This window comes from Paenibacillus sp. FW507-14B1B (assembly GCF_058781425.1).
The window spans coordinates 1-115,343 of record NZ_JBYSWS010000004.1 but is presented as its reverse complement, the minus strand read 5'-3'; the positions used below and the strand labels follow the sequence as shown (position 1 = coordinate 115,343).

The window sequence follows — 115,343 nt, the reverse complement described above, 5'->3', positions numbered from 1 at the left end:
TGGTGGTGGAAGCTTAACCAATGTAGCAAACCAGCTCACTTCCGAATTCACCAAGCTAGAGCAGGCCCCTTCTATCTTGCGCAGTAGCTTAAATAATGCCAACTTCATTAAAGAGACTGAGCATTATTTGAAGAAGTATGAATTGTACGGAAAAGCAGGAGTCGAGGCTACCCAGATGCTACTATCTCAAAAACGCAATAGTAAACAACAATCCGCACAGCATAGAACTGAGTTATCTAAACTGACGTCCGAGATCAAATTAATTACAAAGGCCAAGGCAAATAAAGTGTTTGACGACTTCTTCGCACGTGCAGTTCGTGAGAACGATACTTGGCTTGGTGTTGGAACATCAACTCCGTTTCCGATCGTAACGATGGGGACATACCAGACGAATACGCCTGATAAAATGCTCGATGGCAACCTGAATACGTATTTCTGGAGCGATAACAGTCCCGCTGTAGGAGATGTGGCCGGGGTTGATCTGAATGAAATTCGGAACGTATCCAATGTACAAGTGCTTATGGGTAAGAGTGGCAGTGTGAACGACTACATCCGTCGGGGTGTTCTTGAATATTCCGTAGATGGAGCCAACTGGATTAAGCTAGCTGACCTTTCGGAGAAGGCTGAAGTCAGTGTTCCAGTTGACAATCAAAAAGCCAGATTTGTTCGAATTCGGGTAACGGATGCGCAGACCTATTGGGTCATCATCAGAGAATTTACGGTCACTTCTACAGCAATTCCAAAGATACCAACTGTCGTGATGACAGGGGAGGATACCGTCAAGGCAGGGGAAAACTTCACGGTGCAACTCGGAGTTGGAAACATCACAGATTCTGTATTTGCAGAGGACATCTCGATGGACTACAATCCGGAAATTATGGAGTTTGTATCGGCTGATTCATTATTGGAAGGTATAAGCCTACTAAATACCGATTCCAAAACACCGGGTAAGCTTCGTTTTATCGCAGGAAGTCTAGGGGCTGAACAAGGCATTACAGGTAACGAACAGCTACTTGAGCTTATTTTTAAGGCAAAAAACACAGCAGAACCAACAGACGGAGTACTCTCCGTCACAAATGCAACCGTGGCAAACCATGAAGGCGTCGAAACGCAGATTGCCTTGTCTTCCTTCCCTATTCACATCGATCCAATTGTTGCAGATAAATCGCAATTGAATGACCTGATCCTTGAGGCGAAAAAGGTACATGATGCAGCTGTTGAAGGCACTCAAACAGGTCAGTATCCTGCAGGATCGAAGCTACGGCTTCAGTCAGCAATTGATGCTGCTCAAGAAGTTATGAACAACGCCAATGCAACTCAAGCGCAGGTTCTTTCCGCTATTGAAGCATTGCAGCAAGCCCTTGAGCAGTTTAAAGCATCTGTGATTACCAAACGTCCAGAAGACATCAATAATGATGGAAAGGTAAGCATTGGGGATCTTGCCATTGTAGCTGCTCATTATGGTAAGACATCATCTAGCCCAGATTGGGAACAAGTGAAGAAATATGATCTGAACCATGATAATGTAATTGATATTATGGACTTAGCAGCCGTAGCATCCAAAATTATTGAGTAGCATGTAACGCAAAAAAAGATAGGAAGAGCGCTAAGCTCTTTCTATCTTTTTTCATCGCTCGCTCATATCAACCGGTACATATCGATATCTCTCAAGATCAATCAAGCCATCTTTACCGGGTATAACCCCTTCATCACCTAGATAAACGGTCTGCTTGAAGCGAGATTCATCATCCTTGATTGCAATTTCTCCTTTAGCATTCACGACCCGATGCCATGGTAGCCCATATGTGCTACTCATGGAATGCAGAATTCTTACGACCTGCCTCGCTCCTCTTGGGCTTCCAGCCATTCCAGCGATTTGACCATATGTCATGACATAGCCGGGTGGGATACTCTTTATAATATCAATTACTCTTGAAGTAAATGGATTCACTAGATCACGCCCTCTTGATCATTCATACTATATATTCACTCATAATGAGCTCGATATCAAATGGAGTAACTCCATTCTCCACGGAAAATATCATATCCGCCTGATCGGCTGTATCAACAATCTCACCTCTTGCCCTGGAATGAAGCATGAACAAGTCGTACAGGTCCGGCTTTCGTAGACTCGTCATGGCTTTTCCAATCAGGACCATCCCTTTCTGGTTCCCCTCCACATTATTGTAGTAATCAGGATGTCTCGTGAGAGATAGGTCTGTCCAGATCACGGTACGTTCTACCAGATCGAGAATGACAGGAATGGCAATCTGCGAATCAGCGGCGACATCGATCTTATTACTTACCGTTGATGGCTCGAATATTTCCCCAGATCCAGGCTTTTTGCGCATCATCCAACCTACGAAGCACTCTGGAAGATTACAATACGGCTGATCCGTAAAGGAATGTAGACTCGTTACAATATAACGTCCGCCATGACGGATGATAGATGGAATATGCAGATCGATGAACTCACATGCTCCTTGTGGCGCGGACACGATATCTCCACTATGGACGGCTTGGTAATGGGAAGATCGCAGGTTCGTGTAAGAAATATGCTCAACATACTTCCAATCTTGATCATACATCACGGCAGAAAGGTCAATATCTACGCGGCCTGTATGCTCGCCATCCACGTCCCCCTCTCTCCACCAGTTGAAGAATCGAATCGTGTCTCCCTCTGCCATGGGCACACGACTTCCGCGAACAATCGTATGCAGCGCTTTGCTAGCCGATCTTTGCGAGAATGGCACATGATAGTCCTTCAAATGTTCATCCATATAAACCTTACCCAGAGGCGGAAGCTCAGAGAACCGCTTGATAAGCACCTGCTCGCATAATTGCACGATGTCCTGACATGCTGCCTCCTGAATCTCAGGAAGTGTATTAGGGATAGCAAAGGCTTTGGCAACATTTCCTTTCGGGAAAAAGACGCGCAAATCCTCAGGCTTGCTAGACTTTTGACGGCGGGCAAAATGATTCTTCACTTGCAATAACACGGGTGTGGATACTTGATTAGCCACTTCACCGAATGCAAGCACGACGTACTCCGTATGCTCAGTTGATCGCAATAACTGATCCAATCTTCTTGCATATTCACCCGGACGCTTCATCAATAAATCAATTAAGGTCCAGACCTGATCATATTGGAATGCCAGTTCCACACTCCCATTGTAGGTCGCAAAGGGTTTGTTATTGCGCAAAATATCAAAAGCTTCCTCACAGCGCTTAAAGCGATGCTTATACTCTGAAGGATGTAGTATTTCGCCTAATCGAATCCAACGATCCTTATATCTCAACATATCCTCCGTAATCGGATGGCACTGCTCTAGCAATCCGAGGAACAATCGTCTCTCGGACCGCTTAAATTTACGGAAGCGTATGGCCTCAGCCAGACTGACATCACCATCCGACCAGGCTACAGCCAGACGAAGTACATCGGTTGCCGTCTTGAAGTAGCTTCCAACCCGATTTAAATTTGCCTTATCATGCTTCAATAATGAAGCTACTACGAACCCCACATTCTCCTTGAATGGAATTTCCGATGGAAGAATATCATCCAGATCGTCTGGGTTCACCCATTCGATCACCGCATCAATATCCTCTTTATCGGTCTGTGAGATCGATACCTTAGCTTCTATAAGTTGGCGTATCATGGTGTGAAACTCCGCGACACTTCCAAGATTAATCACTTTCAGTTTGACCTTATCTTGTAGTGGAGGTCTCTCTGCCGACGGATGCGCAGGCAAGTCACAAGTACAATAATGATATATCGCATTTAGATACAACTCCGCTTCATCTGCATCCATCACCTGCACAGGGAAGTCTGGATACATCGGCTTATACTTTACATGCGCGCCCACCATCACCTTTAAATTTGTAATAAGTTGATTGTATAACACTTCAAAATGATCCTTGGGTAAAGTGCGCATGGCTTTCAATAATTCATGGGACAATGTAAATCCTAGTGTTTCGATATTTTTCATCGCTGTTGCCAAAAAAGACTTCGAGAGTTGATCTGGCCCAGATTGTTCATTAACTATTAGTTTATTCGCTCTTCGTAAGTAGATCGTATTGATCATCATAAAAAGAGTCCAGGAAAGCCATATCCCTAATTTCATGCACCAATTTAGATAGAAGGAAGGAATACGATAGCCTGGACGCCTCCTCTCTGATTAGAACTCCTTCAGGAAAGCTGCGACCCTAATCACTTTAATTGAAATAGAAGGAAGGATCACAATAGCCTGAAGGTCAAGGATCCAAGTCCGTGTAACGAACTTTGATGCACTGATCATCCCATACTTCAGAGGAAGCCAACAGGGCGAAAGTATTACGATCTTGGAAAACTTAAGTTTAGATCATTTACAGCTCGCCCTCAAGAAACTGAATCAGGTACACTTCTGGCTGTTCGAGAAATTGTGTAAAGCTGCATAGATCGGCATACGTCTCATGCTCCACGTCATAGCAGCCGATCAGACCCTTCTTCTTCGGGTTCCACACCAACAGCAGATCCGAATAATTATCGATATTGGCGGATAACCGCAGCAGCTTTTGCCGGCCAATCTTCATCTCGATCGTATCGCTCAAGGTGAAAAAATCGATATACCTGATGTCATATTCATTATCAGAGAGCTCTAGGCGTAATTTATCTCCGGAAAGAAGCTGGACAAGCTCGTCATTTAGCTTATATTTTCTCATTTCATATTTTCTGTTTTCCATATCATGAAACGCTGGTGGCTCCAGCGACTTTAAGTAGTCTGCCATAACCTTATCCTTATTGCTTACAGCAATGGTATAGGCTCGCTCGCCGTCCTTCTCTGCTAGAGTGATGTCTGCGCCGCGTTCAACTAAAAATTGCACCATCGCTTGATTTCCCATTCTTGCTGCAACGGTTAGAGGGGTCGCTCGGTAAGGATAGACCATGTCCGGCTGATTATAATTAATGTCTACTCCATGATCGAGTAAATACGTTATGGTCTTGATATCATGATTGGACACGGCTTGACGCAATACCTCACCGCCATGCAGCTTGATATCTAATCCCAGCTCATGAATGAGTGGGATATTGCTCTTGTTACCATAGTAGGCTTGGGAGTATGCATTTGATCCGACGTGATTGTGCATATCCATTCTGGCGCCGTGATCTACAATGTATCGAATGATCTTGTCATTACAGTAGCGTACTGCTCTTAAGAATGACGGATTCTGAGGAACATTCAAGTTAACGCCTTGCTCCACAAGCAACCTAATCACATCGAATTTCTGACATATGAGCGCCAAATCGAGTGGACTTAAACTTATATGCTCACTTAGCGTGATTCTCTCTTCTATATCCCATCCAGCTTCAATTGCAGCCTGTAACTCTGAAATATTGTTTTTGTAGATATGCATCCCGATTTCTGGTAGCGTCTCGAACTTTCCGATATCTTTCAGATTAATCATCCTGTATACACTCCTACTCTATGTACTGTACCTTTCACAGCCCTTCATCAAGAGCCACTTCTTCATAACATCAAACACTTCTTGTCCTTCCTGCTCATACATAATAGCCACCTCTTGCTGATTGGCATAATTAAACCTTACATATCCGCCTAGGCTCTGATAGAACAGGTAGCAAGTATACTCTGTATCTATAGATAAATCCGGTGTGAATTCCTCCTGACACATGTTAGCCAGAACTGGTAGTGATAACCCATTCTTCCCATGTGGCAAACGTAAAAAGAGGTTACTCCGAGATCCTGACCATGGCTCATAATACATAGGTGTTTCTTGGAGGCATCCATACGACTGTCGGTATATATCATTCAAAACAGTGGCATAACCCATGTCGTCATCCAGCTGCTGCATCTGTAACGTTAGCGCCATTATATGGTCGGAGTGGCGAGGCAACCAGAGTAGTTGCTCCACCTCAGGATGCACCGCCAGAAAATCCCCGTCCACGGTGGTGCCTACTGCTATACATTCTCCAATCTGCTGCGCTGTAATTGGGCTATCCTCATCGTGCTCCCACAACTCGTACTCCACAAAAGGCTTAAGCACCTCGGAATCTGGGAGATGGACATTCATCCACCCGCTGTAGGTCCCTTCGCCGAATCGGCGCAAAAACTGGACATAACCTGACGGAAAAGAAATAATATATTCGCGTTCTAGTAATTGGTTCTGATGATCTGATAGCGGCTTTGGCTGAGATACAAGATACATATAATTCAGCGCCCCTTTATGTGTAATCGTTCTCTTCTCTATTAAATAAACACATGTTATTTTACCACAATTTGTATAATCATTACTGAGGCTTTGGTTTCAAACTGGATCAGCATACTGCCTTCTTCTCCTTCATACCAAAAAGGGCTTTTCCCAAGAGGAAAAGCCCCAATATTAAATCTTATTTGTCTAGCACGTATTTAGCGTGCAATCTGTAATGGTAATTTTCCATTTAGACCAAGAGCCTTCGTCGTTGAAGTATGAATTTCTCGAATCAACTCTGGATCATCCACGAGAGATATGCCGTAAGACGGTATCATCTCTTTTATCTTAGGCTCCCATGACTTTAAATGTTGTGGGAAACACTTCTGGATAACCTCAACCATAACCGAAACGGCAGTAGAAGCTCCTGGTGAAGCACCAAGCAATGCTGCAATCGAGCCGTCAGAAGCACTGACCACTTCTGTACCGAATTGAAGCGTACCCTTGCCACCCGTGGTCGTGTCCTTAATTACCTGCACACGCTGTCCAGCCACGACTAAATCCCAATCCTCACTCTTAGCGTTCGGAATGAACTCACGTAGCTCTTCCATCCGCTTTTCCTTGGACAACAGCACCTGTTGAATAAGGTATTTGGTTAAAGAAAGGTTCTTTGCACCCGCCGCGAGCATGGTGAACACATTGTTCGGCTTAACGGAGCCAATAAGGTCAAACATCGAACCCGTCTTCAAGAACTTCGGTGAGAAACCTGCAAACGGCCCGAAGAGTAATGATTTCTTATTATCAATAAATCTTGTATCCAAATGCGGTACAGACATTGGAGGTGCTCCAACCTTAGCTTTGCCATATACTTTGGCGTGATGCTGCGCGATAACTTCTGGATTGTTACATGACATAAACAACCCACTGATTGGGAATCCCCCAATATGCTTTCCTTCAGGAATACCCGATTTCTGAAGTAGAGGGAGGCTTCCTCCTCCTCCACCGATAAAGACGAATTTAGCGGTATGGCGTTCAATATTACCGCTTTCATTTCGTACTTTCAGTTCCCACGAACCATTGCTGGTACGCTTCATATCTTCAACACTGTGCTTGTAACGGATGTCGACCTTTTTCTTCTTTAAGTGCTCGAATAATATTCGTGTTAAAGCACCAAAGTTAACGTCTGTTCCTGTGTCTATTTTTGTTGCTGCGATCGGTTCACTCGATGTCCGTTCATTCATAATGAGCGGAATCCATTCCTTCAGTTTGCTCGGATCGTCGGAAAACTCCATGCCTTGAAACAGAGGATTTTGGGACATCGCGTCAAACCGTCTTTTCAAAAATGCTACATCTTTCTCTCCATGTACTAAACTCATATGAGACAATGGCATGATAAAGTCTTGCGGTTTACGAATAAGCTTACGATTTACAAGATAAGACCAGAACTGCATTGAATCTTGGAACTGTTCATTCACCTTAATGGCCTTGCTAATATCTACGGTTCCGTCCGGTCGTTCTGCCGTGTAATTAAGCTCACACAGAGCAGCATGCCCCGTACCCGCATTATTCCATTCGTTCGAGCTTTCTTCTCCTGCGCTTGCCAACTTCTCAAACACTGTAATTTTCCAGTCCGGTGCTAATTCTTTCAGCAGTGTTCCCAATGTTGCACTCATAATACCGGCACCAATCAAGATAACGTCTGTTTCGGTTTGTTTGCTACTCATTTTTACCGTCCTTACACGTTAATATTTTGAGAAAAGATGTAGCTCTTCTCCTGCTTAGGTTACACAGCTACCTCGTACACCTTTTCTGGATGAAATACATGAAGATATTTACTATTATATGATAGTTATATCCTATTTAAAAGCCGTTAAATTTTTAGCAATTCCATATTGGTGCCGTTAACAAGCGTGAAATCAGCCCCTAAACAAGAGGATTACATGGGAAAGATGGTTTTAACCTCATATTATTTACCATATTTAAAATCAGCCTCAGAGGTGTCATCTGGACTTGGTTATTTATGTATAATGGTGTTTAACTTTTCTCGTTGTACTACTGTCATTCATATTCACCGCATTATTACTGTATGGTAATGGTGATAAGTAGTAAAAGACCCTACCTTTATTCGGTAGGGTCTTCGCATTTTCTCTAATACCTTATACCTTAAATTTCTGAATTAACAGCTGCAGTTCATCAGCCATCACGCTTAAATGAGCAACTGCTGCCGATATTTCCTCACTGGAAGCTTCCTGCTCTTCAAGCGAAGCCGCCACACTTTGCGTATTGTTCGAGGATTCCTGTATGATCTCAGTCATCCGCTCCATCATACTCACCGTTTCGTGTGAATTGGCATGCACTTGTTCTACGATAGCTGAAACCTCTTGAGATTGTGATGAAATCTCACCCACGGTATTGGCAATATCATGGAAAGCGATTCCCGATTGCTGTACTTGATCAAGCCCTTGCTGAACCACTTTTGTTCCTTGGCTCATTGCAAGTACTGCTCTATTCGCGTCAGCTTGAATCTGTTGAATGAGTCCACCAATTTTCTCTGCCGACTGTCCTGACTGATCCGCGAGTTTCCTCACTTCCGAGGCTACTACTGCAAATCCTTGACCATGTTCACCTGCATGTGCTGCTTCTATAGAAGCGTTGAGAGCGAGTAAATGTGTCTGATTCGCAATGTCTGTAATGGCAACGGTAATCTCATCAATCTCCTTCGATTTACCTTCTAACGCGTGAATCACGTTCGAAGCTTCTTCAACGGTTTGTTGAATAAGATTCATCTGCTGAATGCTCTGCGATACAACCTCGGTCCCGAGCTTGGCTCTACCGTTCGCCTCTGCTGAGGAATCCGCCATACTCTGTATAGCTGAAGCAGCTTGATCCATCCCTCTCGATATTTCAAGTACAGCCTCTGTTGAATGTGTAATACTGGACAATTGTTCTTCCGCTCCGACTGCAACTTCATGAACAGCCAGATTAATCAGTCTACTCGCTTCACTCGTTTGTTCTGTACTTGCAGATAGCTGCTGCGAAGAAGATGCAACCAGTAATGAGGCTTCTTTAACCTGCTTGATAACGATACTTAAATCCTTGGACATTTGACTGATCGCCCGCATCAGCATCCCTGTTTCATCTTTACTCTTTATCTCTATGTCTTCTATTGTAAGATCACCGCTCGCTACAACTTGAAGCCTTTGAGCCGAAGTTTGAATCCGCTGAATCATAGGACGAGTAAGAACATAAAATAGCAAGAATGCGATAAGTAGAATAGTCGATCCTTCAATCACGATTCTTACCATCATATCCATCTTTAACTGCTGGATGCGTTCATCTGCATCGGGTGCCCCTACATACCACATACCAATAATCTTTCCACTGGAATCTTTGATAGGCATATAGGCTGCCTGATACGTGTACCCAACGACATTGGCTTGACCTAGGTAAACCTGTCCTTCGTGTAGAACCTTCTGAGCTACTTCATCTGACGCTTTCGTTCCCATAACACGTTTACCATCTACAATAACATTCGTAGTTACCCGTGTATCACCTAGAAATAAAGTCGCCGTATCCCCATTCGTCAATCGACCTATGGCATCAACAATCTCATAATTATTATTAATAAGCGTCTCGCCCTTGAATAATTTATTCTCTTTTACTTGCCAAGCGCCAGGATATTTCGTATCTATAATCTCCATGCCGGTTAACAAGTCAGACTGTGCCTTCTGTAATGCTTCCCCTTCAATAACCGCTGTCATCTTCACACCTTGCTGATAACCCAAAACTACATAGGACCCGACTAAAATGATCATGGTTAGAACAAAAAGACGGGTGCGAATGGACAAGGTTGAGCTCCAATCAAATAAACGTTTCAATGTCGTTCTCCTCTGACGGTTTGATACTTTCATAGACGAGTACCTAAACCGAATATAGTGGATGTTCTATACTATGTAAGCGTTACTCCTCTAATTCTTATATCGGTGTTCTCACGCTTTATATTTAGCAATTAACCCAATATCTAGGTCTATAATATAGGGTTCATCAGCAGGGAAAACCGTTTAAATAATTCTAACTTAATTTATCTATTTTCAAGTCTCTGAATAGGTTTATCCTCTGGGAATCAAACTAAGAAATCAAACACTTGAGACAAAGGATGTATACATATGTGCACTGCATTAACACTAACAAGTAAAGACGGTTTTCATTTTTTCGGCAGGAATATGGATATCGAATATGAATTCAATCAATCCGTCATGGTTGTTCCAAGAAACTTCAACTGGGCTAATAAAGTGAGTGGGGAGTCTAACCAAACGAAATATGCATTAATAGGTATGGGGATGAAAAAGGATAACCATCCACTACTCGCAGACGGCATGAATGAGAAGGGATTAGCTTGTACAGGGCTTAACTTCCTTGGCTTTGCCCATTATGAGGATCAGTGTATATCTGGAAAAGTAAACTTAGGCCCCTACGATGTCATGCTTTGGATCTTATCCAACTTTGAATCTGTTTCTGAGGTTAAATCTGCTATAGAGAATGTGAATCTGGTCAATAAGCCCTTCGCTCCGAATCTTCCTGTTCCAACCCTTCACTGGATGGTTCATGATTCAAATGATGATTCCATTGTTATTGAAATCACGGCTGATCGATTTGCTGTATATGATAATAAAGTTGGCGTGTTAACGAACCAACCTTCATTTGATTGGCATCTTATGAATTTGAATCAATATGTGGCGCTATCCCCTGCGCAACCGGATCATACGACTTGGAACAGGCAGCCATTAGAACCGATCGGTAATGGGCTGGGGCTAAAGGGAATACCCGGTGACTTTTACCCTTCATCCCGGTTTGTTCGATCTGCTTTTCTTAAGAGTCATGCCGCATTTCTTCATACGAAAGAATCTACAATTTCAGAATTTTTTCATATCCTCAACAACGTTGCCCCTATAAGTGGCTCCGTTCTAACCCAAGAGTACAAGCCATTCATTACCGTGTATTCGTCTTGCATGTGTCTGGAAAGCGGCGAGTATTACTACACAACGTACAACAATAGTCAGATCAATGCGATTAACATGTTTCATGAGGATTTAAATGGTCATGAGATCAAAGTGTTTGAATACCTAGATAATCAATCGATTCACTTCCAAAATTAATAAAAACACCTTCAGGTAGAACCCTATCGTATGATAAGGATTCCATCTTGAAGGTGTCACCTTCTATTCCAAGGTTTGCGAGAGGATAATCTGAACCATCGTGCCATAGATGCTATCGGACTGAATCGTTACACCATAGGCAGAACCATAATATAGTTTAATTCGTTCATCCACATTCTTGATCCCGACACCGCCAAGCTTTGTCGTTCTACTAGAAGTGTTCTGCTGCAAGGTGTTAACATCAAATCCCTCACCGTTATCTTGAATGGTGAACACGATGTCCTGTTCTCTTGCCTCAGCACGAATCTCAATTACGCCTTGCCGTTCTAAACCACGGATCCCGTGATATAACGCATTCTCCACAATTGGCTGCAGAAGAATCTTAGGCATCTTCATCTGCAATAAGGAAGGGTCGTAGTCTATGGTGTAGGTAAGTTGTTCGCCATAACGCTCCTTTTGAATAAACAGATACTGCCTTACATGGTCCAGTTCGTTTTCTACTGTTGTGAGCTCATTCCCACCACTAAGAGAGAGACGGAAGAACTGGGCTAATGCTTTCGTAATCTCAATTACCTTTTCACTATCATTAAACTCGGCCATCCATACAATGGTATCGAGTGTATTGTACAAGAAGTGCGGATTAATCTGACTATGAAGTGTACTGATTTCCGAGCGTCGTAAATCCTTTTCCTTATCCGTAATTTCTTGCATCAATTTCTTGATTTTCAGAATCATACTGTTAAAATGCCTTGATAGACTCTGGGCTTCATAACAACCTCGATGGTCAACCGGTATTTCTACGAGCCCCTGCTCAATTTCTTGCATAGCCATCTCTAATTTCCGAAAAGGTGTTGTAATCCGTCCGGTAAAGATAACGACACTTGCGGTCGCAATGACCAGAAATCCCAATCCAACCAGAATAAATATATGAAAGAGCTTGTTTTTGATCGCAGCAAGCTCATCCTGTGACGAGACACCCACATAGATCCAATCGGCATTTTTCATAGAATACGTATGTGTTAATGTACGCTCATGGGCATCATATGCAGCAGGATCACGGGCGATTGTCTGTAAAGCTTGCTGCTTCGTCTCATTTTGAAAATAAGCCGGGTCTTCGTGATACACAACCTCGCCTTTTGCATTTAGTATAAATGAGAACCCCGTATGACCGAGATCTAGATTCGCCAAATAATCCTCTATCACTTTGTATTGAACATCAATCAGAAGAACGCCAATATTTCTCCCCTGCTCATTCTTTATCTCACGACTAAGTGAAATGACCCAATTGTCTTTATCCATGCTAAAGCCTTGCATACGGGCGGAGGTCAGCACGGGCATATTGCCACTATGAATGGCAGATACATACCATGCTTCCTTCATCATATTACCGGACATGCTCATCGAGAGACCTGTCTCATTGGATATAATCTGTCCATCTTTACTCACAATGACAATCGACTCCATGAAGGAATCGGTAGCCATGGTCGTATTAATGGTTGAGAGAATCTTATCTTTCACTTGCGAATCGCGTTCCTTATCCGAAAGATAACCGACCAGTTGCGGGTCCTCTGCAAGCATTCGTGAGACGGCTTTAAGCCGATCAATATAGAGGTCAATGTACATTCCGCTTTGCTCTACTGCATTTTCGGTATTCGTTGTGGCTTCTTTTTGAACAATGGATGTGATGCTCTGATATAAGATCATTCCAATAACGAGCAGTGTCAGAACACTCGCGACAACATAGTGAAGGGCAATTTGAACACGTAATTTTTTCAGCATGTGGAATCGAGATTTACTCATCCTTGCTCTCTCGCTTTTTCGCGGAATTGATTAGGCGATAGCATGAACTTTCGCTTGAAGGAAGCACTCAGATAATTGGGATCTTCGAAACCAACAGCCGCAGCGATCTCATAAATCTTCATATGCGTACTTAGCAGCAAAATTTTGGCACGCTCTAACCGGATTGTGATCATATATTCTTGAAAAGTTTGACCATACAGACGTTTAAACAAGCTGCTTAGATAGGACGTGCTTAGCGCTAGCTGCTTGGCTAAATATGATAATGAGAATTCAACATTCGCAATGTTGTCTTCAATCTCTTGCATAATTTTTGCTTTATAGCCCGTGTCATCGATCGTATCGCTATTCTTTTTTAGATCTTGAACGATGCGTGATACCTCGATATCATTATCTGCCTGTTGCCTTTTGGCAATCAGTTTTTGTAATGTTTGTTGAACGTCTTTTTTGGAAACGGGCTTTAAGACATAGTCGTCAACTCCCGCTTTTAATGCAGTGACTGCGTAATCGAAATAATCGTAACCTGTGATCAGAGCAATTTTCACACTTGGCTTCAAGGCTTTTACGGCACTGGCAAAATCAAGACCGTTCATTTTGGGCATATTAATATCGGCTAAAATCAAATCAGGCTCATGTGCTTTGAAAATATCTAGCGCGGACTCCCCATTTGAAGCTTCAAATACTTCGGAGATCGACAACGCATCGAAATCAACAAATGAGCGAATCCCTCGGATAATAATAGCTTCATCATCCACTAATAATAGCTTGTACATGGCCCTAGATTCTCCTCTTCTCATCATTTCACCCATGTAAGCACAAAGAAAGATGGCTCACACCACCTTTCTAAGGTTACTTAGATCTATTGTACACAAATGTACTTACTTTGTAAGATGCACCAGATATCCATATCCGGCTGCTTCCATATCCGCTTGAGGTATAAAAGTAATTGCAGCGCTATTGATGCAGTAACGCAAGCCTCCCCGATCCACTGGACCATCATTAAATACATGACCTAAGTGGCTATCTCCCACGCGGCTTCTTACTTCTGTACGAACCATATTATAACTTGTATCTTCATATTCAAGCACAACGGCTGGATCAATTGGTTTTGTGAAACTTGGCCAGCCACACATGGAATCATACTTATCAGCAGAGGAGAATAACGGCTCGCCTGTGACGACATCCACATAAATGCCTGGCTCATAATTATCCCAGTATTCATTGGAATATGCCCGTTCTGTTCCTTTACCTTGTGTAACTTCATACTGTTCTTTCGTTAATTTCGCTTTAATTTCTTCATCACTCGGTTTAGGGTAAAGCGCCGGATCTATAAGCGAGGGTATCTCTTGATTCTCCAATGAGTCGAATTCTACGTGACAATATCCATTTGGATTCTTCTCCAAGTAATCTTGGTGGTACTCTTCTGCAAGCGTGAAATTCTTTAACGGCTCCACTTCGGTAACAATCGGATCGTCGTAGCGCTCTTGTTCTTTGGCTATTACTCGGTCAATAATTGCTCGATCGGCTTCGTTCGTATAATAAATGCCAGTGCGGTATTGCTTACCACGGTCATTTCCTTGCTGATTCAGCAGCGTGGGGTCAATAATTTTAAAATAATAGGTCAGCAGTTTCTCCAAATCCACTCGATCGGGATCATACTTCACATGTACGGTCTCGGCATGTCCCGTATTCTCACGCACTACTTGTTCATAGGTTGGGTTCTCCGTGTTGCCATTTGCATAACCCGATGTTACATCATAGACACCATATACTCGTGACATATATGCCTCTACACCCCAAAAACAACCACCAGCCAGCCATATTTCTTGTAGATTATCCTCATCAAATGTTAATCCTTCGTTCGGATTATCCGGATATTTAGAATCTGCCTTGGCCGTTTCGGCTGAGCCATTCGAGCTATTCGTGGCTTTGACCATTCCACAACCTGCAAGCACGATAACTAGCGTTAGCATGACAAACCATCCTACCTTTTTCACAAAAGCCACAGCCTTTCTTTACTGAATGGTTTTAAATTTTTCTATGATTTGCTCATTCCCAACATGACCCGGAAGCGTCTGAATGAGTTTACCGCTAGAATCGATATACGCCGAAGTCGGATACCCTCTGACCTGAAACTGCTCCGCAACTTTGCCTCCTTCATCTAGCAATACTGTTAAATCTGGCGCTTCTTCCACACCGCTAAACCACTTTTTAAAAGCGGCTGTATCTTTTTCATTCTTATAACCGGGGGCAACGACTGATAGAACGACAAAGTCCTGTTCTTCTTTAGCAAGTGTATTCACTTCCTCTAGACCAGCTAAGCAGATGGAACACCATGAGGCCCAGAACTTCACATATACTTTTTGCCCGGCATAATCCTTTAAGCTATGTGTTTTACCATTCAAATCCGTCAGCGTGAAATTCGGTGCGCTTTGTTGACTTGCGGTCCCCTTGTCTTGTGATGCCGAATTACCTGATGAACAGGCTGCCAGTGCCATGACACTAAACAGTGCGATCGCAATAAGCATAATCCTTCTCATACTTCTCTCTCCTTCTTACTGTGGAATTAGCGTAGTGAACCAGTTCAGATTATTCGTCATTAGAAATATCCCCATAATAATAATGATGACACCACCAGCCACCTTTAATCTTCCCATGTATTGTTGTAGTTTCTTCGTCTTTCGTAACAGAATATCTGAGAAGAGTGCCATACCTAAGAATGGAATAAGTAAACCCAGTGCATAAATGAACATCAAAAACGCCCCATAGGATGCTTGACCCTCACTTGCGGATAAACCTAATACCGCACCTAGAATCGGCCCAATACAAGGTGTCCAGCCGATGCTAAAGGTAAATCCAAGCAAGTATGTGCCGAGTAAATCGCGCTTGCTGCTACGGCTCATCTGTACTTTTTTCTCACGATTTAAAAAAGGAATGTTGAACAAACCAACTTGGTAGAGTCCAAGGAAGATAACCACGACACCGCAGGCCATGATGAACCAGCTCGCATTGATCACAGAACCTAGAAATCCAGCGCCGAATCCAAGGAGTACAAAACTCGTGGATAAACCTGTTACAAAAATAATCGTTTTTATGATGAGATGAACATTCAATGACCGCTTCGCTGTGGTGCGCTGAGGGCTTACAGATGAAGCCTGCTCATTGGTTGATAATATCGATATATATACAGGCAGTAACGGCAGGATACAAGGTGAGAAAAATGATAGCACACCTGCAAGGAATACCGAACTAAGTAATAGCTGTTCCGTGACCATTCAATGGCACCTCCTTTGGCGTTTATATCTGTATCATACGCGTTTTGAACATGACGCAACATAGAATGAGTTTTCGTAAATCTTTGAAATGATCTTGTGTTTTGTTGTTACAAATAGAAAAAACACCTTCGCACGGAAATGACTAGGCATAGCTGCCTGTCATTCAGCGGAAGGTGCTTCTATTTATTGTTCTATACTGGGATTAAATCATAAGCCAGCTTCATGATAATATCCTTATGTTGAGGATACTTAGCTAACAATTCTTCTTGCGTAAACAATTCAAAATCCTGAAATTCAAAACCAGGTGAAACCATACACCCTACCAGAGAGAAGGTATCTTCCTCTTTAACGGATGAGCCAAAAATGGAGTTTTTCGGAACGAGCACTTGAGGAACCTCGCCATTCTCCAAGTCGATTCCTAGTTTATACTCTGTATAAACACCTTCTTCATCGATTACATGAACTGATAAGGGACTTCCCGCGTGATAATACCATAGCTCGTCCGATTTCAAACGATGCAAATGAGAGATGTCATTGGAGCCTAGTAGAAAGTAGATGCTTGTGTACAGCTTTCTTGTGCCTTCGAATTGGACCGATAATTCTTGATCTGATGTTCTTTCATCAGACTCAAACGTTCTCTTGTAATACCCACCCTCTGGATGAGGAAGAAGTCCAAGTTTAGATACGTAGTACTCTGCATTATGCTTGTTCATCGGTGCATACCTCCAAGTGTGTCTGTATTATGTGTGCAATTACCAAACAAATAACCCTACAACCATTGCAGTTAAGCTAGATACAAGAAGTCCACTCACGAGCAATAACCAAGTGTACTTGGCAATGAACTTCGATTTTTGATCTCCAAACAATGCTTGCATACTTCCTAGAATAATACCAATGGTCGTAAAATTACAGAACGAGACTAGGAATGTTGAAATAACCGCTTCCGTATGCGGATTTAAGTTAGCGAGCATTTCACTGAGACTGGTCATCGCAACGAACTCATTCAGAACAATCTTCTCACCCATCAATTGACCTACAGATAAGATTTGCGAGAAATCAACACCCATTAAGAAGCTGATTGGTGCAAAGACAAATCCGAAGATGCTTTGCAGTGTGAGATGGTCATTAAACAATCCTAGGAATGTATTCACAGCCGTAATCAGGGAGACAAAACCAATAAGCATAACCGCAATAATTAAGGCTAGGTTACCACCTGTCATCATACTTTTTGAGATCATATCGAAGAAATTACCCTTTTCCGACTTCGGTTGAGAATAGATAATATCCTCTTCCTTACTTACACGATATGGATTAATAATAGAGGTGATGATCAGCGCACCGATTGCGTTCAATGGAATAGCCGTCAACACATACTTCGGATCTAACAGCTGCAGATATCCACCGAGCATCCCTGCGCTAACACAAGACATACTAATCATGGCGATGGTTAGTAGCCGTTTGTCATCCATTTTGTTTAATTGGTTCCGTGTAACTGCGAGGGCCTCATTGTTACCAAGAAACATCACTTGTATGGAGTAAAAGCTCTCAAAACGAGGTGTTCTCGTAATTTTTGAAAATACCCAACCAATCGCATTAATAACCACTGGCAAAATGCCAAAGTACGTCAATATATCAAAGAATACCACAACAAAAATGATAGGCATCAATACATTCATAAAGAATGTAAACGTAGAACCATCCAGAGGTGCGAACTCACCAAACACGAAATTCACGCCAGACATTGCGCTATTGATTAGCCATAAGAAAAACTCCGATATCCACGTAATCACATTTGAACCAATATCGGTGGATAACATGAACCATGTTGTAGCTAATTGCAGAATCAATAAGATTCCGATTGGTTTTAGCGCCACTTGCTTCTTGTTGAACGACAAAAGATAGCTAACACCGAGTAGGACAATAATGCCGATAAGATTGATCAAAAAATACATGTAGTTTTGCTCCTTCTGTATGTTCTAAGGTGTATGAAGCATTAAAAATGACACTCTCGTCCGATTCCATTAGCAAACGACCAGTAAAAAACCCAGAAATAGTATTCACTTCGCTGAGTGAACAATATTCCTGGGCCACAAATAAACCAGACTCCTAGTTAGGGTACATAGGAGTCTGAAACACCGATATATCGCTACTCATAGTCGAAGCCTTTATGGGGTCCGGTAGAAACTCGCAGGCCATATCCCTGCAATTATATGAGAGAAACTATTCTTTTTTAATCTTCGGTTGAAAGTATAGCAGAATATTTGCAATTTTAAAATGGTAAAGACCTTCCATACATCACTTTCTATGAACTACAGCAGCAGTAAATACAATGTTCAAGTCATCTCCTACATGGGATGCATCAGCGAGTGTAATCGTCATTGGAATAATCTCATCAGCAGGTACGGTAAACGGACCCATGTCTGTACCGGACAAATCAGCACCATTTACCGTGTGTTCTGTTTCACCCACAGATACTTTGTATGTACGACTTGGGTCAGCCTCAACATCCAGTTGAACGGAAACTTGACCTGCTTCCTTCACAGCAAGGTAACTCGTTAAACGAACCTGAGTTTTCTTCATCGTAAAATAGTGTCCTTTATCAGCATAGCCATGGCCTATGTAAAGATCGCCCGACTCTACCTTCCACACTCCATTATTCTCATGAATGGTATTCTTCGGAATGACATAGAGATCTCCCTCAAAATTCACTCGAATAACCGGTAATACTTCGTCTAAAGCTTGTTCTGGAAGATCAATAATGAATTGATTTCCTTCGGTTGTATAAGAGAGAGGAGCTACTGCGCCGTCTTCGATTACTTCGGTTACGTCACTAGCCAATCCGGTTAATATTAGCTTTCCATCTGCCGGCCAATTCGTTACGCATAAGTATAAACTTTCCGGGCCTGCAAGCACTTCTCCCCAAGCATGCTGATCAAAACGGGTAGCAGAAAGATCGCCTGCAAAGGCCGGATGTCGCTGAATCCAGCTCCCCATTCCACGCAGCACTTCGGCTTCAAATTCCACGATCGAGCCATCTCCGCGTGGTCCGATATTTAGAAGATAGTTGCCACCTCTAGCACGAATGCTCACTAGACTATGTACAAGTTCTTTGATCTTACCTTCCAAGTCTTCGCGTTCCTGCCAGCTGCGGTAACCCCAAGTCGAATGATAGATCGAAGCAGGCGTTTGCCAAGCGCCATCAAGTGGAACCGAAGGAATTTCGTTATCCCCCAAAGTACGGAAATCACCGTTGTTATTCCAAATACGGCTATTAATCATCGCCTCTGGTTGAAGTTCACGAACAAGACCTGCAATCTTTTCACTTTGCTCAAGCGTTGGAGCAGACATATCGAACCAAACCTCTGCAATTGAACCATAATTCGTTAATAGTTCGCGAAGCTGTCCCTCAATAATCGGTTCCATCGATTCAGGAATGGAATTACAGTTGTTCTCATCAAACTCATGACCTTGATGCCAGTCAACAAGGGAGAAATAGATGCCAAACTTCAATCCATGGTTGCGGCATTCTTCTGCTAATAGCGCTATTGGATCTTTGCCATATGGCGTTTTCTTCACGATATTATAATCCGTTGTTGCTGTGTTGAACATCGAGAATCCGTCATGATGCTTCGTCGTGATGACAATATATTTCATACCAGCATCTTTGGCGAGCCGGCAAATTTCAGCCGCATCAAACCGCTCAGCCGTAAATTCTGCTGCAACCTTTAAATAGTCCTCTTCCGAGATATTAGCCCACATCTGGATTTGCTCATTATAGCCTTTGGTTACTGGCTCTCCGTTCCATACCCCACCGATTTCAGAATAAAGACCCCAGTGAATAAACATGCCATATCGAAGACGCTGCCATTCAGCAGTACGCTGATTCTCATGTAACGCAACAACACCTGGAATCGCTTTCAAATTTCCTGTCTTATTAGCCATTTATGAATCCTCCTGTAGATGTAATTATTCTGCTTCCTATCGTCTTTAACATATACCATATTCGTGAACTAGTACAAAAAACCTTTTTTCACTGGGACTTACTCGACCAAAATACCTGACAAGTTAAAGGAGCCCGTCGCCGAAAATGAATCGGTGACGGGCCAATGATTAATCTTATCCCAGATATCGATGATACAGGCTCTTCGCCTGTGCAATATCACTTGTACCGTGCACTAATACACGCCCGTCTCTAAAGAATACCAACCGATGCTTTCCGGCGCTGTAGGAAACGAGAAAGGGATTGGACTCAACCAGTCCCCCTTGGGTGGACAGTAAAGAGGCCAATTGCTCTAAATCCCGCTCCATCTGTTGAGGAGGCCGAATTTGTACGGTATCCCTTCCACATAATACCGCCGTCTTAGATAGGTGCTGCTGAGACAAGTAGGGGTGAACTGCATCCTTCCCACATGAAGGGCAATCCTCTTTCTTTAACCGATTCACTCGAATAGACGCATGCTGGTTGGTCCATACATCGAATGAAACAAGCTCACTACGCAGTGCGTCATGATCGCCTGTGAGCCATTTGATTGCTTCCGCTGTCTGATAAGCTACAACCATATGAACGGCCGGGGCAATAATACCTGCCGTATCACAAGTGGCTCCGCCAAGAGGGACTTTATTTAATAGGCAGTTGAAACATGGCGTCTTTCCGGGAACAACCATATAACTCAAGCCATAACTCCCTACACACGCCCCATAGATCCATGGGATATTGTATTTCTGTGAAATATCGTTAATGACGAGGCGTGTTTCAAAATTGTCGGTTGCATCTATAATTAAATCGACACCAGATACAAGCTGCTTCAATTCGTTAGCTGTAACATCCATAACATACGAACGTATATCGACCTCTGAGTTTATATCCAATAATCGCTGCCGCGCCGCTACAGCTTTAGGTAATCTATTTGTGGCATCGGCTTCAGCATAGAGCTGCTGACGCTGAAGATTACTATATTCTACATAATCTCTATCTACGATCGTCATCGTGCCTACGCCTGCTCGGACAAGAATCTCAGCATTGCCTGTACCGAGTGCGCCTGCACCAATGACCAGCACATGTCCATTCATGAGCTTACGCTGTCCTTCTTCGCCAATCTTCTTGAACAGCAATTGTCTTGAATAACGTTCTTGATCCATGCTTACCCTCTCTTCTTAGCTAGAACTCAGCCCCCACCGACAAAATGTACGAGCTCGATCTTGTCTCCATCTTGAACTATCGTAATCTCATACGCTTCCTTCTCTACAATCTGCTCGTTCTGCTCAACGATCACAAGCTTGGGGTTAAGCTGATAATGCACAAGTAGATCGGAAACGGTATGTATGTCTTCGGTAAGTACTGCTGTTTTACCATTTACCTGAATCATTTTTGTAAAGACCTCCCTTCCAGATAAGATTGAATGGCAAGTAGAGGGTCACGTGCCTCTGTAATTCCAGTCATCACGGCAAATCCGCTAGCACCGGTTGCTGTTATAGCGGCCACATGTTCTGGCTTGATGCCACCAATCGCAATGACTGGGACAGTTAGAGCATCAACGATACGAGTTAGCTCCTTAAGTCCTCTTGGCTTCAGATCAGGCTTAGATCCGGTAGCAAAAATATGTCCATACAAGATATAATCTGCTCCTTCCTCACAAGCCCGCCTGGCTTCCTCTAGAGAATGTGCAGAGCGTCCAACTTTCAACGCGGGGAACTTCTTCTTCACCTCACGAGGTAATAAGCTATGGTAAGCCAACTGCACACCACATGCCCCGGATACATGGGCAACGTCGACGCGATCATTGATGATGATCTTAGATAACGGTACCCCTTGATCTGTTAGATGATGAATTCCACTCATAAGTTCTTTGGCTGTGCGTGACTTTTCACGCAGATGGATATAACGGACGTATGGTTCTACTTTGCTTGCTATACAAGCAAACTGATCCAAAGCTTGCCTTCCACTTGATATCAAATGAATTTCCACTGAATAAGCTCCCCGCTATACCATTTGCCAATCTTTAATGACAGGCTGATACCCTTTTTCCCTGAGCAGAGTCTTAATATCTGCTACAGATCGTTCATCTGAGATTTCAAATTGGCTCTGGGCGGGTTCCTCTGCACTCGGATTGTAATAACCACCGACAACCGTGCTGGAGGCAGCGGACATTTTAGTAACCCCGAGTGGGATAAGATGATCCCGCAATCTAGGCTCCTCCCTCGTGGAAATTGTAATACCGGCTCTCGGCAGATACAGGCGAAGAGCCAGCATAGCTTGCACGAGATTTCGGTCCGTGACGATGACACTTGGCTGATACTCCCCGGCATGAGGGCGCATCCGTGGAAAGGATACGGAGATTTCAGTCCCTAAGTATTTATTTTGTAGATAGGCTGCATGAAGCCCTGTGATGAAGCTTTCTTTTCGCCAATCGCTTAGCCCGAGTAGCGCTCCGATATTAACTGCTCGCATCCCTGCCTGGCATCCTCTCTCCGGTGCATCCAGGCGATAACGATAGTTGCGTTTCGGTCCTTTAACATGTATATCCTTATAGGTCTCTTCGTCATAAACCTCTTGATATACAGTGAGACCGTCAATTCCTGCATTCACGAGTTCCTGATAATCCGGCACATCCAGCGGCTGAATTTCAATCGCAATAGAAGCAAAATGATGCTTTAATACATCCACACAGTCCTTCAAATATTGTACTGAAGAATGAATGCGAGATTCCCCTGTTAACAGAATGATCTGCTTTATTCCTTTAGCCTTTATTGCCCTAGCTTCTTGCTCCACCTCCAGCATCGTCAGCTTACGCCTTGGGAACTCGTTATCTATGCTGAAGCTGCAATACTTACAAGTATTCACACAGTAATCGCTCAAATAAAGAGGCTGATATAATTGAATGATTCGGCCAAAATGCTGTACGGTTCGCTCATGTGCTTGTTGTGCCATGATTTCTATATAAGGTTCTGCCGCAGGAGACAATAACGTCAAATAATCCTCATTGGTTAGCCGATCCTTCCCTAAGACTCTCTCTACATCCTTGTTACTTACAGCCTGCGTGAGACGCTCGAACGGCCACTCTTTGACTTGGGTGTATATATCATAAAAGCTCATTTCATCTCTCCCTCTTAGTCCAAAAATCCAGTTAGAATGGACGAGGCCTCTGCTCTGCCACTCAACATCCGCCCAAGTCCTGCCAAGTACCCCATGCGCCCAGACTTCACGGCCAAGTCAAAAGCTTGCGCCATACCAACTGGATCTTTCGCTGTAGCTATCGCCGTATTGACCAATACCGCATCTGCTCCCATCTCCATTGCCTCCGCTGCCTCGGATGGCTTACCGATCCCTGCATCCACGATAATAGGAACAGAAATCTCATCTATTAGAATCTGGATCATCTCTTTCATTCGGATGCCTCGGTTTGTGCCAATTGGCGCTCCGAGCGGCATTACAGCAGCAGCACCTGCATTCACCAAGGCTTTAGCTGCCATGAGGTCAGGGCTCATGTAAGGAAGAACAACGAAGCCTTCTTTAGCTAGCACCTCCGTTGCTTTAATCGTCTCCGCATTATCCGGAAGCAAGTATTTCTGATCCGAGATAACCTCAATCTTAATCCAATTGCTCATCCCGCATGCTCTTGCTAATCTTGCAATACGTATAGCCTCATCCGCCGTTCTTGCCCCTGAAGTATTGGGCATTAACTGTACATTGTCAGGAATGTCATTCAGAATGTTCTCCTCGGAACCGTCCAGATCAACTCTTCTTACAGCAACGGTAACGACCTGTGTCCCAGAAGCCGTAATGGCTGCGTTCATCTCTTTGTGGTCTGCATATTTCCCCGTTCCTACCAATAGTCGGTTGGTCAGCTTTACGCCGCCAATCTCAAGTATATCCTTCATTGTTCTCCTCCTAGTTCGTGTGTGATCAATGATTACGCCCTTCTATTCCCTCATTAATTGAACACAAAAAAGACCTCCTTATGTCATATAAGGAAGTCACTAGGGGTAGATGAATAGAGCCCGGTTCTAATGGAGGAACGGTTAAATACATAAAGAACCGTTCCAGCACAGAACGGTTCTGAATTCATGAACACACAAAGATTGAATTCGTTACCACTTTCCTACGCTGGCATGACCCAGATCAGGTGCAAAGGGACCAAAGCGAAATCGCTTTATCTCAGCCTATAACAGGCGCCCCTAGTGGACTTCCAAGTAAGCAATGCGTGAATGTAACACATAGAGCTTACTCTTTATGAAATTAGGGTAATGGTAACATTACCCTTTTGTGACGTCAACCATGTGTTTCATACTGAACATCGATGATTCATTTTAGATTTTGAATTTTTCAATTAAATTGTGCAGCTCTTCTGACATATTAGATAACGATGATGCAGAAGATGTAATTTCCTCCATAGAAGCCAGTTGCTCCTGCGTCGATGCCGCTAAGTTCTGTGATTCTGCTGCAACGGTTTTGGAGCCCTCTGATATGAACCCAATCGCATCTACGACTTGTTCCGTATTCATAGAGATCTGCTGTGAAGCGGTCGATATCTCCTGAATCTGATTAGAGACCTCATCGATATCATTTTTTATGAACTCGAATAGTTGACCCGCTGAATGTGCGACTTGAATTCCATCGCTAACTTCCCTCACTCCAGCTTCCGTCTTCTCTACCAGTTGGAATGTACGCTGATTAATTGTTGTGACCAACTCTGCAATCTGCCCAGCCGACTGGGAAGATTGTTCCGCTAACTTTCGAACCTCTCCTGCAACCACTGCAAAACCTCGTCCTTGTTCCCCTGCTCTGGCAGCTTCTATAGCCGCATTTAGTGATAGCAGATTCGTTTGAGCTGAGATTTCTGTTATTACATCAACAATCATTTCAATTTCTTTCGATTGCTCCTGCATCTCTGTTACAGCATTAGCTAAATGATGCATCGTGTTTTGTATCGAATCCATCTGGCTAACGGTTGACTGGATAGACTGATTACCCTCTAAAGCTTTTTGAGCCGTTGCTATCGTAAGAGATGATGTCATTTGTGCATTTGAAGCAATTTGCTGTACGCCAGAGGACATTTCGTGAATAGCCTGGAGACTATCATCTACATTTCGAGATTGCATCTCCGCATTTGTGGATACTTCTTGAATCGTCATCGATATCGCTTCGGATGCCTTGCTGGATTGCTCTGAACTTGCGGTAAGCTCCTCGGAGGAAGATGCTACATGCTCCGAACTAATACGAATCTTGTGCACTAATCTCTGGAGATTATCTTTCATCTGATTAAATGAATGGGCCAATACTCCGATTTCATCTTTATTCTTCAACTTGATATCTTCAACTGTTAAGTTACCTAACGCAATTTCCTCTACCGCTTTTGCTATAGTTACTATCGGTTTGGATAACATTCGTGAACAAATATAACCGAACAATACAGCAAATACAAAAGCAAAAATACTAACTACAGCCACATTGGTAACGGCATGATTGACAAGCTGTGTACTTTCCTCACTTGCTTCCTTCATCGCATTTAACTGTTCGTTTGCCAGATTCTCAGCCATCGGGTCAAGTTCTATACCGCGTGGAAATACTTCTGCAATAAAATAATCCAAGATCTGATCAGATGATTTCTTCGATTGAATCATTTGTATCAATTCATCATATTTTTCTTTAAACTCTTGGTTTCCTTGATCAAGTTCTTGCAAGCTCTTTTTAAATTGGGCCGATTGGCTTAATGGGATTGTTTCCTGAATTAACTGACTTGCATCCGCATAAGCCTTCTCTAATTTAACTAAAAAAGATTCGTCACTTGTAATGATATATGCTCGAATCAAACTATTTTCCTTTGAAATATTTACTTGTGTATTTAATACATTCGATAAAATGATAGTTCGTCTATCGACAACATCGGTATACAGGGTATCTATTTTCTTTAGATACACAGAAGCTATAGAACCTGTAACCCCTAACAAAAGAGCAATAATGAGGAAAGAGCCGATTAGCTTCCTTCCAATCGTCATTTTGAATTTAAGCTTGTTCTGGATAGTAGATCTCATGTTGCACACCTCGTTTTCAAATTGTTCTATCCTCATGATGCAAAAAAGCCCCTCACTCTTCAGTAGAAGAGGGGGTTACAACGATTTGTATTTCTTTTCACTTACCTTTAAAGCACATTAATTTATATAATATCGGCATTTCATATGAAATAATGAATAGCTATTTTGCGGAAGATAACGCGAAAAGGCACCCGTAACTTGGATGCCTTTCTAATTTAAATAAAGATATCATGTGATTTTACTTTACTAGTTTCCATACGTCTGCTTTATTAGGAAGCTCATTATATGTCCACCATTTCGCTTCATAGGTCGCACCATTAAAGTGTACCTTATCTCCACCCACATAGGCTTTCTTAGCATCCCATTCTGGATAAAGAGTTTCGTTATCACCCGCTCCTCCGTCTTCGGTTGCGGTCTTCACATGAAAAGGAGTTGACGCTTCTGATTTAACGCCAGCACCATCAACAGCTACAACGGTAAACACATAGGATGTGCCCGAGGATAACCCCGTTACCTCATAAGCAGTTAATGTCGACATGCCTAGCAGAACATTATTGAGGTAGATTTCATATTGCGTTGCACCCAGTGAAGCTGTCCACATGAGTGACACGCTTGTCGATGTGGTTTTCATGGAATGAACACTTGTAGGAGCTGCAAGTCCAGCACCAGCACCAGCATCACCAATTAACTTCCATACTTGTGCTTTGCCAGGCGTTTCATTCTGTGTCCACCACTTCGCTTCATAGGTGGCACCGTTAAATTGTACTTTGGCTCCACCCAGATACACCTTAGAAGCGTCCCATGCCGGGTATGTGTTAGTATCGTCCCCACCATTACCTGCGGCAGATGTTGCAATCGTTACAGCTGGAGAAGCTTGAGATTTATCTCCTGCATTATCAACTGCTCTTACGGTATACACATAGGATGTATTCACAGTAAGACCATTGTCTACATAAGTATTCGTTGATGAAGTTCCAACGAGTACCCCATCACGGTAAATTTCATATTTTGCGATTCCGGTTGGAGCTGTAGAAGCCGTCCATTTTAGCGTTATCGTTGTTTCTGTTTTGTTCACGGAGCTCACATTCGCAGGTACGGTTGGACCTTGCGCTGCGCCATTACTCACGATATTAGCATCGATAACCTGATAGAAAGCATTAGGAGTATCAGCAATGTCCCATACGCCAAGGATAAGCTGATATCCTGTACGATCCGCAGGAATATTACATTGATGTGAAGTCGAAGGGTTCGGCTTCGCCCCTTTGTCATCAAATGAGCAGAACAACTCTATATCGTCCCGTCCGATCGGTTTGGTAGGGTCCCAATTTGCTTTTGTAATGTAATATTTCCAGTTGTCCGTTGCATGTGCAGCTGTTAGTTTCCAAGTAAATGTGTTAAGACCCGTCTGTAGGGTTACTTTCTTCCAGCGATCTGGTGTTTGTTCATAAAGCTCTTTAAAAATACCACCACCGGTAATCTCTCCATCTGCAGGTCCTGTAGTCGGAAAGTTACCAATGGCTTCAATACTTTGTGGTTCATATTGAACAGCGCCACAATTCGTATTTTCACCTTGCTTACACATATAAGCACGGCTTGCGGGTGACTCAATATAACCATGAGCGGAAGCACTGTCTGCAAATAAAGTGAAGAATAACAGTCCTAGTAAAAAAGTTGAACAGCCTAGCAGAAGTTTTGTTACCTTGGAGGGTAAGCTAAGAGTAAAATGTGGGTTAATCATGATCCGTCTCCCTATTCCATAATTTTCATACCTTTGTATCATATTACCCACATTTAAGATTACTGAGTATAGGCTAGAAGTAGTCTTTGAAAATTATGTAGAATAGTGTCGACATTATATCATAATCCAATCATGATATTAGATCTTTCCGCCTATGAATTTATTCTATTTTATAAGTTATTGAGCCTATCACAGCATCCTGACCAAGGTCATTGGATATAAAACCCCTTCTATATGAACGAGGCAATTAGAACCAGTAAAAGTCTTGAAAACAAACCTCTTTGAATGAATTGATCATTTTAGCCTATCCGATTTCTTTGAGATGCAGGGTCCTTTGGGGCTGAATCGATTAGGCATAAATACCTTAAACAAACCAGAAAAATTAGGCTAGATCATTTAGAATCGGCTGAAGCACTTGTTGAATCGAAATGCGCTCCTGTTGCTTCCACCCATCTTCAGATCGTTCCACCCATATTTCTTCATGATTTAAAAATTCATTTATCGTCATAAGGGGATTCATATCCTCAAGCGTTGTGCAGTGGATACGCGCATGGTTCACGAAGCGAAAAAGAACCGCATTTTCAAATAAATATTCCTCAATGTCAGGCTCTATATCTTCGTGTAGTAATGTCTGAATGATAAGTCCTATTCCATCGTAAAGATCTTTAGAGATCGTCTCTTCGTATAGTGCTATGGCAAGTTCCCCTTTGATAGCACACATATAGGCTAAGTACTCGCTCGGAACCGTACTTTCACAGCCCTTGGTCAGCAGCCATTTCTTTATTTCAGGTGTTCTAGCTTCAAGCTGTTCAACGGCAGCAATTTTACCCCAGCCATGGACGGACTGAGCAAGCTTCCATATCTCATGATTCGCTTCCTTCGTTCCATCATCTAGCGCGAATACAACATATGAAGTGAATTCCTCATGCATACCTAGTGTAAAGAGCAAATCCTTATATTCCTCACAATGGGTACAACCAAGCACTGTGATTGCGAACTTCACAACCTCTCGATGTGCTGCATGCTCTAGTAGCCATAATGCTTCTTGCTGAACGAGTTCTTCATTCCACTCGGCTTGTTGAAAGAGTTCTATAAATCGATCACGATAGGTAGCTATGTTATCAAAAATTATTTCGTCGTACGTTGCCTTTCTCGTTTTGTCTTTCGGATTGCTGAGTTGCTTTCTAAACAATTTTAGTAGTTTTTTTGCGAATAAGGGAGTTGGTACGTCATCGATTATGCGATCAAATAATCCCGCATCCATTCGGGGTTGATTCTCATCATAGAAGTACTCATCATCTGGTAAACGGTCATCTACTATTTTGTTGTGTGTCTGAACTTGCTGCTGAATGGCAGAGACAATTTTTTCTCTATGGGCCCAAGGAAGAAAATCAAGTTTAAGAGACTCATTCAGCACTGTATTTTGGCCGATTTTTACAATACAATTAAACTTTATGTATCCTCCAAGTTTGACGGACACTTTATGTTTCGTGCCATCTCCCAGTTCAAGAATACCTGACATTTTAGAGTAAGGTATGAAGTGAGAGAGCAAAGATTTTCGCTTATTGCTATCAACCGTAATACCATCAATGATAAGAGCCTCTTCACGTAACTGATGTACAACCTCAATAACGTGCCCTTTATAATCTATCTTCCAGGTTTTATTGGCTTCTTTTTCTACATCTTTTACCGCGTTGCGCGCTGCACGTTTTAATTCATCTTTAAAACCCATAATGTCCTTCTTTCATAATTGAATTGGTTTTGTTCTTTACGATAATACCATGAATTAATTGCTCTACATGTGTGTTCTTTTATATGACGAAATGATCAAGAATAGACGAAAAGGCACCTTTATGGGGTGCCTTTTCTTATGAACTCATATTCTACTTTTCAACTTTGAATCGATGAACAAGTCCATTTAGCGTCTCAACCATACCATTTAACTCTTCAGCTGCTGAAGCCACCATTCGCAACTGCTTCTGCTGATCCTCCATGGTCAAAGCGACCTCTTCCGAAAGCGCACTACTCTCTTCGGATACCGACGTCATGCTCTCTAACTTCTCTTGTACTTGATACACATGTTCTCCAATGCTGGAAATGTGCGCCCCATTATCATGCATAACTCCTGTCATCACATCTACAGAAGAAGAAATCGCCTGGAATGCATTGCTGACACGCGATACCGTTATCGCCTGCTCGGATGTACTCTCCTTAACAGCGGTCATCGCATCTACACTCCTGCTTACGTCCGATTCAAGCTCAGATACAAGTAGCAAAATATCATCTGCCGCTGCATTCGACTGTTCGGATAACTTTCGAATTTCAGAGGCGACCACCGCAAATCCCCTGCCTGCATCACCTGCACGGGAAGCTTCAATGCTAGCATTGAGAGCTAGCAGGTTCGTTTGCCCTGCAATTGCACTGATCGTTGTTAAGATCTGATTAATCCCCACTGCTTTACGTTGAAGCTCTGTAGTGGCAGACTCAATCTCTTCCGCAGCGCTTAAGTTCCCCCGATTGGCGTACTCTAGCTTCTCAATCGTGGTCATTCCTTCCTTGTTATCCTTCTGTATGAGATCAATTGTATCTAATACATGCCGTGTCGCCAGTTGAAGTTGCTTATATTTCTCCTTCATTTCAGTCGAAATATTGGCACAATCCTCAATCGACATTGCTTGCTCATTGTTGCCACTTGCAATCTCTTCAACGGATGTGGCTGCTTCGTTTATCGACATCTTTACTCCATCCGATACCGAGAACAGCATTCCTGAAGCTTCACGGATCTGATTGGACACATCAATGATATTTTTGCTCAGCCCAGACAAATCACGGACCATCTTATTAAAGTTATCTCCGATCTCCCTAAACTCGTCCCTGCTCTCAATGGAAGTCTGTACGGTCAAATCACCGTCACTAACCTTCTTCATGTCAGCAATGAGGAGATGAATGGGCTTCGTCATTCGTCCGCTCAGCAGTAAGGCAATAAGCACGGACAATATGAGCGCCCCAACAACTAACCATACAATGTCGGTTGCCAGCGAGTTTACATCTGCATAAATCTCCGATCTGGGAGAAACAACGAGCAGTGATTGTCCGTTGGATAGTATTTTATGTGATACGAGCATGTCATCTTCACCAAACGACGTATTCGTAACGCCAGTATCATTCTCCTGTATGGTTTTAAACAGCGAAGGATTCAGCTCGGATAAAGAATCAGACTGCTTGTACTCAGGATGAATCAAGAACTGACCTGTCCCGTTTATTAAAGCTCCATAACTATTCTCAAAAGGTTTAATCGATTGCACCAGATTTTTTATTCGGTCAAAATTGACATCCATCCCTACGACGCCAACAGGCTCACCATCTTTAAATAGCGGGACCACATAGCTAATCATATCGGTTTGTATGTTCTCATTGCGGTAAGGATCAAGCCAGGTGGCTTTACCCGCCTTGATCGGTATGTAATACCAACCTACATGCTCCAGATCGCTTGATTCATACTGACTAAAATCTGTCGGAACCAACTGCTCGATTGTGCCATCCCCATCCGTATCTGCATGAAAAACCCCGGATGTCGGATCCGTATAGGTGGGATTAAATCGAACATAAAATGCCATAGCACCATTCGTGTCTTCTGCAAATGCCTTCGCGATCGGTCTGATTCTTTCCTGATACTCTTTAACGTAATCAGGATTCTTTTGAAAAGCATTCACATCGTCTAATAGCGCCAGTATCGATACGCTTAAACCATTCACCGATGCTTCAATCTGATTGATCGTAACGTTGAGCTCATTCGCCTTACTCTCTGCCAATAAGCTCATATTCCTGTTCGAGTAGTCCTTGAGCATGTCAATGCTCCGATATATACTGACTGACCCTACGCCCACTCCCGCTACGATGGAACATAACATAATTGCTGCCATAATTTTGAGCTTAATACCCTTCATCTGTCTAACTCTCCCTGTTGTCCAAGATCCATCGCTTGGCTTATTTTACCACGGGGTGAGTAGCTGGGAAATAAAAAAGTAGTGGTGTAGATTAGTGCTTTTACTTTTGAGAATCAAGGATAAACATGGAGGCATCTTGTCCCATAAAAATCTTATGACCTGAATAAAACGTTTTGGATTGAATATTCGTATACCCTATTTTCGTCATCAGGTCCGTTAGCTCTTCTTGATTGAATCCGTTATGAACGATATCCGACACAACTTTCTCATTTTTATCAAAATCGACGATTAATAAATGCCCGCCTTCATTGAGAACATTCAATAATCTGGATAACACCAATTCAACATCAGCAATATGGAGTAGAACCTGAGCCATAAAAATATAGTCAGCACGTACATCAGGCAAATCTTCCTGTTCCATATCAAAGCACAATGTATCAGCATTCTGAATATTAGATTCAGAGATTTTCTGCTGTATTTGATTAATCATGTTTGGTGATGTATCCACAAACAGGATAGAATCAAAATCGCTTACCAAGTTCATTCCGACAAGACCCGTTCCACACCCAAAATCAATAGCCTTCTTATGGTTAGCTTCAATTAAGTATTCACGAATCGCATCTGAGGATACCTTCGCAATATGAGTTCTTTCCGAATTGTCATAGGTACTCGCTATCATTTCAAACTTATCTGTATTTCCCATGGTTAACTCTCCGATCTGCTGAAAAATGAGCAGTAAAATAAAAAAAGAGGGGTAGATGCCCCTCTTCTTAATTACAAAAATAAATTATTAGTTTGGGGAACCGCAGTCCCCTTCTATATTTTATTCTTCAACTTAGCTGTTTGCAACAAGAGTGATTTTCCAAGTGTCTTACAAATCTGGTAACATTCCTGTCTCCACAGTAATTTCGCTTGTTGCCCATAAATTCTGTTCATCCCAAGCTTCTATCCGAATGTTATAGGATGTGTTCGGACTCAATTCCGTAAAGGTATAATGATTCTCATCAGAAGATCCGATTAAGCTTGGATCAATCTCCTCATCATTTAGATAGAGCTTTATTTTTTTCCCTTCATAGTAACCCCAGAATACAGTAACTGAATTAGCGGTTACCTCCGTGGACTGAAAGTCAAAAGGTTGAGTGGTTGCCGTATAGTCGCCGAACGCTTCAATCTCATTATCACCATGAACTGCGACTACTCGTAGATTATAGACCGTATCCGGCTTAAGCCCCGTAAGCGAAACATGAGTGTCCGGTGTAGATTTGACTAACTTATCATTCATATAGACGTGATAAGTTATCCCTTCTTCCCCATAGGCATCCCAGTAGAGTTCTACGAAACTGGATGTGACTTCAGCCCTCAAATCCTCAAGCTTATGATAATACGCGATACGGAATGAAGTGTCGGTCAACCCACCTTTTCCATCGCTGGCTGTAATACGAATTTCGGAAATACCCTTACCTTTTGTCGTAACTCGTAGCCCACTTCCATTCACGACTACTTCTGCCACAGCTGAGTCACTCGAACGGGCTGAGAATATTAACGTATCTCCATCAACATCATGGAAGACTGTGCTCATATCTATTTCATAAGCATCATCAGCGTTTACCATTCGATCCGATAGTGACTTAACCACCTTCGGGGCAGTATTGGTCGGTGTTGTTGGTGTTGTTGGTGTTGTTGGTGTTGTTGGCATCGTTGGCGTTGTTGGTACTGGTGATGGTGTTGGAGTCGAAGCCTTCGGTTGTTGTGCTTGTTCCTGCTGCTTTTTCTTTAGCTCCAAAGCTTTTTGTTGCTCTTCAAATTTTTGCTTATCCGCATCCGAAAGTCTTTGCTTATACAATTCTTCTGCTCGCTTAGCAGCCTCTTCTTGTTTCTTCTTGTTCTCCTGTTCGAGTCTTTCTTTTTCCGCTTTAATCTTATCTAACATAGCTTTCTTTTGTTCGTCTAGTTCACGCTGCTTATTCTGTTCCTCTAGCCGTTTTTTTTGTTCAGCCTCTAGCTGCTTTTGCTTTTCCTGCTGTAGTTTCTGCTCAGGCGTTAATTGAAGCGGAGGAACTTTACTTAAATCAATCGGATGATCTAATTTCTTATTAGCCTCATCGATCAGTGCCTGCAACTGTTTTGGATCTATTTTATTCTGATCCAGGGCCTGTTTTAAAATATTACCGAGCAGATTATTCAAATTATTTTGATACTGTTCTAGATCACTTGGAGACAAATTACCCAGACTTCCCCCAAGGTTGGAGCCCAAAGCCTCATTCTTCATTTTCTCTAGCATCTCTGCATTTTCCTGATCTATTTTATTCTTTTGCTTTATTAGCGACTCGATGACAGCAGGTGAGAGTTGATTGATGAGACTAGATGGGTCCACTATGGACGGCATACTTGATGATCCCAAATTCGGAAGTAAATTTATTTCCTGCGCAGGGTATACAAAGACTGGATTTGGACTGGTTCCATTGCCGCTTACCTGAACCAGGCCGCTGTTTACAAAGAGTGTGGGTATCCCTGTAACCGGATCGATGCTCACCATAAAATTCGTGCCACGAACATTGGTCACACCGGTCGGCGTTAGGATGTTGAAGGTATCCTTGGCATTTACCAACGAGGATACATCGGCGGAAGCGAGCCCGCTCCATAACATAAAGCTTGTGTTCTTAGTACGGAATGTACCACTTAAGTTCAAAATGGACAGCTCTGAGTTTTCGCTAATTATAATTTCATCCTTACGATCATTCGTCCTCAATATCGCGCTCGTATTCTTTTCCGTTAGAATATGATCCCCTTGATGAAGATTCATGCCATTATAAGCCTGGTAAGTCATTGAGCCACCCGCCTGAGTTATCCAGACGGTTCCTTTGATCTGTTCAATAACTGCCGAACGCGATTTTCGATTCGCTGCTGGCAGCTTATCAATAGCTTCTGTGATTTCCCTTAAAATAACGGTTCTCGTGTTCGAATCCCATTGTACATCTACTCCAAAGGCCTCACTGAAAAATCTGACCGGAACATACGAACGGCCATCTTTCGCATATGGTGCTGCCTCCATCACCCTCTTTTGTTCCGAATCTGCCATCGTATTCCGGATCAAAATTTCTGGACTCCCCATTTGCAGCCTGATTTTTACTTCGCCCTTCGTTAATTCAATGGTACGCTGGTTATCCAAAAATCTAACCTGATAGCCCATCATTTCACTTAACGCTCTCACAGGAATCATCGTGTGTCCCTTTACAATTTCGGGTTGCACGTCAAAGCTCACAACCGATTCATCCATGACAACCTTCACCTGATTATTACGTGGCAGATTCGCTGGAAGCTTATAATACTCAAGTTCGCGGATTTTATTGTTATAACTGTCCGCAATGAGCAATCCACCATTTGGCAAAACCACTACATCGGTCGGTCGATGAAGCAGATTGTTATCATTAATACCATCGACTTGACCAAACTGCGCAGGTACACCCGCAATTGTACTCACATGTCCGTCTGCAAGATAACGAATCGTGTGGTTTAAGCTATCAGCAATAATTAGCCCCTGTTCCTTCGTTACAGCGATCCCTCTAGGAGATTGAAAGCGTGCCCCCGTAGCAGAACCATCCGCATAACCACCTTCAGCATACAGACTGCCTTTGGCATACACAGGCTTCTCCCCCGGAGACAATCCCGCCGCAGTTGTAACCGTACCTTTTGCTAAATCAATATAACGAATGACCTGGTTACCTGTATCGCTAACATATAAATTACCTTTATGGTCCATTGCAATGCTGGTAGGCTCATTAAACTTGGATGCCGACAATTGACCGTCCGCATAGTCACCTGCAGGGACCACGTATCCAGCTTCAACCTCAACCACGCGATCTGACGGAGCATTAAGCGTAGTCACTTGCCCATTGGGCGCTATTTGGCGAATCAAATGATTCAATGTATCCGCAACATATAGTGTTCCATCTGCTGCAACAGCCACATCCTGAGGGTGATAAAATCTTGCTCCCGTTCCTGTGCCATTTCCTTCGCCGATTATGCCATCTCCGGCAACAGTTGTTACTATTCCGTCGTTAGATATTTTTCGAATCCGATGATTTTCAGTATCTGCTATGTAAATGTTACCGTGGATATCTGTGTCCATTCCCGAGGGACCGTTGAATACTGCGGCTTCCTTGGCACCGTCATGCCACGCCCCATCAGGAGCTACATTGTCTTTTACGTCATACTTGAAGCCCGCATAAGTAGAAACCTCTCCATTCTTAATTTGACGAATGAGATGATTGCGGGTGTCTGACACAAGCACAGAACCGTCCTTTAATACAGCGATTCCCTGGGGCATGCGAAAAGATGCCTCTTGTGCCGCTCCATCAAAATCATTAAACTCGCCGCTTCCTGCGAATGCCGATACTCTTGATATAACTTTTAGGCTATCCTCAATAGACTGCTTGTTTTGAATCCCGGCAGCCCCTACAGAATTACCCCCAATTAATGTAATCGTCAGAACAAAGATTAGAAACCGGCTAAACTTGATCCTCACTTTAATCCCCCTCGTGAAATTCATCTTGCACAACCTTCTCCAAACAAGGAGATAACTATGCTAATTTTATAATTATAGAAAAGATGTACATTGCTAAGTAGTGTTTGTTGTCATCACTTTGTCATATGACAGTCCACTAACCGAAATCCAAACGTCACATAGCGATTCGGCTTTCATCCGCATACCTTTGGCAACAAAAAAACTAGTCTCCGCAGTACAACATAATAACAAAAGCTGTCTTCGGGGCCTGATTAAGGCTCAAAGACAGCTTCTTTTTCATTCCAACCTTACGGTGCAAATGCGTGTAAACAATTCCGACCCCCTAGAGGAAACGAAACGTCATTCTACTTCTTTTCCTGCTCCCCTATTACCTGCTCAATTCCGAGCAGAATCAGCTTCAACCCGAACTCAAATGCCCTGTCGGTCCCCATCAACTCAAACAACCCGTTCGTGAACATTCTCCGGAACAGTCCCGCTTCCCCATCGCTCATAGAGTCCAGAAGGCGAATCATCTCCTCCCCTGGAGGTGCCGCTCCATTATCCTTAAGAATGGCGGAGATATTACGCTCATGCTGATAATCATCCAGTACGAAATAGTAGACGTAGTTCACAAGTGTAGTAACCACTTGCATTTTCTGCTCTTGCTCAAGCGGCGTCGATTCTACGCAGAGTAGCATACGGTTGGTGAACCGGATGATGTCCGGTTCGTGGGGCAGCGTCATCATCATGAGCTGCGTAGAGCAGGGATAGCGGCTGAGCACGTTCCGTACCGTTACCGCAAGCCCAGTCAGTTGATCCTTCCAATCCCCTTCGGAGTGAAACTCCTCCAGAATGATTTTCGATACCTGATTGGCCAGTCGCTGGTAGATAGTCTGCTTACTCTTGAAGTACCAGTACAAAGAGGGAGCTTGAATCCCTAGCCTGTCGGCGAGTCGTCTCATGCTGAATTTCTCAATGCCATCCTCTCCAAGAAGCTCCCATGACGTTTCTAATATCTTATCCTCCGAAATCTGAGGTTGCTGTTTTTTCATCGATACCCACCCTTTTATCTAACAGTGTAAGTTTATACTTTACAGATTCATAGGCTCATGATAACATCTAACACTGTAAGGTTCAATCTAACGGTGTTAGATAATTATAAAAAAAGAAAGAAGTGATCCACATGGATGCAGAAAACCTCCATTACTTTGAAAAAGCACCTATCGCAAAAGCGGTAGCTCACTTTGCTGTACCGATGATGCTAGGCACGTCAATGAGTGTCATCTATTCTATATTGAATGCCTATTTCCTTGGTACGCTCCATAATACGGCCATGTTAACCGCGCTCGCATTAACCTTGCCATTATTCGCTATTATTATGGCGCTAGGCAACTTGATTGGTATGGGCAGTGGGACGTATATCTCTCGATTGCTAGGTGAGAAAAGGTATGATGATGTAAAGCATGTATCTTCATTCGCCTTTTACAGCAGCATCGTTCTAGGTCTAATCGTAATAGCTGTAGGACTCCCCTTGATTGATTCCATCGTACATGGCCTTGGGGCAACAGCTGAATCCTTCGGTTTTACAAAAGAGTATGTCACGATTATGCTACTCGGTTCGCCATTTGTAGTATTGTTCTTTACCCTTGAGAATATCGTTCGCTCCGAGGGTGCCGCCATCACGTCGATGATAGGTATGATTCTCAGCGTTGTCGTAAATATCATTCTCGATGCACTAGTCATCTTCGTCTTCCACTTAGGCGTAACCGGCGTTGCGTCTGCGACGGTTATTTCCAACTTAATCGCGAGTATATACTACGCCTTCTACATGGGATATAAGAGCCAGTTCTTAACGGTCTCCGCAAAATGGTTCAGGGCTACCAAAGATATTCTGATTAACGTATTCAAAATCGGAGTTCCTGTCTTTATTATGAGTATCTTTTTAGGAGCAATGTCGCTCATCTTAAACCATTTTCTTGTTGAATATGGGGATCAGGCTGTAGCAGCCTACGGCATTTCATCACGTTTATTGCAATTTCCCGAGTTTATTCTATTGGGCTTATGTGAAGGAGTCGTGCCGCTCATTGCCTTTTCTTTTACAGCGAATAAATTACGTATGAAGCATACCATCGGATTTACGATCAAAATGATTGTAGCGTTAGCTATCGTGTTTGGCATCATCGTTTATCTGATTTCCGACAACTTAATTGGTTTATTTACCAATGACCCGCAATTAATTGAAATGGGCAGTTACATTCTGCATGTGACGTTCTTATCCTTGTTCGTTACAGGAATGACTACGTTATTTACGGGGATCTTCCAAGCAACAGCGCAAGGAACTGCCGCGTTTATTATGTCTGTTATTCAAGGTATCACCCTGATTCCTGTACTCTATATCGCCAATCACACGAATGGCTTTCACGGGGTGGTCTGGTCGCTCGTCATTGCTGATGTTGTAGCATTCCTTGTCGGAGCCATCATGCTGTATATTCTTCGGAACAAATTGCAGCCAGATTTGGATGCTTTAGTACACTAGAAAACAGATAACATATAAATAGGCAGGATCAGGTTTACTCCTGATCCTGCCTTTCCTATATTCTCAATGAACGCTCTTCAATCAGCCGTTCTAGAAACTCCGCAAACGTAGGAGCATACTCATCGATCATGTCATTCATGAGATCATACCTCATAATCGGAAATTCTCCCTGATTATTTCTAGTAGCTGTATCAAAAAAATAAAGCTCATCGCTATCCGGCACGAACAAGTCCAGTCTGTGGGGAAACCGCTGTACCCACCATTCCTCGGCTTGATTAAGCCTATGTATGTAAAGAAGGTCGCCGTCATAGTAGTCTCTGTGTTCCGGATCCGAAATGGTGAGAATATTACCATCACCCAACCGGGCATTACCGTAATGAACCAACCACCACCGATACGAGGGGGGCAGGTTGAATCCTAACTCATCTTCAGCTTCCGCTATCCAGCTTTCTTCGGCACCATGACCAGGAAACCATTTTAAAGCCGATGTCGTTTTCAGTTTTTCTACCAAACGCTCATACATGAGTTTCATCCTCTCTCCCTATACAAGTTTAAGACAATAAGTCTTATGCTGCATGATAGTCCCATTTTATTGATCACCAAGACTAATCTCTTTTATTGAAAACCTAGCTTTATTAGAGATTGTTGTATTTCCTGATCTGCTTTACCTTGGAATGTTGCAAATTCCACTGAAGATAAAGATCTTGGAAGTTTCTGCTGGATAAAGGAATCGAAATCGATTGCCGTTTTGAGAATGCGAAGCTTGTGCAGCAAGGGCAGATGCTCCATTCCTATCAAACGAGTCAAGCCCTTACAATTCCTAATTGATAGCTCCTCCAGTGACTTCATTTCCTGGTCAAAGCGGATTTCTTGCAGTTGAATTTGATCCTCAATAACAAGTCTCCTCAGCGCGTGAAAGGCCGTAATATTACTCAGATCATGAAAGCCGCGGACTCTACAGATCTCCAGGTTCTCGATTGTATTCTCTTCAATTTCCTGAATATGCTCTCGGCCTCCAAGCAAAATACGAAGGTGCTTCAGCTTCCTCAACCGGTTAATAAAGTGTAACGGTAACTTGCTGATCGAGTGCAGCGCAAGATAATTCAAGCCCTCCAAATAACCGATAGCATCAAGGTTCTTAACCTTGCCGCCTACATGCAGCTCTTCCAGATAAGAGAAATCTTTAAAATATTGCAGGTTGAGGATCTTCTTATCTGAGATAACGTTTAAAATGTTTAGAGACCGCAACGAATCCATCCCCAGAATTTCTGAATTCTCTAGCTCATATATACCTAAGCTCAAACTGCGCAGGTTCTCCAGTTTGGCCAATGCTTCGGTGTTATGTGCATGAACGAGGCTATTGAGCTGCAGCATTTTGACATGGGGAATCCGCAAGAGAGTATGACAATCAAAAGACAGGGAATTGTGGGCATAGAAACGCACTCCAAAATCCTCATCCCAGCGCGCGCAAAGTTCATCCACTTCTTCCAATATGGACCCATAAAACTCTGGGTGTGAGAACTGGACAATTACTTGGTTGCCACCGCGCAAGTCCTGCTCGATCTGAACCTGGTCCAGTGTAACAGGATTATCAATCAGAATCCTTTTTTTCCATGTTTTGCGCATCTGCATACCCTCCTACTTGCCATTGATCACAAGTCCATATTTTCTGAAAATCCACGACTTGCTCAAGTCGTGGAGCGCATCATGACTTATACGCACAGAGGGCTTTTGCTCCTTCATAGCAGCTACGTCAAGCGCTGAGAAGCGAAGCGGCTTTGTTATTTTTTTAATAGAGCCCGTTATTTCATTAAAAAACGTATAGGTTAACCACTTATGGTCCCGAATGTCCTCATAAATATAATATTTCCCTTTATCATCTTCCAAATTAACCTGAAAGCCTTTAGGAAATGAAAGCAAGATACACGGCAGTTCATCCTCTGCCCATTGTCCTCCATATGGAAAATGTACACCTTCATTTCTCATAAAAAATCCGGAGCTTTCATCATCAGACGTAATAGAAATCGAATACACAAAAAAGGGGTGATAATCAGCCCTTTTCTCCTCTGCCGTAAAATACTGATAAAATGTCTGATACGCCTCATACACCTGACTCTTATCATGCTCTGTATGGGTATAGTTGGTGAGATGGAATTGCGTTTGCTTATGCTCAAAGAGCTTCAAAACGCTTTTAAACTCTTCGGGGGTAATGAAAAATTTAAGTTTATAGAATCCGCTGTTCTTCAACTTGTCCATTTCTCTTCTTCACCGCCACTCTTCATCATCTTGATCTATATTAAGTAAGCGTAACTATATAGCTAATGTGTTTTTAAAATTCATATTTTCCAAAACGTTTTCTGAGAGTTTCCTCGTGTTGTATCCACTCCGAATCACTCCATAAAGACATTCCTACGAGATCCGACAGTTTATCTACGGCTTGTTCTGGACTCGTAATGCGAATGAAGTCCTCAAAATCCTCATTACGGATATCAAGTACTTCCCGCAAGTAGTCATCATTAAGACGCTCTTCTTGAAGTTGTTCATATTCATCCCTCGTCCACTCTTCACAAAAAATTCTTTCCGCTTGAAGCTCTCCATTCTCGAAGCACGATAACTCGAATATTTCCTCATTCATATATCCAGCGGTCATCACTGGCTCATCGATAAGCTGTGATAACGTTTGACCAATCTTCTTCACTGTACCCCATACAAAATAGTCGTGGAGGACGCTAATCCAGTTATCGTTGCTTTTGCTTACGTAAAAGATAACTTTGGACTCTTGAGCCTTATCATTTGACTTGCCTATTACTTTGCCATACTCTTCGCTTAGCTCTCTCAATGCTTCGACAGTCTTCTCTAGGTTGTTGAGTTAATATGTAAGTTCGCAAATGACCTTCCCATGAGGTGGCCTCCTCTAATCGATTTCTTACTCAACCGGATTCTTGTTTTAACTCTATCGATTGGTTCTATTTATGTATCTTATTTCCATTATAGTAATCGGTTATCCTGAGTCTACCTACTTTTCACCTGAATTTTGGAAAATAAAACTATTTTTCGGACAAGGGGCCCTGGAAATTTGAAATAGACGCAGATAAATTCAAATAAACACAAAAAATAGGGGTCATTGACCCCTATTAAAATTACCATTTACCATACTCACAGAACCTCACCTATAACAAGAGTACGCTTCAACCAACTAGAATACGATCCCGATAATGACTGCTGATAAAACGCTTACAAGTGTAGCCCCATAGAGCAATTTTAGTCCAAACCGAGCAACCACGTTTCCTTGTTTTTCATTCAATCCTTTTACGGCACCCACGATTGTACCAATAGACCCGAAGTTAGCAAAGGAGATTAGAAATACAGAGACGATAGCTGTCGTACGATCACTAAAGCCGTCCATGATCTTTACAAAGTCAAGCATAGCCACAAATTCATTCGCCACCAGTTTGGTCGCCATAATACTACCTGCACTAACAGCCTCTGCCCATGGCACACCCATTACAAAGGCGATCGGTGCAAAGACATAACCTAATGCTTCTTGGAACGAGATACCGAATATTCCAGCGAATACACCGTTAATGAGTGCAATTAACCCAACGAAACCAACCAACATGACCCCAACCACGACGGCTACTTTAAAGCCATCCAGAATATACTCGCCCAGCATTTCGAAAAAGGTCTGTTTTTCCTGTTCCTGAACTTCGACAATATCCTCTTCAGGTTTAACCTCATAGGGGTTAATGATAGATGCAATAATAAAGCCGCCAAACAGGTTTAGGATTAATGCAGCCACAACATACCTAGGCTCTAGCATGGTCATATAAGAACCAACGATCGACATGGACACTGTCGACATTGCTGATGCACATAAGGTGTACAGACGTTGTTTGGACAATAATCCGAGTTGATTTTTCACCGAAATAAACACTTCATTTTGCCCAACAATGGCAGCAGCAACTGCATTATAGGATTCCAATTTGCCCATACCATTTACTTTACTTAGAACCAGCCCGATGTACTTGATAATGAACGGCAATATTTTGTAATATTGCAGAATTCCGATAAGCGCTGACATAAATACGATAGGCATTAATACATAAAGGAAGAATGTGTGAGCCCCTTCATTTGCCATTCCACCAAAAATAAAGTCAATACCTTCATTTGCATATCCAAGTAATTTCGCAAAACTATTGGCAAAGCCCTTAATTAGGAATTCTCCTATACTCGTCTTTAGTAGAAGCAATCCTAAAACAATCTGGATCACAATCATGATAATGATTGGCCGGTATTTAATCTTTTTCTTATCGTTACTTGCAAGCCATGCCAGTATGAGAACAAGAATTAGACCAACCACTGAGATGAGATAATGCATTTTTACCCCTCCATAATTTTCGATTATTGCTTTAGTTTTCTCTGCTGTCTTTCCCTCCACATGAATCCTTGTTCCAGAATAATGGCCATTAAACTTCCGCATATTAACCCATTATTTAAAATAGCGATTACAATGGGAGATAAATGAATGGTGGCTGATGAAGGGATAAACATTAATCCCACCCCCACTAACAAGGAAACTCCACTAACGATAAAAGTTCGCTCTTCATGAATGACCTTTCTCAATTCCCTAAGGGATATTCCAACCATCTTCACAAAAATAACGAATGTAACAGCATAGCCGATTGGAGCAGGAATGCCGGATATGATATTCATAATTGGCGGAAACAAAGATATAACGATCACTAGACTGCATCCTACTAAAAACGATCTGCGCTCTTTCATACCTGTCTGTTCGACATATCCCGCTGCTCCCGAAATAGGCACCGAACCAACTGCCCCTAAAAAGCCGCCAATCAAATGTGTTATCCCCGATACCACTCCAGCGCGCCAATATCGGCGATGATCCGTGGACTGCTTTTGCCCTATTACAGTTTCCATCAACCGGATGGATGCAATCGCATTGGTTATTAACAACAGGGTTAATAACAACGCCGTTGTAATGGTCCCACCGTCGAATCGCGGCCACCCAAATGGAAATATTTCCGGTAGGCTAACTAGGTTTTCTGTGTGTGAAAAAATCGGCGTATTACCGCAAATAAAGAATAATAGCCATCCTAACCCTATACTGATGATCACTGAGAATTGGCGAAGTAAGGAAAAGCGGCAGTTCCCTAACCAAAAGGTAATGCAAACCACGACCACACTAAGCAAGAACACTTTAACATCTACCATCGTATGGCTAGATGTAATCCCCATCATCCCTTTCATAAAAGAACCACTTAATTGAAAGATCAGTAACAGTAAATATATAAAAGTGATGGTTGGTGTAAATAACCGGGCTATTTTATCCATGAGCTTAAAGGAAGATATTAGAATAAATAAGACACCGCTAATGATCATTCCTCCACCTAAAGCTTGCAGGGCAGCAATGTTAGAAGAGTACAATACCCCTACTAAACTCGCATATATGGTGAAAATGCTCCACCATAATCCTGCCGGACCCTCATGAATAGGAAGTTTATGACCTAGCAGGCCTTGTATAAAGCCCGCGATCCCCAAAGTAATGATTGTGCTCTGGATGAGCCCAGCCGTCTCTATAGAGGTTAAGTTATATAAATCTGCGATAGCAATGGGTGCAGCAATGGCGCCTGCGATCATAAAGACCATCCACTGCAATCCAGACAGAATGACTCTCATTTCTTACTCACTCTCTTTTCCTAACCCTTTAGCTCTACAAACTCGTATCATCAATGACTGTATTAAGAGCTATTTCTACCATTTCATAAAAGGACTGTTCACTTTCTTGATGAGTTAAGTGCTCCTGCGTTAATAATTGGCTGCCTACAGTCAGAATGGACAATGCTTTTACACCATATTTAGCGGCCAAAGTGTAGAGCGATGTGCTTTCCATTTCTACTGCTAATACACCAAAATCCATAAATTTGTGAAGTCGATCCAAGGTTTCACGATAGAACTCATCCGAGTTATAGATGTTACCAACAAAGACTTTCGCTTGCTTCGCCTGTGCTTGTTGAAATGCTTTCATTAACAATGAAAAATCCGCAGTAGGTGCATAATTGCAACCGTAGAAGATCTTCTCAGTCAGATTGCTATCTGAAGACACTGCCTGAGCTAAGACAATATCGCGGATCTTAACATCTTCTTGCATCGCACCACATGTACCAATGCGAATCAATTTCTTCACGTCATAATCGATGATCAGTTCCGTTGCATATATGCTCATGGATGGATTGCCCATCCCTGTCCCTTGTACCGATACCGGCACACCTTTATATAATCCGGTATATCCGTACATGCCTCTTACTTCGTTATAACAGTAAGCTTCCTCTAAAAAATTATCTGCTACAAACTTTGCACGTAAAGGATCTCCAGGAAGCAACACACGATCTGCTATCTCTCCTTTTTTTGCACCTAAATGTCTGCTCATATGGTTTCCTCCAATAATCTGATAGTAAACTTTTGACTTTTCGAAATCGCTTCCATTTCCCTGCGGGAAAATAGATGCTTTCATAGTTTCTAAACGAATTGCCTTTGGTTGATCGCCTTATTCGTTTAGAAGCTACTTTGAGCATAAGATTTTTTAACATTACAAACTAGACCAAAATCTTACGTAGCGTACGGAAAATAATTGATCAAATTATTGGAGCAATTCATTACGAATATTATCTAAATCTCTTTGAGATGGGATCGTAGAGATCGTAACCACGGGTACGGACTTTAGGGCAACCGGGAAATTACTAATGATAAAATCGATATGATGCTGCTGCACCATTTCATCGGTTAGTCCTTTCATGATCGAAGTATCAATAATCAACTGATCTCCGATTTCCTTCTTGATCAAGTCTGCTATGTAATGGCGAATGGAGAATTCTTCACCGATCACCAAGAAGGCCGTTTTCCTTTTATAACGCAGGCTTGAACGAACCATTAAGGTTAGTTTTGTTAAATGAAAATCATTATATAGAACCGAAGGGAAAGCTTCATTCCACGTTTTCATGCACTCCTGCAATTCTTGATAAATCTGCTGGCACTCTTGCTGGACATAAGTCGATAGATTGCTTTTTGATATCATCATCCATTCAGGAATGGCATTATCCATTAAGAGCTTGTCAAAGAACTCATATACTTCGAGTGTAAATCGTTCTCCCCTATCCAAGTTCGGATATGCCTCGGCCAGTAAGGTGAAGAGCAGATTACCCATTGCATACTCTTCTTTATCCTTGTGTAATTCGACTTCTTTCATTGGTGTCATTTCCGATCCTTCGTAATAATGATATTGGCTGAGACTCACCCGCGATTGCATAAAGAATATTTCACTGTTGGGAAACTCAATAGAGAGCTGTTCTTCCAGACTCTGCGCCAGAGTTTTCACCGGCAAATAAAACATCCCTTTTTCCCATGGATATCTATTCTCGTCGACTTTTACACATTTGCCTCTCGCAACTCGATCTAAAACAATCGCCAGCAAAAAGGATAATTTTCTTTTGGCGTTGATAAAATAAACAATATTTTTCTCATTCTCTATGTTTGTGATCAACTGATTAATATAATCGAAGTCGATATTCACAAAAGGCCATCCTGTAAACTCAAAGGCATCACTATATAACTTCCAATAGAAATACCGTATATTCATTTCATTCCCTTTGATCTTAGGGGTGGAATAAGTAATGCGTAGTTTATATGGTTTCAGATCATTATTATTTAATTGTACAATCAGCTTCTTCAGGGACGAGGTGCTCATAAACATTTCTCCAGCAAGTTCCTCCACAGAGAATCGTCCGTCCGTGGTAAACAGCAGATTCATCAGCCGATAAAAGGTAGTTTGTCTGAACATCGCTGAAATCACTTCACTAACGGTCTGCCCTCTTCCATCACGTCGAAGAAATACTCCCTTTCCTCTAGATACCTCAATGCTGATATCTGGTGGCAGCTGCTTACTTATCTCCTCAACCATCTTACGGATTGTTTTATCTGAGATCCCTAGACTTTTCTCAACCTCGGCTAAGGTAAACCATCTTTGTTCCGTATCCAGCAGTGTTAACAGTTGACTAGCTAATGTAAATCCCTTATCCATTTTCCCACCCTATTTCGATTGTATTTCTAACGAAAAGTCGATTCCTCCAGAAGAAGAATCGGCTTATTAATCGGTTTGTATACGATTTATGATAAGTCTCATCTTAACGGGTCTATCCACGAAAATCCTAAATTAAACTTTAATGCAAACAGGCTACCGGATTCGAATGATTCCGATAGCCTTATCATGTGGTAATAAATAGAGAGCAAAATCATACTCAAAAGTTGAATAGTACTATCCTTTATATTATAATGCTTTGCCAATAGGAATAAAGGAGTCGTTGTTATGAATATGACAGAAAAAGAAAAATCGCTTGCTGGTATGCTGTACCAACCCGGCGACCCTGAGCTTGTCGCAGACCGTGATGAAACCGTGAAAAAGCTATACGATTATAACAATATACACCCTCTGGACCGCGATGCGAGACAAATCGCCATTCGTGGGATTCTGGGCAAGACTGGAGAAAATTGCGTAGTAGAGCAGCCGCTTTTCTGCACATATGGGTACAACACGACAGTGGGAGATAATTTTTTTCTCAATGTTAACTGCAAGCTCATGGATAGCGGCAAAATCACAATTGGTAACAACGTATTTATTGCACCGAACGTCTGCCTAATAACAGAAGAACATGCAATGGATGTAGAACAAAGATTGGCGGGACTCGAATACACACACCCTGTCAATATAGGTGACAACGTATGGATCTGTGCTGGCGCAATTGTGCTGCCAGGCGTGACCATCGGTGCGAACAGCGTGATTGGAGCAGGCAGTGTCGTTACAAAGGATATTCCACCGAATAGTCTGGCTGTCGGCAATCCTTGTAAGGTCATCCGCTCCTTATAATAGGGCCTTAAAACCAAAGAAAGGAGGAGTTCTATGAAAATCATTGTATTTGGTGCCACGGGTGGCGTAGGCCAATACGTCTTAAAGCAAGCATTAGAAAAGGGATTCGAGGTAACTGCATTTGTACGTACTCCATCTAAGCTAGACTTGGCTCATGAGCGGTTACATATTATCCGAGGAGATGCCTTCATTAAGGAAGAAGTAGCTGCAGCAATTGCCGGGCATGATGCCGTTGTATCATGTTTGTGCTCAAGTCAAGGGATGAAAAAATCAACAGAGCTTGAAGAGATGACGAAAAATATTGTGGATGGAATGCAGGCACATAATGTGAGACGAATTGTCTATACAGCTTCTGCTGGAATTAACAAAGAAATCCCGGGCATCAGCGGAAAAGTAGTCATGAAAATGCTAAAAAACGCTCTGATGGATCATCGCAACGCGGTTGATTATATTGAAGCACATGAATTAAATTTCACGATCGTTAGACCACTGGGATTAACCAATGATGCATTAACAGGAAAGTACAGGCAGTCAAAAGCAGGCGTACCAGAAAAGTCACGAACGATTCCACGCGCTGATGTTGCACACTTTATTGTGAAAGCATTAAGCGATGAACAATACGAAAAGTCATCTATCGGTATTGCTAAATGAAGTAGAAACGATACTGATATTTTTGAATATCTAAAAAAACACCCATCAACGGAATAATCCTCTCCACAATTATTTTCTAATTGTGCGGGGGATTTTTTATTTGTAACTGTTCGTAAATAATTGAGATTTCAAGATATGTGAATAGATAGAGTCATATTATTCGGAGGGAGAGAAAGGCTAACTTCCTCCCACTTCCAAATTCCAAATACATATTCCTCCTGATAGATCTAAAATCTAATCTTTCCTATTGACTCTGTCTCATTTAAAAATCGGTCCTACTTATGGTATGGCTCTCCGCTCTTACTATAACGGCAAGTCAAAAGCCGCCCAAGCAATGGACGGCTCAAATGTTTTCACTTTACTAATTTAGGCTGAAGGATTAGCAAGGAAGAGTGCAATATACTGATCATTGATACGGAAGTCATTCCCACGATTGACCAACATACAAAATTGTTCATTTCGTTGTTCAATTAGACCAACACCAGAGAACAAATACCCTTTTTGTTCTCTAACCAAATCTTTTAAACCTTGAAAATAACGAACAAAGTTAACAGGGGCATTATCAAAGAAATATTCTTCAAAATACACTGCAAAGGAATACTTACCGTCTTGCAGTTGAAGAACTGCTCTTTTCTCGCCCACTTCAACATTTTGAATGTAACTTTCAATACTTCTAGTCCAATTCAAATCATCAACGGTTAAATTGATAAGCGACCTATTCCTGACAGATGGCTCTCTGACATTATCCTCTCCACTTGCTAGATCAGCATTTGGACCAGTCGTGGGAACAATATTTATAGAGGTGTTCTCACCAGAGTCTGGATCAACTGTCCGTCTGGGTTTCTTTTTTTTGTTTCCAGATATAGGTTTCTCAGTTCCGGCTGCTTCCTCTTTTCTTTTTTTCCTCAAATTGTCGAGTACATTTTTCACATGCTTATCACTTAATTCCATAGTCGATGTTGCCATGGATTTTTGTTTATTGGCTGTGGCTTCTCTTTCAAAGTAATCGACACAATCCTGTATGTGGTCTTCTTTTTGCCAGGTTTTAAAGTGAGCTCTTACCTTCCCTTTAGGAACGTATGATAATCTGGCTTCGCAACCTGGATAAGTGCAGTACAAATTATTTTTGACATCAGTGAAATCTTCATATTGTTCAATATTAAAAACTGTAACCATTTCTTCATTTTCCTCGGTTTTATAAATCGCTTCATAGATAGGCATATATCTCCATCTTTCCTTCCTGTTTTTATATTTTGGGACAGGAAGAAATCCACTATGTACCCCCCTAGCTTTTTGCCGATCTTACAAAATCCGTTTCTTATTTCCGAACGAAAGGCGAACATAAAATGAACATTTCATGATATCCTTGCCTAGTATGACTGAAGTCTGTTAGTATAAAATCATCGTGAATGGAAACGGGTAGTTGTATTAAGTACGTAATCTCAATGTCCCCACATTGAGAGACTTACCGAACGGACACTGAAAGACTTCTGTCCCATTATCATTGTATAATCTGCTATACCTAAAGTCAAAAAGGCTAAAGTCGCTATAAAGCGATTTTAGCCTTTTCTTGTCCAAATTCCCCCAAATACCGACACTGATTGCCTGAAATCTCTCTTTTTCTTGTTAGCACTCTGTTTTAATGAGTGCTAGAAATATAATATACGAAAAATAGGCTCACAAACTAAGAGAAAACTTCGAAGAACCAGGAAGCGATCAAGGACGAAGACTCAAATGTCTGGGTCATGGTCGTACCAGCATGGGGAAGAAAGGGAGCTTGCCTCACCTTTCCAACAAGCTACCCGCAAGGCAAAATCGGAAGGGATTCACTTTGATGCGTCTGCGAAAAGCTTGCCCTGCATCGAGTCTGCTCCATTTTTCCAAAATACTTGCCGTCACTTGTGATAAGGCTCCCCCCGATTAATCTTCACCGCCCGGTACACCTGCTCCACCAGCACCAGCCGCATCAGCTGATGCGGCAAGGTCATCCGCCCGAAGCTCAGCTTCGTCTGGGCACGCTTCAGTACTTCCGCCGACAATCCATTCGAGCCGCCGATCACAAAGGCGACGGTGCTTGTCCCGTAGGTGCCAAGCTTGTCGATATGGGCAGCAAGCTCTTCGCTGGACCACAACTGACCTCCGATGGCCAGGGCAACGACGTGGGCATCCTGCTTAATGTGACTCAAGATCCCCGCTCCCTCTTTCTCCTGCACCTGGCGCATTTCGGCTTCGCTCATGTTCTCCGGCGCTTTCTCATCTGGCACCTCGTGTACAGTCAGACGCACATAAGGTGCTAGACGTTTGCTATACTCTGCAATCCCCTGCACCAGATATTTCTCTTTCAACTTACCAACACATACGATTTGTATATTCATAGCGTAACCGCTCCTTATTCTAGTCCTATTCTGTCGTTCATTCTAACATGATGGTCATTGCGTATAAAGTTCAATACCTTCTTACTTACACGATCTCCAATGTAATAAGCAACTTCCTTTACACATGACTAATCTTCAAAGTAATATATTTGCCATTTAACATTTATAACCATTACAATACTGATGTACTAGAGGCTTATTATTTATGTAGGGGGAGTGATCCATATGAGAGTTGGGATAATTGGCGGAGGGTTTGGATTGCGGGTACAAGCACCTATTATACTAACTCACCCAAGCATGAAGTTAGTGGCTGTAAGTACAATGAACCGCCACAAGTTAACTGAAGAGTTAAGAGAAAAAACACTTCCTGTTCACTATACGGATTGGATTCAGATGCTGGACCATGAAAAACTTGACTTAATTATTATCAGCTCTTTACCTAAGTATCACTATAGTATGGTTCGACATGCCATGAATAAAGGAGTCCATGTTATTTGTGAGAAACCATTCACAATGAACAGCCAAGAATCTAATGACTTGCTAAATCTATCTAATACTAATGAAGTTAAGATTTTTATTGATTTTGAATGGAGATACCTCGCAATTCGTCAAAAGGCTAAAGAACTCTTATCACACCATGCCATTGGTACATTACTTCATCTGGAATATCATATTTCTAGTCCAGAATACCAAAAACTTCAATCTACTGTGCGGGGTTGGATGGGAGAGAAAAATCAGTTTGGAGGTATGTTAGGTGCATTAGGCACACATATGATTGATTGTTTACGATGGTTAGAAGATGATGAGATTGAACAGATTCATGGTTTAACCCATACCCATGTCCCACTAGGTTCTGGCGAACAGAGGGATGCAGACGATGCATTTTTTATTCATGGTACTATGAGGAGTGGATCTACTTTCTCCATTCAATTCTTATCGGGAATTAATCATGCATTCGGCTCTAATCTGAAGATGTTTGGTAGCAGTGGTACACTTCAAATTATTAACGATAAAACATTGTGGTATGGCAGAGCAAATGAACCTCTCCAAGAAATACCTAGTCCTATTCCTATTACAGCACCATCCACCCTGTCAGTTGAAGCTCAGGCTTATTATCCCGCATTTTACACCTTTTTAGATAAGGTATATGACTACATTGCTAATAATAAAAAAGATAAAGATTTACCGACAATTGTAGATGGACATGCGAACCAACTCGCTATCGAGAAAATAATAGGCAATATTTATACAACAAAAAAAGCGTGAATGCTCACGCTTTTTCATTCATATCCATCTATGCTTGTATCCCTAACCTTCTAAACAACCAAAAACTCCGCATGCTTCTCGCACTCCGCGCACTTCACCGGTGGGTCCCAGTCTGAGAACTCCGTCTCCTTCAAATCGACAACGTCCGGGGCTTCCTCGTACTCATCCACGAAATTCTCGATCGCTAGCTCCACATGTTCCTTGCATACGACGTACATTTATAAGCATCCTTTCTGTCTTTCGCATCCTGTTGTGCCTGATATTTAAAAGTATTGCCACTCTTCTGTTCTACCACACTATCTGAGAAAAAGAAATGCTTTTGTCGAAACAGCCGGGAATCCGCAGGATTCCTGCAGAAAAAGGGCGCGAATAATCACGCCCTCCCACGTTATTCCTCTGGTTTCTCTTCCAGTAATACTTTCAAGCTCTGTTCCTTGCCGCCACGGTAAAAAGTCACATCCAGCTTGTCGCCGATCTTCGTCTCACGGTACAGGAACTTGCGCAGATCCAGTGTCGTATGAATCGGCTTACCGTTAAACTTCGTAATCACATCGTTCAGCTTCAGTCCTGCATCCTTTGCCGGTCCTAATGCATCAAGCACGACTACACCTTCTGTCACCGTCTTAGGCAGCTTCAGGTCCTTAATCTCCTGTTTGCTCATGGGAGCATAAGGGTTACTAAGGTCTACAGTGTATACACCCAGATATGGACGGGCAATCTTGCCTTTCAGGATCAATTCCTTCACAATTTCAGTCACATCGTTCGTTGGAATGGCGAATCCTAAGCCTTCTACTCCCGTATCCGCGATCTTCATCGTGTTGATCCCAATCACTTTACCGTTCAGATCCACAAGCGCACCGCCGCTGTTCCCTTCGTTAATCGCTGCATCCGTCTGGATCACCTCAGTCTCCCAATCGAATACACCATCTTGGTTCAGCGATACCGGGATAATCCGTTTGGTATAACTGATAATTCCTGAAGTCAGCGTATCACCGAGTCCAAGTGGGTTCCCAATGGCGAATACCGTCTCGCCAAGGCGAAGCTTGGATGAATCTCCGAATTCAGCAACATCGCCAATGCCCTTGCTATCGATAGCTAACACGGCAATATCACTCACACGGTCTGTACCAACCAAAGTTGCTTTTTTGGTCTCTCCGTTGATCGTCACAACTTCAAGTGAATCCGCGCCATCAATAACGTGATTGTTCGTAATAACATAAGCCTTACCTTCGATTTTTTTGAAAATAACCCCGGATCCTAAAGCCGAATCCTCTGCTGCGAAATCATCACCAAAGTCAAAATCCTCACCGAAATCGAAATCTTCCCCCAGATCGAAGTCTTCCGGTAACTCTTCCAAGTCACCTGATTCTGGCTCAGCGCCTTCTTCCAACTCCTTGCCATCCTGTTCTTCCGGAATGACCGGCTCTGGATCCTTATGCGTAACGATGCTGACGACTGCGGGGCGAACCTTCGCTGCTGCATTCACCAAGCGTTCATACGGATCACCATCACTCTGGGATACGGGATGACCGTTCGTTATGGCGATTCTGGAGGAGGTAGATGGATGCCCGGTTAACAGGCTGAACAAAAAAACGGCAATGAGCGCGCTGCATACCGAGCTGATGGCTGAGATCTGGAGTGTAGATAAGCTTCTACGTCTGCGACTTGCGCGCCATTTGACCCGTTCCGGGCGCTCCTCGCTGATTTTTTTACTACGTCTGGATACTTTTGTCGAATAAAAATCATCATCAAACAATCCCATCGCGATCCCTCTCCCCTTCGTCGTTACACGACAAGATGCATCCTGCGCTATAACAACTCTCGTCTTCGGAACCCATTCTCCCGCCCATCAGGTTCCTGCACCGGCCCAAGGCAATAACCGAGTGTCCGTCTTCAGCACATTCTATATAGTAATAAACACTTATGTGAGTCAAAAAGTTGCACCTCGTGGGCGATTATACATACTTATCGGTCAAAGTTGTGTAGCTCGACACCCCTTTTTACGAGCAATTGCAAATTCAATCAGGACTGGTATGTACCGGGATAATTTTGTAAATATGTTCCTATCTCTTTATACCACCATGTGGCCCATCATAAGCGCCCTTTTTGATGAATATCCATGAAAAAAACAATCTTTTTGTGAAAAACGGGAATGTTTTTCCAAAGTGGGGACTACAATAGAAACAAGCCTCTATGAAAGACGAATCAGAGATTGCCAGATTCATAGATTTCAAGCCTGTATTCTTCGTTCATTGTACCATAACGGCATAGGTTCAAGTCAGTTTTTCTAGCTCATTTTGGAACGTTATTCTTTGGAAAATGATGCTCTACATCAATCATATAAGGAGGAATTTCATTATGGAACGTTATAGTGCAGGATCAGCTATGGATTTCGTACATATCGCGGCAAAGCTGGGGGATTTAAAGGATGAGCACTATCAGAGCACCCTTGCTATTAGCACCATCATCGAGCTGTTAATCGATAAAGGACTGCTAACTCGTGAAGAGATCGCGCGCAAAGCTGAGGAACTTGATCAGTTTATGTCTCACCCTTCTTATCCTAATGCTTAATAGGTAATAACTATTCCTTTAATTTATCCCACGGGGTGGATTTATTATAGTACGTATCACATAACTTAAATTCACTGTCCTTGAAGAAGCAACCGTTATCCTCCATCGTATCTCGAACCGTCATTTTGGCAAGATCCATCATGTTGTGGTCCAGGCTAAGGTGAGCCAGATAAGCCCGCTTCGTATCTCCAGTGAGCAGCTCACTAAGTGCATCCCCTGCCGATACATTCGATAAGTGACCCATATCGCCGAGAATACGGCGCTTGGTGTTCCATGGATATCGTCCCATACGGAGCATTTCAATGTCATGATTCGCTTCAAGAACCAGTACATCACAGCCTTCAATCGCTTTTTTCACTTTGTCACTTACATATCCGAGGTCTGTAGCTACACCTAGCTTCTCATCTCCATCATAGAAACAATAACCCACTGGTGCCGCAGCATCGTGTGAGATTTCAAAAGGTTCCACGCGAAGGGTTCCAAAATCCTTCACCTCATGACTGTCCAGTACAACCCGGTTCTCTTCCGCAATCTTGCCGACTGACCGATTGATGGCCTCCCAAGTCTTCTCGTTCGCATAGATCGGAAGATTATATTTACGCGCAACTGCGCCCAGTCCTTTAATATGGTCGGAATGCTCATGTGTAACCAATATCCCATCAATCTCTTCGCCGGACATGTCACGTTCCTTCAGAAGTTCGTCAATCCGCCGTGCACTAAGCCCGGCATCGATTAGAAGTGTCGTGTCCTCATTTCGAACAACCGTTGCATTGCCCGTTGAGCCGCTCGACAGCACGGAAAATGATATCCCCATAACTTTGTTACTCCTTTACTTTCTCCGCCTTAGGTGTGAATACATCTCCACTAATCCCTTGGACGTAGATCATTTCTCCATTATCCAGTGTAAATCGCCATGCCGGTGCGGCAAGCTCCACATCGGTATTAAACATCTGTCCGTAATAACCAAGCTGTATCTCCTTGACGGATGACCTTGGTGGAATGAAATTTCGCTCAATTAGCGTACCTAGTGCCTTCGAGGCAGATAGTACCTTCTGTTGTTCCATATCGTTCGTAGATAGAATCTCTAGCACAGGCTTGCGAAACGATTCTATCTTCTGACTCTCATGAAATAGCTCCAATTCCACATTAAAAAGTGGCCATTCACCATTCACCAGCGGCCGAAACACAAAAGCATTCTCTTTATCAGCATATTGATCATGGCGATACTCCGTTATATCAGGTATTTGTGTTTCCAGCGCATCTACAAGTTCCTTCTGATCCGAATAGATGAGTTTTGTTTCTACTGGCTCTTCTAGCTCTACCGGCTTGCCTTGACCTGGAACACTGTATTTATAAGCAATCTTCGGTAGCTGCGGCGTCTCAGAGGGGATCGGACTCAATACCTGAATCCGATTCTCTTCCATAACTCGCTGCGTATTCTCAGATAGGGAAGTGAAATCAAGATTGGAGCCTGCCTGCTCCCGGTAATCCATCCACAACTGATAGCCCAGTACTAGATTCAGCAGGAGGAATGCATAGATCAATACATTTTTAGCCCGACCCCAATCCATAAACTTCCCTCCCTTATCTCTAATTGTGCTTTACTCGATTACCTTCATACTGCCATTTGGAAGCTGAACAGCCCATGCTGGTCTCAGCCATAAACCCGTCTCTGTGATTAATGGTAAGTATACCGGCTCTAAATCTATGATTTTCATCTTCTTGGACATGATATCAATCTTCTCACGCAGTTTATCTCCTGCTGGTAGCTTCACAATTTTCTTCTTCTGTTCTTCTGTCTCTACATACAGGAGAGACCGCTCATAAGAGGTTACTGTCCCATTCTGCAGCTCTAGCTTCATCGTGCCATAATTAAAATCTGGCGTGTTAAGAATCGGATATCCGCGGTGATACTGCTGAAACTCCACCATGGTTCGATCTTCAATGTCCTTCGACTGGCTCATACGGTAGCCACCGTTCCAACCCCCATGCTGGTTCACGAAATCAATGGCTGACAGAACGTCTTTGCCAGGGCTGCTATCGCCAGATGGCGGTGCCGCTGGGTCTGTATAGTTGATCCAGTTCTGTTTTTCATCCACCTGCAGACTACGTTTACTATCTGTGTAAATCTCCGACCCATCTCGCTCCCTAATATTTCGGGTAATACTCGGATCAAAGAATAAGCTTCTCTGCATTTGTTCCACCGTGTACATACCAATTGGCAGCTCCAGACTCACCATGCTCAGCTGCTCCTCCGGTAAATAGAAGGAAGCGTCATCCTCCATCGTATATGGAACCCAGTCCCGCCCGAAATCAACCAGTTGATGAACATCTTGCACCGTCAAGTCTACCTGAGCAGCTTCATAGACGACATCCCCTTCAGTACTAAAGAATAACGCATGCACTTTGGGTTCCCCATCTATACTATAGAGCCACATTTTATCGATGCTTTCCCCTTCAAACAAGGAATCCGGCTTGATCTGCATCACCTTCTGAAGCAGAGTCACAGGCATACCGGAGCCAAAACTCAGCTCAATCCCTTTACTACTTGCACGCAGCTTGGTCCAGTCCATGTTGTTTACGGTACGCCGCTGGAAGCTATCAAACTCCCGTCCTTTAAGCCGGTTATAGACAAGGTCGTAGAACATTTGCTCGGGATAGAACACCGTGTGCTTATCGCCGCCCAAGTGTATGATGATTTTCTTCGGATAGATTAAGTTTTCAGCTTTCTCATCTGGCCCCATAGCCTCTGTCTTGATGTACGAATTCTCAGCTTGCACCACCGAATCACTGCCAGGGAGACGATAAATGAGAAAATAGCTCTGTACCAGACTGCCAAGCACTAACACGAGCAGTGCTGCGGTCTTCAATCGTTCCTTCACATCGTCTCCCTCCCTTCATCATTCAGAGGCAGCGTGAAGGTAACCTTCGTGCCTTTTTCAAGCTCAGACTGGAGAGATATACTCCCGCCATGTACTCTTACAATTTCCCGGGCAATGGACAACCCAAGTCCGGTTCCACCCATATTCCGAGTTCGGGCCTTATCTACCCTATAGAAGCGTTCAAATATCCGGTCTAAATCCTTCTTCGGAATGCCGATTCCAGTATCCGCCACGGACAGAGATAACATGCTACCATCCTCTGTCACACTTGCCTCCATCGTAATCGTGCCTCCATCAGGCGTATATTTAAGAGCGTTGGAGATCAGATTATCGAGCACCTGATCAATCCCATCACGATCAAGCATCGCGGTTGATACACCCGGTTTCGCATCGATGATCGTCCGTACATTTTTTTGCTGCATTTGAAAAGAGAACCGGTCCTCCACATCCTCCAGCATTTCCACAATATCCACTCGCTGTTTGCGCAGCGCACTTTCTTTGGAATCCAGTCGTGATAGATGCAGTAGATCGGTGACCAACCGAATCATCCGGCCTGTCTCATTCTGAATAACACCCACAAAGCGCGGTGCCATCTGCTTGTCTTCCAGCGCCCCATCCTCCAGCGCCTCCGTATAACTCTTGATCGTGGTCAGAGGTGTGCGCAGCTCATGCGATACATTCGCTACAAATTCACGGCGTGAAGCTTCCAGCTTCTCTTGCTCCGTAACATCTTGTAATACAGCAATCGTACCGGTAATGCCAATCTCCCGCCGATGAATTGGCGTGAAGGTTACCCGCATCATAAACGGTTCCCCACCCTCACTCGGCGTGATCTCCAGCAGTTTCGAATCACTACCCCCTCGGGCTAACGACTCTGCTTCAGGTTCTGGAAGACCTAGCAGTGAGCCAATTTCACGACCAGCCAGCTCTTCACCCTCCACACCGAGCATCTGCCCAGCACGACGGTTCATGAGGATAACACGTCCCCCCTCATCGGTCGCAATCACACCATCACTCATGTTCGTGAGAATAGAAGCAAGTTTCTCCTTCTCCTCCTCGTTCTGGGACAGAGCTTCCCGTAACCGGCTCGTCATATAATTAAAAGCCTGACTGAGCTGGCCAATTTCATCGCTACCGAATACAGGTGTCTTCTCGGTGAAGCGGCCCTCGGCCACCGCTCGGGCATGACGAGTCAATTCCTTAATCGGATGGGTAATCGTGTGGGATAGAATAACCCCAAGCACCGCCGTTAGACCAAGCGCTAACAGGATACCGGATATAAAAATATTATTAATCCGCTGCATCGTCCCATACAGCTCACTCATACTGGCTACGATATAGATCGCACCAACGATTTTTCCATTATGAATAACGGGCTTGGCCACTACTTTCTTACGGGTGCCATCATCATCGATAATATATTCCTCATTATCTACAATGCCCTGTAGCGCGCGGCTAACTACCGTCTGCGTATTCTTATTCCCTACATAGTCTGCATGCGACAGCAGTGATGTGGTGAGCACTTTTCCGGTTGCATCGAGCACCTGAATCTCTGCACCATCCATATTGAACAGATTACTGACCATCACTTGCAAGCTTTCTTCCGGATCTTCATCGGATTCACTGCCACCCGCGAGCGTCTTCGCTGCAAGTACAGACATCAGCTCTGCCCGCTCCTGCAGATCGGTCGTAAAGTTGCTCGTTAAGGAGTTTTTCATAGCACTCACAAAATAAACACCGATCAGCTGCATCGCAATCAAGATCAGTAGCACATATATAATGATGACCTTCGCCTGAATCGTGCGAAAGAAGGAGAGCCACTTCATTACAGTCCTCCATTTTTGGAACTGCGCATCAAATAGCCAAGCCCCCGCCGCGTCAAAATATACTCCGGCTTACTCGGATTCTCCTCAATCTTCTCACGCAGTCGGCGAATGGTTACATCGACCGTACGTACATCACCAAAATATTCAAAACCCCAAACTGCCTGCAATAGATGCTCACGCGTCATCACTTTTCCGGCATTCTTGGCTAAATAATAGACAAGCTCATACTCACGGTGCGTCAGATCGAGCGCTTCCCCGCCTTTATATACCATATACATATCTGTATCAATAAATAGTTCAAACAGACGCAGTCCTTGCTTGTTAGCTTCGGAGGAGCCGTTGTTATCCGCCGGACTATCTGCTTTATGCTGACGTCGCATCTGAGCTTTCACTCGTGCCAGCAGCTCTCGCGTACTGAAAGGCTTGGTCACATAATCATCGGCACCGAGCTCAAGACCAAGTACTTTATCAATCTCTCCGTCCTTAGCAGTCAGCATGATGATTGGAATATGCAAGTTAGCAGCCCGCACCTCGCGACATACATCCATTCCGTCTTTTCCCGGCAACATCAAATCGAGCAGCATCAGATCAGGACGTTTTGATAGCGCAAGCTCTACTGCACTGATCCCGTCAAATGCGCAAATTACCTCATAGCCCTCTTTTTCGAGATTAAATTTCAATATATCGGCGATGGGCTGTTCGTCATCCACCACCAGAATGGTACCCTGCATATAGCTATTCACCTCATACTTTCACTTGAACGGTCTTCGCTCTATTTTATCATACCTGACGATCCCAAACATCCGCCTACCGTCGTAAAAGAGCCCTTTCCACAACAATAACATGGCCGCCCCCATAATAGGAGCGGCCATGTTAACTAAGTTATGATATATGAACCAATAATGGCTTATGTCGTCACTAGTAAACCCAGTATAACACAGGATTATAAATATTTCATTGGGTTTAATTGCACTCCATTTTTACGAATTTCGAAATGGAGATGAATACCTGTAGAACGGCCTGTACTACCCATAATTCCAAGCTTGCTTCCCTGTGCCACGGATTGTCCGCTGCGAACAGCAATACTGCTCATATGTCCATATAGTGTCTGGTAGCCATTCCCGTGATCTACGATTACTGCATTGCCATAGCTACCTTGGCGTCCAGCGAACACGACCTTACCTCCGGCTGAAGCCATGATTGTACGTCCACCTACCATGTCTGTACCTTCATGCGTCCGGCCCCAGCGCTGACCATAGGAACTCGTAATACGTGGCCCGCTTACCGGCCATGCGAACATCCTACTCGAAGTCGATGGTTTAGTAACTGAAGGTGACTTAGCTACCGTCTTGGTCGTTGTCACCGTCTTTTTCTTCTCTTCTACCTTCGTTCCCTTATACACAACCTCAGGCAGTGATTCCTTAACTACTTGCTGACCAGTCCACTGCTTGGAGACAACCTTACCATTCTCTTTAGTTACGGTGTAACTAACTGTCTTCACTCCATCACGCCCTGGGCGTACAACCTTACGTTTACCTTTCGGCAACTCTGCACTGGTGCGAACGATTGTTTCAGGTTTGCTTGCCATCTTCTCCGTTACTGTCTCCACTGTGCGAACCGTCAACGGAGCGACTGGTCTACTTAGCTCAAGCTCTGCACCAATCTGGAGATACTTCTCTTGAAGTCCCGGATTAAGGGCAACCACCTCAGCACGTTTCATACCATGGGCTTTCGCGATGGAGGAGATCGTGTCACCTTCTTTAACCTTGTAAACAATAGGCTCTTCCTTCATTGCTGTAAGTGCGTTTACGGCTTCTTTTACATCCAGTACTTTATTGGGATCAGCCTTTGTATGAGAGAAGGACAGATCCTCTTTCACCTGAACTGATTTGATATTATTAGCCTTATCGCCACTCTTAGCAGAAGAAGCCGTGTTCGCCTTATATGCAACGGTTGCAACTTTGGACTTGGTTTTTACAGCTCCTGGCGCGTACTTGGACTTCGCTGCCTCAATAGCAGCTTGTGCTGTCTGCTGATCCTTCACGATCGCAACAGTCTCACCGTTAACCTTCAATTCCACTCCGCGAGCATAGGCTTTCAACATGCCATCCAGCTTGGTCAACGTTTCTTCGCTCTTTACCTCTGGTTTAAACTCCCGGTCCACTTTCGTTGTGACACCTTCGGTATTTAGAACCATGTTCGCGTCTGGGTATTTCTCTTGATAGAATTTCTGTTTCTCTTCAAACAGCTTGTCCAGCTGTTCATCATCCTGGATTGTACCTATATTCTCACCGTTCACATATACGTGGTAAAACGGTACTGTATTTGCATTCACATACTCACGTCCCGCGAAAAAAACGGACCCTGCAATAAGCAGCGTTCCTGCCGGGATTAAGATCCACTTGTAGGACGATATCCAACTTTTTGGTGCCGTATCTGTCTGATTATCGGATTCATGCTTAGAGTTTTCATCATCTTTGGTGGAACGATCAGCTTTAAGCGTGCGCTTGATGCTGTCAAACCACCTCGTATCTTTAAAACCTTTCATGTGTCTCTCCTTTTTCAGCCCTATATCCCTATGTACTATTCGTGCTTCATGTGGGTTCTTGTCGAGCGATTATATATGGTGCCATATCTTATAGGTTTGTTTATGATATTTCATCAAAAGGTTTCAAAATCTTAACCTTTTCAACACCAATTAACTTTACCACAGCTTTCAGGACAGGATCAAGTCTGCATCCAGCAGAAAAAACCCACGCGGGACGCGGGTTTGAGGTAACTTCCTGTATTTGTATTTTTTGATCGATGACAAAATGATGACAAACCAAGCCCTATAAGGACTCAGACCTATTTCTGAAGCATCGTCATAAGCTTTTGGAATTCTTCTTCACTTAAATATTTTGAAATGCCACTTTGTATTTCATCCAGTTCAGCGGCTGTTAATCCATCCTCCATGGCTTCTGATATTTTCTGCATTTCTTCCTGTGGCAATTTGGTCATTAACAGTGTGAAGATTTCCTCTTTCTCTTGCGCTGTAAGACTACTCTTCTTATCAACCATTTCGTCAGGTGTCATGACAACCTGCTGATCCGCTGCTGATTGCCCAATCTGACCCATGACCGGTAAGGAGTCCTCTGGAGGAGTTTCTCCATCTACAGCTTCAGAGTTTCCACCCGATTCATCTGTGGATCCCACTTCCCCTGTGTTGCTACTACCTTGCCCCTCTACTTCCTTTGAACCGGAGGTATCGTCTGTAGACCCTGGTGATTCAGGTGTCGCACCATTCTGTCTGCTTCCCTCTTCTACATTGTCCTCTACCTTATCTGCACTCGATCCGTTCATACCAAGTATATTTTTCATAATGCCCCCCACACCCATCGGCTGGCCTTCCAACTGAATATTAAAGCTGGCTAAAACCGATTGCAGGTAGGCATTTACTACGATTCCTGTTGTCAATATGGTTAGTGTACTTACAAGCACTGCCGTAAGACTGATTTTAAGCAGCCGTTTCATCAGCTTCATGTGCTTTACCTCCTTCTTATGCATGGTCCGAAATGACAAGGTCGCAAGTCTCCTCCTTATCCAGTATGGACCGCATGCTGAAGGTTCAACCTCTTAAATTGCCCGATTCTCAACATTTTTATTACCTTTTAATTTAGATCTCTCTCTGAAAAGGATCATCTTATGCTTTATATTATTTTGGGCTAAACTAGGCTCGTGCTATGATGACAATAATTCAAGTTTCTACTTATACCATTCTAGGAGGTCCACTCAATTATGGTTCACGTATTAATTGCAGATGACGATTCTCATATCCGGGAATTGTTACGATACCACCTTCAACTCGAAGGCTATGTTGTATTTGAGGCTTCTGATGGCGAAGAGGCCTCAGCCTGCCTGGCTAAGGAACAGATCCATCTTGCAGTCGTCGATGTCATGATGCCGAACAAAGATGGATATCAGTTGACCGAAGAAATACGAAATGATTATGATTTTCCCGTCATTTTATTAACAGCCAAGGATCAGCTTCTAGATAAGGAAAAAGGCTTTGCCGTAGGGACTGACGACTATGTTACAAAGCCCTTCGAACCAAAAGAATTACTATTTCGCATCAAGGCCCTTCTACGTCGTTACCAAATGGTTAGCGCAGACAAGATCCACCTAAACAACACAACAATCGACCGAAAGAGCTTTGAGGTGTATGGGCACGATAAAGTGTTAATGCTCCCTATGAAAGAGTTCGAACTGCTCTCACAGCTTGCAAGCTATCCAGATCGAACATTTACACGAGATGAGCTGATTCAGCTCATTTGGGGTTCGGATTTTGATGGTGATGATCGCACAGTGGATGTACATATTAAACGACTTCGAGAGCGTTTTGCAGATCGAGGTGAGGATTTCACCATTCGTACGGTGCGGGGAGTCGGTTACAAATTGGAGGTCACGCCTAAGTGAAGACTCTCTATTCACGAATCGTCATTACAACGATTTGGATTATGATGCTGAGTAGTGTGATCGCATTCGTACTATCTAATGTATATTATCAGTACAATTTAAAGCCTTTTAATGACCAGAAAATCACGGCCATGGCTTATGATATCGAAAGTTTTTACAAGCAGAATCCGGACATTGAGGTTGACAGTTATTTGACGCATATGGGTAAGCTCGGTTACCAGATCTATCTTGTGAATGCTGATGGAGCTGGTGCATTCTATGGCGGGGAATTTAGAGGGAAAAACATTGATCCAGAGGTTATACAGCAAGTCGTTAGCGGTCAGACATACCACGGGATACTAAACTTCCCCTCGAAGTTGTTCATTACAGGTTTTTTTGACAATGATCTTATGAATTCAATCGGTGTGCCAATCAGCATCCAGGGTGTGACTTACGCGCTCTTCCTTCGCCCTGATGTGACGGTGCAGTTCGGTGAGATGCGCATCTTCTTCTCGATTATTATGCTCATATCCTTTCTATTAAGCATCCTTCTGGTCGGTATTATTACCCGCCACATCGTAAAGCCGATTGTGCGTCTGACCGAAGCCACCAAACGTATTTCTCAAGGGAAATATGATCTGAAGCTCAATGTTAAAAGACGGGATGAAATCGGAAAATTAGCGAACCATTTCTCTCATATGGCCAAGGGATTAGAACAACTTGAGCAGATGCGACAGGAATTCGTGTCCAATGTATCTCATGAGATCCAATCGCCACTAGCATCCATTCAAGGCTTTTCTCAGACGCTGCAGACATCGCCAGGTCTTTCCGAAGAACAGCGTCAGCATTATCTCTCCATTATCGAGGACGAAAGTCGGCGGATGTCCCAATTAAGTAAGCAGCTGCTAATGCTCGCTTCGCTTGATAAAGAGGAACATATTCTAGAGAAGACCACCTTTGATTTGGCTGCTCAGATCAAGCAGGTGCTATCCGTCACGGAATGGAGCTGGCGTAGTAAGGATTTAGCTATCGATTTAGAGCTTCCTTCCCTGTTTATATACGGAGATCAACAACTGCTTCATCAAGTGTGGATTAATCTGATTACAAACTGCGTGAAATTTACAGATGTCGGTGGAACGATATCCATACGTATCTTTCGGCAGGACGACCATTGTGGTGTCGAGATATCCGATACAGGCATTGGGATCGCACAATCCGACCTGCCACATATTTTTAATCGATTCTATAAAGCCGATGCTGCTCGAAATCGTAAAGAAACGAGCACTGGCCTTGGCCTATCCATCACCAAAAAGATCGTTGATCTCCATCAAGGGCATATCGAAGTGGAGAGTGAACTCGGCAAAGGTACGACATTCCGCGTCTTACTTCCGGTCGTTTAATCACGTCCTCAGACTCAGTTCATGCTCCGTTCATATAGTCTTCCTATACTGTAGTCATAGCCAAAACATTTGGCAGTATCTACAGAAATGGAGATGAAGCAACCATGTTTCTAGCCTTGCGTGAGCTTAAGCATTCAAAGCTACGTTATTTATTAATTGGATTTATTATGGTTCTGATCGCCTGGCTTGTACTATTCGTAACCGGTCTTGCTCAGGGCCTTGCATCAGACAATGCCTCCTCAATCCAAAATATGAAAGCTGACTATCTTGTTCTTCAAAAAGAAGCGGATAATCGGCTCAATCGTTCCGTACTGACGGAGAAAGATTTCAAAGAAATTCAGGATGTAGCTGGTGAAGAAGCTATCACTCCTCTTGGTGTTCAGATGACCACAGTCACTCGCAATAACTCTACTGCTAAAGTAGACGCTGCATTCTTCGCTATCGATACGGACCAGAAACTTGCTCCCAAAGTGGTAGAAGGTTCGATGATTAACAAAGAGAAAGCCGACGAGATTCTTGCTGATCGCTCTCTGAAGGAAGAAGACTTCAAACTGGGTGATCAGGTAGTCGATCAAGCCTCTGGCAAAACGTTCACGATCGTAGGTTTTACAGAAGGCCAATCCTTCAGCCATGCTCCTGTTCTTCATATGAACTACAAAGGCTGGGAATCGATTCATAATACAGACTCCGGCCGCGGACTATTCTTTAATGCGATTGCTCTAACTGCGAACAGTGATCAAGCTGATCAATTAGCTCAGCAGGTTTCAAGCGTCGATGTTATTACGAAAGACGATGCACTTCAAGGAATTCCAGGATTTAAAGAGGAGCAAGGCTCCCTCATGATGATGATTGCGTTCTTGTATATCATTGCCGCTTTTGTTCTGGCTGTATTCTTCTATGTTATTACCATTCAAAAAATGAACCAATTCGGTGTCCTAAAAGCCATCGGTGCACAATCAGGTTACTTAGCCAAGAACCTCATCATGCAGGTCCTGCTTCTATCGGTTATCAGTCTGGTCATCAGTATTGCCCTTACTTATGGTGTAGCCGCTCTGATCGGCAACGGACTTCCATTTGTACTCACACCATCTATGGTGCTGCTCACATCTGGATTGTTCCTATTCGTTTCACTGATCGGATCACTAATTTCGCTTTACCGGGTGATCAAAATTGATGCAATCGAAGCTATTGGGAGGGCTGCATAATGAGTAATAAATTAGTTCTTGAACATGTAACCAAGGAGTTTGGAGATGGAGATACCTCTGTAAAAGTTCTTAATGATGTATCTTTACAAGTCAAAGCAGGCGAGTTCGTTGCCGTTGTTGGACCTTCAGGTTCAGGTAAGAGTACCTTTCTTTCCATCGCAGGTGCCCTGTTATCTCCAAGCAAAGGTAGAATTATTATCGGGGATAAAGAGGTTGGGAAGCAATCATCGAAACAGATGAACAAGATTCGACTTGATAATATCGGATTTATTTTTCAATCATCTAACTTAATTCCATACCTAACGGTTCGTGATCAGCTACTGCTTATCTCGAAGCTGGCAGGTAAGCCTAATCGTGAGAGTGAAGAACGTGCAGATGATCTGTTAAAAAGACTTGGACTAGCTCATCGTTCCGATTCCTATCCAGAAAGTCTCTCCGGTGGTGAGCGTCAGCGTGTAGCCATTGCACGCGCATGGATGAACGATCCCGAGCTTATTCTAGCGGACGAGCCAACAGCAAGCCTAGACTCTGAACGCGGACGCTCCGTTGTACAGATGCTTGCAGACGAAGTGAAGCTGCGCCAGAAAGCAGCAGTTATGGTTACTCACGATAAACGGATGCTCGATTTATGCGACCGTGTGGTGTATATCGAGGACGGGAAGCTCTCTGAACAACCTATAAAACAATAATATAAACAGGGAGGACCTCTTAATCTGAAGAGGTCCTCCCTGTTTCATGTTTCACTATATATTAAGCCCTACATAGAACAGCAAGCGGCCTCCGCAGGATCCCCAAATCCATCGTAAACACTCTACCTTACCGCTTGCATAGTCTCTCAAGGCTTCAATGTATTGATTATAGACTTAATTGATAAGCAGCATAGGGATATATACTACCATATAAAGGGTAATTTCCTCTATTCATCTAGTTTTAGTCATCTGTTGACAAAGAAAAGAAGCCCGCCGATCATTGGCGGGCTTCCTTCCTTCTTGTAATCATATATTTTTTAAAGTCTTATTGATTAATATATAGGAAGTACTTGATTCGTCTGTTCACGGTTACGTCCAACCGAGAAGATTGCAATCGGAATACCTGTTAATTCTGCAACACGCTCCACATAACGGCGCGTATTTTCCGGAAGGTCTTCAAGTGTCTTCGCCCCAGTAATATCCTCACTCCAACCTGGAAGCTCTTCATAAACAGCTTCACACTCTGCGAGCATTTTCAAGCTAGCTGGATAATGCGTAATTTCCTCACCACGATACTTGTAGGCTGTACAAATCTTCACGGTCTCTAGACCACTCAGTACGTCCAAGGAGTTCAGTGACAGGCCTGTAATTCCACTAACACGGCGTGCATGACGTACAACTACGCTGTCGAACCAACCTACGCGACGAGCACGGCCCGTTACAGTTCCATACTCATGACCTTTTTCACGAATATAATCACCGATCTCATTATCCAGTTCTGTTGGGAATGGACCATCTCCAACACGTGTAGTGTAAGACTTGGCTACACCGATTACCTGCTGAATCTTCGATGGACCCACACCGGAACCGATACATACACCACCAGCTGACGGATTGGAGGACGTAACGAATGGATATGTTCCTTGGTCAATGTCTAGCATGACACCTTGAGCACCTTCGAACAGTACCTTCTCGTCTGCATCAATTGCATCGTTAAGTACAACCGAAGTATCGCATACATAACGGCGAAGCTCTTCCGCGTAAGCTAGGTACTGCTTCAATGTTTCTTCAACATCAAGCTCTTCTCCACCGTACATCTGCTTAATTACGTCATTCTTCTCTTTCATGATATGACGCAGCTTCAGCTCGAACTCCTCAGCATCCATTAAATCAGCGATTCGAATACCGTTACGTGCGGCCTTATCCATGTAAGCTGGGCCAATACCCTTACGTGTAGTACCAATCTTGTTAGGGCCTCTACGATCTTCCTCAAGCGCATCGAGTACCATGTGATAAGGTAGGATGACATGCGCGCGGTCACTAATCACCAGATTATCCGTGTCGAAACCATTATCATGAATGTATTTAATTTCTTCAAGAAGTGCGGCTGGATTAATAACCATACCATTGCCGATCACACAAGTTTTTTCTTTATAAAATACGCCGGATGGAATCAAGCTAAGCTTGAACTTTTTACCGTCAATCAGAATAGTATGGCCGGCATTATTACCGCCCTGGTAGCGGGCTACCACGTCAGCGCTCTCCGCTAGATAGTCCGTGATCTTCCCTTTTCCTTCGTCTCCCCATTGTGTTCCCACAACGACTACCGTTGACATATTCATTCCTCCGCTCGGTGACTAAATCACCTTATATAGATTTCATATTTAACTTCAAATCACACGAAACTATTTACACATCAGTCTGCCCTTTGAGCAGCAATAATAGTGTACCAGCCCCTTTTTTTAAAGTCAAATAAAAAAACGAACAATCATACATAGACATGTACGATTGTTCGGAATTGGGACAACTTACAACTAGAATCTCTCAAGCTTAAGTCGTAGACATATGAAATTAGGAAAATAGGCGCCGCTAACCCGCAAAAGCATCGGCATGCGTTCGTTCATAATTGACGAATTTATTGAAGTTCTTCAAGAACACCAGCTCTACCGTTCCTACAGGTCCGTTACGCTGTTTAGCAATAATGATCTCGATGATGTTTTTCTTTTCCGTTTCCTGATTATAATAATCATCCCGGTATAGAAACGCGACAATGTCGGCATCCTGCTCGATCGAACCGGATTCCCGCAAGTCACTCATCATCGGACGCTTATCTTGACGCTGTTCAACACCCCGGCTGAGCTGGGACAAGGCAATAACCGGAACTTCCAGCTCACGCGCAATTTGCTTAAGTGTACGGGAAATTTCTGATACTTCCTGTTGTCGGTTCTCGCCAGGCTTACCGCGTCCGTGAATGAGCTGGAGGTAATCGATAAGAATCATACCGAGACCCTTCTCTTTCTTCAGACGACGGCATTTCGCACGAATATCAGCAACCGTAACACCCGGTGTATCATCAATATAGATCTCAGCCTCAGATAGAGCCGCAATACCCATCGTCAGCTTCGACCAATCCTCGTCCCCTTTGAAATCACCATTACGCATCACGTTAGCATCGAGATTCGCCTCAGCACAGATCATACGCTGAACGAGCTGAGGAGCGGACATCTCCAGACTAAATATCGCCACAGTCTCTTTAGCACGGATAGCCACGTTCTGGGCGATATTCAGTGCGAACGCCGTTTTACCTACAGATGGACGAGCCGCAACAATGATAAGATCGTTGCGCTGAAATCCACTTGTCATCTTATCCAGATCGACGAATCCTGATGGAATACCTGTTGTATTGCCTCGGTTTTGGTATAGCCCCTCCACCTTTTCGAATACTTCCATCAATACATCCCGGATCGCGATAAATCCACTACCTGTACGGCGGTTGGAGATTTCCAGGATGCGTCGTTCTGCTTCGCTCAGCATACCGGATACATCCTCGCCTCCGGTATAACCTTCACTTACGATTTGAGTTGCTGTGCGGATTAGACGACGGAGCATCGATTTCTCTTCGATGATCTGTGCATAATACTCTACGTTCGCAGCTGTAGGTACACCGTGGGCAAGTTTAGCTAAGTAACTTACCCCTCCAATTTCCTCAAGCTGTCCTTTATCTTGAAGCCGGGAGGTGAGGGTCACCAGATCGATCGGCTGGTTCTCTTCTCCAAGCTGCACCATTACCTCGTAGATCATCTGATGCGTCTTATCGTAGAAATCCTCGCTCTGTACCCGCTCCATCGCTGTGATCAGCGCCTCGCCTTGTAACAATACAGCACCTAGTACTGCCTGCTCCGCTTCGAGATTCTGGGGAGGTATCCGATCGAAATAGAGTTCTCCGCCCATTCTATTCCTCCGTTATTTGAACCTTGAGTGTCGCTTTAACCTCAGGGTGAAGTTTCACAGGTACCTGTGTTACACCCAGATGGCGAATCGGTTCACTCAATTCAATTTTACGTTTATCAATTTTAATATTTTGTGCTGCAAGGGTTTCTGCAATTTGCTTACTTGTAATAGCTCCGAATAGACGACCGCCTTCACCGGATTTAGCTTTCACGGATACTGTCATCTCTTCAAGCTGCTTACCAAGAGCAATAGCCTCATCCTTCTCTTGCTGCTTACGCTTTTGTTCAGATGCATTTTGCTGCTCCAATGTTTTCATGTTGCCCTCTGTAGCAGGTCGAGCTACACCACGTGGAAACAAGAAATTTTGTGCATAGCCTTCCGATACCTCTTTAACCTGACCCTTCTTGCCTTGGCCCTTCATATCTTTTATAAAAATAACTTTCATTCAAATAACCCCTCTTTCGATTCAATGTCTGCCAGTACTTCCAGCAGCGCGGCTTCCGCTTCTTCCATCGTCATGCTTAACTGTACTGCGGCATTTGTTAAATGACCACCGCCGCCAAGACGTTCCATGACGACCTGGACGTTCATACGGCCCATGGAGCGCGCACTGATTCCTATAAGTCCATCAGACCGTTCACCAATAACAAAGGAAGCCTGAACATCCGTCATATTCAGCAGCATATCCGCCGCCTGTGCAATAAGTAGTTGGGGAATCTTCTCCCCTTTATGTGTTACAGCAAGTGCGATATGCCCATATACCATTCTAGCATGTTTTACGATCTCAGCCTTAGCTATAAATTCTGACAAATCTTCTTTTAACACCCGTTGAATCATCATTGTATCTGCACCATGCCGTCTGAGGAACCCAGCGGCCTCGAAGGTACGTGATCCGGTATGCAGTGCATAATGCTTCGTATCTACCGTAATTCCTGCTAGAAGCGACGTGGCCTCCAGTGGAGATAGGGATACCCGGTCATGAATGTACTGGAGGACCTCTGTTACGAGCTCACAGGCCGATGATGCATATGGCTCGAGATACACAAGCACCGCATCATTGATAAATTCCTCACCCCGGCGGTGATGATCGATGACAACGACCCGACTTGCCTGCTTCACAAGACGAGGCTCCATGGTCATGGATGCTTTATGCGTATCAACAATCACAAGCAGCGTATGAGGCGTTAGCATTTGCATACCCTGTTCAGGCGAAATAAATCGGCTCATAAGATTTTCATCTTTGCGGACCTCATCCATAATTCGTTTCACAGATGGATTCATGCCTTCGAGTACAATATGAGCCTCGACCTTATACAGTTGTGCTGCTTTCAGTACACCGATTGAAGCACCGATGACGTCCATATCAGGCAGTTTGTGACCCATAATAATAACACGATCACTTTCCTGCATAAGATCGCGCAGGGCATGTGAAATGACGCGTGCACGGACCCGAGTCCGCTTCTCAACCGCGTTTGATTTCCCACCATAAAAGGATAGTCGTTGTCCTGCTTTAACAGCTGCCTGATCGCCTCCACGTCCAAGTGCCATATCAAGACTTGATTGAGCAAGTTGACCAAGCTCTGTTACATCTTCTGAGCCAAAAGCCAGCCCAACACTAAGTGTGAGCGGCACCTTCAGGTCAGCCGTCATTTCTCTGACCTCATCTAGGATAACAAATCGACTATTCTCCAGCGCATCCAGAGCCTTCTTGTTCAGCATCATTAAAAAGCGCTCCGAAGAAAGTCGACGCAGATAAATATTGAACTCACGAGCCCAGTCCGTGACTTCACTGCTTACCTTAGCGAGCAATGCTGTCCGCTGCTGATCATCCATACCTTGAGCTGCCTCATCGACGTTATCAAGCATCAGTATCCCAATAGCGAGCCGCTCATCCTCATAGCGTTGACGAAGGACAACAAGCTCGGTGATTTCATCCAGATATATGAGTCTTTCCTCCGGAATAACGGTGGCTCCATAATATTTATTATCGTGGTGAAGCTCTAGCCGCATTTCGGCCTCGAACCCCTCCTTGGACTCCTTCTTCTCTCGCATAGCATCCGTCAGCTTAGGAAACAGCTCGTTCAGCGGCATACCGACCAGTGTCTGACTGGGGAACATATCCACCATGAACTGGTTATGCCACTCAACGGTCTTATCCTCGCTATAGAGAACAATGCCGAACGGCAGTACACTAACTGCTTCTTCCTCAACCCTGCGAATTCGAAAAGATAATCCACCGATATATTCCAGCAGATCACTGCGGAATTTCATTTCTGCCTTCAGCATGGCATAGCCACTCAGAACAGCTAGTAATAGCCCAATAATACCGAGCCAGGTATTGTATATAGACAAGCAAATAACAAGCAAAAGCACAAGTGCAAACGCCCAGACGGTATGATAGCCGTGCCAGCGTTTCTGAAGAAATTTAGGCATGACTGATCACCCTATCTTTTTTTATTACTTATGGACTGTCGCAATGGGAACGCGAGATCCAAGATACCGAGTATAATCATGGGTTGGAAGAGTACAATCGGAATAGCCGCAAGAAACGGAATAATCGGATGCCACTTCTTCTGATGTGTAAGATAGAAGAAGAATCCGAGTGCCTGAATCATAAAGCAAAACTGCAGCAAAGGCATGGCATTCAATACAATCATTTCGATGAAGGTATTGCTTGAATCCTTAATAGCTGCACTCATAATCCAGATCAGCAGGTAATACCAAATCAGAGAACGAGGAAATCTCCATTCACGAGCCTTCTTAAGAGCTGGCACGGAGTAACCCATACTGTTCAGAATCGGACGAGCCAATGCATGAGTTACAACCGTCATTAAGAACGAGCTGATAATCATTGCAAAAGGCACCATCTGCATCGTTCTTTGACTTAACATTTCGAGATTTTCTGGTGTCCAGATTTGACCTGCGCCCCCACTGTTTACGCCCATCTCTTGCAATGGAGCTGTCGTCATCTTAACGATTTCATCCACGTATTCTGACAGGTTAAGCTGAAAGAATGCGGTTCCGACCGTAAGCAGCAGAAGCATTTCTAACAGAAATGCCGACATACCGTATTTCAGAACTCGCATAGCTGGGGCACGCTTTCGGTACATGTAACCCATTACGAGACCCGGAATTAAGAAATACGCGGCCAGCATAACGTATATCGGATGAATGAATCCTACCACCAACCAGACGGGGAGAATGTGAAAAATAAACGATTTTACATTAAGTGCTGTGAAAAGAATTGCAACTGGCAGAATCAACAGAAATGCCGTTACAATTGAAAATCCTGATAATAAAGAAAGTAGGAGTATTAAATATATAACGCTCCAAACCACTGTAGTCCAACGCTGTTTCAAATATGTTCACCTCTTACGCAAATGTTCTTCTAGCGCGGAAATATCTTGATACCATTCTTCCAACTGATGTCCTTCTTGCTTATGCTTCTTCAACTTTTCAATCAAGAGATCATCTAAATCCCGATATGACATGCCAAGTCTACGGCCTAGTATGTAGGAACTCATCATCAAGCTGGCCAGACTGTCGCCTACCTTTGCTGTACTTCCCTCCCACAGCGCTTTGAATAATCGGGATACGTTATCGACTACTTCGGTCTTCAGCCACTCAATTACCTTGGCCCGTTTAGCCACATCCAAATCCTTCGGCATGTTTGACAAGTCCCATCTCTCCCTGAAAAAGCTTTATTCTCCATTATAGCATAAATGCCTGTTACCCACACAAAAGGGGCCCAGCGGAGTTCGTCCCAGTCCCCTCTGCAGAACAAGCCTGCTTCGCAAGTTAAAGCGATGGCAGGCCTGTGCTTGAGGTGCCGGCTAACACTCGGGTATTTTTAGGATGCCCCGCGTGAGCCCATTGTTTCCTCTCTAGATACGAATTTCTCACAATATTCGATAATTTGGCTACGTCTAACGATCCCGATGAATCGGTTCATGTCATCCACAACGGGCACAAAGTTCTGTACCTTAGCCAGATTGATTAAGTCCTCCATGTTCGCTTCAATGGATACCGGTTTAATATCCATTCGCAGCGGAACATCTTTGAGCAAAAATTTTGAAGCATTCTCAAATGTAATCTTTCCATCCGAGTTTTTCATGTGCCACAGTAAGTCGCCCTCTGTTACCGTGCCGGCATACTGTCCATTCTTATCCAAGACAGGCACGGCTGTATAACGATGGTACTCCATCCGCTCCAGCGTCTGCCGCAGCGTGGAATCCATCGTTAAACAGATGACTTCCTGTTTCGGCAGCAAAAAAAACGCGATATTCATAATTATGAATCCTCCTTATGAGCGTTAAACGTGACCCCGTCAGTTGTGAATAAGTAGTGTCTTTAGAAAGCTATGCAGGTATACATGTACTTCATGAACCTTTTGTGGAAGCGCTTTAATAATACATACGTTCACAATCAGCAACTGTTTCGTAAAAGACACAAAATCAGCAGCCAGGCAATCCGGACTGCTGATTGAAATAAGATTTGATACTGTTGTCCGATCCGGTAGTCCGGAGTCTATAGGTATATTCGGTGTTGTACAGAGATTACTGTTGCTCTGACTTCTCCGGCTTCATTAGCTGATCTTCAGGAGTAGTCGGGTCCATCCAGTTATCAATCATCTGCTGTGCTAACTTAACATCCTCTTTATCTGCTTCATTGTAGTAAATACCATTCAATCTCATACCTTCACCCATAATCGTAAAGCTAGTCATTTCTGGCTTACCACCAGTTAACAACTGCTTCGCCAGATCAATAATGAATTTAGGCTGCATATTGGTTTGGAAGTTATCGCCCATAATATCAATCAGCTCTGGCACCTTGCTGATCTGATCAACTTGCATCAAGCGTTTTGCAGCTGCATCCAGGAATACCTGTTGACGCTTCGTGCGGTTAAAGTCGCTATCCTCACGATAACGTACATAGTTAAGTGCTTCCTCACCGGAGTAGATCGGTTTGTTCGCTTTTACCGTGAATTTCTCATGGTCTTTACCCTTGTTTACAATATCCTTACCGATTGGCAGCTCAACGCCACCCATAGCGTCAACAACATCCTTCAAGCCTTGAAAATTAACAGAAGCATAGTAATCGATCTTTTCATCTAGAAATGCTTCCATTGTATCTTTGGCCATCTCATGTCCACCAAAAGCAAAGGCATGTGTAATCTTATCCTTCTTTCCTTTGCCAACAATATCCACGTAAGTGTCACGTGGAACAGAAACGAGTAGTACATTAGATTCCTTAGGACGGACAACAGCCAAGATCATCGTATCCGAACGAGCTGGCTCATCTTCACGTTGGTCGCTTCCTAGCAGCATCACACTAAACGGCTCACTTTGCAGAACCACAGGCTCAGGCGTTTTGTCGCCCTTGAGCGGCTTATAGCTCTTCTCCAGTGAACTTTCAACCTTATCAGACATGAATAAATCAAATGCAACGACTGCAAGCTGTGCACGGAACAGATAACCTAAGCTACCGATCAGCACGAGAGCAGCAAGTGCAATATATAATGTTTTCCTCTTCATGAGTTAGATTCCTTCTTTTTTATAAAATTAATAACTTATTTATATAGGATAAATCATGGAATAACGGAAGTTTCTGCTGCCTTCTTGCTCGCCTCCTTTCCTTATTAAACGGCTATACGTATGAATGACGCATCACCGTGGTCCTGTTTTCTTACACAGGGGGAGAAGCAGCACATGGTCTATTGTAAACCAGACGAATGCTCTCTGTGAAGAGCTACTCCGTCGTTCTATAAAACTACCAGATTTGGAGAAGTGCTAAATAAATAAGTTGATCTATTCCATTATACAAAAAAAGCAGCTGCTGGTCCCTATGCATGGAACCATTCATTCAGCCGCTCTTTAATCGTTAATGTTCTTGAGAATCCATAGTCAAACAGCTTACGAGTCTCCTCAAACCGGGCTTCCCTGCTCTTCGTTCCCATGACAACAGCAATAAGCCGGCTTCCGCCTTTCTCAGCTGTTCCGGTAAAGCAGTATCCTGCATTTTCCGTGTATCCTGTCTTCAGACCATCTGTTCCTTCATATGAATAGGGACCCGATAGCGAAGGAAGCATCCAATTTGTGTTACTTAAATATAAGTCCCGCCCTTTTAACTTCATCTGCGTTTTACTTGATGTATTTAATATTTCTGGATGATTATTGATCAGATGAGCTGCAAGTTTTGCTGTATCTAGCGCGGTCATTCTTGTCTCTTCTTCCAGATTAAAAGGTACTTCTCTCTCATTAGAGGCAATCTCAAGGCCAGAAGCATTCACGAAATAGGAATCGTCAGAAAGCTGAAGATCCCTCGCCTTCTGGTTCATCCGCTTCACAAAGTTCTCCTCCGTGCCTGCAAAATGCTCTGCGAGTGCTACCGCTGCATCATTAGCCGAATAAACGGCCATGCTTTGAAACAGCTCTTTTACTGTAAGGATATCTCCTTCATTTAAAGACAACCGAACACCGCCTATGCTACTAGCATATTTACTAATCTTCACGGATTCATCCCAGCTGTGGGTCCCGCTTTTAATCTCTTCGAGAATGATCAGCTCTGTCATCAACTTCGACATGCTTGCCGGGGGCAACGGCACATCGCCGTTCTCGCTATACAATATTCGTCCTGAATTCAAGTCCATCAGTACAACTGCTCTTGCTTCCACTTCAGGTTTAATACCAATTCGCTCTGTATTCATCGTAGTGACCAAAATGACAGGAATCATAATAAGCACACCTATGAGAAACCATAACCACCATTTTTTCATATGTAAGCCCTCCATAGTATTAGACGTATTAGAGGGCATTTTGGTCTGCAATTTTTTATAAATAATTATTTTATTTTTGATAATAAAAAACAGCGCACAGAATATGCTCTGGCGCTGTTTACATTAAACTATTATTTAAACTTATAGAATTAGGCAAAATGACAAGCCACAAAGTGATTGTCACCCATATTCCGATATTCAGGCACCTGCTGTTTGCACAAATCAGATGCTAGAGGGCAACGAGTATGGAATTTGCAGCCTGATGGTGGATTCGCTGGGCTTGGAATATCACCCTTCAGCACGATCCGATCACGCTTATACGTTGGATCCGGTACAGGTACGGCTGAGAGAAGCGCTTTAGTATAAGGATGAAGCGGATTGCGGAACAACTCCTCTTTAGGTGCCATCTCTACCATAGAACCCAAGTACATAACACCGATCCGGTCACAAAGATGCTCGACAACACTAAGATCGTGTGAAATGAACAGGTATGTCAATTGCTTCTCTTTTTGCAGATCACTCAGCAGATTGATAATCTGTGCTTGGATAGATACGTCAAGAGCTGAAACGGGCTCATCCGCAACGATGAACTCTGGGTTCATAATCAAGGCACGAGCAATACCGATACGTTGACGCTGTCCTCCTGAGAACTCATGCGGGAATCGATCATAATGGTAATCTGATAATCCGCAGATTTTCAACGTTTCGATAACGCGCTCTTTAAGCTCTTTACGACTTACAAGACCGTGGTCAAGAAGTGCTTCTCCGATCGCTTCACCCACCTTAATTCTAGGGTTGAGTGAACTGAATGGATCCTGAAATACGATTTGCATTTTAGGACGCATTCCGCGCATTTGTTCCTTGGACAGTTGATGAATATCTTGTCCCTTAAACACGACTTTACCATCAGTCTTCTCAAGCAGACGAAGAATCGTGCGACCTATTGTACTTTTACCACAACCCGATTCGCCAACAAGGCCAAAGGATTCACCGCGATGAATCGAGAAGCTTACGCCGTCAACAGCCTTTACGTTTCCGACAGTTCTCTGAAATACACCACCAGTAATGGGGAAATATTTCTTCAGATCAGTAACTTCAATTAATGCTTCACTCATTGCTGTTTCCCCTCCTCTTCATACAGCCAGCATGCAACCTTATGACCGTCAGGGTCTACGCCAAGCGGAGGTTCTTTCTCAACACATATATTCATGCAAAACTCACATCTGTCGTGGAAATGGCAGTTACTACCGAGTTCAATCGGATTAGGTACTTGCCCCGGTATGGAATACAAACGGTCCTGCTTCTGGTTAATGACTGGCTTAGCTTTCAACAGTCCTTTGGTGTAAGGATGCTTCGGATTTTGGAACAGCTCTTTAACAGGAGCCTCTTCAATCACTTTACCGGCATACATGACAACTACATAATCGGCCATTTCCGCCACGACACCGAGGTCATGCGTAATCAGCATAATCGATGTATTGAATTTATCCTTAATATCACGCATCAAATCGAGAATTTGTGCCTGAATCGTAACATCAAGTGCCGTTGTAGGCTCATCGGCTACGATCAACTTCGGATTACAGCTAAGTGCAATCGCGATCATGATCCGTTGACGCATCCCACCGCTCAGCTCATGGGGATAGGATTCATAGATCTTTTCAGCACGTGGAATACCGACCAAGTTGATCAGCTCAATTGCGCGCTCCTTAGCTTCCTTACGGGTTACCAGCTGATGCAGAAGGATCGGTTCTGTGATCTGCTCCCCGATTTTCAGGACTGGATTAAGAGAAGACATAGGCTCTTGGAAGATCATTGCGATCTCGTTACCTCTTATCATACTCATATCCCGCTTGTTCATTTTGAGAATATCTTTACCTTCAAAAATAATTTCTCCTCCAACAGGAGGTACTTCGAGCAAACGCATGAGTGACATTGCCGTCACACTTTTTCCGCAGCCGGACTCACCAACTACACACAGCGTCTCGCCTTCGCGAATTTTGAAGCTGACATCGTCAACGGCTTTCACTGTACCTGCGGAGGTATGAAAATGCGTTTTTAAATTGCGGAATTCTACTAAATCTTTTGCCATTGTCGCATCTCCTACTTCTTCATTTTAGGGTCAAGTGCGTCGCGAAGTCCGTCACCGATCAGATTGATCGCCACAACGGTTATTAGAATACACATACCTGGTGGAACCCACAGCCATGGTCTCTTCCGGAAGTCAATCAGATTGTTCGCAGCCGAGATCATGTTACCCCATGATGGAGTAGGTGGTACTACGCCAATACCTAGATAGCTTAGTGCCGATTCAGTGATAATCGTCGATGCTACACCTAACGTTGCAGTTACGATAATGATCGGAATCGTGTTTGGCATCAAGTGACGGAATATCTTGCGGCGATCCCGTAGGCCGAGCGCTTCTGTAGCCTGCATAAATTCCTGTTCACGCAGCGTCAAAATTTGACCACGAACCAATCGAGCAATGGTTGTCCAGCCTAGAATACCGAGAATTAGCATTAAGAAGTATATACGTCTTTCAGGATCGACCTTCAAGTCGGATAAAATTGCACCCAGTATAATCAAGATAGGCAAAGTCGGAAGTGCCATAAAAATATCAGCAACACGCATAATAAGGGTATCTGCAAATTTACGATAGAAACCTGCCAAGGCTCCCAACGTAGCACCGATGGCGATAGAAATACCGGTTGCTACCAACCCCACTGTAAGCGAGATCCGTCCAGCTAGCATAAGACGGAGCAGAACGTCTCGACCGAGCTTATCCGTTCCAAGCCAGTGCTCTGCACTTGGTGGTTGATTTTTGAGTTTAACGTCATATTCATAGAGATCGTAGGGTGAAAACAATGGCCCTACACTGACGAATAAAGTCATTAAGATCAATATAAAAAGTCCTATAACAGCCAGTCGGTTACGGGTGAATCGTCGAACCGCGATTCTCCACGGAGAGTCCGGCTGCTTAGCTGGGACTAATGTTTTCTTATCAAGAGGTGCAGCCTCCAGGGACAATGTAATCTCCTCCTACTTTAATCGGATTCTTGGGTCAGCGGCTCCATACAGAACGTCGGAAATCAGGTTTCCGATCAATGTTAAAACAGCTAGGAAAATAGTAAAACCGAGCAAGAACGGGTAGTCACGCACGCTAATTGATTCTAAGTAAACCTGTCCAATACCGGGCCATACAAATACTTTTTCCAGTATGATGGCACCACCAAACAAAGCCGGCAATTCAAATCCCATTAGTGTAATCGCAGGTAACATTGCATTACGGAGCGCATGTTTGAAGATAACTTTCCGCTCCTTCAACCCTTTAGCCCGTGCTGTTCTAATGTAATCCTGACGAATTACCTCCAGCATGCTGGTACGGAAATAGCGTGTTAAGCTTCCTGTACTGAGCATGGTAAGAACGGTAATCGGCATGAGAGCGTGTTCAGCTACATCCCAAATGTAACTAAAGCCCGTTGCATTCGACCCAGCTGTAGTCATACCACCGACAGGGAGCCATCCAAGCTCCATTGCGAATATCTTAATAAGTAAGAGGCCCAAAAAGAAGGAGGGCAGCGACATACAGAGAAAGACAACCAAGGTTACCAGTTTATCAAACAATGAGTATTGAAACTTGGCCGAGAACACCCCGGCGAATATAGCAATAATCCAACTGAGAACTAAACTACAAAAAGCGATGATAAAGGAGTTCCATACATAATTCCCAATTACCTTAGTAACGGGTTGTTTATGCTGAAGTGAGTCCCCCATATTTCCTGTTACCATGTTTCCAGCCCACGTGAAGTAGCGCTCTACAGGCTGCTTGTCTAAACCATAAATAGCCCGAAGCTCGGCTTTTTTCTCGGCCGTCATACTCGGACTGTTCTTTGCAGTGATATAATCACCTGGCACTAGTGAGGATATAGCAAAGACAAGTATCGATATCCCGATCAGGGTCGGGATCATCTGCAGCAGCCTTCTGATAATGTACTGCTTCATAATATTCCTCCCGGCATATAAGTGGATATGCTCAGCCCGAATGGACTGAGCATATCTTTCCTGATGCTATTGTTGAAGTTCTACTTGATAAAGGCTATACGTGAAATCCTTGTAAGGTGTGATATCAAAGCCATCTACACGGCTGTTGATCGCCCAACCATCACGTCTTTGATAAAGGAACATATTAGGAATATCTTTGTTCATTTCTTGGTACATTTGCTTGTAAATATCTTTACGAGCTTCAATATCTAAAGTGGTCTTACCTTTTTTCATAAGCTCATCAACTGTTTTGTTGGAGTAACCTGTATCGTTCTGCGCACCATTAGTAATATATACGGTGTTATCTGGGTCTGGAGTTAAGCCCCAAGCTGCGAAGAACATTTCATACTCGCCTCTGTCTTTTTTATCCATAATTGCGTTGAAGTCTAGTGTTTCTGCTTTAACTTCGATACCTAAGTCTTTGTAGTTAGCGGACATAACTGGAAGAAGTGCGTCTACAACTGGATTGTCAGCTGTTGCAGAGAAATCAATTGACAACTTCTCGCCATTCTTCTCACGTGTTCCATTTGCACCAACAACCCAGCCTGCCTCATCAAGAAGCTTCTTCGCTGTCTCTGGATTGAAATCATATGCTTCAATGTTCTCATCTGTATATGCCCAAGAAACGCTGGATTCAGGAATATTCAGTGGGTTTGCATATTTACCATAAATAATTTCAACAATCTCGGAACGGTTCAAACCGTACATTAGAGCTTGACGTACTTTTTGATCCTTAAATTTCTCTAGATTGTGGTTGAACGCAATATAACCATAACCGTTTGTTGGGAAGATGTTAAGGTCAAGGAAGCCCAAGAGTTTAGCTTCTTCCACGTTATCTTCATTTACCGTAAGCATATCCATATCAATCTCGCCAGACTCTAGCATCGACAATTTTGTTTCTTCTGCTGTTGTCTTGTAAATAACATTCTTGACTTTTGGAGCTCCACGGAAGTAATTCTCATTAGCTTCAAATACAACTTCTTGTCCTGGTGTGAACTTTTTCATAACGTACGGTCCACTACCCAGTGGCTTATCATTTAGACTTTTCAAAGAGTCCATGTTACCTTTTTTGAAGCCTTTACCATAGTAATGTTCTGGAATGAAAGCAACATCACCCAACACGTCACGCGTAAGAGCAGTTGCCTCAGTTACTGTAATTTCTACAGTTTGGTCATCAATAACTTTGATACCGGAGATTTCATCAGCTTTACCGTCGTGGTACTCTTTACCACCAACGATATTCAGAGAGAGAAGATCGGATTCACCATCATATGTTGGATCATGCAAAACTTTCATAGCGAATACATAATCTTTAACGGTTACCGGCGAACCATCAGAATAAGTTACACCTGGCTTCAGCTTGAACGTGTACTTCAAGCCATCCTCGGAAACATCAACACTTTCAGCCAATCTTTCCGTATATGTTCCGTCACCTGTTACTTCCAGGAATGTGTCGAACACTAGCTGTACAACATACTTGTCATATGCTGTTTGCCAAAAGAATGGGTTGAAAACACCTTTTGGTGAAGTCACACCGATAATCAATGTATCTTTACGATCAAGTGCATTTTGTGGATTTGCAGATGGATCCTCAGCTTCGAAATAACCTTGGCTCTCATCTTCACCTTCTGCTGGAGGGGTTTCTTCTTTGTCTTTGCCCTCATCTGTGCTAGGTGTTTGTTGACCTGCTTCTTCCCCTTGTTTCGGCTCATCTGCTTTGCCACCGCCACATGCTGCCAACACAGAGATGGCAAATAACATGACTACCAGCAAAAGCGACATTCTCTTCTTCATGCTAATCCTCCTTTTAAAATGATGTTGCTTATAAATTATTAGGATAATATGGTAATTACCCTTAAATAATTACAGTAGGTAATCTAGGATGTCAGTAGCATGTTGTATGCGCCTAAAATATCTTCCAAAAAATATACCAATGGTCAATTAGTACCAAAATCTTTAACAATATCTTCTTGTCTGTAAAATTAATGTTATGATACGTGTAAAAATAGGTGACGTCAATTACTTTTTCGTATTTTTTTTTAAAAAAATGTTTTCGCATCGTACTTTTTGGTTATGGATACGAGTTAAAATCGAAAGTTTTACAAGCCACTTTTTCAGAAAATATGGAAAATAAACTGTTTAGTTTTGAAATACTTCATAATTTTTTATTATCATCCTATAAAATTATATTTATAATGTCATATTAATTAACATGAGAGTATGATATTTCTCTCAATTATCGCTTTCCTGTGCTAAAATGCTGTTTTCGGGTCATATTTAAGGTAACAATGTTAACTTTAATCCCTGATATACTGTATTGATAGACGTTTCATGTAATATTTAATATAGGAATTTCTATCTACTAAACAAAAAAACAACCTGGGATAAGACCAGGTTGTTTTAACATATTCATATTATCCTCGTATATTTGAGCATTTTTAGGACTACAAATTCTTAACCCAAGCCAATTTAAGATCCATCTCTTCAATACATTGCTTATCATCATGGTGATCATTAGCTACCAATGGTGTTACTGGATAAATCCTCATCGTTCCTTCAAACGTTTTCAACAATGGGTGGAGATTGTTTAAACCTTTTAGCTCCGGATTTAACCATTTCTCCATATCATCCACGGATAAAATGGCTGGCATACGTTCCTCGAACTCCCGAATGAATACATTGGCATCGGTCATAAGCATCGTGCAGGTTCTCATCTTTTCACCTTTTGCATCTTGCCAAGTCTCATATAATCCTGCTACGCCAAATAACTCACTATTCGGCATCACTACTCTTACCGCATAACTTTTCTTACCTACAGTTCTCCAGTAATAGAAGCCGTTGCTGGGAATAACACATCGCCGAGTATCCACTGCTTTTCGGTAGGTTGGATTCTGATCTACGGTATGTAAATTTGCGTTCACCGCATCCTTCCCCCAGTAAGGAACTAGCCCCCATCTATATTCATCAAGAACTTTTTCTCCAGCTTCTTGAACAATCACGGGTACACCTTGCATCGGACTAATGTTGTATCGATTCTTGTAGTAATACATCACTCTGCTTATTCCGAAATGTTGACCTACTTCATCTATCCCAGCGGACATCGAAAATCGACGACACATAATGAAATTCCTCCTTTTTCTTAGCATTTGGATAAAAGAGGAATATTATGCATGATCGACATTTTGTTTTCTAGGAAGAGACATATTCAGTATTATGAAGCTTTCTTAAACAAATTTCATTTACTAAATTCCCTTCTTTAATGTTAACTTCTATTTAAAGTATTGTCTTATCTGACAGGACAAACTAACAATCCATATGAAAAGTATATGTACCCATAATAGTCATGATTAGAATAATTCATACTAGTTATAATATATAGAAGAAACTCATCAATATCATTTGCTATTACTGCGGTTATTAAGTTCCACCTCTATCAAAAGTATACCTATACAAGAGACGATGTCTCCTGTGAAGAGACAATCTCTTCAATTCTTCACTCAGCTAATCATCATTTTTCTAACGATTATATGTATATATTTGTACGTACCAAGGGGACAGTTCGATATACATAATCCGCATGAATTTCTTAATTCACATACAAAAAAAGCAGCTTAGCCAAAGGCTAAACTGCTCTTTCTTTAACGGACTACTCCGTTGTGTATGGAAGCAATGCGATTTGACGGGAGCGTTTGATCGCAATCGTCAAGGCACGCTGATATTTTGCACTAGTTCCAGTCACACGACGTGGCAAGATTTTACCGCGTTCGCTGATGAACTTCTTGAGCAAATCAGTATCTTTATAGTCAATGTGAGTAATCTTGTTCACAGTGAAGAAACAAACTTTACGACGTTTGTTACGGCCACCACGGCGTGCTGGGCGTTTGTCGTTGTCTCCGCCTTCTCTTTGCTTAAAAGCCATGCTTAGTCAGTCCTTCCTTATTAAAATGGCAAATCATCATCCGAAATATCGATCGGTTTTCCTTCATCGGAAAAAGGATCCTGATTGTTGCGTGAGTTATTACTGCTTCCACGGTTTCCGCTAGTGCTTCCACCGCCGAACGATGATTCCTCACGATTTCCGCCGCCTCCGCTGCTATCTCGGTTCGACTCCAAGAAACGAACATTATCAGCAATAACTTCAGTTACGTATACACGTTTACCTTCGTTATTCTCGTAATTCCGCACTTGAATGCGTCCTTCCACAGCGGTCAGACGGCCTTTACGCAGATAGTTGGCACACGTTTCAGCAAGCTGTCTCCAGGTAACGACCGGAATGAAATCCGCTTCGCGTTCCCCGCCTTGGGCGGTAAATGGACGATCTACGGCAAGCGTAAACTGTGTGACCGCTACTCCTGCTGGCGTATAACGCAGCTCTGGATCCCGGGTTAGCCGGCCGATCAAAATAACACGGTTCAACAATCCTATCCCCTCCTTAGAACGAATTCATTACAAAACTTTCGGTCTTAGGCTACGTCATTCGTAATGAGATAACGAATTACTTCGTCAGAAATCTTCATGAGACGCTCAAGCTCAGCGATAACTTCAGGTGTACCATTGAAGTTAACTAGAACGAACACGCCATCACGGAATTTCTTGATCTCATACGCAAGACGGCGTTTACCCATTACGTCTTGCTTTGTAACTTCTCCGCCGTTGGAGATGATGCCATGGAACTTATCGACTGTAGCTTGAACAGCTTCTTGCTCAAGGTCTGGACGAATAATGTACATAACTTCATATTTGCGCATATCTTTCACCTCCTTGTGGACTTAGGCCCCCAATCAAATGTTAGGAGCAAGGAACGAGCGTAAACTCGCACCATAACAATATATCAGAACGAATGATCGGATGCAAGTTTCTTTTCCTTCCATTACATGAAATCTACATACGCCTTCGCTATATTATCCATATATGTTTATCCTCTAGTTCCGCTCTTTCCCTGCCATGATTTTGTCTGCTCTCGTGCACTCTAAGGAAGCAGTTCATATCAAAAGAAGGAGGATTCTTATCATGGGTGAACGTAGTGAATTCCACAGTGGAGAAAAAGCTCCAAACAATGGAGTATATATTGAAGTCGGTGTAAGAGACCACATCATGGGCATTGAAAATCCTCAGCAAGTTAAGCTTAAACAGGGCGATACATTCCCCGATAATACGAACGATGATCGCGTGTGGATAAACAAAAGACGGGTACAACCTAAATAAGCACTTCAACTTTTTTTAACTCCATGTATAACAAATCGAATATGGAGCATAATATCAATAGGCGGTGCATGAGAGAGGTGTGGTTCCGTTGGACAACGCAGCTGAATTACCCATAGGGTCTTACTCTGCACGGTTAGCAAGCGGAGGGATTTAGCAACAAGCTTGACCGTTTTCGGACAAGTAAAGGGCTGTTGACCAAGATTCTTGCGAATGTGTTAGCTATAGATTCCAATTCACAGCACCGCCTAACCAGTGGAAGGACCCGAAAGGGTCCTTCCTTTTTGTTCTATATAGATGAAGTAAAAATACAGATCAGACTTTATATAATTAAAAAGAGCCTCTCGCAACAACCGAGAAGCTCATACAATGTATCGTAAATTTAGTTTAATCGTTAGATGGCGGAAAGGGTGGGATTCGAACCCACGCACGCCTTGCGACGCCTAGCTGATTTCGAGTCAGCCCCCTTGGGCCTCTTGGGTACCTTTCCGCAGCACGATTGATTATAACATGTCCTGCTAATCAGGTCAATACGTCAGCTATCACCCACTAGCCTATGGGGTGTTATGCCTCAGTCGTCCCATCATCAACAGCTGCTGACCTTAGCACCTTCTTCATGTTCTTCTCAAACTTAGCTCGTGGAATCAATACACTATGTTGGCAACGTGTACACTTTATGCGGATGTCCATCCCCATTCGGATGATCTCCATTTCATTATTCCCGCAGGGATGAGGTTTTTTCATTTGAACAATATCCCCCAATTGAAATACCTTCCGTTCCATTCCTGCTCCCCCTTCACATCTCATCGTCTAATTGTTATCTATTCTATGCATTTTAGAGCGACCTAACAAGTTATATATATCATCCCTCAGATGACTGACGTAATTCCTCTGCTTCTAAAGCTTGTTTTATATCTTTAAAAATTTCTCGTTCAGCAACATCACGTGCATTCGGGTGACACTCAGCCGCAATACGAACAACATATTCAGATGTGGTCAGGGATTGAATCCCCAGCACTTCAGGGTCTTGGACAAGTTCCGGACGGCGCTGAGAAATCCCTTCAAGTGCACTTTGGATGAGAGACAATGTATCGTTAACCCGCTTTTCATTCTTCACAGGTAAGTCTACAAGCGCAAGTGAATTAGATACTGAGTAATTGGTCACACTAGTAATTAATCCGTTAGGAATAATGTAAGTCTCTCCATTCAATCCTCTGATCCGTGTTGTTCGAAGTCCGATAATTTCAACCGTACCTCTGAATTCCCCACTTTTAATGACATCCCCAACCGCAAACTGATCCTCAAGGATAATAAAAAATCCAGTTATTACATCCTTAACCAGACTCTGTGCTCCGAAACCGACGGCTAATCCGAGTACTCCCGCACTTGCTAGTAAAGGCCCAAGCTTGAAGTTAAACTCTGATAGAATGATCAATATCATTATAAAGTTACATACAAATGAGGTTACATTCTTCAGCAACTCTCCCACGGTTGTGAAGCGCCGTGGATTCATATTAATTCTACTCTTCTCTTGTCTCAGAAGAAATTGATCAATCATTCTATAAACAACTCGTATAATAAGTCGTGTTAATAGGAATATAGCCAGGATTCGAATCGCAGCCGTAGCTACGCCCATCCACATATCTACGTTTGTCATCCAATTCCAGAAAGCATCACTAATTTTTTTTACCTCCTTCAGGGAGTCTGCTTCCCCAGTTAACACCCTATGAATGTAATCCATGTTTTGTATTCCTCCCATCCATACTCTAGATGCGTGTATAACTCTCGTTGTCATTCTGCGTAAATATGCCCCGGATTTCTACTCTTTCCAAAGTGATAATCTCTTGAACTTCTCTTAACGCAGTGGGTGGAAATTGAATCGATAATGCACAGCCTGCTGTAATCTCTTTTGGCGTTGGAAATAGGTCAATCTCTATATCCGCATACTCCAGCAACATCTCCGCTCTTAGTGCTTGCTGCGTGGAGTCAAAAGCGATCAGCATCAAACCTGACATACCCTACACCTCCGTCTCCCCTTCTATTCTCTACTCTTCATTTATCTATGAACAGATTATCTTCTTTTGTCTACCTTGAAGTATAAAAACATTCTTTCATCCATATACTGATACTATCATTCGCGGACGAAAGGAAGATTCTATGAACCGTATATCTAAACACTCACCCCATCAGGAGTTTTCAAGCTTAAAAATACCACATACTGATCCTGAAATCCATTCGGCTATCATACATCGTCTTCTCTATCATCTTTCCTCTGGCGTGCATACTCGTCCACTGATCATTGTCTGTATTGGCACGGACCGTTCCACCGGAGATTGCCTTGGTCCACTTGTCGGCACATCTCTATCTCGTTTCAATAGCTCACTCTTTCATTTATATGGCACACTAGATGAGCCTGTACATGCGATGAATTTAAAAGAGACACTCACGATGATTCATGAACAACATGATAACCCTTATATAATCGGTATTGATGCTTGCCTCGGCCAGTCTGCTAGTGTAGGCTCTATACAAGTTTCTGATGGACCCCTACGCCCTGGTGCAGGTGTACATAAAGAATTACCGCCGGTTGGCGATATCCATGTCACTGGTATCGTCAATGTCGGCGGCTTTATGGAATACTTCGTATTACAGAACACTCGTCTGAGTCTCGTGATGCGTCTATCTGATATTATTGCGAATTGCTTATACTCAGCAATGAAGGAATGGAATCGTTCTACCCTTCTTTCAGCGCGAGATCTATAGCCTCTTTCTCCTCAGGGGACAGAGAATGTTGAGACTCACCATTGTGAAGAGGCTTGGCATATACAAATGAACTTTCACGGTTATATAAACCGGTAAGTACCAATCCATCTCCTTTTTCACTAACGATCGCAATGGAGAAGCTTAAATCATTTCCCCGTTCACCAAAGGCATTATAGCGCACGATACCTGTTTTGGACTTAACACCTTTCAAGGTTTGTATAACATGATCTAGACGGGAACGATGATTTCCTTGTTCTTCTTCAATTGCATCCATTTGAATCTTAAGATTGAGGAGCAGTGTCTCTAGATCCTCCACTCCGGTGCCGGACATCATCGCATCATACTTTCGCCGCATTTTACGCAACTTACTGCCTTGTATTATTACGGCCAACAACAGGATCAAGATCACGGCACTCATACCTACAACAAACCAATGAAGTTGCTCCATGATCAATTCATTTAATTCAGACATACTTCTTCATTCCTTCTCCTCAATCTTGATCTGTCGATCAGGCCTGGATTTTAGCCATGGCTTCCACCATGAGGTCAACATCTTCTTTACTTGTCCATACCCCCACACTGGCTCTTACAGCGCCAGTGTTTTCTGTGCCCACTGCCATATGGGCAAGTGGAGTACAATGGAATCCTGCCCGTACAGCAATCCCATATTCTCGATCCAGCTTAAATGCGAGTTCGGAAGCATCTCTCTCTTCAACCACAAAAGATACAATCCCCGTTCTTGGCTGCCCTAATTTCGGACCGAGAATCTTTATACCTCTTATAGATGACAGTCCCTCTATCATTCGTTGTGTGAGTTCCCATTCGTGACTGTATATGTTATCAGTCTTCAGTTCTAGCACCTTCTCCACAGCGGCCTGAAGCCCTGCGTAACCGATTGTATTCGGAGTACCAGCTTCATATCTATCCGGCCTTACAGTTGGCTGTTCAATAGCCTCAGACTGGCTACCTGTACCTCCGTGCATCAAAGGCTCCAGGTCTAGATTAGGTGAGATATAAAGCCCCCCTGTGCCTTGTGGTCCCATAAGCCCCTTATGCCCAGGAAAGGCTAACATACCAATATTCATATCATCAACATCAATAGATAACATTCCAGCACTTTGGGCAGCATCCACGAGAAGCACAGCACCATACCTCACTGCAAGCTCCCCAATTTCTTTTACAGGAAGAATCGAGCCAAGCAGATTAGAACTATGACTACATACCACAAGCTTGGTCCGCTTATTGAACGACCGCTCGACCTCTTTTAAATCAATCTGTCCATATTCGTCGACAGAAATATAATCAACTTGAATTCCTCTAGTACGTTTCAAATACTCCAGTGGTCTTCTCACTGAATTATGTTCAATCATTGTAGCAATGACATGATCTCCTTCAGCAAGGTATCCTTTAATGGCTAAATTCAATGCCTCTGTCGTATTCCCCGTTAGTGCAATATCATTGGGATTATTGACTTTAAAAAGTGTCGCTAATGTTCTACGCGTTTGATAAAGCACCCTTGATGCATTCACAGCCATACGATGACTTCCGCGTCCCGGATTTGCCGCGGCACTCTCCATCGCTTGTTTCATAGCTTCCAACACTTCCGGAGGTTTCGGCCATGAAGTAGCTGCGTGGTCCAGATAAATGATTGAATCCATGCTGTACCCCCTCATCAGATGAACATAAGTCTATTATTCAATCTGATTATACATACCCCAGTTCATTATTTCATTTTCCAAATCAAGAAAGACATGCCCTGTTCCCTAAGGAACACCGACATGTCTTTCTCCATCAAGATGTGATATTCCAAGCTATATCTTGTAGTTATTTCAGCGCAAGCTCTTTGAACACTACATATTTTAAAGCAAACTATTGCAGCAACTCAAGTAGACGTTCTAAATCTTGTTTACTATAATAGTTCAGCTCAATCTTCCCTTTATCTTTATTGTGTTTTATCTTTACCGTTGTTTTAAATCGTTCACGAAGATTTTCTTCCAAATGATCAATATATGGATCTTTCCGTTTCACCTTGATCTTATCTTTTCCTTCAGATGATTTACTGCGATCTAGGTTTTTTACAGCTTCTTCAAGCTCTCGAACACTCCACTCTTGTTCCACACATTGCTTTGCCAGTTGTTTCACTAGGACAGGATCTTTCAATCCCACAATCGCTCGTGCATGTCCCATTGATAATGTTCCACGTGAAACATTATCCTTTACTTCCTCCGGCAAAGACAACAGTCTTAAAAAGTTAGCGATATGCGATCGTGATTTGCCGACTTTCAGAGACAATTCTTCTTGCGTTAAGGAAAATTGTTCCATTAATCCTTGGTAAGCTACCGCCACTTCCATTGCATTCAAATTCTCACGTTGAAGATTCTCAATGAGTGCAATCTCCATTACCTGCTGGTCGCTGAAAGAACGAACAACGGCTGGTACTGTAGCTTTTCCACAATATTGTGATGCCCGAAAACGACGTTCCCCGGCAATAATCTCATATCCCTTAAGAACGCTCCTTACAATAATCGGCTGAATCACACCATGCTGACGAATAGATTCAGCAAGCTCCTGGATCGCTTCTTCATTGAACGTTTTCCGAGGCTGATACGGATTCGCCCGCAACTGACTCAATGGGATATCAACGACTTTATCATCCTCGTTAATAGACAAGGAAGGAATAAGTGCATCCAACCCTTTTCCTAAACGTTTACTCATAAGAGATCACTTCCTTTGCCAACTCCAAGTACACTTCCGCACCTTTTGAGCGAGGATCATAAGTAATGATCGACTGTCCATGAGAAGGAGCTTCACTCAACCGAATGTTCCTTGGAATAATGGTCCTATACACTTTTTCTTGAAAATACTTTTTTACTTCTTCGATCACTTGGATTCCCAAGTTCGTTCTTGCGTCGAGCATTGTAAGTAGTACACCCTCGATTTTAAGAGAAGTATTAAGATGTTTCTGAACCAAACGCACTGTATTCAGTAATTGACTTAGCCCTTCCAATGCATAGTATTCACATTGAATCGGAATAATGACCGAGTCCGCAGCTGTAAGAGAGTTAATCGTAAGAATGCCAAGTGACGGGGGACAATCAATCAAGATATAGTCGTAATTTGGTTTTACCAACTGAAGAGATTTCTTCAAGCGTACTTCACGCGAAATCGTAGGAACAAGTTCAATTTCTGCACCCGCTAGCTGAATCGTAGCAGGAATGATGTCTAGACCTTCGATGTTTGTTGGATTAATAGCATCCTTAGGATGCACCTCATTAATGATAATATCGTAAATGCAGTTTTCAACGTCTGCTTTATTAATACCGACACCACTGGTCGTGTTCCCTTGGGGGTCAATATCCACCAAAAGCACCCGTTTGCCAAGCGAAGCCAGTCCAGCGCCCAGATTGACAGAAGTCGTTGTTTTACCGACCCCGCCCTTTTGATTTGCTATGGCAATTGTTTTAGACACTCATTTCACCTCAATGTAGGAAGACTCTTCTAAGTAGGCTGCAATAGATGATATACAGCAAGAGAAGCTGTATACTGCACATTTGGATATAGGCTGTCTTATGATGACAGCACCTGAACGGTTATGCGCAATCCGCTGGGTTCGGACACGAAACCATTTTTTGAAGATACAAGTAATAAGTTAAGCTCCAAAAAATGCGGTCTGTCTTCCTAGGAGGTCTTACTCTATAGCTGCTTCTTAGGTCAACAGAAAAAGTGGCATAATAACAAGACCACTCCTACTTTCATGTCATACTATGTTTTATCGTTTGGGAATTTTAATAACGATTTCGTAGTGATCATCATGATCATTCTCTGTCGTTTTAATAGCCATACCTGAACCTGTTACCATATCAATTGATTGACGAATGGTATTCAAAGCTAGGCGCACATCTTTACTATACGAAATCCGCTTGGATTTCTTAATCGTAGTTACTTCTTTATAAAATGCTACTCGAGCTTCTGTCTGCTTAACATTCAGCTCCTTAGCAATCACCTCTGCCAACACCTTTAGCTGTGTCTCTTCATTATCAAGTGACAGCAAAGCACGAGCATGACGCTCCGTGATCTTACGTTCCATAAGTGCTAATTTTACTTCTTCCGGCAACTGTAGAAGCCTAATTTTATTAGCAATCGTGGATTGGCTCTTACCGAGCCGCTGCGCAAGACTTTCTTGTGTTAACTGATGAAGATCAATCAGCTTCTGATAAGCTACTGCCTCTTCAATTGAAGTCAGACCTTCCCGCTGCAGATTCTCAATCAGAGCAATTGAAGCTGCCTGGGAATCATTGAAATCTCGAACAATCGCAGGGATTGTATCGAGTCCCAACTTTTTAACTGCACGCCAACGACGCTCACCGGCAATAATCTCATACACGCCATTACGGACACGAACGACAATAGGTTGAATGACACCATGTGTTTTGATGGTTTGAAGCAACTCGTCGATCTTATCATCATCAAAAATCGTACGCGGTTGGTAGGGGCTGCTGACAACCTCATTCACCGGAATTTGCTTCACTTCATCCCCATTATTGCGTTCCGCCGCTAAGCCAAACAACTTCGAAAATTGTTCTTTCATTCCGTATATTACCACCTAATTTCATGATAGCATGGATGACGCCTTTACTTTCTACTGAAACACATGAATAGAATCAGTAGCATGCATGAATGGCTTAACAAAAAAGCCTTTCGTTCCAAAAAGCCCAGTGTCCGAACCTTTCAGATCCGAATATCCCATGCGAAGCTAGGCATTTCCCTGCATAAAACATTACATTTATTCATGACATCAGCAAAAAAACGGACCGGTCTATGTCCGGCCTCTATCAACTGGTACTACGATTCTATTCTACCACTATTTGTCCTATAATCCTATTCTACAAACTCACCTTTTTTTCCTGCTATTTTGGTGTATTTATACAAAATGATGTTGATTTCGCCTTCGATAGGAATAGTTAACGTTATCTAATAAAACATACATTAATGAGCACAATAATAAGTGAGAAATATCGTATATAGAAAAAAGGAATGTTTCACGTGAAACATTCCTTTTCAAAAATCTATATTATATTGTTAAACGAGAGGTGTTTTCGAAGCTGTTCCAGCTTTTCGAGGATACTTCATTGGTGTTGGGCCCTTTTTATCGATAACGATAATATGTCGATCTGATTCCTCAACTGGTAACGAGAAGGAGTGCACTTTACAAAGAGATCCTCTCAATTCTTTAAAGCTCTTAGCAGCTTCAGCAATCTCTTCTGTTGGATCGCTTCCCTTCATTGCAGCAAACTGCCCTCCGACTTTTACAAAAGGTAGACAGAATTCGTTGAGCACAGCCATTCGAGCTACTGCACGTGCAGTCACCAGATCAAATCCATCACGATATCCGTGTTTACGAGCAACTTCCTCTGCCCTGCCGTGCAGTAATTCCACCTCTTCAAGTTCAATCGAATCAGCAACATGCTTCAAGAAGGTGATGCGCTTATTTAATGAGTCGACAATCGTTAATTTAAGATGAGGGAAACAGATCTTCAGAGGAATACCCGGAAATCCCGCTCCAGAACCTATGTCGGCCAAGGACCCGACTTTATCCATATCTACATAAAATGCTAGACTCACCGAATCATAAAAATGTTTCATATAAACCTGATCTCGTTCCGTAATACCTGTCAGGTTCATCTTCTCATTCCACTCAACCAGTATTTCGAAATATTTCTCGAACTGGTCTAATTGCTTCTCATTTATTGAGATACCGCGCTCTTCAAGGCGCTGTACAAAATCTTTTTGAATTGCATCCATAGCTGGATTATCCTTTCGCTGCCGTAACCCGGTTATAGTGCTCCAGGTAAACCAGAAGTATAGAAATGTCGGCTGGAGTAACTCCACCAATACGCGAAGCCTGACCGATTGATATCGGACGGATTTTGTTAAGCTTCTGCCTTGCTTCCATCGCTAAACCATGAATATCGTCATAGACAATATCTTCAGGAATCCGTTTCTTCTCCATCTTCTGAAGTTTCTCCACATGACCGAGCTGCTTGTCGATGTATCCGGCATATTTAATTTGAATTTCTACCTGTTCCTTCATTTCTTCATCTAGATCAAATGGAGATGGTGATATCGATTCAATAATAGAGAATGAAATTTCAGGTCGACGTAATATCGTCAAAAGGCTGATTCCATCCTGAATGGCTGTAGAACCTGCTGCCTCAAGTACTTCGTTTACTTGTACGGGTTTAACTTTCGTCTGACGAAGACGTTCAATCTCCTGTTCAACAAGATCCTTTTTACGAAGGAACTGAGCATACCGCTCTTCAGAGATCAGTCCAATATCATGACCAATCGCAGTCAATCGTAAATCCGCATTGTCATGACGGAGAAGCAAACGATATTCTGCACGAGAAGTAAGCAGACGATAAGGCTCATTCGTACCTTTTGTAACCAAATCATCAATCAGAACACCAATATACCCTTGAGAACGATCAAGTACAATTGCCTCTTTACCCTGCACTTTACGCGCCGCATTAATACCTGCCATAATCCCTTGACCTGCTGCCTCTTCATAACCCGATGTACCGTTAATCTGCCCAGCTGTGAACAATCCAGGAAGACGCTTCGTCTCAAGCGACGGCCATAGCTGCGTTGGAACCATTGCGTCATATTCGATTGCATACCCATTACGCATCATTTCTGCGTTCTCAAGGCCTGGGACCGAACGAAGGATTGCTAGTTGAACATCTTCTGGCATACTCGTGGATAAACCTTGCACATAATATTCCTTCGTATTCTTACCCTCAGGTTCAAGGAAAATTTGATGTTTGGCTTTATCAGCAAAACGTACAATTTTATCCTCTATGGATGGGCAATAGCGTGGGCCGGTTCCTTCAATCACACCGGAGAACATTGGGGCACGGTGCAAATTGTCATTAATAATCTGATGAGTCTCCACCGAAGTATAGGTCAACCAGCAAGGCAATTGTTCATTATCTGAAGATTTAGTTTCATATGAGAAAAACTTCGGCTTATCATCACCTGGCTGAATTTCGGTTTTAGAGAAGTCAATTGTATCCTTGTGTACACGTGGAGGTGTACCCGTCTTAAAACGGACAAGATCAAAACCAAGCTCCTTCAAATTCTGAGCCAATTTCACAGACGGTTGTTGGTTGTTAGGACCACTCTCATACATAAGCTCACCCATAATAACCTTACCACGCAGATAAGTACCTGTAGTCAAAACTACAGCTTTAGCACGGTATTCAGCACCCGTCTGCGTAACAATACCCACACATTCGCCATCCTCAACCAGAAGCTGATCGACCATACCCTGACGAAGTGTCAGCTTATCTTGCTTCTCCATCGTTTCTTTCATGGTATGTTGATAGGAGAACTTATCTGCTTGGGCACGCAGTGCATGAACTGCGGGTCCCTTACCTGTATTCAACATGCGCATTTGGATGAAGGTCTTATCGATGTTCCGGCCCATCTCTCCACCTAATGCATCAATTTCCCGTACGACATGCCCTTTGGCTGGTCCGCCAATCGACGGATTACAAGGCATAAATGCAACCATATCCAAGTTAATCGTAACCATCAACGTCTCAGCACCCATACGTGCAGAAGCAAGTGCTGCTTCACAGCCGGCATGACCTGCGCCGACAACAATCACGTCATAGGTGCGTCCTACATAACTCATGGCAAACCCTCCTGTTTTTTTGTTAATATTTTAAACCCTATATAATAGAAGCTTATTTTCCAAGACAAAATTGAGAGAAAATCTGATCAATCAACGAATCGCCAACCGCTTCACCTAAAATTTCTCCAAGCTGCTCCCAAGCAAGCCTTACATCGATCTGAATCATATCAATTGGGATGTATTGTTCAGCCGCTTCATAAGCATCAAGCAGAGATTTTTTAGCCTTTTTGAGAAGGGCAATATGACGTACATTGCTGACATAAGTCAGATCTCCACCTTCAATCTTACCGCTAAAGAACAACTTCGATATCGCATCCTCTAGTCGATCAATTCCCTCCTGAGCTTTTACAGACATGGGAACGATCAGCTCATCAGGATAATACCTACGGACAATATCCAAATCGATTTGCGATGGTAAGTCCATTTTATTCAAAATTACAATACATTGTCTACCGCGTATTTGTTCCATCAGTTCCAGTTCATCTTCATGCAACGGCTCACTTGCATTCAGCACGAGCAGAATTAGATCTGCTTCACTAACAGCATGTTTCGAACGCTCTACTCCAATTTTCTCAACAACATCCATCGTCTCCCGGATGCCTGCTGTATCAAGCAATTTTAGTGGAATATTGTTAATGGTGACGAACTCTTCGATTACATCTCGTGTTGTACCAGGAATATCTGTAACAATGGCTCTATTATCATGAGCGAGTGTATTGAGCAAAGATGACTTACCCACATTTGGACGACCTACAATCGCTGTAGTGATACCTTCTCGTAGGATCTTTCCCTCTTCTGCAGTCTTCAGTAGTTTATCAATTTCATCCATGACGAATTTACTCTTATCCTTGATAAACTCAGAAGTGAGCGATTCCACATCATGTTCCGGATAATCGATATTTACTTCGATATGAGCTAAAGTTTCCACAAGGGTATAACGCAGATCATTTATCTTGCGGGAGAGTGTTCCTTCTACCTGCTTCAGAGCAACTGAGAAAGCCCGATCCGACTTAGATCTTATTAGATCTATAACCGCTTCCGCCTGAGATAAGTCAATCCTTCCGTTCAAGAAGGCACGCTTGGTAAACTCACCTGGTTCAGCAAGTCGAATATTCTGCTGAAGCAGTAGATCCATCACCCGCTTTACTGCAATAACACCGCCGTGTGCGCTGATCTCCACCACATCTTCTGTCGTAAATGAACGTGGCGCTCTCATCACTGTGACCAGCACCTCTTCAAGATTATCCCGGCTTAAAGGATCCATGATGTGTCCATAATGAACCGTATGTGAATCCACTTCTGATAATCTCTTTTTACTTTTAAATATTTTTTCTACTTCGTTGATGGCTTCAGGACCGCTGACGCGAATAATCGCGATGCCTCCCTCACCGACCGCAGTTGATATCGCAGCAATCGTATCACTCAACATGAAATTCACCTTCTTTTTTGACTATTCATTTCTTGACGTAAGCTTATTAACACTTGAATAAAAAACAATGACTCCCTATTACCGCCCAGGAGTCATTGAGTCCATATAATCTTTACTGCTGCTTCAATGTAATGACGATTCTCCGATTGGGTTCCTCGCCTCTACTTATTGTCTTTACTTGAGCATGATTTTGTAGCCTGAAGTGTATTATCTTGCGCTCAGAAGCAGGCATCGGTTCGAGAACGATTTCCTTTCGTGTCTTTACAGCACGTCCAGCCAATCGATCAGCCAGATCTTCTAGCGTTTTCTTGCGACGTTCACGGAAATTCTCCGCATCGAGCACAATCCGAAGATAATTATCAGAGTAACGGTTAGCCACAATGTTAACTAAATACTGTAAGGCATCGAGTGTCTGACCTCTACGCCCAATCATTAAACCCAAACCAGTACCAGAAATCTGAAGGGTAGTTGATTCCTTACCATGCTCAATATCAACAGAAATGTCCAGGCCCATGGCCTTACCTGTCTCAATCAAAAAGCTAACGGCTTCACGGTAAGGATCTTCTCCTTCATGCTTTATATCTTCAGTCAAACTTCTAGTCTTGGTCTCTACTGATGATATTTTCGATACCTTCTCTACTTCAAGCGCAGGTGATGCCTGCATTTTAGAAGTGAAGTCACTGCTAAGCTCTTCGCCGCCAGTACTGCGAGTGAGAAGCGTAAGTTCAACTTTCGCTTCCTTTACCCCGAACAGCCCCAGGAATCCTTTTGACGGCTGACTCAAAATTTGAACCGATACGTGGTCCCGACTTACACCCCACTGGGCTAGCCCTTGTTCGACAGCATCCTCAACGGTTTTTCCTGTTGCGACGATTTTACTCATCTCGACTTCTTAGCTCCTTTTTTGCCTTTTTTCCCGTTCTTAGGACCCTTACTTGGACCTTTACTTTGACTGATGCTAGCCGTTTTTACATTAGCTATAGCTACATTTTTGTCATTGTTACGGTACAAGAAGTAGTTCTGTACAATGGTATACAAGTTACTGTAGAACCAGTACAGCGGAAGGGCGGATGGGAACTGGAACGACATCACGAAGATCAGAATAGGATACACGAACATCATGAACTGCATCATCCCTTGTTGAGGAGATGGATTCATCTTCAGCATCATTCTAGTCTGGAAGAAAGTCGTGAACGCCGCCAGAACCGGCAGTATAAACAGCTTGTCCGGTTCTCCGAGCTGAAGCCACAGGAATTCATGCTCACGGAGAAGACCGTTATAATAAATCGAATGATAAAGTGCGATAAAGATCGGCATCTGAACAAGCAGCGGTAAACAACCCGCCATCGGATTGACCTTGTGCTCCTGGAACAGTTTCATCGTCTCCATCTGCACTTTTTCAGGAGTATCTTTATATTTCTCACGGATCTTAGCAATTTCAGGTTGAATCGCTTGCATTGCCTTCGAGCTTCGTACCTGCTTAAGTGTCAATGGCAGAATCAATGTACGTACGATAAGCACCATAATCAGTACCGCCAAGCCGTAATTACCATCAAACCATCCAGCAAATGTATCAAGAGCTAGAGTAAAATACAGAACTACGTTACTTTGCCAAAAACCACCATTTCTAAGGTCTTCGATAGTACGCATCTGGTCCGCTTGCGGTGTACAACCAGATAATACAGCCATTGCCATAACTAGCAAAGCTGTGAGGAGGAACCATTTTCCTCGTCTTGTCTTCGTTAGCGACACTTCAAAACCCCTCTCTTAGCATTCCATTCCACGGTAAATCATAACATATTTATATGGACAAATAAACACAAGCTCATCCCTTCTTAGACTTTAAAAGTGACGATTTGCGCAGTACATGCAGCACGCTTTTTTCAAGCTCCTGATAGGTCTTATCCAGCGCGCCTTTTCTGACGATAAAGATCAGATCCATATGTTCAACAATTTCATCCTGATGATGACGGACAATCTCTTTCACGAGCCGCCTCATCCGGTTACGAACCACGGCATTGCCTACCTTTTTACTAACCGACACACCCGCTCGGAACTGTTCTACGTCTCTTTTACGAGACCAGTACAACACAAATTGGTGGTTAGCAAAAGATTTTCCGTGGCGATAAACGCGGCTGAAGTCAGCCCGATTTCGTAAACGCAGTTTTTTTTGCACCAGTCTCTCCCTGCCTGCCTCTAATCTACTGATCAATCACCTTCGGCATCTCAAGGCATTTCTTCCTATATATAATAGTATGGTCATACCGTACAAGCGGTAAACGACTCACCACAATCTCATGATTAATACACCAATTGTGCCATTACGAAAAAAAGACCACCTCGGTGGTCTTCGTGGCATCGTGGCACAAAATTAAGCGCTCAATACTTTTCTGCCTTTTTGACGGCGGCTAGCCAGAACCTTACGTCCGTTCTTGGAACTCATTCTTTTACGGAATCCGTGATTCTTCTTACGTTTGCTCACGTTCGGTTTGAAAGTTTGTTTCGTCATGATCTGTTGCACCTCCTTAAAGGAATCTTAATCTTACCATATAACAAGTAGAAACGGTTCGCCAACTTTTTAGAGCTGGATCCGTCTCTGCGAGAAATATAAGAAAAATTGATGCCTTAGACTTTCTTATATTTTTAACAAAATTTCTTTTTACACTCACAGAAAATGCCTTTATATATTTAATCACAATCAAGCCTAGAAGTCAAACCAAACTTCCTGTATCATCCCATATAAGTTTTCCACAGAATCTTCTTTATTTCTACACTTTAATAGTAATTTATCCACATGGGGATAATTAATTTACGATCTATTTGCACGACAAATAAGGTATTGCCATTTGGCAAAACCCTAATTGTATACGCTTTCACTATGATTAAATTTGCTTTTCACTGTCTAATAACGTTATCTATATACATAAATGTGATTTTATAATTTGACTCAACTCGATAATTCTTAACTGGGAAGGAAGGTATGCCTTTTGGATACGCTGAACTATATGATCGGTGTTGATATCGGAACTACAAGTACCAAGGCGGTATTATTTACTGAGCAAGGGAAGATAAAGGCCACATCTGGCGGCGAATATCCGCTTCTTACGCCTGCTCCCTCTTTTGCCGAACAGGATCCGGATGTTATTTTTCAAACTGTAGTATCATCTATACAAGGGGTTATGTCGGACAGTGGAATTAGGCCAGAGCAGGTACTATTCGTGTCCTTCAGTACAGCCATGCACAGTGTCATTGCAGTCGACAAAATGGGTAAACCGCTTACCCGTTGTATTACCTGGGCTGATAACCGGAGTGCGGAGTGGTCCGAACGATTGAAAAAGGATTTGGGTGGCCATGAGATTTATTTAAGAACCGGCACCCCCATCCATCCCATGTCTCCCCTCACCAAATTAATGTGGCTGCGCCATGAACAAGCCTCCATTTTTAATCAAGCTGAAAAATTCATTTCGATTAAAGAATATATCTACTATCAATTGTTCCAACAATATGTCGTAGATCATTCGATCGCTTCGGCCACCGGACTTCTGAATCTGAATTCGCTAAATTGGGATGAGGAAGCACTAAAAATTGCAGGTATTACGGAAGATCATCTATCTTCCCTGGTCCCTACCACACATATAATGAACGGACTCGATCAAAGGTATGCTGCTGCCATGGGACTCTCTCCCTCCACTCCTTTTGTATTAGGAGCTAGTGACGGAGTACTCTCCAATTTAGGGGTTAACGCAATTAAGCCAGGGGTGGTAGCGGCAACCATCGGAACAAGCGGTGCCATACGAACCGTCGTGGACAAGCCAATGACCGATCCTAAAGGACGTATTTTTTGCTATGCGCTGACAGAAAATAAATGGGTAATTGGTGGAGCTGTTAATAACGGAGGTATGATATTTCGCTGGGTTCGCGATCAACTAGCTGCCTCAGAGGTGGAAACAGCCAAACGTCTTGGCATTAGTCCGTATGATGTGTTGACGAAAATCGCCGAACGGGTTTCTCCTGGATCCGATGGGCTGCTCTTTCATCCTTATTTAACCGGAGAACGAGCCCCCCTATGGAATCCAAATGCTCGCGGTTCGTTTTTCGGCTTAACTTTAAGTCATCAAAAGGAGCATATGATCCGCGCTGTACTTGAAGGTGTCATCTTTAATATGTATACCGTTCTTTTAGCGATGGAGGAACAAATGGGTACCCCGTCTAAAATTCATGCTACTGGGGGATTCGCACGCTCCCCCATTTGGCGTCAGATGATGGCTGATATTTTTGACCAACAGGTTATTGTACCAGAAAGTTATGAAAGCTCATGTTTAGGGGCTGTCGTTCTTGGCCTTTACGCTACGGGCAGAGCTGAATCACTCGATATTGTTGCTGATATGGTCGGAGATACGTTTGATCATCAACCCATCCATGAAAATGCAGTTGTTTATAAGAACCTTCTACCAATATTCATTCGAATTTCTCGCAAACTTGAAGAGGATTACGAAGCAATTTCCGAATTTCAGCATAAATTCATGAAATCTTGAACCAGCCTTTCCCCTCATTTATCACAAAAAAGGCCGCTCCTTTCGGAGCGGCCTTTTCTATTCATATTATCTGCTCTATCCTATCCCGCCAAAATATGAAGAAAAAGTTACCCACAGGCAGATTTTAAGATCCATTTTTTCATGACCCGACAAAATGATGAATCATTCCTCTTTATCGCGAACAACCTGTGTATAATTTTTCTCGCTTTCTTACCTCTGATGTCGAAAGTTGAACAGATTATAAACAATATATAGTGGTGTGAATAAAAATTATGCACAACCTCTTGAATTTGTGGATAAAATCCGCTCACGCATTGAAAATAAGCCTTTCTTTTGCTATGATGATATTACTTTTGGATGTGAATATGTGAATGAACCCTCGATATTATCAACAGGCTGTGGATAAAGTTGTGAACAATTTCAATTTATCCATAGTTTTTTGTTTTCACAGGAGTCTAGCATTGGGGATAAATCTACATTATTCATTTTCTTTCGACATTTCCACTCATGGCTCTAGCCACATTTGGAAGATTTAAAGGAGTGACAGTTTTGGACAGCCATACTTCCGAATTATGGCAGCAAATATTATCGATTATACAAACCAAGCTGAGCAAACCCAGTTTTGACACTTGGTTTAAAGCCACCAAAGCATTGACGCTGAACGATCACTCCGTTGTCATTTCCGCTCCAACGACTTTTGCCGTGGAATGGCTGGAAAGCAGATATACGAAATTGGTTAGCTCGACGGTATATGAAGTTATGGGCAAGCAGGTAGAAGTACGTTTTGTCATCGAAGAGGCCAAAACGTCCGAACCCACGCCACAGCAGCCGTCTCCGCCTCTTCAAGTATCTAGTGATGAGATTCAGTCACATATGCTTAATCAGAAATATACGTTCGACACCTTCGTCATTGGCTCTGGCAACCGGTTCGCTCATGCTGCCTCGCTTGCCGTGGCCGAAGCTCCGGCGAAGGCTTATAATCCGCTGTTTCTATATGGTGGTGTAGGACTAGGAAAAACGCATCTTATGCATGCAATTGGGCATTATATTCTGGAGCATAATCCGAGCAGTAAAGTGGTGTACATCTCCTCAGAGAAATTCACCAACGAGTTCATTAACTCCATCCGGGATAACCGAGCGGAAAGCTTCCGCAACAAGTACCGGAGCGTCGACATTCTGCTCATAGATGATATTCAGTTTCTAGCGGGTAAGGAATCCACCCAGGAGGAGTTCTTCCATACCTTCAATGCATTGCATGAAGAACGGAAGCAGATCATTATTTCCAGTGACCGCCCTCCAAAAGAAATACCAACGCTTGAAGAACGGCTTCGTTCCCGCTTTGAATGGGGACTGATTACCGATATTCAGCCGCCAGATCTCGAAACACGGATCGCGATTCTTCGTAAAAAGGCGAAAGCCGAGAATCTCGACATCCCGAATGAAGCGATGATGTACATCGCCAATCAGATCGATACAAACATCCGTGAGCTGGAGGGAGCGCTCATACGCGTTGTTGCCTATTCCTCACTCACAAATCAGGATGTAACGACACATCTTGCTGCAGAAGCGCTGAAGGATATCATCCCTTCAAGCCGTCCGCGAATGATTACGATTCAGGACATCCAGCAGAAGGTTGGAGAGTACTACAATCTACGTATGGAAGACTTTAAAGCTCGGAAAAGAACGAAAGCTGTCGCATTTCCAAGGCAGATTGCAATGTACTTGTCCCGCGAATTGACCGACTATTCCCTACCCAAAATCGGAGAGGCATTCGGAGGCCGAGATCATACGACGGTCATTCACGCCCACGAGAAAATATCCCAGTCGCTAAAAGCCGATCAAGAACTCTTCAAAGTTGTTAACAATCTTACGGAGAAAATCAAAAATCCAACCTGAACAAGTTCAAAGCCTATGCACAATCTATACACATGTGGATAGGCTTAATTTTATGCCTTTTCTTAGGCTTATCCACATATTCAGTGCCCCTACTACTGATACTATTAATAATTAATAAATATATATCCATAAAGAAGGCGAACAATAACCGGCATAAGCCGGCAATTTAACAACCTTCGTATTTAGCCGCAAGGAGTGAAATTGATGAAGATCAGCATATTAAAAAACGTTTTGAACGAATCCATCCAGCACGTTTCAAAAGCTATTTCCAGCAGAACGACAATTCCAATTTTGAGCGGGATTAAATTAGACGTAAATCACCAAGGTGTGACATTAACCGCAAGCGACACCGATATTTCGATCCAATCGTTTATTCCTGCGGAAGATGATAAGCAGACGATCGTTCAAGTAGACAGACCCGGTAGTGTCGTGCTGCCTGCTAAGTTTTTTGTCGAAATTATCAAGAAGCTTCCTTCCCAAGAGGTCCAAATGGAGGTCAAAGAGAACTTCCAGACCTTTATTTCAGCAGGTGCTACTGAAATCCAAATGGTAGGCCTTGATCCGGAAGAATTCCCGGTACTACCAAGCATTGAGGGTAACCAAACGGTTTCTATTCCTGGAGATTTGCTAAAAAACATGATCAAACAAACCGTGTTTTCCATTTCTACACACGAAACCACACCGATCTTAACAGGTGTACTTTGGAATCTTGCAGATAACGAACTGAAGTTTACAGCGACAGACCGCCACCGTTTGGCAACTCGTTCTGCACAACTGGAAGGAAACGATGATATTAAGTTCAGCAATGTCGTTATTGCGGGTAAGACACTTAATGAGCTGAGCAAAATTGTGCCGGATCAAAATACGCTTGTAGACATCGTTGTCGCAGACAACCAAGTGTTGTTCAAAATCGACCGTGTTTTATTCTATTCCCGTATTTTGGACGGTATTTATCCGGACACTTCTAGGATTATTCCGACAACGCACAAAACAGAACTGATCTTGGACACAAAAAAATTAAGCGAGTCCATCGATCGTGCTTATTTGCTCTCCAAAGAGGAAAAAACGAACATTGTACGTATGCAGACGATGGAGAATGGTGGAGTCGAGATTTCCTCCAGTTCCTCAGAGCTTGGTAAAGTACGAGAAGAGATAGAACTAATTGATTTTAAAGGGGAATCTCTTCGAATCTCGTTCAACTCGAAATATATGCTGGATGTGTTGAAAATTATTGAAAGTGAGCAACTCATGATTGCTTTTACCGGCGTAATGAGCCCAATCATCTTGAAGCCGCTTGACGATACCCAGAGCATGTACATCATTTTGCCTTACCGGACGACCAATTAAAGTTATCCCCAGGCTAGGGGGATGAAAGGATCAAATCATGAAACAAATTGTTATCCACAGTGAATATATAAAGCTTGATTCATTTTTGAAGTTGGCAGATTGCGTATCCACAGGCGGTATGGCAAAGGCTTTGCTGCAAGAAGGAGCGGTAAAGGTCAATGACGAGCTCGAAGAACGACGTGGACGTAAATTGTATCCCGGGGACATTATCAAGGTGGAGGACTGCGGTACCTTTCAGGTTGCTGCGGAGTAAGTAGCCTCCCGTAGCCGCTTAGGCGTTAGAGCGGAAAACGAGGGAGAGGATAAGTTTGTTTGTTAATAACATCAGCCTGCATCATTACCGAAACTATGAATCACTGCAGCTGGAGTCCTTCGGAGACGTAAATCTCATCATTGGACAAAATGCACAGGGCAAAACCAACTTGGTTGAAGCCCTGTTTGTTCTTGCGCTGACCAAAAGTCATCGTACGTCTAAAGACAGAGAACTTATCTCTTTCGAAGCGACCAACTCTCACATATCGGCTGAGGTGGAGAAGAAGTACGGCTCACTAAAGCTAGAGCTATCCCTTTCTCCGCAGGGTAAGAAGGCAAAGATTAATGGACTCGAGCAGCGGAAGCTGAGTGATTTCATCGGGTCGCTGAATGTGGTTATGTTTGCACCTGAGAATCTGGAGATCGTCAAGGGAACACCGGGGGTTCGCCGCCGGTTTCTTGACATGGAGATTGGGCAGGTCACACCTAGCTATCTTTTTCACCTGCAGCAGTATCAGAAAGTTCTCCTCCAACGCAATAATCTACTGAAGACACTTTGGGGAAAAAATGCATCAGAGCAGGCAATGCTAGACATCTGGAACATCCAACTCGTGGAGCATGGTGTTAAAATCGTCAAGAAGAGGAAACAATTTATAAAAAAGCTTCAAAAGTGGGCAGAGACGATCCATCAAGGCATTACAAATGGGATCGAGGAGCTGCGATTACAGTATCTTCCCTCGTTTGCCGATGGAGAGGAAGAAGATGAAGCTGTCTTATTTGAGTCATTTATGATAAAATTATCACAAATGAAAGAGCAGGAAATTCGGCGCGGTATGACTCTGGCAGGTCCTCATCGAGACGATCTAGCTTTTTATATAAACGGCAAGGAAGTACAAACGTACGGGTCACAGGGCCAGCAGCGGACGACCGCGCTGTCTCTTAAACTGGCAGAAATAGAGCTTATACAAGAGGAAATCGGGGAGTACCCTGTGCTGCTCTTGGACGACGTGCTCTCCGAATTGGATCCCTATCGTCAAACTCAGCTGATTGAAACATTCCAGACGAAGGTGCAGACATTCATCACGGCGACGGGAATTGAAAGTTTGAATACCGACAAATTGAAGGGTGCCAGCATTTTTCATGTCCATAGTGGACAGGTGGGCTCTTAAGGAGTGGATTCGTATATATATTCATTTGGGTGGAGAAAAGATTATCCGATCATCGGAGCTGGTTGGAATTTTTGATGTTTCGATTGAGAAATCGTCGAAGATATCCAAACAGTTTGTCATGCATGCACAGCAGCATAAGGTAGTCGAGCGCATTGGCGAAGAGGATCCTAAATCTATCGTCGTCACGAAGAGTATCGTGTATTACTCCCCGATCTCTTCTGCAACCCTGAAGAAACGAGCAAATATATTTGTTGCTTATGCATAACAGAATCTGTAGAAGTAGGTGAAGGCATGTCTATGAATCAACCAGCTTATGATGAGAATCAGATTCAGGTACTGGAAGGATTAGAAGCCGTAAGGAAACGTCCCGGCATGTATATCGGATCCACCAGTGCCAAGGGTTTGCATCATTTGGTGTGGGAAGTGGTGGACAACAGTATCGATGAAGCTATGGCCGGAATATGCGACCATATTGAGATTTTTGTTCATCCCGATAATAGTATTACTGTCGTCGATAACGGACGGGGGATTCCCGTTGGTGAGAATGCCAAACTAAAGAAATCCACCCTCGAAGTTGTTATGACTGTACTTCATGCCGGTGGTAAGTTTGGCGGCGGAGGATACAAAGTTTCCGGCGGTTTGCATGGTGTTGGTGTTTCCGTCGTAAATGCGCTGTCCAGTAAAGTTGTCGTTCAGGTAAGACGTGACGGACAGATCTATCAACAGGAGTACCATCGTGGTGTTCCTCAGTACGACATTAAGGTTGTTGGTGAAACGGATGATCACGGCACCACCGTAACATTCCTACCTGATCCAGAGATTTTTACAGAAACGACAGAGTATGAATACAATACGCTACTTACACGGGTGCGGGAGCTTGCTTTCTTGAACAAAGGCATTGCACTAACTCTCACTGATGAGCGTACAGGTGCTTCTAACTACTTCAAGTACGAAGGCGGGATTATTGAATACGTCAAGTATTTGAATGAGAAGAAGGAAGCACTTCATGAGGAGCCTATTTATGTTGAGGGATCCCGTGACAATATCCAAGTAGAAGTATCGCTGCAATATAACGATAGCTATACAGAGAACATTTATTCCTTTGCGAATAATATTAATACCCACGAGGGTGGTACGCATGAATCAGGATTTAAGAGTGCCCTGACTCGTATCATCAACGACTATGCTCGCAAGACAGGGTTCATCAAAGATAACAGCTCCAATCTGACAGGTGATGATGTTCGTGAAGGATTGACTGCAATCATTTCGGTCAAAATCCCTGAGCCTCAGTTTGAAGGTCAGACGAAGACGAAGCTTGGGAACAGTGAAGTCCGGGGGATTGTAGAGTCCTTGTTCGCTGAGAAGCTGCAGGAATTTCTACAAGAGAACCCATCTGTCTCTCGCCGTATCTTAGATAAAGCCTTATCAGCATCTCGTGCTCGTGAAGCAGCACGTAAGGCTCGTGAGATGACGCGCCGTAAGAGTGCACTTGAAGTGAGTGCTCTTCCTGGTAAGCTGGCTGACTGCTCTTCTAAGGATGCTTCCATCAGTGAGCTGTACATTGTCGAAGGTGACTCTGCCGGTGGCTCTGCGAAGCAGGGACGTGACCGTCACTTCCAAGCGATTCTACCGTTACGTGGTAAAATTCTGAACGTAGAGAAGGCTCGCTTGGATCGCATCTTGTCTAACGCAGAGATTCGAGCCATTATTACCGCTCTGGGTACCGGTATTGGTGATGATTTTGATCTAAGCAAGGCTCGCTATCACAAGATCATCATTATGACCGATGCCGACGTCGATGGTGCACATATTCGTACCTTGCTGCTGACATTCTTCTACCGGTACATGCGGAAGATTGTTGAAGCGGGATACATCTATATCGCACAGCCACCACTCTTCAAGGTAGAACGTAACAAGGTAATCCGCTATGCGGGCTCTGAGAAAGAGCGCGATCAGATCATTGCAGAGTTTGGCGAGAATGCCAAATTTAACGTTCAACGTTATAAAGGTCTTGGTGAGATGAATGCTGGTCAACTGTGGGAAACAACAATGGATCCAGAGAGCCGTACCATGCTGCAAGTAACGATTGACGATGCCATCTTAGCAGACAGCATTTTTGATACGCTGATGGGCGACAATGTTGAACCACGTCGTGATTTCATTCAAGAACATGCGAAGCTTGTTCGTAACCTCGACGTGTAGGCAGCTGGCAACAGAGGCTTAAAAAAAGACAATGAATGCGTCAATTTACACGCCCCACTGTCTTTCAAAGCGTGCAGATTATCTGCACGCTTTTTTTATTGTTTACCTTTGAGAATGACGACTAATTCGCCTTTTTCTTACTTGATGTATTTCTTCCATATGCATCAGCATATCTCTTTACTTTTTGATAAACCGTTGGATCTTTGAAAAATTTCTTGAAAGGGAAAAGTGCTGGTTTTGTGTTTACTTCAAGAATCCATATATTCCATCGGCCATCAATAGCCACGTCCAGCCCGATTTCCTTTATGTTTGGATACGATTTTTGAAGTTGAGAAGCGATGTTTACACCGAGTTCATTTAACTCTTCACGAATATTCTCTGCTTCTTCAGAGCTCATATGTTCACTCATCAGCAACTTAAAGTGTTTTACAGTACCGCCGCTATGATGATTTGTTACGATTTTTTGCTTAGCAGCGACTCGGCCTAAGATACCGGTACTTTCCCAGCGACCATAAGGAGTCTTCTGTACTAGCACTCGAAGATCGAAAGAACGTCCTTTGTGACGAAGCAAGCGTATTCCCTGTTGAATAAGATATTGCTTACCCTGACAGAGATTTAAGATCGTTCTATCTAGCTGCTGTAGTGTTGAAAAATGTTCTGTGGTCGTTTCATAGCGAAGCTTATACGTTTTTGATCCAATGGAGTTGCCTGATTCAGTGGAGTTAATTGCTTCTACACACATCACACCAATACCGTAAGTGCCCCGGTCCGGCTTTATATAGACGAGTGTATGCGTATCGAGCATTTGTTCGAGTGCATCGAATGAGTAGAGGCGGGTAGCCGGAACATAAGAGGCGAGTCCTTTATTTTTGAGTATCATTTTCGTTTTTGTCCATTTGCTTGAAACGCGTTGTACAGTCAACCATTTTCATCCTTTCCGGTTCCATAGTTATTCAAGTTGAACGAAGCATTCCATTTCGGTTTGAAATCATGGAGTATGCGTTACTGTGCCCCGAAAACATAGGACAAGGGAAGCAAACAATGGTATAATATAAAGATGCGAAGATTCGTATTTGTTTATCATGATTTCCGAGAATCCTTTGCCCTGCATTGTATGTGAAAATTAGCGCGGAGGACAGGGCGTTTCCCTAGTTCCGGGCAAAATATACACTTTTTACGCGCGAGATCAGAGCGACGTTTAATTGTGCTCCTTTTGTGAAAGTAATATAATTAAGATTAATGGATTTGCATCGTTGTTCACTATTCTGCTTTTTTCACATAGATCTAGGCATGATTGATAGGAAAATGAAGGAGGTCCAGCATGGCGGAAGAAAATTTCTCCCAAATTAAAGATCGGGACATCGGTACGGAGATGCGTGAATCCTTTATGGATTATGCGATGAGTATCATTGTCAGCCGGGCTCTGCCGGATGTGCGGGACGGATTGAAGCCGGTTCACCGTCGTATTTTGTATGCGATGTCTGAGCTCGGAATGGCCCCGGATAAGCCACATAAGAAATCTGCGAGAATCGTCGGCGAAGTTATCGGTAAGTATCACCCCCATGGTGACTCGGCTGTGTATGAGTCCATGGTGCGGATGGCACAAGACTTCTCCATGCGTTACATGCTCGTAGACGGACATGGTAACTTCGGTTCCATCGACGGCGATATGGCTGCAGCCATGCGTTATACGGAAGCTCGTTTATCCAAAGTAGCCATGGAAATGCTACGTGACATCAATAAAGAGACGATTGATTTTATCCCTAACTATGACGGTGAAGAGCAAGAGCCTGTTGTCCTTCCAGCACGTTACCCGAACCTGCTTGTGAATGGCGTATCTGGTATTGCGGTTGGTATGGCTACCAACATCCCGCCTCATAATCTAGGAGAAGTTATAGACGGCGTACAGGCACTTATCCGGAATCCGGATATTACCCCTATGGAATTGATGGATTATATTCAAGGTCCGGATTTCCCTACTGCCGGCTATATTATCGGTCGTGCGGGTATCCGTCAGGCGTATCAAACAGGTCGCGGTTCTGTAACCATGCGTGCGAAAGCAACAATTGAGGAGAACAATAATAAGGCTAGAATCGTTGTTCACGAGATTCCATATCAGGTGAATAAAGCGCGTCTAGTTGAAAAGATTGCAGAACTTGTTCGCGATAAACGAATTGATGGTATCACCGACCTGCGTGATGAGTCGGATCGTAATGGTATGCGTATCGTTATTGAGCTGCGTCGTGACGTCAATCCGAATGTTGTATTGAATAACTTGTACAAGCATACTTCGATGCAATCTAATTTCGGCATTAATATGCTCGCCATCGTTAATAATGAGCCTAAAATTCTGAATTTGCGCGATGTACTGTATCATTACTTGGAGCACCAAGTAACCGTAATTCGCCGCCGTACAGAATTTGAACTCAGAAAAGCTGAAGCACGTGCTCATATTCTCGAGGGATTACGTATTGCTCTTGATCATTTGGATGAGGTAATTGCACTGATTCGTGCATCTCAGACAACCGAGGCAGCGCGTGAGGGCTTGATTGAAAGATTTGGTCTCAGTCATGAGCAGGCACAGGCTATTCTGGATATGCGTCTCCAGCGCTTAACAGGTCTAGAACGTGAGAAGATCGAGAATGAGTACCAAGAACTCATGAAGAGAATTGCTGAACTGCGTGAAATCCTTGCCGATGAGCAGCTAATTCTGCAGATCATTAGCGAAGAGCTCCAAGAAATTAAAGAGCGCTTTAATGATGAGCGTCGTACAGAAATTACCGTGGGTGAAGATAGCATCCTGGATGAGGACCTGATTCCTCGTGAGGAAGTTATCATTACCATTACTCATACCGGTTACATCAAACGTTTGCCGGCTAATACGTACCGTAGTCAGAAGCGGGGCGGACGTGGTGTTGTAGGGATGGATACGAAGAGCGAAGACTTTGTAGAGCATCTTTTCGTCACGAACTCTCACCATTACCTCATGTTCTTCACGGACAAAGGTAAGGCATATCGCCTGAAAGCTTATGAGATTCCAGAGCTCAGCCGGACAGCACGCGGTACACCAATTATCAACCTGATTCAGATCGAACAGGGAGAGACGGTTAACGCGGTTATCCCAGTTGAGAGCTTTGAGAGTGATAATTACCTGTTCTTTGCGACCTGCCAAGGTGTTGTTAAGAAGACGCCACTTGAGGATTACGTTAATATCCGAAAAGGCGGTTTGATCGCAATCAACCTTCGTGAGGATGATTCCCTGATTGATGTTAAGCTGACCGATGGCCAGCGAGAAATCATCATGGGTACCGCTCAAGGTATGTCCATAAGGTTCCAGGAAAGCGATGTGCGTTCTATGGGACGGAGTGCGACGGGTGTTAAAGGTATTACACTTGATAGTGATGATGCGGTTATCGGTATGGATGTAGTCGATAAGGATCTAGATATCCTCATTGTAACGACCAAGGGTTATGGTAAACGGACGCCAGCTGAAGATTATCGTTCACAGACCCGGGGTGGTAAAGGGATTAAAACCATTAATGTTACGGATAAGAATGGTGCTGTAGTTGGATTGAAAGTCGTTAAATCTGAAGAAGATTTGATGATTATAACGTCTAGTGGTACGATCATCCGGACGAGCATGGAAGGTATCTCAACAATGGGACGCTATGCACAGGGTGTGAAGTTGATCAATATTCGTGAAGACGATGCTGTTGCAACGGTATGCCGTGCTGATAAGAGCGAAGAGCCAGACGAGAGTGCTTTAGAGGATGGAGTAGAAGCTGACGATCAAGTTAGCGAGGAAACATCTGAGCCAGCGGATAACGAATAAGATATATGAAGAGCATGGGTGCAGCAGTCATCCGTGCTCTTTTTTTATAGTTAGAACATATGCCATACAGTCAAGAAGATACAATATCAGGTAATTAGTTTTGGACAGGTTGAGGAACTAGTACTATAATGTTGTTAAAAATAAGGTAAAATTGGCTGCCGAAATGCTAAAACACAGCTGAGGGAATAGATGGAGAGGTTGATCATGACGATCAGATCTGTTAGTGAATTACAACCCGGTGTAAAACTGACTAAAGATGTACATACGCCTCTTGGCGGTGTTTTGCTTCAAAAAGGAAAAGTATTATTACCAAGGGATTTGGAAGTCCTTAAAGCCTTTTTGGTGCAGCAAGTAGATATAGAAGTGAATGATATAGATACGACTAAGATTCCAACCATAAAAACAGCAGGAAAGAAACCAGCACTTATTTTTTCAGATAGTTCCTCTAAATTGGGGAAAGAAGAAGTACCAGCAAGAAAAGATCAGCCTCTACATGAGGAGTATGATAAGACACTTGCTCTAGTAAAGAGTTGTTATCAATCGGCTATAACGGGTGAACTAAAGATGCTTGAAGTCCGTAACCAGATGGAGTCCATGCTGAAATATCAGAACGATTATCACATTCTAAAGTTCACACCACGTATGACCAGCAGACATGACTACAGATATCATAATGCAGTTTTATGCTCCTTATCATCATACAAGCTAGCTCAGTGGATTGGTCTTCCGCAAAAAGATTGGATGCAGGTCGCTTTCGCAGGATTGCTGCACGATATCGGAAATGCTAAGATTGATCCCCTTATATTGAACAAACCATCAAAGCTGACTTCAGAAGAAAGTGAGGAGATGAGACGCCATACCACTTACGGTTACCAGATTCTAAAAAATGTGACGGCTGTTAATGAAGGGGTCCGGCTTGCTGCTCTTCAGCATCACGAAAAGGTGGATGGTTCAGGTTATCCTCTACGTCTCGAAGGTTCCAAAATTCATGCATATGCGAGAATCGTTGCAGTAACCGATATTTTTCATGCCATGACACTGGATAAATTCTATCGTGGTGCTCAATCGCCTTATGTTGTATTAGAACAGATTCAACTGGAGTCATTCGGTAAACTAGATCCGATGATTGTCCAGACCTTTATAGATAAGGTGACATCATTTCACAATGGGACTAAGGTAAGACTGAGTAATAATACGGTTGGAGAAATTGTGTTTACGGACAAGTCTCATCCTACTCGTCCAATGGTTTCAATGGACGGTCAGATTATTAATCTGGTACAGCAAAGACATCTATTTATAGAAGAAGTCATTTCTTAACCAAAAAGGGTTGACCTAGTTAGCAAGGCTGTGGTATATTATTTCTTGCCGCTTTGAGCGGTATAATATATCGCAGCAATCATTTCAAAGCTTTTCAAAAATAATGCTTGCAAAATTCGAAAGAACATGATATATTATAAGAGTTGCTGCGGCGAACGAGATTTGCGAGTGACACTGAAGAATTGACCTTTGAAAACTGAACAACGAGTGAGTTAAACCGATCTTACCTCGGTAAGATCAAAAATGAGAATTTT

General features: G+C 43.2%; 101 protein-coding genes, 1 tRNA gene and 2 riboswitches (1 of these 104 running past the window's edge). Of the genes, 22 read left to right on the top strand and 80 right to left on the bottom strand.

The window, feature by feature from the left end; all coding sequences use genetic code 11:
• Positions 1–1,576 carry the 3' end of a beta-N-acetylglucosaminidase domain-containing protein gene (locus AC3WJJ_RS19290; protein WP_492543267.1) on the top strand. 1,580 nt of this gene lie to the left of the window's left edge, so only the last 1,576 of its 3,156 coding nucleotides appear in the window; its start codon lies beyond the left edge, outside the window; it ends in the stop codon at positions 1,574–1,576.
• Between the two features lie 51 nt (positions 1,577–1,627).
• Here AC3WJJ_RS19290 and AC3WJJ_RS19285 read toward each other — a convergent pair whose 3' ends face one another.
• The 6 genes from AC3WJJ_RS19285 to AC3WJJ_RS19260 all read right to left on the bottom strand — a co-directional run bounded on the left by AC3WJJ_RS19285 (position 1,628) and on the right by AC3WJJ_RS19260 (position 10,061).
• The gene (locus AC3WJJ_RS19285; protein ID WP_492543265.1) at positions 1,628–1,951 is read right to left on the bottom strand and encodes an MGMT family protein; all 324 of its coding nucleotides are present in this window, start codon (positions 1,949–1,951) and stop codon (positions 1,628–1,630) included.
• A 22-nt stretch (positions 1,952–1,973) separates the two neighbouring features.
• On the bottom strand, positions 1,974–4,085 hold the full coding sequence (locus tag AC3WJJ_RS19280) for a cytoplasmic protein (protein WP_492543263.1): 2,112 nt from the start codon (positions 4,083–4,085) through the stop codon (positions 1,974–1,976).
• A gap of 277 nt (positions 4,086–4,362) precedes the next feature.
• Positions 4,363–5,442 carry an ankyrin repeat domain-containing protein gene (locus AC3WJJ_RS19275; protein WP_492543261.1) on the bottom strand — a complete coding sequence of 360 codons (1,080 nt, stop codon included), beginning with the start codon at positions 5,440–5,442 and terminating at the stop codon, positions 4,363–4,365.
• Between the two features lie 18 nt (positions 5,443–5,460).
• Positions 5,461–6,201, bottom strand: a complete 741-nt coding sequence (locus AC3WJJ_RS19270; protein WP_492543259.1) for an SMI1/KNR4 family protein — start codon at positions 6,199–6,201, stop codon at positions 5,461–5,463.
• Between the two features lie 200 nt (positions 6,202–6,401).
• Entirely contained in the window at positions 6,402–7,907 is a 1,506-nt protein-coding gene (locus tag AC3WJJ_RS19265) for a malate:quinone oxidoreductase (protein ID WP_492543257.1), read from the bottom strand.
• 432 nt (positions 7,908–8,339) lie between these two features.
• Positions 8,340–10,061, bottom strand: a complete 1,722-nt coding sequence (locus tag AC3WJJ_RS19260) for a methyl-accepting chemotaxis protein (protein ID WP_492543255.1) — start codon at positions 10,059–10,061, stop codon at positions 8,340–8,342.
• A gap of 288 nt (positions 10,062–10,349) precedes the next feature.
• Here AC3WJJ_RS19260 and bsh point away from each other — a divergent pair, with 288 nt between their 5' ends.
• Positions 10,350–11,339 carry a choloylglycine hydrolase gene (bsh, locus tag AC3WJJ_RS19255; protein WP_492543253.1) on the top strand — a complete coding sequence of 330 codons (990 nt, stop codon included), beginning with the start codon at positions 10,350–10,352 and terminating at the stop codon, positions 11,337–11,339.
• A 63-nt stretch (positions 11,340–11,402) separates the two neighbouring features.
• Here bsh and AC3WJJ_RS19250 read toward each other — a convergent pair whose 3' ends face one another.
• From AC3WJJ_RS19250 to AC3WJJ_RS19155, 20 genes are all read right to left on the bottom strand, one after another.
• Positions 11,403–13,118 carry a sensor histidine kinase gene (locus tag AC3WJJ_RS19250; protein WP_492543251.1) on the bottom strand — a complete coding sequence of 572 codons (1,716 nt, stop codon included), beginning with the start codon at positions 13,116–13,118 and terminating at the stop codon, positions 11,403–11,405.
• A gap of 17 nt (positions 13,119–13,135) precedes the next feature.
• On the bottom strand, positions 13,136–13,909 hold the full coding sequence (locus AC3WJJ_RS19245; RefSeq protein ID WP_422658883.1) for a response regulator transcription factor: 774 nt from the start codon (positions 13,907–13,909) through the stop codon (positions 13,136–13,138).
• 105 nt (positions 13,910–14,014) lie between these two features.
• A complete protein-coding gene (msrAB, locus tag AC3WJJ_RS19240) occupies positions 14,015–15,109 on the bottom strand; it encodes a bifunctional peptide-methionine (S)-S-oxide reductase MsrA/peptide-methionine (R)-S-oxide reductase MsrB (protein ID WP_422658884.1) in 1,095 nt (364 codons plus the stop codon).
• A gap of 42 nt (positions 15,110–15,151) precedes the next feature.
• Complete coding sequence (locus tag AC3WJJ_RS19235; RefSeq protein ID WP_492543248.1) at positions 15,152–15,676, bottom strand: redoxin family protein; 525 nt, start codon at positions 15,674–15,676, stop codon at positions 15,152–15,154.
• Between the two features lie 15 nt (positions 15,677–15,691).
• Positions 15,692–16,411: a cytochrome c biogenesis CcdA family protein gene (locus AC3WJJ_RS19230; protein ID WP_492543246.1), complete on the bottom strand. Its 720-nt coding sequence runs from the start codon at positions 16,409–16,411 to the stop codon at positions 15,692–15,694.
• A gap of 191 nt (positions 16,412–16,602) precedes the next feature.
• The gene (locus AC3WJJ_RS19225; protein ID WP_492543244.1) at positions 16,603–17,124 is read right to left on the bottom strand and encodes a cupin domain-containing protein; all 522 of its coding nucleotides are present in this window, start codon (positions 17,122–17,124) and stop codon (positions 16,603–16,605) included.
• Between the two features lie 39 nt (positions 17,125–17,163).
• Positions 17,164–18,363, bottom strand: a complete 1,200-nt coding sequence (locus AC3WJJ_RS19220) for a NupC/NupG family nucleoside CNT transporter (RefSeq protein WP_492543243.1) — start codon at positions 18,361–18,363, stop codon at positions 17,164–17,166.
• A gap of 181 nt (positions 18,364–18,544) precedes the next feature.
• A riboswitch (purine riboswitch) is annotated at positions 18,545–18,645 on the bottom strand.
• A gap of 61 nt (positions 18,646–18,706) precedes the next feature.
• Positions 18,707–20,353, bottom strand: coding sequence for an alpha-L-fucosidase (locus AC3WJJ_RS19215; RefSeq protein ID WP_492543241.1), 1,647 nt, complete (start codon positions 20,351–20,353; stop codon positions 18,707–18,709).
• A gap of 174 nt (positions 20,354–20,527) precedes the next feature.
• Positions 20,528–21,550 carry a thiazole biosynthesis adenylyltransferase ThiF gene (locus AC3WJJ_RS19210; RefSeq protein WP_492543239.1) on the bottom strand — a complete coding sequence of 341 codons (1,023 nt, stop codon included), beginning with the start codon at positions 21,548–21,550 and terminating at the stop codon, positions 20,528–20,530.
• A gap of 26 nt (positions 21,551–21,576) precedes the next feature.
• Complete coding sequence (gene thiS / locus AC3WJJ_RS19205) at positions 21,577–21,777, bottom strand: sulfur carrier protein ThiS (RefSeq protein ID WP_492543237.1); 201 nt, start codon at positions 21,775–21,777, stop codon at positions 21,577–21,579.
• Entirely contained in the window at positions 21,774–22,376 is a 603-nt protein-coding gene (locus tag AC3WJJ_RS19200) for a thiamine phosphate synthase (protein ID WP_492543235.1), read from the bottom strand. The genes thiS and AC3WJJ_RS19200 overlap by 4 nt, the downstream gene beginning before the upstream one ends.
• 15 nt (positions 22,377–22,391) lie before the next feature.
• Positions 22,392–23,504: a 2-iminoacetate synthase ThiH gene (gene thiH, locus AC3WJJ_RS19195; protein ID WP_492543233.1), complete on the bottom strand. Its 1,113-nt coding sequence runs from the start codon at positions 23,502–23,504 to the stop codon at positions 22,392–22,394.
• 14 nt (positions 23,505–23,518) lie between these two features.
• Positions 23,519–24,289, bottom strand: a complete 771-nt coding sequence (locus AC3WJJ_RS19190; RefSeq protein ID WP_492543231.1) for a thiazole synthase — start codon at positions 24,287–24,289, stop codon at positions 23,519–23,521.
• Positions 24,290–24,490: 201 nt separating this feature from the next.
• Positions 24,491–24,598: riboswitch (TPP riboswitch) on the bottom strand.
• 120 nt (positions 24,599–24,718) lie between these two features.
• On the bottom strand, positions 24,719–26,443 hold the full coding sequence (locus AC3WJJ_RS19185; protein WP_492543229.1) for a methyl-accepting chemotaxis protein: 1,725 nt from the start codon (positions 26,441–26,443) through the stop codon (positions 24,719–24,721).
• 238 nt (positions 26,444–26,681) lie between these two features.
• Positions 26,682–28,181 (bottom strand): lytic polysaccharide monooxygenase, encoded by a 1,500-nt coding sequence (locus tag AC3WJJ_RS19180; protein ID WP_492543227.1) that lies wholly within the window; start codon positions 28,179–28,181, stop codon positions 26,682–26,684.
• A 382-nt stretch (positions 28,182–28,563) separates the two neighbouring features.
• A complete protein-coding gene (locus AC3WJJ_RS19175; RefSeq protein ID WP_492543225.1) occupies positions 28,564–29,913 on the bottom strand; it encodes a hypothetical protein in 1,350 nt (449 codons plus the stop codon).
• A 151-nt stretch (positions 29,914–30,064) separates the two neighbouring features.
• The gene (locus AC3WJJ_RS19170; protein WP_492543223.1) at positions 30,065–32,128 is read right to left on the bottom strand and encodes a methyl-accepting chemotaxis protein; all 2,064 of its coding nucleotides are present in this window, start codon (positions 32,126–32,128) and stop codon (positions 30,065–30,067) included.
• A 100-nt stretch (positions 32,129–32,228) separates the two neighbouring features.
• Positions 32,229–32,831 carry a class I SAM-dependent methyltransferase gene (locus AC3WJJ_RS19165; protein ID WP_492543221.1) on the bottom strand — a complete coding sequence of 201 codons (603 nt, stop codon included), beginning with the start codon at positions 32,829–32,831 and terminating at the stop codon, positions 32,229–32,231.
• 168 nt (positions 32,832–32,999) lie between these two features.
• Positions 33,000–36,653, bottom strand: coding sequence for a stalk domain-containing protein (locus tag AC3WJJ_RS19160; protein ID WP_492543219.1), 3,654 nt, complete (start codon positions 36,651–36,653; stop codon positions 33,000–33,002).
• A gap of 344 nt (positions 36,654–36,997) precedes the next feature.
• Entirely contained in the window at positions 36,998–37,684 is a 687-nt protein-coding gene (locus AC3WJJ_RS19155; protein ID WP_492543217.1) for a TetR/AcrR family transcriptional regulator, read from the bottom strand.
• A 131-nt stretch (positions 37,685–37,815) separates the two neighbouring features.
• On the opposite strand from AC3WJJ_RS19155, the gene AC3WJJ_RS19150 reads away from it, so the two are divergent.
• Positions 37,816–39,168, top strand: a complete 1,353-nt coding sequence (locus AC3WJJ_RS19150; protein WP_492543215.1) for an MATE family efflux transporter — start codon at positions 37,816–37,818, stop codon at positions 39,166–39,168.
• Positions 39,169–39,223: 55 nt separating this feature from the next.
• Here AC3WJJ_RS19150 and AC3WJJ_RS19145 read toward each other — a convergent pair whose 3' ends face one another.
• The 8 genes from AC3WJJ_RS19145 to AC3WJJ_RS19110 all read right to left on the bottom strand — a co-directional run bounded on the left by AC3WJJ_RS19145 (position 39,224) and on the right by AC3WJJ_RS19110 (position 47,263).
• Complete coding sequence (locus tag AC3WJJ_RS19145) at positions 39,224–39,691, bottom strand: SMI1/KNR4 family protein (protein WP_492543213.1); 468 nt, start codon at positions 39,689–39,691, stop codon at positions 39,224–39,226.
• A gap of 92 nt (positions 39,692–39,783) precedes the next feature.
• The gene (locus AC3WJJ_RS19140; RefSeq protein WP_492543211.1) at positions 39,784–40,794 is read right to left on the bottom strand and encodes a leucine-rich repeat domain-containing protein; all 1,011 of its coding nucleotides are present in this window, start codon (positions 40,792–40,794) and stop codon (positions 39,784–39,786) included.
• A 12-nt stretch (positions 40,795–40,806) separates the two neighbouring features.
• Entirely contained in the window at positions 40,807–41,424 is a 618-nt protein-coding gene (locus AC3WJJ_RS19135; RefSeq protein WP_492543209.1) for a hypothetical protein, read from the bottom strand.
• Between the two features lie 73 nt (positions 41,425–41,497).
• The gene (locus AC3WJJ_RS19130) at positions 41,498–42,007 is read right to left on the bottom strand and encodes a hypothetical protein (RefSeq protein WP_492543207.1); all 510 of its coding nucleotides are present in this window, start codon (positions 42,005–42,007) and stop codon (positions 41,498–41,500) included.
• Positions 42,008–42,364: 357 nt separating this feature from the next.
• Positions 42,365–43,546, bottom strand: coding sequence for a NupC/NupG family nucleoside CNT transporter (locus AC3WJJ_RS19125; protein ID WP_492543205.1), 1,182 nt, complete (start codon positions 43,544–43,546; stop codon positions 42,365–42,367).
• 23 nt (positions 43,547–43,569) lie between these two features.
• The gene (locus AC3WJJ_RS19120) at positions 43,570–44,865 is read right to left on the bottom strand and encodes a purine/pyrimidine permease (protein WP_492543203.1); all 1,296 of its coding nucleotides are present in this window, start codon (positions 44,863–44,865) and stop codon (positions 43,570–43,572) included.
• Between the two features lie 34 nt (positions 44,866–44,899).
• Positions 44,900–45,616 carry a purine-nucleoside phosphorylase gene (gene deoD / locus AC3WJJ_RS19115; protein ID WP_492543201.1) on the bottom strand — a complete coding sequence of 239 codons (717 nt, stop codon included), beginning with the start codon at positions 45,614–45,616 and terminating at the stop codon, positions 44,900–44,902.
• 210 nt (positions 45,617–45,826) lie between these two features.
• Complete coding sequence (locus AC3WJJ_RS19110) at positions 45,827–47,263, bottom strand: AcpB/EbpR/MafR family transcriptional regulator (protein ID WP_492543199.1); 1,437 nt, start codon at positions 47,261–47,263, stop codon at positions 45,827–45,829.
• 285 nt (positions 47,264–47,548) lie between these two features.
• Here AC3WJJ_RS19110 and AC3WJJ_RS19105 point away from each other — a divergent pair, with 285 nt between their 5' ends.
• Positions 47,549–48,106, top strand: a complete 558-nt coding sequence (locus AC3WJJ_RS19105; RefSeq protein ID WP_492543197.1) for a sugar O-acetyltransferase — start codon at positions 47,549–47,551, stop codon at positions 48,104–48,106.
• Between the two features lie 33 nt (positions 48,107–48,139).
• Positions 48,140–48,757, top strand: a complete 618-nt coding sequence (locus AC3WJJ_RS19100; RefSeq protein ID WP_492543195.1) for an NAD(P)-dependent oxidoreductase — start codon at positions 48,140–48,142, stop codon at positions 48,755–48,757.
• Between the two features lie 366 nt (positions 48,758–49,123).
• On the opposite strand, the gene AC3WJJ_RS19095 is transcribed toward AC3WJJ_RS19100, so the two are convergent.
• A complete protein-coding gene (locus AC3WJJ_RS19095) occupies positions 49,124–49,978 on the bottom strand; it encodes a hypothetical protein (protein WP_492543193.1) in 855 nt (284 codons plus the stop codon).
• Positions 49,979–50,652: 674 nt separating this feature from the next.
• A complete protein-coding gene (gene rlmH, locus AC3WJJ_RS19090; RefSeq protein ID WP_422658933.1) occupies positions 50,653–51,132 on the bottom strand; it encodes a 23S rRNA (pseudouridine(1915)-N(3))-methyltransferase RlmH in 480 nt (159 codons plus the stop codon).
• Positions 51,133–51,357: 225 nt separating this feature from the next.
• On the opposite strand from rlmH, the gene AC3WJJ_RS19085 reads away from it, so the two are divergent.
• Entirely contained in the window at positions 51,358–52,398 is a 1,041-nt protein-coding gene (locus AC3WJJ_RS19085; RefSeq protein ID WP_492543191.1) for a Gfo/Idh/MocA family protein, read from the top strand.
• A gap of 50 nt (positions 52,399–52,448) precedes the next feature.
• Here AC3WJJ_RS19085 and AC3WJJ_RS19080 read toward each other — a convergent pair whose 3' ends face one another.
• Together AC3WJJ_RS19080 and AC3WJJ_RS19075 are read right to left on the bottom strand one after the other, a co-directional pair.
• Positions 52,449–52,616 carry a CxxH/CxxC protein gene (locus tag AC3WJJ_RS19080; RefSeq protein WP_422658935.1) on the bottom strand — a complete coding sequence of 56 codons (168 nt, stop codon included), beginning with the start codon at positions 52,614–52,616 and terminating at the stop codon, positions 52,449–52,451.
• 170 nt (positions 52,617–52,786) lie between these two features.
• On the bottom strand, positions 52,787–54,160 hold the full coding sequence (locus AC3WJJ_RS19075) for a S1C family serine protease (protein WP_492543190.1): 1,374 nt from the start codon (positions 54,158–54,160) through the stop codon (positions 52,787–52,789).
• 596 nt (positions 54,161–54,756) lie between these two features.
• Here AC3WJJ_RS19075 and AC3WJJ_RS19070 point away from each other — a divergent pair.
• On the top strand, positions 54,757–54,969 hold the full coding sequence (locus AC3WJJ_RS19070) for a hypothetical protein (protein WP_422658937.1): 213 nt from the start codon (positions 54,757–54,759) through the stop codon (positions 54,967–54,969).
• Positions 54,970–54,979: 10 nt separating this feature from the next.
• Here the strand turns inward: AC3WJJ_RS19070 and AC3WJJ_RS19065 are convergent, their stop codons facing one another.
• From AC3WJJ_RS19065 to AC3WJJ_RS19035, 7 genes are all read right to left on the bottom strand, one after another.
• A complete protein-coding gene (locus AC3WJJ_RS19065) occupies positions 54,980–55,783 on the bottom strand; it encodes an MBL fold metallo-hydrolase (protein WP_492543188.1) in 804 nt (267 codons plus the stop codon).
• A gap of 7 nt (positions 55,784–55,790) precedes the next feature.
• Positions 55,791–56,540 carry a two-component system regulatory protein YycI gene (gene yycI, locus AC3WJJ_RS19060; RefSeq protein WP_492543186.1) on the bottom strand — a complete coding sequence of 250 codons (750 nt, stop codon included), beginning with the start codon at positions 56,538–56,540 and terminating at the stop codon, positions 55,791–55,793.
• Positions 56,541–56,570: 30 nt separating this feature from the next.
• On the bottom strand, positions 56,571–57,851 hold the full coding sequence (locus AC3WJJ_RS19055) for a YycH family regulatory protein (RefSeq protein ID WP_492543184.1): 1,281 nt from the start codon (positions 57,849–57,851) through the stop codon (positions 56,571–56,573).
• A complete protein-coding gene (gene walK, locus AC3WJJ_RS19050) occupies positions 57,848–59,677 on the bottom strand; it encodes a cell wall metabolism sensor histidine kinase WalK (protein ID WP_492543182.1) in 1,830 nt (609 codons plus the stop codon). The genes AC3WJJ_RS19055 and walK overlap by 4 nt, the downstream gene beginning before the upstream one ends.
• Positions 59,677–60,408, bottom strand: coding sequence for a response regulator YycF (gene yycF / locus AC3WJJ_RS19045; RefSeq protein ID WP_422658942.1), 732 nt, complete (start codon positions 60,406–60,408; stop codon positions 59,677–59,679). The genes walK and yycF overlap by 1 nt, the downstream gene beginning before the upstream one ends.
• Before the next feature lie 212 nt (positions 60,409–60,620).
• Entirely contained in the window at positions 60,621–62,225 is a 1,605-nt protein-coding gene (locus AC3WJJ_RS19040; RefSeq protein ID WP_492543180.1) for a peptidoglycan DD-metalloendopeptidase family protein, read from the bottom strand.
• A gap of 299 nt (positions 62,226–62,524) precedes the next feature.
• Entirely contained in the window at positions 62,525–63,199 is a 675-nt protein-coding gene (locus tag AC3WJJ_RS19035; protein WP_492543178.1) for a hypothetical protein, read from the bottom strand.
• A 255-nt stretch (positions 63,200–63,454) separates the two neighbouring features.
• Between AC3WJJ_RS19035 and AC3WJJ_RS19030 the strand changes: the two genes are divergently transcribed.
• The 4 genes from AC3WJJ_RS19030 (at position 63,455) to AC3WJJ_RS19015 (ending at position 67,405) form a co-directional block, all read left to right on the top strand.
• Positions 63,455–64,132 carry a response regulator transcription factor gene (locus AC3WJJ_RS19030; RefSeq protein ID WP_492543176.1) on the top strand — a complete coding sequence of 226 codons (678 nt, stop codon included), beginning with the start codon at positions 63,455–63,457 and terminating at the stop codon, positions 64,130–64,132.
• A complete protein-coding gene (locus tag AC3WJJ_RS19025) occupies positions 64,129–65,511 on the top strand; it encodes a HAMP domain-containing sensor histidine kinase (RefSeq protein ID WP_492543174.1) in 1,383 nt (460 codons plus the stop codon). The genes AC3WJJ_RS19030 and AC3WJJ_RS19025 overlap by 4 nt, the downstream gene beginning before the upstream one ends.
• Before the next feature lie 104 nt (positions 65,512–65,615).
• The gene (locus tag AC3WJJ_RS19020; RefSeq protein ID WP_492543172.1) at positions 65,616–66,716 is read left to right on the top strand and encodes an ABC transporter permease; all 1,101 of its coding nucleotides are present in this window, start codon (positions 65,616–65,618) and stop codon (positions 66,714–66,716) included.
• The gene (locus tag AC3WJJ_RS19015; RefSeq protein WP_492543170.1) at positions 66,716–67,405 is read left to right on the top strand and encodes an ABC transporter ATP-binding protein; all 690 of its coding nucleotides are present in this window, start codon (positions 66,716–66,718) and stop codon (positions 67,403–67,405) included. Before AC3WJJ_RS19020 ends, AC3WJJ_RS19015 begins: the two co-directional genes overlap by 1 nt.
• Positions 67,406–67,737: 332 nt before the next feature.
• On the opposite strand, the gene AC3WJJ_RS19010 is transcribed toward AC3WJJ_RS19015, so the two are convergent.
• The 18 genes from AC3WJJ_RS19010 to rpsF form a co-directional block, all read right to left on the bottom strand.
• The gene (locus AC3WJJ_RS19010; RefSeq protein WP_492543168.1) at positions 67,738–69,021 is read right to left on the bottom strand and encodes an adenylosuccinate synthase; all 1,284 of its coding nucleotides are present in this window, start codon (positions 69,019–69,021) and stop codon (positions 67,738–67,740) included.
• 253 nt (positions 69,022–69,274) lie between these two features.
• On the bottom strand, positions 69,275–70,636 hold the full coding sequence (gene dnaB / locus AC3WJJ_RS19005; protein WP_492543166.1) for a replicative DNA helicase: 1,362 nt from the start codon (positions 70,634–70,636) through the stop codon (positions 69,275–69,277).
• A 1-nt stretch (position 70,637) separates the two neighbouring features.
• Positions 70,638–71,081 (bottom strand): 50S ribosomal protein L9, encoded by a 444-nt coding sequence (gene rplI / locus AC3WJJ_RS19000; protein ID WP_422658951.1) that lies wholly within the window; start codon positions 71,079–71,081, stop codon positions 70,638–70,640.
• A complete protein-coding gene (locus tag AC3WJJ_RS18995; protein WP_422658952.1) occupies positions 71,078–73,069 on the bottom strand; it encodes a DHH family phosphoesterase in 1,992 nt (663 codons plus the stop codon). The genes rplI and AC3WJJ_RS18995 overlap by 4 nt, the downstream gene beginning before the upstream one ends.
• Positions 73,070–73,080: 11 nt before the next feature.
• The gene (locus AC3WJJ_RS18990; protein WP_492543163.1) at positions 73,081–73,995 is read right to left on the bottom strand and encodes a DUF2232 domain-containing protein; all 915 of its coding nucleotides are present in this window, start codon (positions 73,993–73,995) and stop codon (positions 73,081–73,083) included.
• A gap of 6 nt (positions 73,996–74,001) precedes the next feature.
• Entirely contained in the window at positions 74,002–74,304 is a 303-nt protein-coding gene (locus AC3WJJ_RS18985) for a MazG-like family protein (protein WP_492543609.1), read from the bottom strand.
• 182 nt (positions 74,305–74,486) lie between these two features.
• Complete coding sequence (locus tag AC3WJJ_RS18980; protein ID WP_422658954.1) at positions 74,487–74,924, bottom strand: CBS domain-containing protein; 438 nt, start codon at positions 74,922–74,924, stop codon at positions 74,487–74,489.
• 268 nt (positions 74,925–75,192) lie between these two features.
• Positions 75,193–76,170, bottom strand: coding sequence for an LCP family protein (locus AC3WJJ_RS18975; RefSeq protein ID WP_492543161.1), 978 nt, complete (start codon positions 76,168–76,170; stop codon positions 75,193–75,195).
• 308 nt (positions 76,171–76,478) lie between these two features.
• A complete protein-coding gene (locus tag AC3WJJ_RS18970) occupies positions 76,479–77,411 on the bottom strand; it encodes a D-alanyl-D-alanine carboxypeptidase family protein (protein WP_492543159.1) in 933 nt (310 codons plus the stop codon).
• 149 nt (positions 77,412–77,560) lie between these two features.
• Positions 77,561–78,526 (bottom strand): ABC transporter ATP-binding protein, encoded by a 966-nt coding sequence (locus tag AC3WJJ_RS18965; protein WP_492543157.1) that lies wholly within the window; start codon positions 78,524–78,526, stop codon positions 77,561–77,563.
• Entirely contained in the window at positions 78,523–79,500 is a 978-nt protein-coding gene (locus tag AC3WJJ_RS18960) for an ABC transporter ATP-binding protein (protein ID WP_492543155.1), read from the bottom strand. The genes AC3WJJ_RS18965 and AC3WJJ_RS18960 overlap by 4 nt, the downstream gene beginning before the upstream one ends.
• An 11-nt stretch (positions 79,501–79,511) precedes the next feature.
• Complete coding sequence (opp4C, locus tag AC3WJJ_RS18955; RefSeq protein ID WP_492543153.1) at positions 79,512–80,435, bottom strand: oligopeptide ABC transporter permease; 924 nt, start codon at positions 80,433–80,435, stop codon at positions 79,512–79,514.
• 12 nt (positions 80,436–80,447) lie between these two features.
• The gene (locus AC3WJJ_RS18950) at positions 80,448–81,410 is read right to left on the bottom strand and encodes an ABC transporter permease (RefSeq protein WP_492543151.1); all 963 of its coding nucleotides are present in this window, start codon (positions 81,408–81,410) and stop codon (positions 80,448–80,450) included.
• 66 nt (positions 81,411–81,476) lie between these two features.
• Positions 81,477–83,243, bottom strand: coding sequence for an ABC transporter substrate-binding protein (locus AC3WJJ_RS18945; RefSeq protein ID WP_492543149.1), 1,767 nt, complete (start codon positions 83,241–83,243; stop codon positions 81,477–81,479).
• 650 nt (positions 83,244–83,893) lie between these two features.
• Positions 83,894–84,568 (bottom strand): SOS response-associated peptidase, encoded by a 675-nt coding sequence (locus AC3WJJ_RS18940; RefSeq protein WP_492543148.1) that lies wholly within the window; start codon positions 84,566–84,568, stop codon positions 83,894–83,896.
• A gap of 527 nt (positions 84,569–85,095) precedes the next feature.
• Positions 85,096–85,368, bottom strand: a complete 273-nt coding sequence (gene rpsR, locus AC3WJJ_RS18935; protein ID WP_006207333.1) for a 30S ribosomal protein S18 — start codon at positions 85,366–85,368, stop codon at positions 85,096–85,098.
• 20 nt (positions 85,369–85,388) lie between these two features.
• The gene (ssb, locus tag AC3WJJ_RS18930) at positions 85,389–85,868 is read right to left on the bottom strand and encodes a single-stranded DNA-binding protein (RefSeq protein ID WP_492543146.1); all 480 of its coding nucleotides are present in this window, start codon (positions 85,866–85,868) and stop codon (positions 85,389–85,391) included.
• Between the two features lie 44 nt (positions 85,869–85,912).
• Positions 85,913–86,197: a 30S ribosomal protein S6 gene (gene rpsF, locus AC3WJJ_RS18925; RefSeq protein ID WP_422658964.1), complete on the bottom strand. Its 285-nt coding sequence runs from the start codon at positions 86,195–86,197 to the stop codon at positions 85,913–85,915.
• 262 nt (positions 86,198–86,459) lie between these two features.
• Here rpsF and AC3WJJ_RS18920 point away from each other — a divergent pair, with 262 nt between their 5' ends.
• The gene (locus tag AC3WJJ_RS18920) at positions 86,460–86,654 is read left to right on the top strand and encodes a YjzC family protein (RefSeq protein WP_492543144.1); all 195 of its coding nucleotides are present in this window, start codon (positions 86,460–86,462) and stop codon (positions 86,652–86,654) included.
• Between the two features lie 396 nt (positions 86,655–87,050).
• On the opposite strand, the gene AC3WJJ_RS18915 is transcribed toward AC3WJJ_RS18920, so the two are convergent.
• The 4 genes from AC3WJJ_RS18915 to AC3WJJ_RS18900 form a co-directional block, all read right to left on the bottom strand.
• Positions 87,051–87,141 (bottom strand) — tRNA-Ser (locus AC3WJJ_RS18915).
• 74 nt (positions 87,142–87,215) lie between these two features.
• Positions 87,216–87,434, bottom strand: coding sequence for a DUF951 domain-containing protein (locus AC3WJJ_RS18910; RefSeq protein ID WP_492543142.1), 219 nt, complete (start codon positions 87,432–87,434; stop codon positions 87,216–87,218).
• A 79-nt stretch (positions 87,435–87,513) separates the two neighbouring features.
• Positions 87,514–88,392 carry a mechanosensitive ion channel family protein gene (locus AC3WJJ_RS18905; protein ID WP_492543140.1) on the bottom strand — a complete coding sequence of 293 codons (879 nt, stop codon included), beginning with the start codon at positions 88,390–88,392 and terminating at the stop codon, positions 87,514–87,516.
• A gap of 25 nt (positions 88,393–88,417) precedes the next feature.
• Positions 88,418–88,666 carry a putative Se/S carrier protein gene (locus tag AC3WJJ_RS18900; protein ID WP_492543138.1) on the bottom strand — a complete coding sequence of 83 codons (249 nt, stop codon included), beginning with the start codon at positions 88,664–88,666 and terminating at the stop codon, positions 88,418–88,420.
• A gap of 142 nt (positions 88,667–88,808) precedes the next feature.
• Here AC3WJJ_RS18900 and yyaC point away from each other — a divergent pair, with 142 nt between their 5' ends.
• Positions 88,809–89,414 carry a spore protease YyaC gene (gene yyaC, locus AC3WJJ_RS18895; protein WP_422658968.1) on the top strand — a complete coding sequence of 202 codons (606 nt, stop codon included), beginning with the start codon at positions 88,809–88,811 and terminating at the stop codon, positions 89,412–89,414.
• Here the strand turns inward: yyaC and AC3WJJ_RS18890 are convergent.
• From AC3WJJ_RS18890 to rpmH, 12 genes are all read right to left on the bottom strand, one after another.
• The gene (locus AC3WJJ_RS18890; RefSeq protein ID WP_492543135.1) at positions 89,386–89,886 is read right to left on the bottom strand and encodes a DUF4446 family protein; all 501 of its coding nucleotides are present in this window, start codon (positions 89,884–89,886) and stop codon (positions 89,386–89,388) included. The genes yyaC and AC3WJJ_RS18890 overlap by 29 nt on opposite strands.
• Positions 89,887–89,923: 37 nt before the next feature.
• Positions 89,924–91,072: an aminotransferase class V-fold PLP-dependent enzyme gene (locus AC3WJJ_RS18885; RefSeq protein ID WP_492543133.1), complete on the bottom strand. Its 1,149-nt coding sequence runs from the start codon at positions 91,070–91,072 to the stop codon at positions 89,924–89,926.
• Between the two features lie 211 nt (positions 91,073–91,283).
• Entirely contained in the window at positions 91,284–92,129 is an 846-nt protein-coding gene (locus tag AC3WJJ_RS18880; protein ID WP_492543132.1) for a ParB/RepB/Spo0J family partition protein, read from the bottom strand.
• A complete protein-coding gene (locus AC3WJJ_RS18875; RefSeq protein WP_422658972.1) occupies positions 92,122–92,883 on the bottom strand; it encodes a ParA family protein in 762 nt (253 codons plus the stop codon). Before AC3WJJ_RS18875 ends, AC3WJJ_RS18880 begins: the two co-directional genes overlap by 8 nt.
• A gap of 300 nt (positions 92,884–93,183) precedes the next feature.
• Positions 93,184–94,002: a nucleoid occlusion protein gene (noc, locus tag AC3WJJ_RS18870; RefSeq protein ID WP_422658973.1), complete on the bottom strand. Its 819-nt coding sequence runs from the start codon at positions 94,000–94,002 to the stop codon at positions 93,184–93,186.
• Between the two features lie 491 nt (positions 94,003–94,493).
• On the bottom strand, positions 94,494–95,216 hold the full coding sequence (rsmG, locus tag AC3WJJ_RS18865) for a 16S rRNA (guanine(527)-N(7))-methyltransferase RsmG (RefSeq protein WP_422658974.1): 723 nt from the start codon (positions 95,214–95,216) through the stop codon (positions 94,494–94,496).
• 7 nt (positions 95,217–95,223) lie between these two features.
• Positions 95,224–97,110 (bottom strand): tRNA uridine-5-carboxymethylaminomethyl(34) synthesis enzyme MnmG, encoded by a 1,887-nt coding sequence (gene mnmG / locus AC3WJJ_RS18860; protein WP_492543129.1) that lies wholly within the window; start codon positions 97,108–97,110, stop codon positions 95,224–95,226.
• A 52-nt stretch (positions 97,111–97,162) separates the two neighbouring features.
• Positions 97,163–98,539 (bottom strand): tRNA uridine-5-carboxymethylaminomethyl(34) synthesis GTPase MnmE, encoded by a 1,377-nt coding sequence (gene mnmE / locus AC3WJJ_RS18855; RefSeq protein WP_492543127.1) that lies wholly within the window; start codon positions 98,537–98,539, stop codon positions 97,163–97,165.
• Positions 98,540–98,651: 112 nt separating this feature from the next.
• Positions 98,652–99,422, bottom strand: a complete 771-nt coding sequence (jag, locus tag AC3WJJ_RS18850; protein ID WP_422658977.1) for an RNA-binding cell elongation regulator Jag/EloR — start codon at positions 99,420–99,422, stop codon at positions 98,652–98,654.
• Positions 99,419–100,291, bottom strand: coding sequence for a YidC/Oxa1 family membrane protein insertase (locus tag AC3WJJ_RS18845; protein ID WP_492543125.1), 873 nt, complete (start codon positions 100,289–100,291; stop codon positions 99,419–99,421). Before AC3WJJ_RS18845 ends, jag begins: the two co-directional genes overlap by 4 nt.
• A gap of 73 nt (positions 100,292–100,364) precedes the next feature.
• Positions 100,365–100,715, bottom strand: coding sequence for a ribonuclease P protein component (gene rnpA, locus AC3WJJ_RS18840; RefSeq protein ID WP_492543123.1), 351 nt, complete (start codon positions 100,713–100,715; stop codon positions 100,365–100,367).
• A gap of 195 nt (positions 100,716–100,910) precedes the next feature.
• Complete coding sequence (rpmH, locus tag AC3WJJ_RS18835; RefSeq protein ID WP_422658980.1) at positions 100,911–101,048, bottom strand: 50S ribosomal protein L34; 138 nt, start codon at positions 101,046–101,048, stop codon at positions 100,911–100,913.
• A gap of 478 nt (positions 101,049–101,526) precedes the next feature.
• Between rpmH and gntK the strand changes: the two genes are divergently transcribed.
• From gntK to gyrB, 7 genes are all read left to right on the top strand, one after another.
• On the top strand, positions 101,527–103,074 hold the full coding sequence (gene gntK, locus AC3WJJ_RS18830; protein WP_492543121.1) for a gluconokinase: 1,548 nt from the start codon (positions 101,527–101,529) through the stop codon (positions 103,072–103,074).
• 549 nt (positions 103,075–103,623) lie between these two features.
• Positions 103,624–104,970: a chromosomal replication initiator protein DnaA gene (dnaA, locus tag AC3WJJ_RS18825; protein WP_422658982.1), complete on the top strand. Its 1,347-nt coding sequence runs from the start codon at positions 103,624–103,626 to the stop codon at positions 104,968–104,970.
• A 204-nt stretch (positions 104,971–105,174) separates the two neighbouring features.
• The gene (dnaN, locus tag AC3WJJ_RS18820) at positions 105,175–106,317 is read left to right on the top strand and encodes a DNA polymerase III subunit beta (protein ID WP_422658983.1); all 1,143 of its coding nucleotides are present in this window, start codon (positions 105,175–105,177) and stop codon (positions 106,315–106,317) included.
• A 37-nt stretch (positions 106,318–106,354) separates the two neighbouring features.
• Positions 106,355–106,570 carry a S4 domain-containing protein YaaA gene (gene yaaA / locus AC3WJJ_RS18815; RefSeq protein WP_422658984.1) on the top strand — a complete coding sequence of 72 codons (216 nt, stop codon included), beginning with the start codon at positions 106,355–106,357 and terminating at the stop codon, positions 106,568–106,570.
• Between the two features lie 55 nt (positions 106,571–106,625).
• On the top strand, positions 106,626–107,738 hold the full coding sequence (gene recF, locus AC3WJJ_RS18810; RefSeq protein ID WP_492543117.1) for a DNA replication/repair protein RecF: 1,113 nt from the start codon (positions 106,626–106,628) through the stop codon (positions 107,736–107,738).
• A gap of 13 nt (positions 107,739–107,751) precedes the next feature.
• On the top strand, positions 107,752–108,003 hold the full coding sequence (remB, locus tag AC3WJJ_RS18805; RefSeq protein WP_422661583.1) for an extracellular matrix regulator RemB: 252 nt from the start codon (positions 107,752–107,754) through the stop codon (positions 108,001–108,003).
• Positions 108,004–108,029: 26 nt separating this feature from the next.
• Positions 108,030–109,940, top strand: a complete 1,911-nt coding sequence (gene gyrB / locus AC3WJJ_RS18800) for a DNA topoisomerase (ATP-hydrolyzing) subunit B (RefSeq protein ID WP_492543115.1) — start codon at positions 108,030–108,032, stop codon at positions 109,938–109,940.
• A gap of 121 nt (positions 109,941–110,061) precedes the next feature.
• Here the strand turns inward: gyrB and AC3WJJ_RS18795 are convergent, their stop codons facing one another.
• Positions 110,062–110,862, bottom strand: coding sequence for a YheC/YheD family protein (locus AC3WJJ_RS18795; RefSeq protein ID WP_492543113.1), 801 nt, complete (start codon positions 110,860–110,862; stop codon positions 110,062–110,064).
• Positions 110,863–111,261: 399 nt separating this feature from the next.
• Here AC3WJJ_RS18795 and gyrA point away from each other — a divergent pair, with 399 nt between their 5' ends.
• The gene (gene gyrA / locus AC3WJJ_RS18790) at positions 111,262–113,772 is read left to right on the top strand and encodes a DNA gyrase subunit A (RefSeq protein WP_492543111.1); all 2,511 of its coding nucleotides are present in this window, start codon (positions 111,262–111,264) and stop codon (positions 113,770–113,772) included.
• A 204-nt stretch (positions 113,773–113,976) separates the two neighbouring features.
• The gene (locus AC3WJJ_RS18785; RefSeq protein ID WP_492543109.1) at positions 113,977–115,089 is read left to right on the top strand and encodes an HD-GYP domain-containing protein; all 1,113 of its coding nucleotides are present in this window, start codon (positions 113,977–113,979) and stop codon (positions 115,087–115,089) included.
• Positions 115,090–115,343: the final 254 nt, after the last annotated feature.

Excerpts from the sequence above, each read along its gene's own strand:
- AC3WJJ_RS19280 (WP_492543263.1), bottom strand. The coding sequence starts at position 4,085 with ATGATGATCAATACGATCTACTTACGAAGAGCGAATAAACTAATAGTT.
- AC3WJJ_RS19275 (WP_492543261.1), bottom strand. The coding sequence starts at position 5,442 with ATGATTAATCTGAAAGATATCGGAAAGTTCGAGACGCTACCAGAAATC.
- AC3WJJ_RS19270 (WP_492543259.1), bottom strand. The coding sequence starts at position 6,201 with ATGTATCTTGTATCTCAGCCAAAGCCGCTATCAGATCATCAGAACCAA.
- AC3WJJ_RS19265 (WP_492543257.1), bottom strand. The coding sequence starts at position 7,907 with ATGAGTAGCAAACAAACCGAAACAGACGTTATCTTGATTGGTGCCGGT.
- bsh (WP_492543253.1), top strand. The coding sequence starts at position 10,350 with ATGTGCACTGCATTAACACTAACAAGTAAAGACGGTTTTCATTTTTTC.
- AC3WJJ_RS19250 (WP_492543251.1), bottom strand. The coding sequence starts at position 13,118 with ATGCTGAAAAAATTACGTGTTCAAATTGCCCTTCACTATGTTGTCGCG.
- AC3WJJ_RS19245 (WP_422658883.1), bottom strand. The coding sequence starts at position 13,909 with ATGTACAAGCTATTATTAGTGGATGATGAAGCTATTATTATCCGAGGG.
- msrAB (WP_422658884.1), bottom strand. The coding sequence starts at position 15,109 with ATGCTAACGCTAGTTATCGTGCTTGCAGGTTGTGGAATGGTCAAAGCC.
- AC3WJJ_RS19235 (WP_492543248.1), bottom strand. The coding sequence starts at position 15,676 with ATGAGAAGGATTATGCTTATTGCGATCGCACTGTTTAGTGTCATGGCA.
- AC3WJJ_RS19230 (WP_492543246.1), bottom strand. The coding sequence starts at position 16,411 with ATGGTCACGGAACAGCTATTACTTAGTTCGGTATTCCTTGCAGGTGTG.
- AC3WJJ_RS19225 (WP_492543244.1), bottom strand. The coding sequence starts at position 17,124 with ATGAACAAGCATAATGCAGAGTACTACGTATCTAAACTTGGACTTCTT.
- AC3WJJ_RS19220 (WP_492543243.1), bottom strand. The coding sequence starts at position 18,363 with ATGTATTTTTTGATCAATCTTATCGGCATTATTGTCCTACTCGGTGTT.
- AC3WJJ_RS19215 (WP_492543241.1), bottom strand. The coding sequence starts at position 20,353 with ATGGCTAATAAGACAGGAAATTTGAAAGCGATTCCAGGTGTTGTTGCG.
- AC3WJJ_RS19210 (WP_492543239.1), bottom strand. The coding sequence starts at position 21,550 with ATGGATCAAGAACGTTATTCAAGACAATTGCTGTTCAAGAAGATTGGC.
- thiS (WP_492543237.1), bottom strand. The coding sequence starts at position 21,777 with ATGATTCAGGTAAATGGTAAAACAGCAGTACTTACCGAAGACATACAT.
- thiH (WP_492543233.1), bottom strand. The coding sequence starts at position 23,504 with ATGAGCTTTTATGATATATACACCCAAGTCAAAGAGTGGCCGTTCGAG.
- AC3WJJ_RS19190 (WP_492543231.1), bottom strand. The coding sequence starts at position 24,289 with ATGAAGGATATACTTGAGATTGGCGGCGTAAAGCTGACCAACCGACTA.
- AC3WJJ_RS19185 (WP_492543229.1), bottom strand. The coding sequence starts at position 26,443 with ATGAGATCTACTATCCAGAACAAGCTTAAATTCAAAATGACGATTGGA.
- AC3WJJ_RS19180 (WP_492543227.1), bottom strand. The coding sequence starts at position 28,181 with ATGATTAACCCACATTTTACTCTTAGCTTACCCTCCAAGGTAACAAAA.
- AC3WJJ_RS19175 (WP_492543225.1), bottom strand. The coding sequence starts at position 29,913 with ATGGGTTTTAAAGATGAATTAAAACGTGCAGCGCGCAACGCGGTAAAA.
- AC3WJJ_RS19170 (WP_492543223.1), bottom strand. The coding sequence starts at position 32,128 with ATGAAGGGTATTAAGCTCAAAATTATGGCAGCAATTATGTTATGTTCC.
- AC3WJJ_RS19165 (WP_492543221.1), bottom strand. The coding sequence starts at position 32,831 with ATGGGAAATACAGATAAGTTTGAAATGATAGCGAGTACCTATGACAAT.
- AC3WJJ_RS19155 (WP_492543217.1), bottom strand. The coding sequence starts at position 37,684 with ATGAAAAAACAGCAACCTCAGATTTCGGAGGATAAGATATTAGAAACG.
- AC3WJJ_RS19150 (WP_492543215.1), top strand. The coding sequence starts at position 37,816 with ATGGATGCAGAAAACCTCCATTACTTTGAAAAAGCACCTATCGCAAAA.
- AC3WJJ_RS19145 (WP_492543213.1), bottom strand. The coding sequence starts at position 39,691 with ATGTATGAGCGTTTGGTAGAAAAACTGAAAACGACATCGGCTTTAAAA.
- AC3WJJ_RS19140 (WP_492543211.1), bottom strand. The coding sequence starts at position 40,794 with ATGCGCAAAACATGGAAAAAAAGGATTCTGATTGATAATCCTGTTACA.
- AC3WJJ_RS19135 (WP_492543209.1), bottom strand. The coding sequence starts at position 41,424 with ATGGACAAGTTGAAGAACAGCGGATTCTATAAACTTAAATTTTTCATT.
- AC3WJJ_RS19125 (WP_492543205.1), bottom strand. The coding sequence starts at position 43,546 with ATGCATTATCTCATCTCAGTGGTTGGTCTAATTCTTGTTCTCATACTG.
- AC3WJJ_RS19120 (WP_492543203.1), bottom strand. The coding sequence starts at position 44,865 with ATGAGAGTCATTCTGTCTGGATTGCAGTGGATGGTCTTTATGATCGCA.
- deoD (WP_492543201.1), bottom strand. The coding sequence starts at position 45,616 with ATGAGCAGACATTTAGGTGCAAAAAAAGGAGAGATAGCAGATCGTGTG.
- AC3WJJ_RS19110 (WP_492543199.1), bottom strand. The coding sequence starts at position 47,263 with ATGGATAAGGGATTTACATTAGCTAGTCAACTGTTAACACTGCTGGAT.
- AC3WJJ_RS19105 (WP_492543197.1), top strand. The coding sequence starts at position 47,549 with ATGAATATGACAGAAAAAGAAAAATCGCTTGCTGGTATGCTGTACCAA.
- AC3WJJ_RS19100 (WP_492543195.1), top strand. The coding sequence starts at position 48,140 with ATGAAAATCATTGTATTTGGTGCCACGGGTGGCGTAGGCCAATACGTC.
- AC3WJJ_RS19095 (WP_492543193.1), bottom strand. The coding sequence starts at position 49,978 with ATGCCTATCTATGAAGCGATTTATAAAACCGAGGAAAATGAAGAAATG.
- rlmH (WP_422658933.1), bottom strand. The coding sequence starts at position 51,132 with ATGAATATACAAATCGTATGTGTTGGTAAGTTGAAAGAGAAATATCTG.
- AC3WJJ_RS19085 (WP_492543191.1), top strand. The coding sequence starts at position 51,358 with ATGAGAGTTGGGATAATTGGCGGAGGGTTTGGATTGCGGGTACAAGCA.
- AC3WJJ_RS19080 (WP_422658935.1), bottom strand. The coding sequence starts at position 52,616 with ATGTACGTCGTATGCAAGGAACATGTGGAGCTAGCGATCGAGAATTTC.
- AC3WJJ_RS19075 (WP_492543190.1), bottom strand. The coding sequence starts at position 54,160 with ATGGGATTGTTTGATGATGATTTTTATTCGACAAAAGTATCCAGACGT.
- AC3WJJ_RS19070 (WP_422658937.1), top strand. The coding sequence starts at position 54,757 with ATGGAACGTTATAGTGCAGGATCAGCTATGGATTTCGTACATATCGCG.
- AC3WJJ_RS19065 (WP_492543188.1), bottom strand. The coding sequence starts at position 55,783 with ATGGGGATATCATTTTCCGTGCTGTCGAGCGGCTCAACGGGCAATGCA.
- yycI (WP_492543186.1), bottom strand. The coding sequence starts at position 56,540 with ATGGATTGGGGTCGGGCTAAAAATGTATTGATCTATGCATTCCTCCTG.
- walK (WP_492543182.1), bottom strand. The coding sequence starts at position 59,677 with ATGAAGTGGCTCTCCTTCTTTCGCACGATTCAGGCGAAGGTCATCATT.
- yycF (WP_422658942.1), bottom strand. The coding sequence starts at position 60,408 with ATGCAGGGTACCATTCTGGTGGTGGATGACGAACAGCCCATCGCCGAT.
- AC3WJJ_RS19040 (WP_492543180.1), bottom strand. The coding sequence starts at position 62,225 with ATGAAAGGTTTTAAAGATACGAGGTGGTTTGACAGCATCAAGCGCACG.
- AC3WJJ_RS19035 (WP_492543178.1), bottom strand. The coding sequence starts at position 63,199 with ATGAAGCTGATGAAACGGCTGCTTAAAATCAGTCTTACGGCAGTGCTT.
- AC3WJJ_RS19030 (WP_492543176.1), top strand. The coding sequence starts at position 63,455 with ATGGTTCACGTATTAATTGCAGATGACGATTCTCATATCCGGGAATTG.
- AC3WJJ_RS19020 (WP_492543172.1), top strand. The coding sequence starts at position 65,616 with ATGTTTCTAGCCTTGCGTGAGCTTAAGCATTCAAAGCTACGTTATTTA.
- AC3WJJ_RS19015 (WP_492543170.1), top strand. The coding sequence starts at position 66,716 with ATGAGTAATAAATTAGTTCTTGAACATGTAACCAAGGAGTTTGGAGAT.
- AC3WJJ_RS19010 (WP_492543168.1), bottom strand. The coding sequence starts at position 69,021 with ATGTCAACGGTAGTCGTTGTGGGAACACAATGGGGAGACGAAGGAAAA.
- dnaB (WP_492543166.1), bottom strand. The coding sequence starts at position 70,636 with ATGGGCGGAGAACTCTATTTCGATCGGATACCTCCCCAGAATCTCGAA.
- rplI (WP_422658951.1), bottom strand. The coding sequence starts at position 71,081 with ATGAAAGTTATTTTTATAAAAGATATGAAGGGCCAAGGCAAGAAGGGT.
- AC3WJJ_RS18995 (WP_422658952.1), bottom strand. The coding sequence starts at position 73,069 with ATGCCTAAATTTCTTCAGAAACGCTGGCACGGCTATCATACCGTCTGG.
- AC3WJJ_RS18985 (WP_492543609.1), bottom strand. The coding sequence starts at position 74,304 with ATGCCGAAGGATTTGGATGTGGCTAAACGGGCCAAGGTAATTGAGTGG.
- AC3WJJ_RS18980 (WP_422658954.1), bottom strand. The coding sequence starts at position 74,924 with ATGAATATCGCGTTTTTTTTGCTGCCGAAACAGGAAGTCATCTGTTTA.
- AC3WJJ_RS18975 (WP_492543161.1), bottom strand. The coding sequence starts at position 76,170 with ATGAAGAGGAAAACATTATATATTGCACTTGCTGCTCTCGTGCTGATC.
- AC3WJJ_RS18970 (WP_492543159.1), bottom strand. The coding sequence starts at position 77,411 with ATGAAAAAATGGTGGTTATGGTTTCTCATAGGTGTGCTTATTATGATT.
- AC3WJJ_RS18965 (WP_492543157.1), bottom strand. The coding sequence starts at position 78,526 with ATGAGTGAAGCATTAATTGAAGTTACTGATCTGAAGAAATATTTCCCC.
- AC3WJJ_RS18960 (WP_492543155.1), bottom strand. The coding sequence starts at position 79,500 with ATGGCAAAAGATTTAGTAGAATTCCGCAATTTAAAAACGCATTTTCAT.
- AC3WJJ_RS18950 (WP_492543151.1), bottom strand. The coding sequence starts at position 81,410 with ATGAAGCAGTACATTATCAGAAGGCTGCTGCAGATGATCCCGACCCTG.
- AC3WJJ_RS18945 (WP_492543149.1), bottom strand. The coding sequence starts at position 83,243 with ATGAAGAAGAGAATGTCGCTTTTGCTGGTAGTCATGTTATTTGCCATC.
- AC3WJJ_RS18940 (WP_492543148.1), bottom strand. The coding sequence starts at position 84,568 with ATGTGTCGTCGATTTTCGATGTCCGCTGGGATAGATGAAGTAGGTCAA.
- rpsR (WP_006207333.1), bottom strand. The coding sequence starts at position 85,368 with ATGGCTTTTAAGCAAAGAGAAGGCGGAGACAACGACAAACGCCCAGCA.
- rpsF (WP_422658964.1), bottom strand. The coding sequence starts at position 86,197 with ATGCGCAAATATGAAGTTATGTACATTATTCGTCCAGACCTTGAGCAA.
- AC3WJJ_RS18920 (WP_492543144.1), top strand. The coding sequence starts at position 86,460 with ATGGGTGAACGTAGTGAATTCCACAGTGGAGAAAAAGCTCCAAACAAT.
- AC3WJJ_RS18910 (WP_492543142.1), bottom strand. The coding sequence starts at position 87,434 with ATGGAACGGAAGGTATTTCAATTGGGGGATATTGTTCAAATGAAAAAA.
- AC3WJJ_RS18905 (WP_492543140.1), bottom strand. The coding sequence starts at position 88,392 with ATGGATTACATTCATAGGGTGTTAACTGGGGAAGCAGACTCCCTGAAG.
- AC3WJJ_RS18900 (WP_492543138.1), bottom strand. The coding sequence starts at position 88,666 with ATGTCAGGTTTGATGCTGATCGCTTTTGACTCCACGCAGCAAGCACTA.
- yyaC (WP_422658968.1), top strand. The coding sequence starts at position 88,809 with ATGAACCGTATATCTAAACACTCACCCCATCAGGAGTTTTCAAGCTTA.
- AC3WJJ_RS18890 (WP_492543135.1), bottom strand. The coding sequence starts at position 89,886 with ATGTCTGAATTAAATGAATTGATCATGGAGCAACTTCATTGGTTTGTT.
- AC3WJJ_RS18885 (WP_492543133.1), bottom strand. The coding sequence starts at position 91,072 with ATGGATTCAATCATTTATCTGGACCACGCAGCTACTTCATGGCCGAAA.
- AC3WJJ_RS18880 (WP_492543132.1), bottom strand. The coding sequence starts at position 92,129 with ATGAGTAAACGTTTAGGAAAAGGGTTGGATGCACTTATTCCTTCCTTG.
- noc (WP_422658973.1), bottom strand. The coding sequence starts at position 94,002 with ATGAAAGAACAATTTTCGAAGTTGTTTGGCTTAGCGGCGGAACGCAAT.
- rsmG (WP_422658974.1), bottom strand. The coding sequence starts at position 95,216 with ATGGATGCAATTCAAAAAGATTTTGTACAGCGCCTTGAAGAGCGCGGT.
- mnmG (WP_492543129.1), bottom strand. The coding sequence starts at position 97,110 with ATGAGTTATGTAGGACGCACCTATGACGTGATTGTTGTCGGCGCAGGT.
- mnmE (WP_492543127.1), bottom strand. The coding sequence starts at position 98,539 with ATGTTGAGTGATACGATTGCTGCGATATCAACTGCGGTCGGTGAGGGA.
- jag (WP_422658977.1), bottom strand. The coding sequence starts at position 99,422 with ATGAGTAAAATCGTCGCAACAGGAAAAACCGTTGAGGATGCTGTCGAA.
- rpmH (WP_422658980.1), bottom strand. The coding sequence starts at position 101,048 with ATGACGAAACAAACTTTCAAACCGAACGTGAGCAAACGTAAGAAGAAT.
- dnaN (WP_422658983.1), top strand. The coding sequence starts at position 105,175 with ATGAAGATCAGCATATTAAAAAACGTTTTGAACGAATCCATCCAGCAC.
- yaaA (WP_422658984.1), top strand. The coding sequence starts at position 106,355 with ATGAAACAAATTGTTATCCACAGTGAATATATAAAGCTTGATTCATTT.
- gyrB (WP_492543115.1), top strand. The coding sequence starts at position 108,030 with ATGTCTATGAATCAACCAGCTTATGATGAGAATCAGATTCAGGTACTG.
- gyrA (WP_492543111.1), top strand. The coding sequence starts at position 111,262 with ATGGCGGAAGAAAATTTCTCCCAAATTAAAGATCGGGACATCGGTACG.
- AC3WJJ_RS18785 (WP_492543109.1), top strand. The coding sequence starts at position 113,977 with ATGACGATCAGATCTGTTAGTGAATTACAACCCGGTGTAAAACTGACT.